Source organism: Saprospiraceae bacterium (assembly GCA_016713025.1).
In the GTDB taxonomy this organism is placed as follows: domain Bacteria; phylum Bacteroidota; class Bacteroidia; order Chitinophagales; family Saprospiraceae; genus OLB9.
Window position 1 is genome coordinate 576,715 of the sequence record JADJPZ010000004.1, and the last position, 115,343, is coordinate 692,057.

95 protein-coding genes and 2 pseudogenes (2 of these 97 only partly in view) are annotated in these 115,343 nt (G+C 38.2%); 49 read left to right on the forward strand and 48 right to left on the reverse strand.

Annotation, left to right across the window (positions count from 1 at the left end; all coding sequences use genetic code 11):
- The 7 genes from IPK35_08830 to IPK35_08860 all read left to right on the forward strand — a co-directional run.
- On the forward strand, positions 1 to 513 hold the 3' portion of the coding sequence (locus IPK35_08830; GenBank protein ID MBK8053359.1) for a GNAT family N-acetyltransferase. Its footprint begins 24 nt before the window's first position; only the last 513 of its 537 coding nucleotides appear in the window; the start codon falls outside the window, past its left edge; it ends in the stop codon at positions 511 to 513.
- Positions 514 to 564: 51 nt separating this feature from the next.
- Complete coding sequence (locus IPK35_08835) at positions 565 to 918, forward strand: hypothetical protein (GenBank protein MBK8053360.1); 354 nt, start codon at positions 565 to 567, stop codon at positions 916 to 918.
- Positions 919 to 1,249: 331 nt separating this feature from the next.
- Positions 1,250 to 1,564 carry a DUF4369 domain-containing protein gene (locus tag IPK35_08840; GenBank protein MBK8053361.1) on the forward strand — a complete coding sequence of 105 codons (315 nt, stop codon included), beginning with the start codon at positions 1,250 to 1,252 and terminating at the stop codon, positions 1,562 to 1,564.
- Positions 1,561 to 2,367, forward strand: coding sequence for a TlpA family protein disulfide reductase (locus IPK35_08845; protein ID MBK8053362.1), 807 nt, complete (start codon positions 1,561 to 1,563; stop codon positions 2,365 to 2,367). Before IPK35_08840 ends, IPK35_08845 begins: the two co-directional genes overlap by 4 nt.
- Positions 2,368 to 2,378: 11 nt before the next feature.
- On the forward strand, positions 2,379 to 2,975 hold the full coding sequence (locus IPK35_08850; protein MBK8053363.1) for a DUF1080 domain-containing protein: 597 nt from the start codon (positions 2,379 to 2,381) through the stop codon (positions 2,973 to 2,975).
- A 58-nt stretch (positions 2,976 to 3,033) separates the two neighbouring features.
- The gene (locus IPK35_08855; GenBank protein MBK8053364.1) at positions 3,034 to 3,441 is read left to right on the forward strand and encodes a VOC family protein; all 408 of its coding nucleotides are present in this window, start codon (positions 3,034 to 3,036) and stop codon (positions 3,439 to 3,441) included.
- Between the two features lie 33 nt (positions 3,442 to 3,474).
- On the forward strand, positions 3,475 to 3,855 hold the full coding sequence (locus IPK35_08860; GenBank protein ID MBK8053365.1) for a PH domain-containing protein: 381 nt from the start codon (positions 3,475 to 3,477) through the stop codon (positions 3,853 to 3,855).
- Positions 3,856 to 4,471: 616 nt separating this feature from the next.
- Here IPK35_08860 and ftsH read toward each other — a convergent pair.
- Complete coding sequence (gene ftsH, locus IPK35_08865) at positions 4,472 to 6,412, reverse strand: ATP-dependent zinc metalloprotease FtsH (GenBank protein MBK8053366.1); 1,941 nt, start codon at positions 6,410 to 6,412, stop codon at positions 4,472 to 4,474.
- A gap of 70 nt (positions 6,413 to 6,482) precedes the next feature.
- Positions 6,483 to 6,851 (reverse strand): ribosome silencing factor, encoded by a 369-nt coding sequence (rsfS, locus tag IPK35_08870; protein MBK8053367.1) that lies wholly within the window; start codon positions 6,849 to 6,851, stop codon positions 6,483 to 6,485.
- Between the two features lie 68 nt (positions 6,852 to 6,919).
- Here rsfS and IPK35_08875 point away from each other — a divergent pair, with 68 nt between their 5' ends.
- Positions 6,920 to 7,681: a biotin--[acetyl-CoA-carboxylase] ligase gene (locus IPK35_08875; protein ID MBK8053368.1), complete on the forward strand. Its 762-nt coding sequence runs from the start codon at positions 6,920 to 6,922 to the stop codon at positions 7,679 to 7,681.
- 93 nt (positions 7,682 to 7,774) lie between these two features.
- Here the strand turns inward: IPK35_08875 and IPK35_08880 are convergent, their stop codons facing one another.
- The 4 genes from IPK35_08880 to IPK35_08895 form a co-directional block, all read right to left on the reverse strand.
- Complete coding sequence (locus IPK35_08880) at positions 7,775 to 8,569, reverse strand: thymidylate synthase (protein ID MBK8053369.1); 795 nt, start codon at positions 8,567 to 8,569, stop codon at positions 7,775 to 7,777.
- A gap of 68 nt (positions 8,570 to 8,637) precedes the next feature.
- Entirely contained in the window at positions 8,638 to 11,853 is a 3,216-nt protein-coding gene (locus IPK35_08885) for a PD40 domain-containing protein (GenBank protein MBK8053370.1), read from the reverse strand.
- A gap of 578 nt (positions 11,854 to 12,431) precedes the next feature.
- A complete protein-coding gene (locus IPK35_08890) occupies positions 12,432 to 12,767 on the reverse strand; it encodes a type II toxin-antitoxin system PemK/MazF family toxin (GenBank protein MBK8053371.1) in 336 nt (111 codons plus the stop codon).
- A 7-nt stretch (positions 12,768 to 12,774) separates the two neighbouring features.
- Positions 12,775 to 13,011 carry an AbrB/MazE/SpoVT family DNA-binding domain-containing protein gene (locus IPK35_08895; protein MBK8053372.1) on the reverse strand — a complete coding sequence of 79 codons (237 nt, stop codon included), beginning with the start codon at positions 13,009 to 13,011 and terminating at the stop codon, positions 12,775 to 12,777.
- Between the two features lie 407 nt (positions 13,012 to 13,418).
- Here IPK35_08895 and IPK35_08900 point away from each other — a divergent pair, with 407 nt between their 5' ends.
- Positions 13,419 to 14,537 carry a glycosyltransferase family 4 protein gene (locus IPK35_08900; GenBank protein MBK8053373.1) on the forward strand — a complete coding sequence of 373 codons (1,119 nt, stop codon included), beginning with the start codon at positions 13,419 to 13,421 and terminating at the stop codon, positions 14,535 to 14,537.
- A 50-nt stretch (positions 14,538 to 14,587) separates the two neighbouring features.
- Positions 14,588 to 15,367: a type III pantothenate kinase gene (locus tag IPK35_08905; GenBank protein MBK8053374.1), complete on the forward strand. Its 780-nt coding sequence runs from the start codon at positions 14,588 to 14,590 to the stop codon at positions 15,365 to 15,367.
- Between the two features lie 17 nt (positions 15,368 to 15,384).
- Here the strand turns inward: IPK35_08905 and IPK35_08910 are convergent, their stop codons facing one another.
- Entirely contained in the window at positions 15,385 to 15,870 is a 486-nt protein-coding gene (locus IPK35_08910) for a hypothetical protein (GenBank protein ID MBK8053375.1), read from the reverse strand.
- 268 nt (positions 15,871 to 16,138) lie between these two features.
- Here IPK35_08910 and IPK35_08915 point away from each other — a divergent pair, with 268 nt between their 5' ends.
- The 5 genes and pseudogenes from IPK35_08915 (at position 16,139) to IPK35_08935 (ending at position 20,747) form a co-directional block, all read left to right on the forward strand.
- The gene (locus tag IPK35_08915; protein MBK8053376.1) at positions 16,139 to 17,431 is read left to right on the forward strand and encodes an NAD(P)/FAD-dependent oxidoreductase; all 1,293 of its coding nucleotides are present in this window, start codon (positions 16,139 to 16,141) and stop codon (positions 17,429 to 17,431) included.
- Between the two features lie 235 nt (positions 17,432 to 17,666).
- Positions 17,667 to 18,887 carry a dicarboxylate/amino acid:cation symporter gene (locus IPK35_08920; protein MBK8053377.1) on the forward strand — a complete coding sequence of 407 codons (1,221 nt, stop codon included), beginning with the start codon at positions 17,667 to 17,669 and terminating at the stop codon, positions 18,885 to 18,887.
- Between the two features lie 217 nt (positions 18,888 to 19,104).
- Positions 19,105 to 19,314, forward strand: a complete 210-nt coding sequence (locus tag IPK35_08925; protein ID MBK8053378.1) for a pentapeptide repeat-containing protein — start codon at positions 19,105 to 19,107, stop codon at positions 19,312 to 19,314.
- Between the two features lie 161 nt (positions 19,315 to 19,475).
- Positions 19,476 to 20,224: pseudogene (locus tag IPK35_08930) on the forward strand (hypothetical protein).
- Between the two features lie 16 nt (positions 20,225 to 20,240).
- On the forward strand, positions 20,241 to 20,747 hold the full coding sequence (locus IPK35_08935; protein ID MBK8053379.1) for a ClbS/DfsB family four-helix bundle protein: 507 nt from the start codon (positions 20,241 to 20,243) through the stop codon (positions 20,745 to 20,747).
- A gap of 14 nt (positions 20,748 to 20,761) precedes the next feature.
- On the opposite strand, the gene IPK35_08940 is transcribed toward IPK35_08935, so the two are convergent.
- The 12 genes and pseudogenes from IPK35_08940 to IPK35_08995 all read right to left on the reverse strand — a co-directional run bounded on the left by IPK35_08940 (position 20,762) and on the right by IPK35_08995 (position 34,535).
- On the reverse strand, positions 20,762 to 21,628 hold the full coding sequence (locus tag IPK35_08940) for an RnfABCDGE type electron transport complex subunit B (GenBank protein ID MBK8053380.1): 867 nt from the start codon (positions 21,626 to 21,628) through the stop codon (positions 20,762 to 20,764).
- Positions 21,629 to 21,691: 63 nt separating this feature from the next.
- Positions 21,692 to 22,549, reverse strand: a complete 858-nt coding sequence (locus IPK35_08945; GenBank protein MBK8053381.1) for a ferredoxin-NADP reductase — start codon at positions 22,547 to 22,549, stop codon at positions 21,692 to 21,694.
- Positions 22,550 to 22,586: 37 nt separating this feature from the next.
- The gene (locus tag IPK35_08950) at positions 22,587 to 22,784 is read right to left on the reverse strand and encodes a hypothetical protein (protein MBK8053382.1); all 198 of its coding nucleotides are present in this window, start codon (positions 22,782 to 22,784) and stop codon (positions 22,587 to 22,589) included.
- Between the two features lie 140 nt (positions 22,785 to 22,924).
- Positions 22,925 to 23,506: an RnfABCDGE type electron transport complex subunit A gene (locus IPK35_08955; GenBank protein MBK8053383.1), complete on the reverse strand. Its 582-nt coding sequence runs from the start codon at positions 23,504 to 23,506 to the stop codon at positions 22,925 to 22,927.
- Complete coding sequence (locus IPK35_08960; protein ID MBK8053384.1) at positions 23,503 to 24,159, reverse strand: electron transport complex subunit E; 657 nt, start codon at positions 24,157 to 24,159, stop codon at positions 23,503 to 23,505. The genes IPK35_08955 and IPK35_08960 overlap by 4 nt, the downstream gene beginning before the upstream one ends.
- A pseudogene (locus tag IPK35_08965) lies at positions 24,156 to 24,852 on the reverse strand (FMN-binding protein). Before IPK35_08965 ends, IPK35_08960 begins: the two are co-directional and overlap by 4 nt.
- Positions 24,849 to 25,868 (reverse strand): RnfABCDGE type electron transport complex subunit D, encoded by a 1,020-nt coding sequence (locus IPK35_08970; protein MBK8053385.1) that lies wholly within the window; start codon positions 25,866 to 25,868, stop codon positions 24,849 to 24,851. Before IPK35_08970 ends, IPK35_08965 begins: the two are co-directional and overlap by 4 nt.
- 4 nt (positions 25,869 to 25,872) lie before the next feature.
- Positions 25,873 to 27,222, reverse strand: a complete 1,350-nt coding sequence (gene rsxC / locus IPK35_08975) for an electron transport complex subunit RsxC (GenBank protein MBK8053386.1) — start codon at positions 27,220 to 27,222, stop codon at positions 25,873 to 25,875.
- Positions 27,223 to 27,230: 8 nt separating this feature from the next.
- Positions 27,231 to 32,096: a 2-oxoacid:acceptor oxidoreductase family protein gene (locus IPK35_08980; protein MBK8053387.1), complete on the reverse strand. Its 4,866-nt coding sequence runs from the start codon at positions 32,094 to 32,096 to the stop codon at positions 27,231 to 27,233.
- Positions 32,097 to 32,468: 372 nt separating this feature from the next.
- On the reverse strand, positions 32,469 to 32,606 hold the full coding sequence (locus IPK35_08985) for a hypothetical protein (protein MBK8053388.1): 138 nt from the start codon (positions 32,604 to 32,606) through the stop codon (positions 32,469 to 32,471).
- Positions 32,607 to 32,779: 173 nt separating this feature from the next.
- Positions 32,780 to 33,586: a hypothetical protein gene (locus IPK35_08990; protein ID MBK8053389.1), complete on the reverse strand. Its 807-nt coding sequence runs from the start codon at positions 33,584 to 33,586 to the stop codon at positions 32,780 to 32,782.
- Between the two features lie 139 nt (positions 33,587 to 33,725).
- Positions 33,726 to 34,535, reverse strand: a complete 810-nt coding sequence (locus IPK35_08995; GenBank protein ID MBK8053390.1) for a C40 family peptidase — start codon at positions 34,533 to 34,535, stop codon at positions 33,726 to 33,728.
- Between the two features lie 151 nt (positions 34,536 to 34,686).
- Between IPK35_08995 and IPK35_09000 the strand changes: the two genes are divergently transcribed.
- On the forward strand, positions 34,687 to 35,781 hold the full coding sequence (locus IPK35_09000) for a PorP/SprF family type IX secretion system membrane protein (GenBank protein ID MBK8053391.1): 1,095 nt from the start codon (positions 34,687 to 34,689) through the stop codon (positions 35,779 to 35,781).
- A gap of 42 nt (positions 35,782 to 35,823) precedes the next feature.
- On the opposite strand, the gene IPK35_09005 is transcribed toward IPK35_09000, so the two are convergent.
- The gene (locus tag IPK35_09005) at positions 35,824 to 37,095 is read right to left on the reverse strand and encodes an AI-2E family transporter (GenBank protein MBK8053392.1); all 1,272 of its coding nucleotides are present in this window, start codon (positions 37,093 to 37,095) and stop codon (positions 35,824 to 35,826) included.
- Positions 37,096 to 37,260: 165 nt separating this feature from the next.
- On the opposite strand from IPK35_09005, the gene IPK35_09010 reads away from it, so the two are divergent.
- Positions 37,261 to 39,741 carry a cation-translocating P-type ATPase gene (locus IPK35_09010; GenBank protein MBK8053393.1) on the forward strand — a complete coding sequence of 827 codons (2,481 nt, stop codon included), beginning with the start codon at positions 37,261 to 37,263 and terminating at the stop codon, positions 39,739 to 39,741.
- Between the two features lie 700 nt (positions 39,742 to 40,441).
- Here the strand turns inward: IPK35_09010 and IPK35_09015 are convergent.
- Positions 40,442 to 41,038 carry a Crp/Fnr family transcriptional regulator gene (locus tag IPK35_09015; GenBank protein MBK8053394.1) on the reverse strand — a complete coding sequence of 199 codons (597 nt, stop codon included), beginning with the start codon at positions 41,036 to 41,038 and terminating at the stop codon, positions 40,442 to 40,444.
- A 154-nt stretch (positions 41,039 to 41,192) separates the two neighbouring features.
- Here IPK35_09015 and IPK35_09020 point away from each other — a divergent pair, with 154 nt between their 5' ends.
- The 3 genes from IPK35_09020 to IPK35_09030 are packed head-to-tail and all read left to right on the forward strand — an operon-like array spanning position 41,193 to position 43,842.
- A complete protein-coding gene (locus IPK35_09020) occupies positions 41,193 to 41,588 on the forward strand; it encodes a carboxypeptidase-like regulatory domain-containing protein (GenBank protein ID MBK8053395.1) in 396 nt (131 codons plus the stop codon).
- Positions 41,589 to 41,608: 20 nt separating this feature from the next.
- Positions 41,609 to 43,183, forward strand: coding sequence for a TonB-dependent receptor (locus IPK35_09025; protein MBK8053396.1), 1,575 nt, complete (start codon positions 41,609 to 41,611; stop codon positions 43,181 to 43,183).
- A 50-nt stretch (positions 43,184 to 43,233) separates the two neighbouring features.
- The gene (locus tag IPK35_09030) at positions 43,234 to 43,842 is read left to right on the forward strand and encodes a TonB-dependent receptor (GenBank protein MBK8053397.1); all 609 of its coding nucleotides are present in this window, start codon (positions 43,234 to 43,236) and stop codon (positions 43,840 to 43,842) included.
- A 354-nt stretch (positions 43,843 to 44,196) separates the two neighbouring features.
- Here IPK35_09030 and IPK35_09035 read toward each other — a convergent pair whose 3' ends face one another.
- From IPK35_09035 to rplU, 18 genes are all read right to left on the reverse strand, one after another.
- A complete protein-coding gene (locus IPK35_09035; GenBank protein ID MBK8053398.1) occupies positions 44,197 to 45,675 on the reverse strand; it encodes an arylsulfatase in 1,479 nt (492 codons plus the stop codon).
- Between the two features lie 223 nt (positions 45,676 to 45,898).
- Positions 45,899 to 47,362 (reverse strand): DUF1254 domain-containing protein, encoded by a 1,464-nt coding sequence (locus IPK35_09040; GenBank protein ID MBK8053399.1) that lies wholly within the window; start codon positions 47,360 to 47,362, stop codon positions 45,899 to 45,901.
- A gap of 30 nt (positions 47,363 to 47,392) precedes the next feature.
- The gene (locus IPK35_09045) at positions 47,393 to 49,702 is read right to left on the reverse strand and encodes an arylsulfatase (protein ID MBK8053400.1); all 2,310 of its coding nucleotides are present in this window, start codon (positions 49,700 to 49,702) and stop codon (positions 47,393 to 47,395) included.
- 31 nt (positions 49,703 to 49,733) lie between these two features.
- Positions 49,734 to 51,146, reverse strand: coding sequence for an aldehyde dehydrogenase family protein (locus IPK35_09050; GenBank protein ID MBK8053401.1), 1,413 nt, complete (start codon positions 51,144 to 51,146; stop codon positions 49,734 to 49,736).
- A gap of 112 nt (positions 51,147 to 51,258) precedes the next feature.
- Positions 51,259 to 53,043: an amidohydrolase family protein gene (locus tag IPK35_09055; protein ID MBK8053402.1), complete on the reverse strand. Its 1,785-nt coding sequence runs from the start codon at positions 53,041 to 53,043 to the stop codon at positions 51,259 to 51,261.
- 30 nt (positions 53,044 to 53,073) lie between these two features.
- Entirely contained in the window at positions 53,074 to 54,621 is a 1,548-nt protein-coding gene (locus tag IPK35_09060; GenBank protein MBK8053403.1) for a sulfatase-like hydrolase/transferase, read from the reverse strand.
- A gap of 9 nt (positions 54,622 to 54,630) precedes the next feature.
- A complete protein-coding gene (locus tag IPK35_09065) occupies positions 54,631 to 54,810 on the reverse strand; it encodes a hypothetical protein (protein MBK8053404.1) in 180 nt (59 codons plus the stop codon).
- Positions 54,811 to 54,818: 8 nt separating this feature from the next.
- Positions 54,819 to 55,019, reverse strand: a complete 201-nt coding sequence (locus IPK35_09070) for a hypothetical protein (protein ID MBK8053405.1) — start codon at positions 55,017 to 55,019, stop codon at positions 54,819 to 54,821.
- A 53-nt stretch (positions 55,020 to 55,072) separates the two neighbouring features.
- Positions 55,073 to 56,533: a DUF1254 domain-containing protein gene (locus IPK35_09075; protein ID MBK8053406.1), complete on the reverse strand. Its 1,461-nt coding sequence runs from the start codon at positions 56,531 to 56,533 to the stop codon at positions 55,073 to 55,075.
- Between the two features lie 128 nt (positions 56,534 to 56,661).
- On the reverse strand, positions 56,662 to 58,092 hold the full coding sequence (locus IPK35_09080) for a DUF1254 domain-containing protein (protein ID MBK8053407.1): 1,431 nt from the start codon (positions 58,090 to 58,092) through the stop codon (positions 56,662 to 56,664).
- Between the two features lie 19 nt (positions 58,093 to 58,111).
- A complete protein-coding gene (locus IPK35_09085) occupies positions 58,112 to 59,179 on the reverse strand; it encodes a 3-oxoacyl-ACP synthase III family protein (GenBank protein MBK8053408.1) in 1,068 nt (355 codons plus the stop codon).
- A gap of 239 nt (positions 59,180 to 59,418) precedes the next feature.
- Entirely contained in the window at positions 59,419 to 61,227 is a 1,809-nt protein-coding gene (locus IPK35_09090) for a hypothetical protein (GenBank protein MBK8053409.1), read from the reverse strand.
- A 62-nt stretch (positions 61,228 to 61,289) separates the two neighbouring features.
- Entirely contained in the window at positions 61,290 to 62,735 is a 1,446-nt protein-coding gene (locus IPK35_09095; protein ID MBK8053410.1) for a DUF1254 domain-containing protein, read from the reverse strand.
- Positions 62,736 to 62,840: 105 nt separating this feature from the next.
- Positions 62,841 to 63,776 carry an NAD(P)/FAD-dependent oxidoreductase gene (locus IPK35_09100; GenBank protein MBK8053411.1) on the reverse strand — a complete coding sequence of 312 codons (936 nt, stop codon included), beginning with the start codon at positions 63,774 to 63,776 and terminating at the stop codon, positions 62,841 to 62,843.
- Between the two features lie 17 nt (positions 63,777 to 63,793).
- Entirely contained in the window at positions 63,794 to 63,979 is a 186-nt protein-coding gene (locus tag IPK35_09105) for an FAD-dependent monooxygenase (GenBank protein ID MBK8053412.1), read from the reverse strand.
- 3 nt (positions 63,980 to 63,982) lie between these two features.
- Positions 63,983 to 65,071, reverse strand: coding sequence for a sterol desaturase family protein (locus IPK35_09110; GenBank protein MBK8053413.1), 1,089 nt, complete (start codon positions 65,069 to 65,071; stop codon positions 63,983 to 63,985).
- 471 nt (positions 65,072 to 65,542) lie between these two features.
- The gene (gene rpmA, locus IPK35_09115; GenBank protein MBK8053414.1) at positions 65,543 to 65,899 is read right to left on the reverse strand and encodes a 50S ribosomal protein L27; all 357 of its coding nucleotides are present in this window, start codon (positions 65,897 to 65,899) and stop codon (positions 65,543 to 65,545) included.
- A 45-nt stretch (positions 65,900 to 65,944) separates the two neighbouring features.
- Positions 65,945 to 66,256 (reverse strand): 50S ribosomal protein L21, encoded by a 312-nt coding sequence (gene rplU, locus IPK35_09120; protein MBK8053415.1) that lies wholly within the window; start codon positions 66,254 to 66,256, stop codon positions 65,945 to 65,947.
- A 150-nt stretch (positions 66,257 to 66,406) separates the two neighbouring features.
- On the opposite strand from rplU, the gene IPK35_09125 reads away from it, so the two are divergent.
- Positions 66,407 to 66,790 (forward strand): hypothetical protein, encoded by a 384-nt coding sequence (locus IPK35_09125; protein MBK8053416.1) that lies wholly within the window; start codon positions 66,407 to 66,409, stop codon positions 66,788 to 66,790.
- A 14-nt stretch (positions 66,791 to 66,804) separates the two neighbouring features.
- On the opposite strand, the gene IPK35_09130 is transcribed toward IPK35_09125, so the two are convergent.
- Positions 66,805 to 68,748 (reverse strand): cellulase family glycosylhydrolase, encoded by a 1,944-nt coding sequence (locus IPK35_09130; protein MBK8053417.1) that lies wholly within the window; start codon positions 68,746 to 68,748, stop codon positions 66,805 to 66,807.
- A gap of 216 nt (positions 68,749 to 68,964) precedes the next feature.
- On the opposite strand from IPK35_09130, the gene rpsO reads away from it, so the two are divergent.
- From rpsO to IPK35_09155, 5 genes are all read left to right on the forward strand, one after another.
- Positions 68,965 to 69,240 carry a 30S ribosomal protein S15 gene (rpsO, locus tag IPK35_09135; GenBank protein MBK8053418.1) on the forward strand — a complete coding sequence of 92 codons (276 nt, stop codon included), beginning with the start codon at positions 68,965 to 68,967 and terminating at the stop codon, positions 69,238 to 69,240.
- Positions 69,241 to 69,480: 240 nt separating this feature from the next.
- Positions 69,481 to 71,619 (forward strand): polyribonucleotide nucleotidyltransferase, encoded by a 2,139-nt coding sequence (gene pnp, locus IPK35_09140; GenBank protein MBK8053419.1) that lies wholly within the window; start codon positions 69,481 to 69,483, stop codon positions 71,617 to 71,619.
- 240 nt (positions 71,620 to 71,859) lie between these two features.
- Complete coding sequence (locus tag IPK35_09145) at positions 71,860 to 72,969, forward strand: AAA family ATPase (GenBank protein ID MBK8053420.1); 1,110 nt, start codon at positions 71,860 to 71,862, stop codon at positions 72,967 to 72,969.
- An 88-nt stretch (positions 72,970 to 73,057) separates the two neighbouring features.
- Positions 73,058 to 74,350 (forward strand): glucose-1-phosphate adenylyltransferase, encoded by a 1,293-nt coding sequence (locus IPK35_09150; GenBank protein ID MBK8053421.1) that lies wholly within the window; start codon positions 73,058 to 73,060, stop codon positions 74,348 to 74,350.
- 317 nt (positions 74,351 to 74,667) lie between these two features.
- Positions 74,668 to 75,066: a CBS domain-containing protein gene (locus tag IPK35_09155; protein MBK8053422.1), complete on the forward strand. Its 399-nt coding sequence runs from the start codon at positions 74,668 to 74,670 to the stop codon at positions 75,064 to 75,066.
- A gap of 621 nt (positions 75,067 to 75,687) precedes the next feature.
- On the opposite strand, the gene IPK35_09160 is transcribed toward IPK35_09155, so the two are convergent.
- Both IPK35_09160 and IPK35_09165 read right to left on the reverse strand, forming a co-directional pair.
- The gene (locus IPK35_09160) at positions 75,688 to 76,647 is read right to left on the reverse strand and encodes an electron transfer flavoprotein subunit alpha/FixB family protein (protein ID MBK8053423.1); all 960 of its coding nucleotides are present in this window, start codon (positions 76,645 to 76,647) and stop codon (positions 75,688 to 75,690) included.
- A gap of 28 nt (positions 76,648 to 76,675) precedes the next feature.
- Positions 76,676 to 77,416, reverse strand: a complete 741-nt coding sequence (locus IPK35_09165) for an electron transfer flavoprotein subunit beta/FixA family protein (protein MBK8053424.1) — start codon at positions 77,414 to 77,416, stop codon at positions 76,676 to 76,678.
- A gap of 184 nt (positions 77,417 to 77,600) precedes the next feature.
- Between IPK35_09165 and IPK35_09170 the strand changes: the two genes are divergently transcribed.
- A complete protein-coding gene (locus IPK35_09170; GenBank protein ID MBK8053425.1) occupies positions 77,601 to 77,921 on the forward strand; it encodes a hypothetical protein in 321 nt (106 codons plus the stop codon).
- 304 nt (positions 77,922 to 78,225) lie between these two features.
- On the opposite strand, the gene IPK35_09175 is transcribed toward IPK35_09170, so the two are convergent.
- A complete protein-coding gene (locus IPK35_09175; GenBank protein MBK8053426.1) occupies positions 78,226 to 78,690 on the reverse strand; it encodes a hypothetical protein in 465 nt (154 codons plus the stop codon).
- Between the two features lie 125 nt (positions 78,691 to 78,815).
- On the opposite strand from IPK35_09175, the gene IPK35_09180 reads away from it, so the two are divergent.
- Entirely contained in the window at positions 78,816 to 81,983 is a 3,168-nt protein-coding gene (locus IPK35_09180) for a SusC/RagA family TonB-linked outer membrane protein (protein ID MBK8053427.1), read from the forward strand.
- A 127-nt stretch (positions 81,984 to 82,110) separates the two neighbouring features.
- Positions 82,111 to 83,574, forward strand: a complete 1,464-nt coding sequence (locus IPK35_09185; GenBank protein MBK8053428.1) for a RagB/SusD family nutrient uptake outer membrane protein — start codon at positions 82,111 to 82,113, stop codon at positions 83,572 to 83,574.
- Positions 83,575 to 83,584: 10 nt separating this feature from the next.
- On the opposite strand, the gene IPK35_09190 is transcribed toward IPK35_09185, so the two are convergent.
- The gene (locus IPK35_09190) at positions 83,585 to 83,824 is read right to left on the reverse strand and encodes a hypothetical protein (GenBank protein MBK8053429.1); all 240 of its coding nucleotides are present in this window, start codon (positions 83,822 to 83,824) and stop codon (positions 83,585 to 83,587) included.
- 164 nt (positions 83,825 to 83,988) lie between these two features.
- On the opposite strand from IPK35_09190, the gene IPK35_09195 reads away from it, so the two are divergent.
- Together IPK35_09195 and IPK35_09200 are read left to right on the forward strand one after the other, a co-directional pair.
- Positions 83,989 to 87,147, forward strand: a complete 3,159-nt coding sequence (locus tag IPK35_09195; protein ID MBK8053430.1) for a SusC/RagA family TonB-linked outer membrane protein — start codon at positions 83,989 to 83,991, stop codon at positions 87,145 to 87,147.
- 21 nt (positions 87,148 to 87,168) lie between these two features.
- A complete protein-coding gene (locus tag IPK35_09200) occupies positions 87,169 to 88,653 on the forward strand; it encodes a RagB/SusD family nutrient uptake outer membrane protein (protein MBK8053431.1) in 1,485 nt (494 codons plus the stop codon).
- A gap of 1,002 nt (positions 88,654 to 89,655) precedes the next feature.
- Here IPK35_09200 and IPK35_09205 read toward each other — a convergent pair.
- From IPK35_09205 to IPK35_09220, 4 genes are all read right to left on the reverse strand, one after another.
- Complete coding sequence (locus IPK35_09205) at positions 89,656 to 91,023, reverse strand: RNA methyltransferase (protein MBK8053432.1); 1,368 nt, start codon at positions 91,021 to 91,023, stop codon at positions 89,656 to 89,658.
- Positions 91,010 to 92,710, reverse strand: coding sequence for a sodium:solute symporter (locus IPK35_09210; GenBank protein MBK8053433.1), 1,701 nt, complete (start codon positions 92,708 to 92,710; stop codon positions 91,010 to 91,012). Before IPK35_09210 ends, IPK35_09205 begins: the two co-directional genes overlap by 14 nt.
- 104 nt (positions 92,711 to 92,814) lie before the next feature.
- Positions 92,815 to 95,352, reverse strand: coding sequence for a PIG-L family deacetylase (locus IPK35_09215; protein ID MBK8053434.1), 2,538 nt, complete (start codon positions 95,350 to 95,352; stop codon positions 92,815 to 92,817).
- Positions 95,353 to 95,533: 181 nt separating this feature from the next.
- On the reverse strand, positions 95,534 to 95,746 hold the full coding sequence (locus IPK35_09220) for a hypothetical protein (protein ID MBK8053435.1): 213 nt from the start codon (positions 95,744 to 95,746) through the stop codon (positions 95,534 to 95,536).
- 105 nt (positions 95,747 to 95,851) lie between these two features.
- Here IPK35_09220 and mazG point away from each other — a divergent pair, with 105 nt between their 5' ends.
- The 18 genes from mazG to IPK35_09310 all read left to right on the forward strand — a co-directional run.
- The gene (mazG, locus tag IPK35_09225) at positions 95,852 to 96,676 is read left to right on the forward strand and encodes a nucleoside triphosphate pyrophosphohydrolase (protein ID MBK8053436.1); all 825 of its coding nucleotides are present in this window, start codon (positions 95,852 to 95,854) and stop codon (positions 96,674 to 96,676) included.
- Positions 96,677 to 96,696: 20 nt separating this feature from the next.
- Positions 96,697 to 97,959: an aminotransferase class V-fold PLP-dependent enzyme gene (locus IPK35_09230; GenBank protein ID MBK8053437.1), complete on the forward strand. Its 1,263-nt coding sequence runs from the start codon at positions 96,697 to 96,699 to the stop codon at positions 97,957 to 97,959.
- 24 nt (positions 97,960 to 97,983) lie between these two features.
- Complete coding sequence (locus IPK35_09235; protein MBK8053438.1) at positions 97,984 to 98,214, forward strand: hypothetical protein; 231 nt, start codon at positions 97,984 to 97,986, stop codon at positions 98,212 to 98,214.
- A 37-nt stretch (positions 98,215 to 98,251) separates the two neighbouring features.
- Positions 98,252 to 99,748, forward strand: coding sequence for a DUF4253 domain-containing protein (locus tag IPK35_09240; GenBank protein MBK8053439.1), 1,497 nt, complete (start codon positions 98,252 to 98,254; stop codon positions 99,746 to 99,748).
- A gap of 199 nt (positions 99,749 to 99,947) precedes the next feature.
- On the forward strand, positions 99,948 to 100,343 hold the full coding sequence (locus IPK35_09245) for a hypothetical protein (GenBank protein ID MBK8053440.1): 396 nt from the start codon (positions 99,948 to 99,950) through the stop codon (positions 100,341 to 100,343).
- A gap of 47 nt (positions 100,344 to 100,390) precedes the next feature.
- On the forward strand, positions 100,391 to 101,881 hold the full coding sequence (locus tag IPK35_09250; protein ID MBK8053441.1) for a DUF4253 domain-containing protein: 1,491 nt from the start codon (positions 100,391 to 100,393) through the stop codon (positions 101,879 to 101,881).
- A 198-nt stretch (positions 101,882 to 102,079) separates the two neighbouring features.
- On the forward strand, positions 102,080 to 102,475 hold the full coding sequence (locus IPK35_09255) for a hypothetical protein (protein MBK8053442.1): 396 nt from the start codon (positions 102,080 to 102,082) through the stop codon (positions 102,473 to 102,475).
- Positions 102,476 to 102,508: 33 nt separating this feature from the next.
- On the forward strand, positions 102,509 to 104,002 hold the full coding sequence (locus tag IPK35_09260) for a DUF4253 domain-containing protein (protein MBK8053443.1): 1,494 nt from the start codon (positions 102,509 to 102,511) through the stop codon (positions 104,000 to 104,002).
- Positions 104,003 to 104,323: 321 nt separating this feature from the next.
- Positions 104,324 to 105,388 carry a tRNA preQ1(34) S-adenosylmethionine ribosyltransferase-isomerase QueA gene (queA, locus tag IPK35_09265; GenBank protein ID MBK8053444.1) on the forward strand — a complete coding sequence of 355 codons (1,065 nt, stop codon included), beginning with the start codon at positions 104,324 to 104,326 and terminating at the stop codon, positions 105,386 to 105,388.
- Between the two features lie 105 nt (positions 105,389 to 105,493).
- Complete coding sequence (locus IPK35_09270; protein ID MBK8053445.1) at positions 105,494 to 105,715, forward strand: DUF2795 domain-containing protein; 222 nt, start codon at positions 105,494 to 105,496, stop codon at positions 105,713 to 105,715.
- A gap of 117 nt (positions 105,716 to 105,832) precedes the next feature.
- Entirely contained in the window at positions 105,833 to 106,543 is a 711-nt protein-coding gene (locus tag IPK35_09275; protein MBK8053446.1) for a (d)CMP kinase, read from the forward strand.
- A gap of 117 nt (positions 106,544 to 106,660) precedes the next feature.
- Positions 106,661 to 109,450: an insulinase family protein gene (locus IPK35_09280; protein ID MBK8053447.1), complete on the forward strand. Its 2,790-nt coding sequence runs from the start codon at positions 106,661 to 106,663 to the stop codon at positions 109,448 to 109,450.
- Positions 109,451 to 109,784: 334 nt separating this feature from the next.
- On the forward strand, positions 109,785 to 110,474 hold the full coding sequence (locus IPK35_09285) for a hypothetical protein (GenBank protein ID MBK8053448.1): 690 nt from the start codon (positions 109,785 to 109,787) through the stop codon (positions 110,472 to 110,474).
- 82 nt (positions 110,475 to 110,556) lie between these two features.
- Entirely contained in the window at positions 110,557 to 111,573 is a 1,017-nt protein-coding gene (locus IPK35_09290; protein ID MBK8053449.1) for a hypothetical protein, read from the forward strand.
- 23 nt (positions 111,574 to 111,596) lie between these two features.
- Positions 111,597 to 113,186, forward strand: coding sequence for an OmpA family protein (locus tag IPK35_09295; protein MBK8053450.1), 1,590 nt, complete (start codon positions 111,597 to 111,599; stop codon positions 113,184 to 113,186).
- Positions 113,187 to 113,337: 151 nt separating this feature from the next.
- Entirely contained in the window at positions 113,338 to 113,961 is a 624-nt protein-coding gene (locus tag IPK35_09300) for a Uma2 family endonuclease (protein MBK8053451.1), read from the forward strand.
- Between the two features lie 23 nt (positions 113,962 to 113,984).
- A complete protein-coding gene (locus IPK35_09305; protein ID MBK8053452.1) occupies positions 113,985 to 115,049 on the forward strand; it encodes an ABC transporter permease subunit in 1,065 nt (354 codons plus the stop codon).
- Positions 115,046 to 115,343, forward strand: the start of a protein-coding gene (locus IPK35_09310; protein ID MBK8053453.1) for an ABC transporter ATP-binding protein. It continues 515 nt past the right edge of the window; only the first 298 of its 813 coding nucleotides appear in the window; it begins with the start codon at positions 115,046 to 115,048; its stop codon lies off the right edge, out of view. The genes IPK35_09305 and IPK35_09310 overlap by 4 nt, the downstream gene beginning before the upstream one ends.

Here is a 115,343-nt window from a genome sequence, read left to right on the forward strand (position 1 = left end):
TTAATTCCTTGCGATGCAGACATATTACAAGCTGCTATTGCTGGAAATGAAATGCTTGCAAATTTATTGGGAGTAGAAGTTCCTGATCATTGGACTGAGTTCGGGCCTATGGCTTTTCAATATGCTTTGGATATGTTGAAAGTCGACCCCATTCCACATTCATGGCGCACTTATTTCCCTATCCATATTGAAGACAATGTGTTCGTAGGTAGCGGCGGATATAAGGGCCAACCTTCTGTTGATGGTATTGTGGAAATTGGATATGAGATTGCACCACAATATCGGGATCGAGGACTGGCTACCGAATACGCCCAAGCATTGATAGACAATGCATTCAAAAATACTGAAATAAAAATGGTGATTGCTCATACACTTAGTCATGAAAACCCTTCGACTTCTGTTTTAACAAAATGTGGATTTACCAGGACAGAAGAAATTCTTGACCCTGATGATGGGCTCATTTGGAGATGGGAATTGAAGAAGTCGCAAGATTTAACAAAATTTAGATCATAGAATACTTCAATTTGAACTCCATTTAAATACATAATAAAATATATTATCGTAATGTATAAAGCGCTTTATATCAGCCCTATGATTCCATCATATGACATGGCAGCTACAGGAGAGTTTTTTCATGAATTGTTTGGATTTGAAAAAGTGTTTGATTCCGGCAATTATGCTATTTATGAAAAAAATCATCTTACCATTCATATATTACCGGCTGGACAAGACATAGGTCAAATGGAATTTTATATCGAAGTAGATGATGTGGATATAATTTGGGAATCTATAAAAAACAAAATCGATGGAATTAAGGTAAGGGCGCCATTTGATCAGACTTATAAAATGCGTGAGATTCACATTGAAATTCCACATACCAATACACTTTTATTTATAGGTCAGTCAATAGATGGATAAAAGGTGATAATCTTACTTATTTCATTTCTAATTTGAACTTTTGAAAAAAAGATCTCAGTTTGTGAAAAATATTTAAAATAAGATAAATATTAAATTCAATTACAAATTATGCCACATGTCAGGAAGTTAAACCATTTAAGCATTGTGTATTAGTTAGAAGGATACGTTTGGGAGTAAAATGGCCTTGACAAGAATGGATTTATGAAAAATTGTTAAAAATATCAAGCCATGTACCAAAAATTCAAAAGTTAATCTTAGTTTTGATTCCGATTTACTCTATGTATAATTTCTCTTTATCGTAAATACCAAAATCACCACAATTTTATTAGCCATGAAGTCACACTTTTTTTCGACACTACTGCTTATAACATTTGCAACCTTATCACTTTCTTTGCAGGCACAGGAGCAACCCTTTACTATCAAAGGAAAATTTTCAGAATTTCAGCTCGCTGAAAAAGTATATATTCAGTATGTGTATAATAAAAGCATGGTCAAAGATTCTGCTGTTATAATGGACAATAAGTTTGAATTTTCTGGAAAAATAGATGTTCCTGTCAAAGTGCAGCTCAATATCCCCACATATGAAAAATCTAAAGCTACTACTGATTTTTTATTGAGCCAAGTCAAACTACCGAAATCACTGTGACAAAATACCCTAAGGAAGCCGGCATTACGGGTGGCATGGTCCAAAAAGATTTTTTGAATCTGAAATCGAGACTCACTGCTCATGATGATAAGTATCGGGCTACTGTAGATGAATATATGAAGTTTAAAGATGCTAAAAATGAAGAAGGCATGAAGAGCCTGGAAGTTGTTTTTGATGAACTTTCAAAAATGAAAAAGCAGGTGTTGAGTGGATTTATCAGTGACAAACCTACATCCTTTGTTAGCTTTTCATCATTGCTGGATATTTCTTATATGATCGATGAAGATTTTTTATCCATGTATGACAAATTGGCTCCTGAACATAAATCATCTGCCAAAGGTAAAGAACTGGAGAGCCAGATTGAAAAAACAAAAAAAACATTTGTCGGCCAACCTATAATGCCATTTACTCAGAAAGATACTTCGGGAGTCGATTTTTCTATTGCTTCACTGAAGGGAAAATATGTTCTTATTGATTTTTGGGCAAGCTGGTGTGGGCCATGCCGAAAAGAAAATCCCAATATTGTCAAGGCTTACAAAAACTACAAAGACAATAATTTTGAAATCCTGGGTGTATCTCTGGATAATAAAAGAGACCCATGGATAGCCGCCATCCACAAAGACGAACTCACATGGTATCATGTCAGTGACCTCAAAGGTTGGAAAAATGAAGTTTCAGAAATGTTTGGCATCAGATCAATACCTCAAAATCTGCTCATAGATCCTGAAGGAAAAATAATTGCCCGCAACATCACAGGTCATGAGCTTGATGCTGCACTAACCAAACATCTAAAAGGATTATAATCAGAATAGTAATGAAAAAATATATTTTAAGTGCCTTACTCTTATGTTTGATACATTTTGGTAATGCTCAGAAAATCAACTTGTTCAACGGAAAAGATCTGACAGGATGGACAGCACACGGTACCGAAAAGTGGTATGTCGAAAAGGGAAACCTGATATGCGAAAGTGGTCCGGATAAACAATATGGCTATCTTTCTACCAATGAATCCTACAAGAACTTTGATTTTACAGTTCAGTTTAAGCAGGAAAGCAATGGCAATAGTGGTGTCTTCTTTCGGTCAGGTATCGCAGGAGTAAAGATCAGTGGCTGGCAGGTAGAAGTAGCTCCGCCAGATAAACATACCGGAGGCATCTACGAATCCTACGGACGTGGTTGGTTGATCAAGCCCAATCCTGCGCACGAACAGTACCTAAAAGTAGGAAAATGGAATTCTCTCAGAATCCTGGTGAAAGGCGATCAAGTCACAACATGGCTCAATGGCCATATGATGATAGACCTGAATGATGAAAAAATCGGCAAGGGTGAAGGATTCATTGCATTGCAAATACATGATGGCGGTGGGATAAAAGTCCGATGGCGCAATTTTAAGATCAAGCTACTGGATTGATGAATATGTTGGAGCAAGCTTTTCTCTCCAATGAGTGACGCAAACAAAAAGAAAAATCATGAAGCAGCATCTTGCACACATTGCTATTGTGGTAGATGATTATGACAGAGCCATCGCATTTTATACAGAAAAATTACATTTTGATCTGGTAGAAGATACAAAAATGTCGGAAGAAAAGCGGTGGGTATTGGTAAGGCCTAAAGGAGCAAAAGAATGTTCTCTACTGCTTGCAAAAGGTGTAAATGCTGATCAAAAATCCAGAATTGGTAATCAAACAGGGGGTAGAGTTTTCCTTTTTTTATATACTGATGATTTTCAGAGAGACTATCAAAACCTTCTTTTGCACAAGATAAAAATAGTAAGAGAACCGAGCATCGAAGAATACGGTATCGTGGCCGTTTTTGAAGATATCTATGGCAATCTCTGGGATTTGATCGAATCAAAAAAACCCAAAATTCCTGAATAAGACACCCGTCATTAATAATCTAAAAATACAACCATGGGAATATTTTCAGCATTACTTGGCAATGCAGGAACAGTAAGTCAGGACGAATTAGTCAAAAAATATGGCCAGCTATTGATAGACACTGAAGAAATAGAGTTGGGGTTTAAACTGATCCGGGATACTTTTATTTTTACCAATAAACGGCTGATCTTAGTGGAAATACAGGGACTTACTGGTAGCAAAATAGAATATAAATCCATTTCTTATAAAAGTATATCGAGATTCAGTGTTGAAACAGCCGGTACATTTGACCTTGAAGCAGAACTGAAGATATGGGTATCAAGTGAGCCTCTGCCCAGCATCGTCAAACCATTTAACAAATCAGTCAATGTGTATGATGTTCAGAAGGTACTGGCACATCATGTATTGAAGTAACATACTGTCAAAACCAACTTTGAATGTAACCCCACAAAACAAAATTTGTAGGTGCATTTCATTTTTTCGTACTGTGCTTGATTTCTTATCAAGTTTTGTTTGTTCGTCGTAGCTTTTAGCTTCGATGCAATATATTAGGGCATCTTGCCTGAATCGCAAAAGATTGATGATTTTTAATGTGATGCGAAAAAATAAAATACACCCTTCTATTATCTCTAATCTTTATGTCCGAGATAAATATAGGGACGTAGTCCTGAGATCTTTGTAGCAAAAATATCCTCACACCATCACGTAGGGGCGTAGCCCTGTGATCTTAAAAGATGTGGTAAATATAAGATATCAGGGCTACGCCCCTTATGTTTCAGATTCTAATGTTTTCTACAAAGATGACAGGGCTACGCTCCTGCCCCGATAGGCGGGAGTAATTTATCTTCAGGATCATGTCTCTAAAGCATCGTTTGTTCGTCGTAGCTTTTAGATTCGATGCAGTGTAAAAAGGCATCTTGCCTGAATCGCAAAAAAAATTGATGACTTTTAATGTGAGGCGAAAAAATGAAATACACCCAAATTTGTTGGGATAATTCCAATATCCAGAAATTACGGTATGTTATTTTTCCTATGCCAAAGCACTATTTTTGATTGCAAGTTCATCAATAGGTACTGGCCTTGGGCCAATAAGGCGCTCCAGATCAGACTTGAGCAATACTTCTTTTTCAAGAAGGGTAGTAGCCAGTAAAGTAAGTTCTTCTCTTTTTTCTATTAGCAATTCCTGAGCTCGCTTGTACTGCTCATCGATTAGTTTTCTTACTTCATCATCTATGAGCCTTGCCGTTTCATTGGAATAAGGTTTGTTAAACTGATCCTGTGACATAGCATAAAAAGATACATTACCTACATTATCATTCATACCATATATGGTGACCATGCCGTAGCCCATTTTAGTGACCTGATCGAGGTCATTTTGTGCTCCGGTAGAAATTTTGTCAAAAGTTATCTTTTCTGCAGCCCTACCGCCCAGAGTCATACACATACGATCCAGCAGTTGTTCTGTACGAATGATATATTCTTCTTTTGGAAGATATTGGGCATAGCCCAACGTACCCATACCTCGAGGAACAATAGTCACTTTGACCAATGGACTTGCGTGCTCGAGATACCAGCCACAGATGGCGTGGCCTGCTTCATGGAAGGCAATGATTTCCTTTTCCTTTGGTGAGATGAGTTTATTTTTCTTTTCAAGACCTCCAATCACTCTGTCCAGAGCATAATTAAAGTCATCCAGATCTACCTCCGTTTTATTTCTACGGGCAGCGATAAGGGCCGCTTCATTACATATGTTGGCGATGTCAGCACCCGCGAAACCCGGAGTCATCTCAGACAGGACTGCCGGATTAATATCAGGACCTACTTTTATGGACTTGAGGTGGACTTTAAATATTTCTTCACGACCGATGATGTCTGGCGGATCAATACCAATCTGTCTGTCAAATCTTCCCGGACGAAGCAATGCACTGTCCAGAATATCAGGTCTGTTGGTGGCAGCCATCATGATTACACCTTTGTCCGTACTGAATCCATCCATTTCCACAAGAAGTTGGTTCAGCGTGTTTTCTCTTTCGTCATTTCCACCCTGAATAGCATTTCGTCCTCTGGCTCTGCCTATGGCATCTATTTCATCGATGAATACAATACAAGGGGCTTTCTCCCTTGCTTGTTTGAAAAGATCTCTTACCCTTGATGCTCCAACACCGACAAACATCTCCACAAAATCGGAGCCAGATATAGAAAAAAACGGTACACCAGCCTCGCCGGCAACGGCTTTTGCCAGCAGTGTCTTTCCTGTGCCCGGAGGACCAACCAGAAGTACACCCTTAGGTATTTTTCCACCAAGTGAAGTATATTTTTTGGGGTTTTTAAGGAAGTCTACCACTTCCATGACTTCCACTTTGGCTTCCTGTAGTCCTGCTACATCGGCAAAAGTGATGTTGACCTTAGAGTTTTGGTCGAAAAGTGTAGCTTTTGATTTTCCTATATTGAAGATCTGACCACCCGGACCACCGGCGCCGCCACCGACACGTCGCATGATAAATAACCACAAACCTATCAACAATGCAAATGGTAGTATCCAACTGATGATCTGACCGATATAATTGGTCTCTGTCCTGTGTACGTAAGATATAGTATATCCTTGTGTTTTAAGGTCTTTAAGCATCGTTTCGAAGTTGCCTACATCGCCGATAGTAAATTTGAAGTGTGGATTATATCCATACAGTTTACTGTCTTTGAGTTTGGGGTAGTTAGCATCTATGACATTTTTTTTGATGAAGACATTGACTGTCTTTTCATTGATGATTTCTATTTTTTCGACTTCACCTTTTCTTGCTTTCTCTTCAAAATCATTGATATTGATGGTTTCTACCTGCGAATTAAAACTTACCCAAAAATTGATCCCGAATAGACCTAAGATGATAATGCCATAAATCCAATATGAATTTATGTTAAATTTATTAGGGTTGTTTTTATTCTCTGATGATTTATTTTCCTGATTATTATCCATTTACATTTTTTCAATTACGTTATTAAACACTTTAGACATAGAGTGGTTGCGATCGATAGTTATTTATTTGCTAAATATTTTCATACTGAGTTATTTTAGCATCACCCCACAGTTCTTCAATCTCATAAAACGATCGGGTTTCTGGATAAAATACATGAACCACAGTATCAAAAAAGTCTACAAGAATCCACTTTGCACCGTCCATACCTTCTGTGTGGTAGGGTTTTTGGCCTGTTTTCTCTTTGATTTTTTTTCCTATATTTTCAGATATTGCTTTCACCTGAGTGGAAGAATCTCCCTCGCAAATAATAAAATAATCTGCGGGAGCATCATCAAGTGAACGTAGATCCAGTTGTATGATGTTTTTACCTTTTATGTCTTGTATTGCATCAATGATGAGTGCATTAAGATTGGATGAGTCTGCAAGAGACTTCTTCAAAGTCAATTTTTTATTCAATATTTGTGTTTTTTTTAAAATTTAGCAGCAAAGATACAAAATATCACTTTATGGTAACACCGGATACACTGTTTACAGGTAAAAACTGTATTTACTTCAAAGAAATCAATTCTACCAATGTCTATGCTACTGATCTTATAGCAAAAACCAGTCCACCGGAAGGGACATGTGTTATTACTGACTTTCAGACAGCCGGCAATGGACAAATTGGCAGGTTTTGGCATAGTGAATCAGGAAAAAACCTTTTGATATCATACATTTTTTATCCAACTGCACTAAAAGTCAAGGAACAATTCCTGCTTAATATCATCAGTGGCCTGGCAGTGTATGATGTGATATCATTTTTTGTAAAAAATGTAAAAATCAAATGGCCCAATGACATTTACGTCAACAATAAAAAAATAGCAGGCATTCTGGTTCAAAACACTTTGAGAAATGATAATATAAAATCTACGGTCATAGGTGTGGGTTTAAATATAAACGAAACACTATTTCCTTTGGAGATACCCAATCCCACATCTCTGACTATAGAAACCAATGCTTCATATAGTGTCGAAGATGTGTATTGTCGGCTTTCAACCAGATTGGAGTATTATTATTTAAAACTAAAATCAGGTAAGACAAGTGAATTGAAAATAATGTATCAGGACGCTTTGTTCAGAAGGGATGATGAAGCCAATTTTCAGGATGGTAAAGATGTGGTTTTCAAAGGTACCATCAAGGGTGTAAATGATGATGGCAAAATACTTATCATGATGGACGATGGTAGCAATCATGCCTTTGGATTTAGGGAGATTTCCTTTTTGATTTAAAAAATAAACATTTGCATAGTACCAAAAATGTCTGATACCATATGAAATAGTGCATTCAAATGTTAAAAGGCAATTAATACTAAAAAGTGTAGCCTACACCGAAACTGCTGCTTTGATATGTGGATCAGGATGATAATCGATCAAAGTAAAATCTTCAAACTTAAAATCAAAAATAGATTTTACATCAGGATTTAAGATCATCTTTGGCAGGGACTTGGGTGATCTGGTGAGCTGTAATTGAGCTTGTTCTATATGATTGTTGTACAGATGAACATCTCCAAAAGTATGGATAAATTCTCCGGGTTCAAGATGGCAAACTTGTGCTATCATCATGGTCAATAGTGCATATGAAGCAATATTAAATGGTACTCCAAGGAAGGTGTCTGCTGATCTCTGATATAACTGGCAAGAGAGTCTTCCATCAGCTACATAAAACTGAAACAGACAATGGCAGGGAGTCAGTGCCATCTGATCAAGCTCACCCACATTCCATGCATTGACGATCATCCTTCTTGAGTCAGGATTGGTGTTTAAGGTATGTACTACCTGACTTATCTGGTCTATAGTGCTACCGTCCGGTTTTGCCCAGGACCGCCATTGCCTGCCATAAACGGGTCCTAAGTTGCCGTTTTCATCGGCCCATTCATTCCATATACGTACACCATTGTCATTAAGGTACTTTATGTTGGTGTCACCATTCAAAAACCACAACAATTCGTAAATGATGGATTTTAGGTGTAGTTTTTTGGTCGTGACCATCGGAAATCCTTCACTTAGGTCAAATCTCATCTGATAACCAAATACACTTATAGTACCAGTACCAGTTCTATCGGTTTTTTGTACTCCTGTATCGAGAATATGTCTGAGAAGATCATGATATTGTTTCAAACTGCCCTGATTTTTAGTGATGCAAAGGTAAGAATAATTGTGAAAATGAAAATTACCTTGATGAAGTATTATTTTTTGTTACTCATCTGCTTCAACAATTCATCCACTGCAGCTTTCAGCTGATCATCAGTACCTTTGGCGATCCAGTCGGGTTGATTTTCCACGATGATATCCGGTACTGCTGGGCCAAGTTCCTGATTTTGGTCAGTGGACTTTGTAAACCACATCCTGAGCGGCAGTCTTACAAATGATCCATCCATAAGGCCTTTGCCACCGGTTGAGATTACAGATCCATTGGTAGGCAGACCTACAAGTTTTCCTATACCAAGTGACTTGTAAGCATGAGAAAATATCTCTGCATTGGAGTAGCTGCCTTCATTGCACAGTGCGATACTGGGTTTCATCCAGGCTGCATAAACGAGCCTTTCGCCTATAGGGTAATATTCCTTAAATTTTAGTTTGTCCTTCTCAGGGTTGTCACTGGCTCCTCGTGGTATGGTGTAGGCATGCTGTTTATAGTTCAGTATAGCCATCAGAAAATCCGCTGTCGATCCGCCACCATTGTATCTCACATCTATGACCAGTCCATCTTTCCCATAACCGGCAGCCATAAACTCCCGCTCTACGACCTCAAAACTCGGAAAATCCATACTTTTAATGTGGATATACCCTAGTTTGCCATTAGAGTACTGATCTACCAGTTTTTGTCTCTTTTCTACCCATGCATCATACAGATTATTGGACACACTTTCAGTAAGTCGTATGACTACTTCTTTATTTTTTTTATCTCCGTTGATGACAGATAACACTACTTTTTCATTGACCAGTCCATTCAGCATGTTGTAAAAATTGTCTGAAGTACCTATACTCTGGCCGTTGACAGCTGTGATGATATCTCCGGGGTTGAGTTTACTGCCTGCTTTATCAGCCGGAGATTTAGGTACCACTCTTACTACTTGTGTACCGTTGGCTACCGGGATCAATTCTGCACCAAGTAAGCCTGTAGCATCCTTCTGAGTTTCAGCGCGTTCCGGTACCCTGAGGCCCATGTGACTGGCATTGAGCTCTCCGAGCATCAGATTAAACATATCTCTGAAGTCATTTTCTGTACTGGCCTGGACACATCGCTGTCTGTATTTCTCACGAAGTGCATTCCAGTCATAACCATGAAATAAGGGGTCATAAAATCCATCCCGAATGGTTCGCCATGCTTCTTCAAATACCTGATTGCGTTCTGCAGTATAGTCCACTTTCATTTTGGCATTGAAAGACAAATTGTCATTTGTTGTGCCTTTGGTTTCAACTCGACTTAAGGCACCCTGTTTGGTATAGTATATATATTTTCCATCGTTTTCCATGCTGATGTTGGCGGGGTCGGAGCCACCCTTTGTGATTTCCTTCAGACTTTTGCCGTCCCATTTGATACTGTAAAGATCACGTCCTTTGGAGGAACTGCTGGAAGCGGTATAATAGAAAGTTTCACCATCTTTGGAAATTACAAAATCAGATTCATTACCTGGGAAATTGGTGACCTGTACAATTCGGTCATAGATTTTATCGAAATCAATTTTTATTTCGGGAATCTTCTTTTTTTGTTTGTCGGACTTAAATTTATCGTCATTATCGGTATCACTTGAGGCTACATCCTGCCAATCCTGCATGGCTTTTTCCCAGTCTTCTTTTTTTAGCCAGACAAACATGATATCTTCGCTTCTGGCAGTGCTTCTTTCTGAAATAAAACCCAATTTTGATCCATCAGGACTCCAGTATGGATGTCTGTCAGTGCGCGGATGCATTGAGACATTGACTGGTTTTGAAGTATTGTCAACAGGTTGGATAAATACTTCATCATTGTAGTATAAATCAGTCTGCGAATAGGCCAGCCATTTGCTGTCAGGGCTCCATACCAATCCTTCTTCTGACGCCCATGAATCGTTCAATATGACTTCTTTTGAAATTAATCCTTCTGCAGTCATATCCGCCACAATTAAGGTACCTCGACCACGAATAAAAGCCATTTTTTTGCCATCGGGAGCGACAGAGAGCGAATGCTCATCCAATGATGTTCTGGTGACAGGAGTGACCTTGTGCTTCAGAGATTTAAATACATTTGTTTGGGATGTATCAGCTGATCTGACCATATAGATATCAAAATTTCCATTGGCCCGGTCACTGGTAAAAAGCAGCATAGAATCATTCAGCCAGACAGGCTCGATATCCCTGTAAGCATGATTGGATACATTGATGGTTCTGGATTTTTCTTTATCGTCTTCTCTGATGAATATCTCTCCACGGACTGAGAGTGCAATCAATTTGCCATTGGGAGAAACGGAGTAATCATTGATATCTCTGGCCAAAGTTTTCAACTCTGTGGGGTCAAATCTTTCATCTGCACTGATTTCTACATTTAGTTTCTGCACTCCACCTTTGTCTGTTCTCATGATATACAAGTGCAGGTCCTTTTCAAATACAATCGTTGTGCCATCTGAAGAAAGGCTAAAAGCTCTTATAGACTCGTCAGTGTACTTTGTCTGTTTTTCTGCTTTGCCTATTGCTTTTCCATTTCCATCCAATTTATGTTTGTACAGATTATACACCCCACCATCACTGTTGAGGTAGTATATGGTGTTGTTTCCGGCCCATTGAGGTGTGATATCATTGTATGTTGATCCGGGCAATTTGTGATAAGTTTTATTTTTGGTATCATATATCCACAAATCTCTGTTGGAACTACCCTGATATGCCTGACGCGCCACGGGATTGATGTCACCGCGAACAAAAGCCAGAAATCTTCCATCAGGAGACAAAACAGGATCATGGCCAACAGCATCGAGTATTCTTGTTTCTGTACCACCATTAGGATGGATGGAGTATACTTCCGAAGGACGTTCGATTTGCCTGAACTCCCGATTGGTCGAAAAAAGAATCTTGTCGGGTTGAGTCCAGGACGCTACAATATCAGCTCCTGAATGAAAAGTAAGTCGTTTGGCCTGACCACCGGATGAAGGTATGGTGTAAATATCATTATTGCCAAATCTGGCACCTGAAAAAGCAATTTGCTTGCCATCCGGACTAAATATGGGATTGCCTTCATAGGCTTCATGTATGGTCAGTCTTGATGCTTTTCCACCTGAGGAAGGCACTGTCCAAATATCTCCCTGGAAAGAAAAACAGACAAGAGAACCATTGTTGTTAACCGCAGGATGGCGAAGTAGGGTGGTAGATTGACTGAAAGATGAAATGACGGAAAAAAAAATCAGATACAATATCAAAAAATGCTTCATGTGATAAATGTGGTTGGGTGATGATAAGATAATATCCTGTGCAAAACAAAAAATTATTGCACGGGGCTCAAAGTTAGCAGGATATATATTTCTGAAGATAAAATTCCGGTAAATATTTCTTTCTGCTCCATATAATTTTATCTCTGAAATTTGTAGTCTATTGTGCGTGATGATATGATATGGTAGACATGGATCCCTACTTCTTTGAAGGCCATAATATACTTGAAGTTTATTATTTAACACCTAAATATCTAAAATGAGTTCCGTAATGAAGATCAAAAGTACAACCTGCCCGCTTCGGAGCAGGAGGGTAAAATCAGCACTTTTGACTACAAATCATACTGTGTGCAGCTATGCTGTAGTCATCGCTACAGCATAGCTGCACACGGTATGGTGCATGATTGAACGGTGCGACTGCAGAATTGAGTGGGAGCTTAATTTAGTGAAGGAACCGTCAGCACACAAACCGCCTTTGAATATTTTGACATAGCCTTTAATTGCCACGAAGGATTTCTTTTCTGGGTGAAGCTTTATGGTAGGCTTATTCCGGGATTTATGGCTTAATCCTAAACCATTTTTTATAAACCCAACAATACTTTAAGTCTGATTTTAACTGACTGAAATGTTGCCCCATCTAATGATTCAATAAATTTTATATTTCTGATCGTCCAATCATGTGACCGAGGATGATTTGTTAGTATGGCACCTTCTATTTGCATTTTAGTTGGTAGTTTTACTTCAGTGTTGTAACCCTTTATTTTACTGGAAATAGGCAGTGTTATGCACAATCCAAATTGATTATATTTAGCATCAGTAATGACTACAACTGGTCTTCTGCCTTGTTGTTCTTTTCCTAATGTAGGGTCAAGGTCCATCCAAACGATATCTCCTGTGTTTGGAATATATTTTTTCATCACCAAATTATTCTTCCAATCCTAGTGAAGGATAATCTTCAAATTGTTCTAATACGCCATCGGCAGTCATACCGGATGTTAAAAAATCCATATCAATCGTGGAATCAGGCATTGAAATAATGATTTTATTATTTTTCTGTATTATTTCAATTTTACTGCCATCCTCTATATTCATTTCTTTAGTCATATTTATGGGTAATCTTACACCCAAAGAGTTTCCCCATTTTTTGATTATTGCTTCCATTATAATTGTTTATACAAAGTTTATACATTTTTTTGAATTATCCAAATCATTTGATCATATTATTGTTTTTTTATTTGAAAATAAGACAGTATTGAAAATGAAACTTGCTCTTGGCTAAAAATTCGCAACTTACTGGTACTACTACCTAAAACATACTACTACTACCAATTAACAAGACGTAAATTAATCATCTCTTTTTTGGAAGCCATAGGTAAATGAATTTTCAAACAATTGTTACCGAGATAATTACCTTACACAGTGCTTTGTTCAAGGCTTTCAATCAACAAAATTACAAAGTGAAATGAAAGCTTGAGCCATTTTTTGCTTTGCAAAATAGTTGCATTTGTATTTTTGATGGGTATTTTCAATATTATATCATAGTTTTGCCCTCAAATGATGTCACAATAATGCGTATAGGGGTGAATGCCAGACTCTTGTTTACTTCTGAAATGGAGGGTGTTGCAAGGTATATATATGAAACCACTGTAAGGATGGCTCATGCACACCCGGACGATGAGTTTTACTTATTTTATGACAGGTCAAATCACTCCAGACCTGACTTTCCTGCCAATGTAAGGCACATCATGATTCCATTGCCTACCAGGCATCCTGTGCTTTGGTATTGGTGGTTTGAAATCTTATTGCCTATCTATCTTAAATGGTACAAGATAGAAGTGTTCTACTCGGGTGATGGATATCTGAGTCTCAGGTCTAAAATTCCTGTGGTCATGGTAATGCACGATATTGCTTACAAACATTATGAGGATCAAGTAAGTAAGTCCATATTGAAATACTATAAGAAATATGTACCTCTTTTCTTAAAAAAAGCAACAAAAATCATCACAGTATCTCACTTTGTAAAAAGCGACATCCTGCATCATTTTGATATTGCAGAAAATAAAATTATTGTAGCGTACAATGCTGTTCATCCGGATCAGCTCCATAAATACAATAACTACAAAAGCCGCAAGATCGAAGACCTGATAGATCACAAACCCTACTTTGTATACGTCGGCTCGCTCCATCCAAGGAAAAACATAGTGAGAATGATCGAGGCTTTTGAATCCTTCAATACTGGCCATCAAAACCGCTACAAGCTCGCCCTGGCAGGTCGAATGGCATGGGACACCAGAGAAATGGAAGTAAAGATCAAGCAATCCAAAAATACCATTTATGTTGGTTTCGTCACCGAAGCAGACAAATATATTTTAATACAGAATGCATGTTGCTTAGTGTATGTTTCACTTTTTGAAGGATTTGGGATACCGATCATCGAAGGAATGATAGCCGGCACACCTGTGATCACTTCAGATAGAGCATCAATGCCGGAAATAGCTGGCGGGGCTGCATTACTTGCCAATCCTAATGACACTCAATCGATCGCAGCCTGCATGCACGAGATAGTCTCCAATGAGAGTTTGTCTCAAGAACTGATCAAAAAAGGTAAAGAGAGAGGCGGTGCATTTGATTGGAAAATATCAGCAGAGAAGATTTATCAGGCTTTGTTAGATAGTCTGAAGATTTAAGCTACTTTTGCGGCAAAATGTGGTCAATACTAACTTAGATCAATCAAAAAGTGATAGTTGCGATAGATATCGGAAATACCAATATTGTGATAGCCATGTACCGCCACGGTAAATGGACCAATTCGTTCAGATATGAGACAAAAGAACCTCAGCCTGAATTTTTTTATGAGCAGGCATTCAGAAATATCCTGTTGGAATGGCAAGTGACAGGTTCAGAAATACATCAATGTGTCATCAGCAGTGTAGTACCTGATATCAATAGTGTCATCATAGAAACTGTGGAATCGGTCACAGGACACAGTCCTTTACTCCTTCAACCAGAGATTTATAAAACCTTGGATATCAGTGTGCCGCATCCATATGAGATTGGATCGGATATCGTTTCCAATGCTTATGCTGCATTAAAACTATTTGGTACAGATTGTATCATTGTTGATTTTGGGACTGCATTGACTTTTACAGTTGTCCACCACAACGAAGGCATCTCGGGTGTCACAATAGCCCCGGGTCTCAATACAGCTATCCACTCCCTTGCTACCAATACTGCTCAACTCCCGGTAGTTCCGCTGGAATTGCCGGAATCGGCTGTAGGGCATGATACGGTTTCGGCTATCCAATCCGGTGTGTTATGGGGATATGTGGGATTGGTAAAACAGATCCTCCACAAAATAAAATCCGAATCCAACAAAAATTACAAGGTCATTGCGACGGGTGGATTATCTTCTATCCTGCACCCATTGGAATCAGAATTTGACGTGGTATCAAAAATGCTCACACTCGATGGCATGAGATTGATATACCAGCACTGTAAGGGTGAATCCACAGATTAATTCAGCAGGGAAGGAGTCTATTCCGGCCAGATCAAAGTTTCGCCGTCTTCTTCTACATCCGGCAGAATCTGCATTTCTATAGCTTCTTCGTTTTCAAACCACACCATCAGGCCGGCTTCGTCAGATTCTACGAGTTCCAGGTCTGGTGTCTCTTCATCAGACAGATCTTCTACATTGGAGATTTCAACATTGGCTTTGTCAAGCAAGTCCATCACTTCATTTTTTGGCATACCGATGATAGATTTTCCTTGGAAAAGAAAATAAGGATCAGACACTGCTATAGACACAAGTCTCCACTCATATTCAGCATCAAAAACAAGAGAAAACTCATACTCGTCATAGTGCCAGGATTCCAGTTCATCATTGACTTCTTCGTCAAAACCCGGAACGTTTTCTATTTCATCCGGCTTACCGGCGATATTTTTGACTTCATCTCTGGTCATTCCAAATTTTATAGCTCCGAGACCAACTCCTGGTATAATTTCCCTGATTTCCTTTTTCATGATATTATGCTTTTAGCTTAAAAAAGGCACAAGGTAAAGCAAATTATTAATTCATCACTTTCAAATTATAATTTTAATTATAAGTTGTTCAATGGATGTCTATTAGCTGCTTATAAAAATTAAAATAAATCAAATAATCAGTTAATTATTTCTTAAAATTTCAATATATTATTCTGTAATAAAATAATAATGAGATTGTAACAAAATTATATATCTATATTTTTAAACATATTCTATTTTTATTCTGTTATTGGAGCAAACAAATATCATGAATGACAATCATAAACCTAGGCTGATAGTTTTGGGAGGAGGATTTGCAGGGCTTCAGCTTATCGAAAATATTAAAAAGGATCAATTTGATATTTTACTCATTGATCAGTTAAACCACCATCAGTTTCAGCCTCTCTTTTATCAGGTTGCCACTTCACAGATTGAGCCATCATCTATATCTTTTCCTTTCAGAAAAATATTTCAGGATAGAAAAGATGTAAGAATCAGGTTGACCAAAGCGATATCCATTGATCCGGAAAGTAAAGTGGTTGTCACAGGGATCGGTGACTTTGAATTCGATTTTTTGGTCATAGCCACAGGATGTAAAACAAATTATTTTGGGAACAAAAACATTAAAAAATACACCTACGGTCTGAAGTCAACTTATCAGGCTATCACCATCAGAAACAGCATCCTGGAAAATTTTGAAAAGATCCTGTATGTTGATGACGAGGAAAAAGAATCACTCATGAATATTGTCGTGGTAGGTGGAGGGCCTACCGGCGTAGAATTGGCAGGAGCTTTTGCTGAAATTAAAAGAGATATTTTACCTAAAGACTTCTTCAGAATTGATTTTTCCAAAATGAATATCATTCTGCTCGAAGGAAGTCCCAATACATTGAATAATATGTCGGACATGTCCAGAAAGGCATCCACAGATTATTTAGAAGACCTTGGCGTGATCATCAAAACCGGAGTGTATGTCACTGATTATGATGGTACTACCTTAAAGCTGAATAATGATGAAACATTAAATAGCAAACATGTCATCTGGGCTGCAGGTGTAACAGGAAATATTATTAAAGGATTTGATCCTGAAAATATCACTAATACCAATCGTTACAAGGTAGACAGAGTGAACAGGATCAATGGTTATCCACATATTTTTGCTATAGGTGATATATCCTGTATGGAAACCACAAAATACTCCAAAGGACACCCTCAAGTAGCCAATGTTGCTATTGGTCAGGGAAAATTACTGGCAACTAATTTGGAGCGCATCGTTTCCGGCACACCTTTGAAAGAATATGAATATAAAGATCTGGGATCTATGGCTACTATAGGGAGGCACAAAGCCGTAGTGGAACTGCCATTTATAAAATTTAAAGGGTACTTTGCATGGTTTGTTTGGATGTTTCTGCACCTGATGCTGATATTGAGTGTGAGAAACAAACTTATCATATTTATCAACTGGGCATGGAATTATTTTTCAAAAAACAGCTCGCTCAGACTTATTCTTAAAGATGACGAACATGTACAATTAGTAAAACCTAAAAAGATAAAAGCTTAACCTCCACATAAAGAGGCTCATCTCATTGATGCCTGAAGTTTTGTAATAGTTTGTCAGATGTGCGATGTTACAAAGTAAAAAACTAAAATGATTATTGATATCCAGGTATCAAATAAAATGAGAATGTTTTGGTAGTATTATTAAAATAATATACCTTTCGGCGGTCAACATTTCTCAATAGAAAATAATCAAATCAACTGTGAGCGCACCTGATACTGAACCAAAGAAAAACAATGTGGCTTTATGGATATTTATTGGACTAATAGCCGGTATGATCGTCGGAACTTCACTTAATTATCTTACAACTCCGGAATTTATAAAAAGTTATGTAAGTATTGCAAAATATGGAAATATCATCTTTTTGAAATTTATCAAACTGATCATTGGACCATTAGTGTTGAGTACGTTGGTGGTAGGTGTAGCAGGCATTGGTGATGCCGGAACAGTAGGACGAATGAGTGTAAAAACAATTGGCTGGTTTATATTTGCCAGCCTGATGTCGTTAACTCTTGGGCTTATCCTGTGCAATATCTTTCAGCCGGGCTTAGATTTTCAAAATCAGATTTCTTCAGATACTGCAGCTACTAGTCTAGTAGCTACGGACAGTTTCACTCTTGACCATTTTATCGAACAATTAATACCTGAAAATATTTTTGTTGCATTATCTAGCCATAAGATGGTATTACAGATTGTGGTATTTTCAGTATTGTTTGGTCTAGCTACAGCTGCTATTGGCGAAAAAGGGAAACCTATCATCTCTGCCATGGATTCTCTTGCTCATGTAATGCTTAAACTTACCAATATGATCATGTGGGTCGCTCCATTGGCTGTTTTTTGTGCCGTTTCTATAGTCATTGCTGAAAAAGGGATTGGAGTCATGGTCGAATATGGAAAATTGATTTTGCTATTCTATTTTGCATTGTTTGTCTTATGGTCCATTTTATTGTTCCTCGGCTTTTTGTTTGTCAAAAAGAGAATCTGGAGTCTACTGAGACATATACAAGAACCACTTCTTTTGGCGTTTGCCACCGCCAGCAGTGAATCCGCATATCCGAAACTGCTAAATCAGTTAGAGAGGTTTGGTGTGAATGAAAGGATTGTCAGTTTTGTACTTCCGCTTGGATATTCATTCAATCTGGATGGAAGTATGATGTATATGACCTTTGGTTCCATCCTGATTGCACAGGCGTATGGAGTAGACCTTAGTTTAACACAACAGATGACTATGTTGCTGGTATTGATGGTAACAAGCAAGGGTATCGCTGCTGTACCAAGGGCATCACTGGTAGTTATTGCCGCAACCATCGCAGGATTTGGAATTCCTGAAATTGGAATAGCACTATTGTTACCTATTGATCAATTTCTTGATATGGGAAGAACAGCGACCAATGTGGTGGGCAATGCAGTAGCAACGGTAGCAGTAAGCAGAATGGAAGGAGAAGAAATTCATACTTAGATTTTATAACCATTTTCATTGCCTTAAAATTATGAACCCGACTTCATAATAATAGCTAAATTGGGTTCAACTGTTTGGCTTTACCTTTGGTTTCCGACAATCAATGATTCATTCCTTGCTAGTTTAATACTGTGGGTGGTCCAATTTTTGCTCAAAAATTGTTTAAACATCCCGCAACCCCTGCCTACGTAGGCAGACTTATCCCTGTTTTAAAAATATTCAGCTGCAGGAAACTGATTTTGCGGAGGCAGACTTGACAAATGTTATATTTGATACATGCAATCTTGAGCAAGCTAATTTTGATCGTACTACACTTGAAAAGGCTGACTTTCGGTCTTCTTACAATTATACAATAGATCCTGAGATCAACCGGGTCAAAAAAGCAAAGTTTTCGGTTTTTGGAATTTCGGGACTTTTGACCAAATAGGATATTGAAATAGAAAAATGATCTGCAGGAATATGAATGAAGTATTTATGACTATTTGATACCACTATGTCAACTTTGATGGAAGAGTGAAAATGCCCTGCACAATTTTGAACAAAGGATATGATTTTGCTGTTAACTTTAATGTATCTTACCATATTTGAATGATGAAAAATACTAACATCATTTCATGGTTATTGGAAGGTGATAATGCCATTCAGTATCAAACCCTTCGGGATTTGTTGGGCAATGATGATGTTACTTTAAGAAAAAGAATTACAACAGAAGGTTGGGGCAAACAGTATTTGGATGCAAGAAATGAAAAAGGGTATTGGGGCCAAGATTATTATCAACCTAAATGGATATCGACTCATTACACTTTACTGGATTTAAAAAATCTGGCTATTGACCCACATCATGAGGATATTGAAAAAATAATTACTAAAGTTTTGATCAACGAAAAAGGTCCTGACGGTGGGATTCTGCCTATCGGTACTGTCAAAAAATGTGATGTGTGTGTCAACGCTATGGCATTAAATTTTTCATCCTATTTCCTTGCAAAAGAAGAAAGTCTTCACTCCGTCGTTGACTTTATACTCACTGAAAAAATGGGAGATGGTGGCTTCAATTGTCAATCCAATAGGAAAGGAGCTAGTCATAGTTCCATGCATACTACCATTTCAGTTTTAGAAGGATTTTTTGAATTTCTGAAAACCGGATATACTCTGCAGCAATAGATGTCCTCATTTCAAGAAGAACAAAAGAAGGACTCTGGAAGGCAGTATCCATTCATCCTGGAAAGTTACATTTTGAAATGGAAAAGGCTGGACAATCCAGCAGGTGGAATACATTAAGGGTTTTGCGAGTATTAAAAAAGTACAGACCTGAATATTACCTGAATTCAATGATCTAATATTAAATTTTAAATCATGCCGCGACCTACCAACAAAACCGAATTACTGACTCTAAGTCAAAAAAATTATGATCAGCTTAATCACTTTATTGAAAGCAGGGCAGAAGCTGAACAAATGAAAGAATTTCCTCCGGGCACTATGAACCGAAATATCAGGGATGTTCTTGCGCATTTGTACCATTCGCAACTCATGATGAAAAACTGGTACGAGATTGGTATGTCAGGTCTTAAACCAGATATCCCTGCCGAGGGCTATACATGGAAGACGGTGCCAAAACTCAATTATAAAATTTGGGAGGATTACTCTAAGGTGGCACTGCAAGAAATAAAAGTATTGTTAGCTGGTTCCCACAAAGAGATGATGAAAATGATAGATGGACACAGTAGTGAAGAGCTTTTCGAGAAAAAAAGGTATGCCTTGACAGGTACTACCTCACTTGGTGCGTATTTCATTGGTGCCACTTCCAGTCATTATGATTGGGCATTAAAATTGATAAGCAAAGCATTTAAGAACATGAGATAGCATTTTGTTTGCCCTTACGAATACCCCATATTCCGGCTTCCTTTCCTTATAATCTTTTTAGCTTCCTTACCTTTGATGATGCCTTCTTTATCATCGAGCCATACGATGGCACCTGTAGGGCATCTCTGTATAGGATCCTGTGTTTTATGGTTTTTGGCGTAGTTGATGACGGGTAGGTTTTTGACCATGGTGATCATGTTGTCTTCTGCATCCATGGCGCATTTGCCACAAGCGGTACAGCCTACATCACAGACGTCTAGTACTTCATCTCCGGCTTCCAGGCTTTTGCATGCTACCCAAAGCCGATGACTTATGGGGTGGATGGAAAATAACATTTTAGGACATGCTTCCACACAATCTCCACAAGCGGTGCATTTTTGTTCATCCACGACAGGAATGCCAAATTCATTCATCGAGATAGCATCAAAGTCGCACACTACCTCACAGTCACCATATCCAAGGCAACCCCATGAGCAAGCCTTACCGCCGCCCGAGATCAATGTAGCCGCCTGACACGTGTTGACACCCTTGTAGTATGCCTGATTGATAGCTACATTTTTACCTCCGTTACAGGCTAAGCGAGCGACTCTTTTTTCTTCTGCACCCAAGGCCACACCCAGAAAACTGGCGATGGCAGATCTGCCTTCATCACTGCTAACAGAACATTTGCCCGGCAACACCTGACCCGACACCAATGCTTCAGCAAATGGGCGGCACCCGGGAAAACCACAGGCGCCGCAGTTGGCATGAGGCAACATATCTTCCACCTGATCTATGCGTGGATCTTCATAGACATACAATTTTTTATTGGCTACAGCGATCAGCCCGGCCAGTGCCAATGTCAGTAAACCAAGTGTTAGTATGGGAATGAAAATGCTCACTTTAAATGTTGATTTGTTGATTTGAATATTCGCTGATTTTTTTTATTTACAATTCACCATTACCTAATAAATGATTTCCGCCCACTTTTTACCGGCTTTCAGTTCTGCTTTTCTGGTTTCCCATTTCTCTTTGGAGCCAATAATGTTTGAAAACGCATTGTCTAATTGTGTCAGTATTTTGTCATAACCGGCTACGTAGATATAGGTATTGTTTTTGGAAAGCATCTCCTTGATTTCTTCTGCTTGACCTTCTATCATCTTGTCCATGGCGATAGGGTCTGCCCACTTTGGTCTTGGACTTAGGGCATAAAAGGCTTCAAATGTCTTCTGATCATAATAATTTGTAAGATCACCTTCTTTGTCGTTGAGATACAGCAAATCAAGTCCGCTGGTAGCACCATAAAAAAGTCTGATTTTTCCTTGCCAGTCTTTCACATTTTTATAGATATGTCTGACAAAGGATTTAAAAGGAGCAATTCCAGTTCCCATACCAATAAGGATGATATTGGATGTTTTGTCATCAGGCACTACATATGGTAATGAATGAGGCCCGGTAAGCATTAGTTCATCTCCTGGATTTCTGTTGCACAGGTAATTAGATGCGACACCTTCGTACTTTTCGCCGCTGAAATCATCCACGTAAAAACATCTTTTTACCAACATCGTAATTTCAGGCAATCCGGAAGCTGTAACATCGGAATTGGCAATAGTGTAAAGTCTGTGATGTACATTGTTGCCAAATGGTCCTACGTATTTGACTATGACACCAAAACTTTGGTCCACATTACAGTGAAAGTTTTTATCCTGCACTTCAATATGAATTTCCCTGATATCCTCCGTATCTGCAGGTGTGATACGTTTGTTGCCCTTTACAACTGCTTTATAATGTGTTCCTGATAAATAATCTGATAATTGTGCCATTTTATTTCCTTTTATGGTTTAAAATATACTTTATACTTTATTCAATTTTTAAAAATTCTCTTTTATTCTCGCACGCTTCGGTACATCCGCAATTTTTACATGATCTACGCTCTGCCAATACATCTTCATCACTGATATACTCCCTGAAAGTCTTTTTCCACAACAACTGTACTATCAGCCAACCCATCATCAGTGCTGTTATACTTGTTATTGCTATTATTAAAGACTGTATCATTTTAAATTTCTTTTGGTTTATTTTACTAAATCTGTATCTTTAATATCAAAATCTATATCTTATTTTATTTACTTTCTTCCAAATAAATTTGGAAGTCCAATATGTTTTATCTACTTCTTAATCTCAATCTTAACCTTTCTTTATCCTCCCAATCCTGCAAAACCCATAAAGGACAAAGATAAAACTCCTGCTACCAGCAATACAATCGCTGTACCTTTGGCCATGCCCGACACCTCAGAAAATTCCAGTTGCTCTCTCAATCCCGCCATCAATACAAGTGCTAATGTAAATCCTGCTCCGCCACCCAATGCAAAAGTAATACTTTGAAGCATGTCATATCCCTTACTTGTTTGAAGCAAAGCTATGGCTAATACTGCACAGTTGGTTGTAATCAAAGGCAGAAATATCCCCAATGCCTTAAATAGTGCTGGACTTGCTTTTTTTACAAACATCTCTACAAGCTGTACCGTAGAAGCAATGACTACGATATAGCTGATTAACTGTAAAAAGGGAGCATTGATAGCTGCCAACAATACATTAATACCATAGGCACAAACAGAACTGATGACCATTACAAAGGTCACGGCCGCCCCCATTTTGGAGGCAGTTTCTACTTTGCCTGAGACTCCCAAAAAAGGACAAATGCCCAGAAAGTATGCCAGCACAAAATTATTGATCAAACTGGCATTGATAAAAATGGTCATGAGTGATTCATTGTTCATGCTTTACTTTTTTTGAGTTTGTAATGGTTGAAAATCAGCAGCAAACATGCCAACGTAAAAAACCCTCCTGCAGGCAAGACCATAATGACCCACTTCTCAAATGCATCCGGCATCACCTGCATTCCTAAGAAAGTTCCTGAACCAATAATTTCCCGTATACTTCCTATACAAAATAATGCAAACATAAATCCCAATCCCATACCCAATCCATCCATCAAAGATCTGCCTACAGTGTTTTTTGATGCAAATGCTTCTGCGCGACTCAGGATGATACAGTTCACTACAATCAGAGCTATAAAGGCTCCTAAACTTTTATGTAAATCAACACTTACAGCCTGAATCACATAATCTACCATGGATACAAAAGTGGCTATGATTAGAATATAGGAAGCGATACGCACTTCCTTCGGTATGAAGTTTCTAAGTAAGGAGATCAAAACATTGGACATGGTCAACACAAAAGTAGTTGCCAATCCCATGGCTATCGCATTCATGGCTGAATTGGATACTGCCAACGAAGGACACATGCCCAGCACCTGAACAAATACCGGATTGTCACGCCAAAGACCTCGTATAAAGTCATCTGTTCCGGGATGTTCTCCAAGGCTGCTGAAAAAACCTTTATTTGTCTTATTTTGATCGGTCAGACTCATTTTTCAGTTTTGACGTTTGATAAAAAAGTTTGTTTGTTTTTATATATCTTTGGTATCCACTCCTTGCTGCTTGTATTCAGTATATTACCTACTGCCCGTGATGTGATCGTAGCACCTGTAATGGCGTCAATTTCCCATCCATTGGTCTTTTGACCGTTTTTAACGGTTTTTATTTCATTTTTTTAAGGTAGAATGATCATCCTTAAGTGCCACATCCATAGATTTCATATTGGCCAAAAATGGATCTTTCTCTATTTTATCTCCAATACCCGGTGTTTCTTTGCTTTCGAGAACATAAAAACCTATAATTTTTTGCTGTTCAGGGTCATATCCAAAAAGAAGACTTAATACGTCACCATACGCTTTCCCACTTCCTTGAAATGCCACCCCTTTACACACCCCTTTGTCATCATAACCGGCAAGTACTTTTTGTACTTTAGGATTATTGGTGGTCATTTCCGTAAAGGTCTGGTCAGGGTTGAGCTGAAAGGATTTCGTTTTAGTGATGCCAGGAATCACCTGAAAAACAGCATCTTCCAATGCTTTGGCTCTATTATTTTCTATCGTGACCTTGGTACCTTCGTAGGTTACTACTATGAGCAATGCACAAATGATACCTATCGATGCCATGGCAATGATCATCTTTTTATCGTTGGATTTTTCCGGTACTATTATGTTGGTTGAATCACTCATGATACTTTCAGTTTTTTAGTGGTACCATATATCCGTGGTCTGACCAGGTTGTCAATATGTGGTGAAATCGCATTTCCTAACAATATTGCATACATTACTCCTTCTGGAAGTCCTCCCCAAAGTCTGATGACCACCGTGAGCAATCCAATGATAGCTCCATATAGCCATAAACCTTTAGATGTGATAGGAGAGGAAACCATATCGGTGGCCATAAATATCGCTCCCAACATCAATCCACCCGAAAATATCGTGAAAAATGGGGATGGATATGCTTTATCATCTATCATGTAAAAAGCAGCACTGAATACAAAAACGGTCAGTATGATGGATACCGGAATTCTCCAGTTCATCATCTTACGCCATGCCAGATATATTCCTCCTAAAATGATGAATACGGTACTCGTTTCGCCTACAGAACCACTGCATATACCAAGAGCCATGTCATATGCTTCCGTTGTTACCTTATCGAATTTAAAAGCTGTTAGTGGTGTCGCACCTGATATTGCATCCACTTTGGGCGACATCAGTGGCCAGGCATAAATGGATGAAGACAATGAAAAAAATCTTTCGGGATCGAAGGCTTTGTACCAGGTAGTGATAGCAACAGGAAACGCAGCCTGCAGAAATGCCCTACCCACTAATGCAGGATTAAATACATTATAACCCAAGCCACCAAATATAAATTTTCCTAATGCTATCGTGATGACAGATCCTAAAAATGCCATCCATAATGGAAATACAGGAGGCAATGTCATACCCAGCAATAATCCGGCAAGTGCAGCAGAATAATCATAAATGGTCGTCGGTTTGCCTGACCATTTACATAAATAATGTTCTGTAAGTATTGCGCCAACTGATGTAGTCATCATCACCAATAAAGCATTCCAACCAAAAGCATACACTCCAAATGCTGCAGCAGGCAGAAGGGCATACACCACATGCTTCATGATGGTATCTGTGCTCAAACCCTGGACCAAATGTGGTGATGTGCTGATATTTAATGTAATCCTACTCATGACTTCAATGTTGGTTTAGGGATTGTTTTCTTTTGTACCTTGACTTTGACAATCTGAAATACTGCACTAATGGAATATGTGAAGGACACACATAGGAACACGAACCACATTCAAAACAATCCATCAGGTTAAAATCGCTGACCATCAGGTCGTAGGATTCAAACTTGGCCAAAATTCCTAGCTTGGAAGGGTTGAGTGAGATGGGACAGGCGTCAACACAGGCACCACACTTGATACATGGGTAGATTTTGTCCGTATGTACTACATCTTTACTACCGAAAACCAGAATGCCTGAGGTGCCTTTCGTAATGGAAATATCCAAATCAGCAACTGCAGGACCCATCATCGGGCCACCCATATAAATTTCGGCTATGTCATCGTCCACAATACCTACATGATCCAATACAAATCTTAATGGTGTACCAATGGGAATGAGATAATTTCCTTTTTTCTTAACTGCAGGTCCTGTAATAGTAATGACCCTTTCCTGAATACCACGGCCATGTGGCAGCAAGCGACCAATTTCCGCAGTCGTTGCTATATTGACCGTAACGATATTGACATCTATCGGTAATCCACCCGAAGGTACTTCCTTCCCCAAAACTGCCGTGATGAGCATTTTCTCGGAGCCTTGAGGGTATTTTACTGGTACTACTTTAACGGAAACCGGGATATCGGTAGGTTTTATTTTGTTGAGAAGGTCTGCGGCATCCTGTTTATTGCCTTCTATGCCGATGATGACTTCTTTGGCACCTGTTACCTTCATCAGGTAGCGGATACCCATGTAGATATCTTCGCCCTGTTCCAGCATGACCCTGTGGTCTGTGGTGAGATACGGCTCGCATTCTATACCATTGATGATGAGGACGTCGCATACCTTACCTTCCGGCACTTTTAGTTTTACATGGGTTGGGAAGGCTGCTCCGCCCAGACCTACGATACCGGCATCCTGGATAGCATGTAAGATTTCATCTGCTGATGCAGTTTTGTAGTCAACACAATATCCTTCCGCCACTTCCTGACCTGAAGATGGAAATGCTTTGATGGTAACTCCCTGGGCTTTGCTCCCGGAGATAGTAGGTACCAATCCAATTTTTTCCACTATGCCTGATATCGGTGAATGTATAGGAACAGATACATACCCAGCAGCTTTGGCTATCACCTGACCTCTCGACACTTCCTGACCTTCTCTCACCGTGATCTCCGCAGGTGCTCCTATATGCTGCGTCATCGGTATGATCAATTCCGTTGCAAAAGGAAACTGCCTGATAGGCAAGCCCTTGGTATCATCCTTGTTTTCAGGAGGATGGATGCCATTTTTAAAGGTATTGGTATGTAATGAAAGGAAGCCCATCGATACTGCTAATTAAACTTTTCGCCTCTTTTGATCCACTTATCGATATCTTTTTCGTTTCTGTCAGCAGGCAATCCCGGATGAATCACTCTGGCTGTACATTTTTCGGCAGCTTTCACCAGGTCCTGATATGGTCCACCATTAGGATTGATGATGTAAGCCTTTTTGTTATTATTGTAAGCAAATATTTTGCCGTTGAGCTTGGTGCATTCATCACAGGAAGTACAACTCTCCGTCTCTATCCAGGGAGCCATATATCCACCATCTGTCGAAACTTGGTTTGAAGTAGCTGATGTTGGGGTGGCAGGTTCTTCCTGAGTTACCAGATTTTCTATTCCTGAGCCATTGCCACCAGCTAATTGCATCAATCCTTTGGCGATTTTACCTACAACTTCTTTGCGTATTTTGTCTTCGATATCGACTACAGCGGTTTCTACTTTATCTAATCCCGCCAATTCTTTGAGCATGACCCAGAAGTTTTTTCTATCTTCGCATGATTCAACTATAGGAGCAGCGACTAAGACTCTCACTAGATTCTGTTTTTTATCCACAGTCCAAATGTAAGGGAAGATACCTTCTCTGTCAGCTTCCGGAAGTTCGATAAATTCAGAGACTACCATCATATTATCATTCCAGGCATCGCGAGGAACCTTTCTGAAGTGTTTTCTGAATCTGGCTTCAGTCAATGCAAAATCTGCAAACGTCATGGCCACTTCCATGGTTTTTTCCATTCCAAATTCGGTGTATTTGAGTTTGTAAGTTGGCCACAACAGATCCATTGCAGGATTTCCGCTTAGGTCAAGACACTCTTCTATTTTATGCCCTTTGGCAGGATTGTATTGGAATATTGGATAAGCCCTGGATTCCATAGCTAATTTTGCCTGTTGTACGCCAAGGTCGTCCGCTACTCCATGTTCAGGCTGACAAGTCGTGTAGCAATTAAATATGGCAGGTCGTTTGGCCATCAAACCGTCGATAAATCCTTCTATCATCTGACTGGTATTGGCAAGAGTACTTTGCAATACAAATGTATTACGGTGTGCCATGGCTATCAATCCAATTTCTTTTCTTGGCTCTGATTTTCCTTTCCACACCTTTCCATATTGTGCCATATCGGATACCTGACCGATAAATCCTGAAGTACATGCCTGACCACCTGTATTTGAATAAACCTGTGTATCGACTACAACTACTTTGATAGGTTTACCTGACGCCATCATTCTCGAAAGATTTTGGAAACCTATATCATACATGGCTCCGTCACCACCCAATGCTACAACCGGAGGACAAAGCAACCACTCTTCATCTGTGAATTGTTCCCATGTAAAATAAGTGAATATAGGATCATGAGTTGCAGGATCATACTGACCATTGATGACAAGTTCTGCCTTCCTGATGGCTTTGAATCCATCTGCCATTTTAGACATATGTCCTTCAAAGATACCCATTGCAATGGATGTGGAATCCTGGAAAAGATGATTGGTCCATGGGAATGGATAGGGATTGAAAGGATACGTGCTACCCCAAACCGATGTACAACCGGTAGAGTTACACATACCCATTGAAGATCTTCCTTTACCTGTGGTACCTTGAGTATATTTCCATTTCAGGTTTTTGAGTTTGGCCAATGTCCTTGTAATATCCATCAGCCAATCCTGATCTACTGGCGATGTTTCTTTTTCGCGATCTAATTTATGTGCCAGGTCAGAAACTTTCAGGTCACTGGTATAGGACTCCTGTACGATACGAGTCAGCGTATCAGTATCTGAGACATCGAGTGTGCTGATCAATTTTTGTTGTACAATCTTTTCTAATTTGGCAATTAAATCATCCAAATAAGTAAGGTGTTTTTCTATACGGGGCTGCATCAGGGACTCAACAGTAGCTGTGAATAAATGCACTACAGATTTTTCAGAGCAACCTAAACATGCACCGTCACCACTGGCAAAATTAAGGTAAGCATCCTTGTTGAGAAGAATAGTTTCCAATGGTCCGATTTTTTCTTCCAGGCTGTCTATACGATTGTATTTTTTTGGAGTATTTGGCAGGTCTAACCACAGATCCCATTGGCCTCTCATGCTTGCCACTGATGCTTCTGTCTGAGGAACAATTTTGAGCGCATCATCATCACACACATTGACGCATTCCATACATCCTTTACAGGTAGTAGGATTGATCGTGATGCTGAATAGTCCGCCACTATTAGGTTCATTTTTTTCGTGCAGATCAAAATATGGTCTGGTAAGGGCAAAATCAAAATCACCCAATTCATCTTTGAACCATCCAAACTCTCTGACAACATTTTCGTCACCATTACTCTCTGAGATCATTTTGGAGATTGCATGGTTGATATAGGTATTGACAGTCGCGCCATTTTTGGGTTGATTCATGAGGGTACGGATGTGACTTTCCATCTGGCGCACTGCTTTTGGAAGCACTTCTACATTGCCGTGATTTTTCTTTACTCTCTTCAGCACAGTCTCCAGGACATCAGATAAGGTACTTACCAACCCTGGTATAGCCGTATCAGGACACACAGTATAACAATTGCCGCAGGCCGTACAATTATTGGGAATCCATGATGGGTGATCAAATCTGATACCAGTCATATCTCTGAATAAAGATGTGGTAGCCGGCATCACACTCAGACCAATGAATGGATCAGTGATATTGTCATTGCCTAAACCTTGCTGATAAAAATTGCCGGTTTGCTCCCAAAATCTGTGTATATCACTCAATTTTGATTGACTTTGCGGAGAGCTTTTCAGCATCTGTGGAAGAGGAAGTATTGGTTTGCCATTTGATTTTTCAGGAGCATCTTTACTGATTTCTTTTATTTTTATTTCCCTTACTTCATCAAATCCTCGTTTTACAACCCGCATGTTATCATCCACGACTCGCTGACCTTTGGAGCCAAACTTGTGCATCAATTGATCTTCGATGGCTTTCAACAGTTCCACATCATTGAGATTGGCCTTTTGCATCAATGGTGACGCTGCAAAAAATGCGCCCTGGAAGGCGATACCCTGCATTCTGAGTTGTAACTCAACATCTGTAGCTTCTTCTCTGGCTATTTTAAAACCGTCGATATAAAAAATATGAATTTCCTGTTCGATGATGACTTTTTGATAAGGTGCAGGTATGTTGGCCCATACTTTTTCGGGTTTTTCCTGATCGCTCTGGATGATAAAACATCCGCCTCGTTTCAATCCTGCCAATGCATTGGTATGTTTAAATACATTGGGATCCGGGGATAAAACTACATCCACAAAGAAATATTCACAATTGATTTTGATAGGTTCAGGTGCAGCGGCGAGATAATATGTCGTAGGCTGACCTTTTTTCTCAGAGCCATATTTCGGATTGGCTTTTATTTCGTAACCGAGCAGATCATATAGTGTCATCGCCAGATTTTTACCTGTAGTAATCGCTCCCCAACCACCGATAGAGTGAAATCTCACTGTGATGGCATCTTTTGGCATCATGTTAGGATTTTCGCTTCCTCTTACGCTCAGATCCTTGATATTGGGATATGCATCAGAAATGGATTCCTGATATAGTTTTTGTTTAGGAGTATAAGGCACATCTCTTAGAAAGTCGATAGACAAGTAGAACAGTTTTTTATGTTTGCCATTGGGAAGCATGTTTTCTACTGCTCCGATGATACCCTCAGGCTGTAAGTCTCTGCTACCCATACCGAATGAACCAGAATAAATATCTGGCATATCTCCAGGTTTGTATGTGGTTAATTCAGGATAAGGTACGCCATGTTTGGTAAAACCGTTTTCTGCACATTTTGAAAGGGTAGCCCGTACTTCTCTGGCTATAGGCAGATCGGCAGCAAGTGGCTGATCCAAACGTTCCAGGATAACAACACCTTTTTTTCCTTTTATAATTTTAGATACCAAATCTCCCGGGAATGGGCGGAACATCACTAAATCCACAACACCTACTTTTATGCCACGTGTTTCGCGCAGATAGTCTGACACCACTTCTGCACTTGGGATAAGACTTCCCTGACCAAGGATGAGATAGTCTGCATCCTCTGCTTTGTAGGTCATCACTCTCGAGTACTTACGACCGGTGAGTTTTGCATATTCATCAAAAGCCTGATCAGTAAGTTCTTTAATATGGTCAAAGAAAAATGGTCTTTGAGACGCCACACTCTGCATATAGGAATCCTGATTTTGGACAATACCGGCCATCATAGGATTATCCACATCCCAGACTTCAGGGATACGACGACGCTGATCTCCGTAAATGATTTTCTGTGCCGGAGTAGGCGTATCGATGATATCATCAGGTCTTCCTAAAAAGTCTCTGATCAGATTTCTTTCCGGAAGATATAAGGATTCTATAAGGTGCGTCGTTAAAAATCCATCCTGAGCAATGATACCCGGTGTAAGTGCCAACTCCGCTATTCGGTGAGCGATGATGTTCATGTCAGCTACGTGCTGCACATTTTTGGCAAATAGCTGAAAAAATCCAGTGTCATCTATGGCATGATAATCATCATGTCCTGCATGTACATTGAGGGTGGATTTGGTCATCGCTCTGGCACCAATATTGAGGACATAAGTCAATCTTTTTCCTACCGCGGCATATAGTGATTCATGCATATAGGCAATACCCTGACCGGATGAAAAATTGGCTGCTCTCAAACCTGTCATAGAAAGACCTGCAGTGACTGCTGCAGCTGCGTGTTCGCCTTCTGGCTCGATAAAAATCAATGGCCTGTCTGATATGTTGAGATGGCCTTTAGCTGCTTCCTCTGCCCAGTATTCACCCATTTGGGTGGATGGGGTAATGGGGTAGGCACCTGCAGCATCTGTGGATTCTCGCTCGCACATGATGGCGGCAGTATTTCCATCCATTACAGTTTTTACACCAGGGTATTTGATTGACTCATTCATCTGTTAAATTTTATTTGAATTTTAAGATCAGATGGAATTGATAACTTACATCCATCTATGGTGTTATCGAACTCTCGTTTCGAATGAAAAATAATCATCACGATTTGTATGCTTATTGCTCATGCTCATTTCATGATTTTTCCTTTTACCATTTAAATGGCTGCAAGGTAAAGCACATCCGAAACTTGAAATATGATTTTTATCATAATACATAATGACATTTTTCAGCACACTCAAAACCAACTACTTTGAGATGATTTCTTCAATCTTAAAGCGATATAAAGGCTTGTGCTGAGATATAAAATTTTATTCAGTAATATTGAACCTAAAAAACTAAAATGATAATCTATTACGACCTCCAAATACTGTATTCTGACCTATGAAACTACATGACCATGCCGTCAGGTGTGCTGACGGTTCCTTCACTAAACTGAGCTCCCACTCAATTTTACTGTCGTACCGTTCAGTCATACACCATACTGTGCGCAGCTATGCTGTAGTGATGACTTCAGCATAGCTGCACACAGTATGATTTGTCGTCAAAAGTGCTGATTTTACCCGCCTGCTCCGAAGCGGGCAGGTTGTATTTTTGGCCTTCATAACGGAATCATTTTAGATATTTAGGTTGAATAAATAACTATATTTTAAGGATAAAAAGGCTTTAATATCTTCCCTTCATCACTGAGTAGTTGGTGAAGGGTGTCATCCTGTAAAATTTGTTTTAAACTGTAGTTTTTGCCATTTATTGATACATTATTGGAAATCAATCTTATGCCATGACTATAATCTGCATAAGTTGCGCCATGACCATTGTACAACGGTTGGATAGGGCTGCCATTGAGATAGTGCCAACCATAGATAACTACACCTGTTTTATTTTCACTTTTGTAAATTTTGTTGGAGATTACGACATCCTTTTTATGGCCACTTACCAATGATCCTGGTGGATGATCTTTAAGATATGAGGCCCTTTGATCATTGATCATTTGATGATGTTTCCACATTACAGATATTTTCGTCATTTCCGGGCTGGGAGCAATAGGTGATGGTGATAATTTGACCGAAGAATTCTCCCAAATTGTATCTACAAGCTTGCGCGTAGGAAGAGAACAATTTAATTCATCGCACAGCTTTTGGGCAAGTAAAGGAGACATTGGTATCATAAAATAGTCCTGTTCACTACCGATTGACAAATAATCGGGAAGAACAAATATTGTCACTTTATAACTTTTTGCATCAATTTTTTGCTCAAATGAAACAGGGACTAACATCCGCTGAAAATCAGGAATGTTGCCGCTTAAAATCTCCCTGTATATAGCATCATCCAGTTCATCTAAAGAAAGATCTTTTACCGACTCCGCAAATGCACTTCCTGATAATGAAGCAGATGCCCGGGATTGTATTATTAAAGATTGTGAGAAGAAGACATCACAATGCAGAAAATGTACCATTAAAATAATACTCAGACTCGTATAACACTTACCCATGGCTCATTATCATTGCGGATTATTTTATATTGTTTAACAACTAAAAATATTACAGAATATGACTTACTGTCATATTACCAGCTTTTTATTCTGGATGATTTACTCAAAGTACCCTTTTGATAATTCGCAGTTTGTGTGTATACTTATAAAGATCAGTATTATAAATGCCATGATGATCAATTTTGTCAATTCTGACACAACCATACACATGAATTATTTTTTTTTCTCCCATCATTATTCCCACGTGGTTTATTTGACCTTCTTTATCTTCACAAAAAGCTAAATCGCCTTCTTCTGCGAGTTCGGCAAAATCTACTATTTCACCAAGTAAAAATTGTTCAAGTGGGAATCGAGGCATCCATATTCCAAAAAATCTAAAAACATTTTGAACAAGAGCTCCTGCATCAATGCCAAATGGAGACCTGCCACCTTTCAACTCAGGGCTGAACAAATACCTCCTTGCAATTTTAATCAGCAATTCCGGGCTGGTTTCCAGTCCATCTACTAATGTTGCCTGACCATTGAAAATGTATTTGTTATCAGGCATCTGAAAAGAAATACCATCAAACTGCGGTAGGGAAGAACCAATGACGATAGATTTCGTATAGTCATCATTAAATACCGAATGACATATTTCAAGAGATAATGCCGGATTTAAATTCAATTTTTCAAATAAGACTTCATCAATGAGAAATAATTGGACAGAATGAACCCAACCAATTATATTACAAGCAGTAGTATTTACTTTAAACCAGTGTTTGTTTTTTTTCTGAATAACCGTACAGGTTTCGCCAAAAAGCATTTGGCTGATCATCCCGGCATCTTCTGATGGTGCATGCCAAACAGGTACCACATTTAAATGGCACACAGCATGGAAATAATGTTTGGTGTCAATCTTTTTTTTCTTTGACATACACCTTTATATAATTATTTTAAATATCATTCGTTATTGAATGGTAAGAAAATGAATAATACAAGATCAAAAATCAGTCCATATTCATTAAAAAGATTGAAATATATAAAATTTATTAGATTTGCACTCCAATATATTAAATAAAACTTTAATGAGAGTTGTCTTGGCATCCACTTTTATTTGTCTTTTCCGAAAAGGGGCTGTTACCTTGGTTTTTTTCTTTGTTCTTAGCAGTGTTCTGGTTGGACAGGATGCACATTTTTCACAGTTTTATGCATCTCCGATGACATTAAATCCTGCTTTGGCAGGTACTTATACCGGTACTTACAGGATTTCAACTATCTACAGAGATCAATGGAGAGGGGCTCTGGACAATTCATTAAGGACATTTGCAGCAAGTGGTGATGTGAAGTTTAATATGAATTTTGGTCAGACTTCCATGCCGGATGTGGTAGGGGTGGGTATCACTTTTTTTGGCGACAGAGTACCTACATTTGATTTTAACTCCAATCAGATTATGCTCACTGCTGCCTATCATAAAGCTTTGGATAAAAAGACAAAACAATATTTAGGATTGGGGCTACAGGGAGGTATTTTGCAAAGAAGTATCAATTACGAAGATCTGAGTTTTCAAGATCAGTTTAATTCCGTTGATGGTTTTACCTTGCCAACAGGTGAAAATCTTCCACCCAATAACCGAGCCTTTGCGGATTTGGGTTTGGGGCTTTATTACACCATTTCACCTACAAAAAAATCCAACTTTCATGCTGGGGTCGGGTATTTTCATCTTACAAAACCGAATATATCTTTTTACAATATCCCTGACATTATCAATCCCAATGTTATAAAAAATGATACCTTGAATGCCAAGTGGAGCATACACACAGGAGCATCATTTGAAGTGGCAGACAGGATTTTTGTCCAGCCCAGGATGAACGCATTGATTCAGGGACCGCATGCGGAGTTGAACCTTGGAACAACATTCAGATATAAAGTATCGAAAACTGAAGCAAAATACCTATTGTTAGGTCCGTATATAAGAGGTGTAAAAAACTATAATAATGTGGGTGTTGAATCCGTGATTGCGATGGCAGGATTTGAAATGAATAACTTCATCATCGGCTTCAGTTACGATCAGAATTTAAAAAATCTTGTATCGGACAGGAGATCATTGTCATCTTTTGAGTTGTCCATCATTTACATTGGAGAACATCATAATGATGATAATTTTTGTCCTCAGTGGTAATGCTAATTTGATTGAACTTTATAACTTTCAACACAATTTCTTTTACATATTTTTTGTCAGCTGCTGTATGACACGAAATTCACTGAGAAATACCTTGCCAATGACTCGGAATGCCGTATAAAAAGGAATAGCCAACACCATACCCAAAATCCCACCCACTTTTGCTCCAACTAACACTACAATAAATATCTCAAGAGGGTGCGCTTTGACACTTTTGGAAAATATATTGGGCTGAAGTATGATGTCGTCTATCAATCTGGTGACCATAAATACTAATAAAACCTTGATAATAAGAGGTATCATTTCGTCGTAAAATGAAAGTTCCATATGCGATGACAATGTAATCATCACACCAATAGCGGTAGCAACCAATGGACCAATATATGGGATAACATTCATAATACCTGCAAAAAAACCTATCAGCAATGCATTTTTAACTCCCAATGCCATCAGAGACAATGAAACAATCAGCGTAATAAGCGTCACTTGTATTAAAATACCTATAAAATACCTGATCAGAAGACGGCTGGTTTCATCAACAGCTTGTCTTGTCTGCTGTTCATACCTGCTTGGCACCATGGATGTCAGGATTTTGTCAAACAGACCTTGTTCTCTCAGAAAGAAAAACCCAATAAAAAATATCGAAAACAAACCCACCATAATATCACCGAAAGCCGACACAGAATCTCCAAGCATTTGTCTGATCTTTTCAGGATTGACATAGGTATTGATATTTGATTTTAAGATTGTAAAAAAATCTTCTCCCGATTTTTCAATTCCTGTTTTTTCATGGAGAGGTTGGTTCTTTTGATTTTCAGGAAGGTAGATGTTTATACTGATGGATTTTCCATCAACTTTGTTTTCTGAGTTTAGCACTGAATCCACCGTAACTTTGTAGACGGGCATCTCACTCTCACCAGCAGTTTCATTTATTTTTTGAGTGGTCAGAGTGGTGTCAGATTCTATCATCAGTTTCTTTTTTATCAGCCATTTCTCCCAGTCTCTTATAGGTTCTTCAAGTGCAGTTACCACACGATTATAATCCACTTTTGACAGATTTTCTACTTGATTGACCAATGGTGGTATAAATGTCCAAATGAGTGCCATACAACCAATCAGAAACAGCCCCAAAGTAATCAATGCCGCAATGTTTTTGCCTAAATATTTTCTGAGAAATACCACTATAGGAGCTCCAATCATGGATATAATCCAAGCTATAAGGATGTAGGTTACAATTTCACTAAAATAGTACAATACGGCTCCTACTATCAATAGCGAAATGGAAGCAATCAGATATCTGGTGTTAAATTTCATTGGATTGTTGGTATTCCATGCAAATATATATCATTCGGGTAAGTTTCTGGTAAAAACATACTCTAAATCAAAATTTGTAAATCAAGCATTTTTTATATTTTTCCTTTGACAGTTTAAGAGAACCTTAAAAAGAACATTAACTTTGGACTCTAATATTTGACCGCAATGGATTCAAGCTTGCAAGGACTTAACGAGATTCAGGTTCGTCATAATCGGGAAAAATTTGGCTCGAATATAATTGAAAACCAAAAGGGAGGTCACTTTTTTAAGATTTTGGTTGAAATCATCAGTGAGCCGATGTTTTTAATATTGGTCATTACGTCTGTGTTATATTTTGTACTGGGAGAATTCAGTGAAGGACTTATCATGCTGATAGCTATTTTCCTTGTAGCAGGTATTTCTTTGTTTCAGGAAAATCGGAGCAGAAACGCTGTGGATTCGCTGAAGAAACTTTCTAATCCCAAGATAAGATGTATGAGGAATGGAATTGATGAAGTCATTGATACAGAAGAATTGGTTGTTGATGATATTTTTTATGTTGAAGATGGAGATATTATTCCTGCAGATGGTTTCATTATTGATGCCAATGATTTTTCCGTAAATGAAAGTATGCTTACAGGTGAATCATTGCCGGTTTTCAAAAATGCTCTGGCAGTATCTAATAATATTTTCAAAGGGTCAATGGTGGAATCAGGATACTGTAAAGCTATTGTTACTTCGGTGGGAGTTAACACTGCCATGGGCAAAATTGGTAAGAGTCTTGACAGTATAATCAATGAAAAAACACCGCTACAGCAACAAATAAGAAGCTTTACAAAGTCCATGGTAGCCTATGGTGTGATTGCTTTTTTGCTTGTTTGGGGCATGAATTATTTTCTAAAAGGAAATCTGATAGAGAGCCTTTTGCAGGGTTTGACTTTGGCTATGTCAGTATTACCGGAGGAAATACCCGTTGCGTTCAGCACTTTTATGGCTTTAGGTGCTTATCATTTATATAAAAAAAGAGTAATAGTCCGCACTCCTTATACAGTGGAAGTATTAGGTGCCGCTACGGTAATTTGTACTGACAAGACAGGTACATTGACGGAAAATAATATGGAAATTGTATCCATTTACGACTTCCAAAACGATATTCTTTTTGATTTTACCAAAGTTCCTCCATCGTCCAATGATGTCTTGACATATGCAATGTGGGCATCAGAACCAAGTCCATTTGACAATATGGAAAAAGCTATTCACCATATGTATGGGCATTTAGCAGAAGTGGATTTGAGGCCTGGTTTCAGCATGCATAAAGAATATCCTCTCAGCGGAAATCCTCCTATGATGACCCATGTATGGAAAGATGACTTTGGAAATGCCGTTATCGCTGTCAAAGGTAGCATGGAGAAAGTGTTGAGTCAATGTGATGTCTCTACTCTGCAATTGCAACAAATAAACCAATGTTCGACACAACTTGCAAATAAAGGGTATCGTGTATTATGTGTAGCAAACTCTGATCACAATATACAGTCACTTCCAGATTCTCAAAATGATTTTAAATATAATCTCTTGGGATTGATCGCTTTTTATGATCCTCCAAAAAAGAATATAAATGGTGTCCTTAATAATTTTTATAAAGCAGGAGTGGACATAAAGATGATCACAGGAGATCTCGCAGGAACCGCTGTTGCCATAGGCAAACAGGTGGGTATAAAAAATAGTGAAATCTTTATGACGGGAGATGAATTGGTGCACTTGAGTGAAGACCAATTGAGGTTGAAAGTAAAAGATATAAATATTTTTGCAAGGATGTTTCCAGATGCAAAGCTCAGATTGATAGAAGCCCTGAAATCCAATGGTGAGGTAGTTGCGATGACTGGTGATGGAGTCAACGATTCTCCTGCTTTAAAGTCTGCACACATCGGTATAGCTATGGGAAAGGGTGGAAGTGAAGTGGCCAAGAATGCTGCTTCCATTATCCTTATGGACGATGACCTCAAATGGATGGTCGATGCCATTGCGTTGGGACGAAGGATTTATGAAAATCTTAAAAAAGCAATAAGGTATATCATTTCTATTCATATTCCTGTGATACTTATTGTCGCGTTGCCCCTATTTTTATATTGGAAATATTCAAATATTTTCACTCCGGTTCATGTGATTTTCCTTGAGCTTATTATGGGACCCACTTGCTCGATCATATTTGAAAATGAGCCTATAGAAAAAAATTCCATGAACAGACCTCCAAGAAAGATGGGTAATTATTATTTTTCTTTTAAAGAATTGTTAATCAGTATCATACAAGGCCTGGCCATAACCATATCATGCCTGGCCTTGGGATATTACTACATGGAAACCGGTGGTAGTGAATCCCTTGTTAGAACAGTTATTTATACTACTCTGATATTTTCCAATGTATTTTTAACCTTGGTCAACAGATCATTCTATTTTTCTTTTTTTAAAACTATCAGGTATAAAAACCACCTTATACCATTAGTCATATTGATTTCATTATTGATACTCATTCTGGCCGTCAGTTATACTCCTGTGAGGAATGTATTTGGCTTTGAAGTTTTATCATTATACCAGTGGTTTATTTGTTTTGGTGCTGCCTTTATTGGAGTCTTTTGGATGGAAGTGTATAAATATTTTTTTTATAAATAGAGTTTGCTGAATATATTATATCTACTTTTTCTGCAGACCCTAAATAGTGAGTAGTAGTAAAAAGAACATAAACTATAACTGCATTAAAGATTTCTTTTAGAGTATGTTTAAAATTTATCCATTAGCAATAAAATGTTCCATTTGTGTGTATGACAAATTACACTTTTTCAGTGTTCTATTTAATATATGGTAAAAACGTGGTTGAATTGGGTGGGTCGTCTCAAGCGTAGCTTGACAGGCTCTTCAGAGCCTGCCAAGCTACGCTTGGGAATGAGGGTAGAGATGAAGAAAATTTGAATTCGTGCAGTTTGTTAAACAAACGTTCCATTTTGGCTACAAATTCGTTAAATTTTTCGCCTGCCTGCCGTTTTTTTAAGGCAAGATTTATTGAGTCCACTCTGAAAAGTCTTTGAAGCAGAGAACGTGAAAAAAATCAGATTTCTAATTATCTGATAATCAAACGTTTCCATTTTGATTGGGTAAAAAACGGTTGATTGTCATTGGATTTGTTTTTTCGGAGTAGACTCATCTATTAGAGTTTAGCAGTCAGGAAGGTCGAATTGCCCATCCGCCGCGGCGGAATGCATAATTTGCCTCTTTACGCTCAAAATAACTCTATTCTATTAGCCAAAAACAAATTTTAAAACTCTTATTCTTAAATATTAGAGTACAGTCCTATTAGAGCTGATTGAGATCTTATTTATTTTGTTCTTTCATATATTCTCTTCCTGATTCTGGAAAGCGAAACAGGTGTTATTCCTAAATAATTGGCAATATGCTTATTAAATACTTTCTGAAATAATTCAGGATTTTTATTCAATAAATTAATGTATCTTTCTACAGGTAGTTTTGTCAGACTCTCTTCGATCCTGTACTGCATGATTATCATGTTTTCTTTTAGAATTTTTATGTACAGCTTGGTGAATTTTTTTTTCTTCAAAGCCAGATTTTCAAATTCGACAAAATCAAAAAGTAAAATTTTTGAATCCATAATGGCTTCAAATGAATAAGTAGCAGGATTGTCATTGACTAAATGTTCTACATTGAGGTTGAAGGTATTGCTTCGTCTTAGCATAATGTTAAACTCAACGCCTTTTTCATCTTTATAAGCTCCTCTAAAAAATCCTTCTATGATGTAAAATGCTTTTCGTTCTGAATTGCCAAAATCCAAAATTCTGGTTTTGGCGGGTACTACTATGTAAGAAGAAATTTCTATGAGCATCTCAACAACTTTATCATCAAACTCTTTAAGATTGTTTTTGATAAGATCGTACTGATATAAAGATATCTTAGTCATAAAGACATTATGTTTGGTCAAATATAAATACTTTGAAAGTAATAAAAAAATATTTACATAAGATAATAAATATTCCAATTTTTAAACATTACACCAAATTTATAAATACTCTTTATATATTCACTTTATTTTTTAACATTCAACAATTAAATCAATGTACAAATTATTAACTTTTAGTGTATTTATCTTACTCACTTACTCTATCTCAGCTCAAAATATGCTCAATGGAAGCGTTATCGACAATACAACCGGAGAGCCTATCATCGGAGCAAATTTAACCATCAAAGATACTGGTCAAGGCACAACCACTGATTTTGATGGAAAGTATTCATTTTCATCATCAAAGAGTTTTCCATGGACGATAATCGTATCATATATCGGTTATGAGACAAAGAGCATTATTGCAGATGGGAAGACAGAGCTTAACATAAGGCTTTCATCTGATGCTGAACTATTGGATGAGGTAGTAGTCTCTGCATCTCGAAAGGCAGAAAAGAAGCAGGAATCTCCTTCTGCCATTAGTGTTTTGAGTGGAAAAAACTTGCACTAGACAATGTATCCAATCCGTTTTTGGCACTAAGGAATACGACTGGTGTTGATGTGAGTCAAATGGGTGTTGCTGATGGGCATATAAACCTCAGAGGTCGATCTGCTGCATTTAACACTGAAACATTTATTATAGCTGATTATAGGAACATCAATTTACCAAGTTTAGGTACCATGATCAATGGACAGAATCCAATAGATGGAATAGATATGGAAAAGATCGAAGTAATAAAAGGTCCTGGAGGAGCTCTCTATGGTCCTGGTGTGGAAGCAGGTGTTGTTCACTTTATTTCAAAATCCGCTTTTAAAGAACAAGGACTTACGGTCTCACTGGGAGCTGGTACACAATCTCAATTGCAAGGAGCACTTAGATATGCTGGTGTTTCTAAGAGTCAAAAATTTGGATACAAATTGACAGGGTATTATAGACAGGCAAGAGATTTTGAGATTGACCTTACTGACTCTATTCAAAAAGCACGAGTAAATGCTTATCCAAAACAAATAACAAGTTCATTGACTGGTCAAAAAATTGGAGATCCTACTATCAATTATGATAACGAAGCATATAACGTAAATGCTACAGGTGAATACCGTATTGGTGCTGGCCACTCTATAATCGGTGTAGTAGGAACCGGAAGTTCAAAGAGTTTATTTAGATCTGGCCAAGGGGATGGATTCTTAAATGTAAGCAGACCTTATGCTCAATTAAGATATCAGAACAAAGGATTTTTTGCTCAAGGTTTCTGGTCAAACCAAAAAGGTACAGACGGCACTACATGGCTTTATGTCAATGGATTGACTCAAATCAACGATATCAATCAATACGAAGGTCAAGTTCAATACAATTTTAACACGTTAAATGACAAACTTGAAGTAACCACTGGTGCTGACTACAGACTAAATACCATTGACACAAAAGGATCGGTCAATGGTCGTAATGAAGATAATGATGATTATTCGATAATAGGAGCATATGCCCAGATAAAAGCAAAGCTAGCTAGTAAACTGGACTTGGTTGCTGCCGGCAGATACGATCAGTTTAAGGCTTTGGATGCATCTGGTTTTTCTCCAAGAGTAGCATTGGTATATAAAGCATCTGACAATCACACATTTAGGGCAACATGGAACCATTCACTTGGTGCGCCTTCTTCATTACAACTGGTAAATGACTTTGCAGCAGGCGATAGAGGTGCTTTTAAGGTATGGTTGAATGCAGGTTCGAATCCGCTGACTTTTAACAATAACCGGTACTTTAGTTTTGTCACTAATCAGGCTATGACTTCTCCTGACCTGGCATTGAGAGCTGCTTTTGCTGCTGCAACTGCAGGACTGAAGGCTGCCAACGCAGCTCTACCTTATGCATTATTAGAAAGCGCAGCATTTGTTGGGTCAATAACAGGTACTACAAAAGGTACACTTATGGATGCAGCAGGAAAACCTTATGCCCCACTAAGTAGAGGTGTCATCGGATTGTCCACTTCTGATATGTATGAAATAGGGTATGTAGGCAAGATGGGTAAATTAAATATGACTGTTGATTTATACTACAATTCAAGAAAAACAACCTTACCCCAGGTCTTACCGCATCTCCATTTATAGGATATGCTACAGCTGGTGCTGATTTGGCTGCGGCTGTAGAAACGTCTTTATTGGCTAATAATATACCGGCTGCCAATGCAAAGGCAATAGCAGGCGCATACACACAAGCGGTCAATTCTTTGACACAAAAAAATGGAGTTTTATCTCCACTAGGTTTATTAAGTTCTGACCAATCAATAACAGGAAAAACTTTGGACCTTACTTATTTTAATGTAGAGGAGATCAATTATACAGGAGCAGATCTTGGACTAAACTACGCCATTGATAAAAATTGGGGAGTATTTACCAACTATAGTTATTTAAGTCAGGTATATTGGGATGCTGTTAAAGTAACCGGATCAAATACAACGGTACCTTTCGCTTTAAATATGCCAGCGAATAGATTTAGAGTTGGTTTTGACTTTATTCAAAACAAAGGATTGGTATTTAATGCAAGTGTAAGGTATCAGGATGGTTTCAAAAGTGTAAACGGTTTGGCTTGGTCTGGAGATATACCTGCTTACACACTCGTAGATGCAGGACTTGGGTATATCGTTAATGACAAATTGACCTTGAATATAAGTGGAACAAACCTTCTTAATGAAAAATACAGAATTTTGGCCAACGCTCCTATCATAGGCACTATGGTCTTGGCTAAGGCAGTCTATAAAATTTTCTAATAGAGTATAGATAAGACACAAAAGAGTCAATAAATGCAATCAACATGTTGCTTTTGTTGACTCTTTTCTTTCCATATGAATAAGTACCATGGATGTTTTATACTCCCTCTCTATACTGTTTCACTAAAAAATGTCCATTTTAGGAGATAAAAAAAGGAATCTTGGGAAAAGATTCCTTTTTTGTTTGCATCTACACAACACCTATTTCGTGTGTATCATACAATTCCGCTATAAAATTTTAAGTTTAGAATTTAGTGGGTTATCCTGATAGAAACAAGTCTTCATGGTTTGAGCCTGGCAACCTATGTTGAGAGGTATGAGTTGCGGACAGTTTAAACAATTTATATGTACCTCTCACTTCAACGTCGAAGCCCCAATACCTTTTGCAACCTGACGTGGTGGAAACTTTGCAATACTTTCCTGATGTTTGCGGATATGAGGTGCAAAAAGGTTGACTACCCACGATCTTTCTTTCATCCATTGGAAATGATTTTTGCCGTCGGGAGATCTTTCGAATGGATCTAACTTAATATTGATCAAGAGTCCACCGTCAATTTTACGCGGTGCATCTAGCCATTCGTCTTTGACTGCAGTATGGACTTTCCATTGGTCAACACGCATAGCGTTGAGATCGTTTTCGCCATAATAGAAAAACTCCCGACGTTTAGAAGGTTCATTTTTAATTAGTATACCCAATTGATTGTACCCATCCAGATGCACTTTATACCCTTTATGTCCATTGAGAAGTTTGTCTTTGATATCCATGTCACCGATCCCAGCCATGAGTGTTGGCAACCAATCTTCGGAGGTGAAAAATTCACCTGAATAGGTATTTGCTTCTATTTTTCCAGGCCATTTGACTATCATAGGTACCCTAAATCCTCCTTCCCAGGTAGTACCTTTTTCACCTCTGAAACCAGCTGTTCCTGCATCGGGCCAATGAGACATATTCACACCATTGTCAGATGTGAATAATATGATAGTGTTATCATCCACCTTTAATTCCTTGAGTTTATCTAATAATTGACCGATAACAAAGTCCAATTGCATCAGACCATCAGCATATGTGCTCATTCCGGATTTTCCTTTCCACCTATCGGGCACGTGGGTGATTTGGTGCATGCGTGTAGGTGTAAACCACAAGAAAAAAGGATCTTTGTGGTTTTTTTCCAGCCAATGTCCTGCTTCCTTGCCGAAAATCTCATCTATATCGGCCATTTTTGCTTTGGGTAGAGGGCCTTTATCTACTATCTTTTGCTTGCCTACCATTCCCCATCTTTTGTCCACCGTGGTGTCTAATTGCGTAGTAGCATAGCTCCAGATTACATTTCGGGGATTCCCGGAGAAGTCAGGGTTTTTAGGGAACTCCGGTTGCTCGGACATTTCCATCATATTGAGATGGTACAACATACCATAAAACTCATCGAAGCCGTGCACTGTGGGTAGATACTCATTGCGATCGCCCATATGCCATTTGCCAAACAAAGCTGTCTTATATCCATGCTCTTTGAGTAAGGTGGCCAATGTAGGATCTTCTTTTTGGATACCCAATTTTTGACCTGGCTGCCCTACTGAGGTCAAACCTGTGCGTATGGGATACTGTCCTGTGATGATTGCTGCCCTGCCAGCAGTACAACTTGGTTGAGCATAATAATCTGTGAGCATCTTGCCTTCTTTGGCTATTCTGTCGATATTGGGTGTCTGGTAGGAAGCCAAACCTCTATGGTAACAAGATAGGTCAAAGTAACCTACATCGTCTACCATGATCATGACAATGTTCGGTTTCTTTTGTGCTATCAAAACATAAGACAAGCTCAAAAAAACGATAAGCATTTTGATTTTTAAACTATTCATATTCAACTTTTAATTTTTTATTTTAATTTTTTTAAACCATTAAGGTTCATTTAGATTTTTATTAAACTTTCTTTTTAAACCATTAAGGTATTAAGGTTCATTTAGATTTTCTTTTTAAACCATTAAGGCATTAAGGTTCATTTAGAATGTTAATAAAACTAAACTTTTAGCCAAATTAACAATTAATTCATTAACAATTAACCTATATCCTCTCTATTCCCGGTACAACATACGATTGATTTAACCAACTTTGCTCAGGAATATATTGTCTAAAAAACACATTGAAAGGCTGACCTTTTTCCACTGGATGCCAATTGCCTGCCTTGTCAGGGGCAGGTTTGTCAGCTTGAAAATAAATATCTAAGCTGCCGTCTTGATTGTATTTAAAAGTCTTCGTATAGGTACCCAACGAATTAATTTTATAGTCATTAGGGACGAGATTATATTCGTCAGTGTAAGCGGTCAATGACCAGAATCCAATTGGCTTTGGCAGTTGCTCTTTAGTGAAATGCATTTTGTATTGATATTTACCATCTAACGGTCTCCCTTTAGTATCGTTGAAGGTCCGAGCTTTGACACATTCTTCGATCCAGTGTTCCATAAGACCTATCATACATTGACTGCCTGCCCGACCAAAAAAATCACCGGACTCAGCAGTCCTTCCCCAGTTTTTAGGTCCCCATATCCATTGGTTGGAGGTGGTATTTTGGTTGGTGATAGAGGCATATTGGATAGAGGCATTTTTTAATAATGCTATGGCATCCACTACGGCTCTTCGCAGTCCTTTTTGGATAGACGGATGTAAGGTATCTGGTTTGGTTGTACCTCTGCTACCCATACCCACTAAAGCATATTTCTGCATCAAAGCATCATCTCTTGATGGCGGTGGGTTTTGGATCATCACCTCATTGATCATCTTTATTGCAAACAAAGGATCTTCTTTAGCATCAAATACATCCATCACATCACGAGAATACGGCTTTTTTATTTTACCTTTTTCGCTCAGCATATTGATTTTAAATTGATCTAAAAGTGTTTTAGTTTTGGCCACATCTTGAGGGTCGTCCCATATGGTATATACTCTTACCGTAATAAACGACCAATTCGTGGGGCTACGATATACCCCTTTGTATCCCGTAGTATCTCCTTTAAATCCTGGACCAACCACAAGATATTCACCAGCCACGTTGTTGGTAGCTCGGGTACCGATATAACCGTACAAATCCGAGTACATCTCTACCAACTGTACACTATAATATCTGTTTGTGGGATTTTCAGGGACGGTAATGATAGCGGCATCATTGGTCAAATCCGTCCAACAGAATCCATATCTTGTATCCCTATTTGGCGATCCACCATACTTGTTTTCTGGCAAAGGTGGAATTTCTGTTTGCCAGAGTTCATTGACACCCATGGATATATTACGCTCAGGCTTCTCCACAAACCGATATCTTATGTTTGACCAGTACATTGCCGGATAACCATAGATTACCGCATCTTTGCCTACTTCGTAAGCATACAGTTCTCGCCAGTCGCCCTTCGCATACTCCGGATTGGCACTACGAAGAGCATTGATTTGTCTTCCTAATTTTTCAAAACCATAAAAATAGGCAGCTACAACCCCAAGTACAATAATTGCTAAAAGTGCTATGAAAAATTTTCTCATTTCAACAATTTTATTAAATTTTTAATATTATTATTTAAACTCAACAGTTACCTTTTCCAAAATGCCTTTATAATCAAAAGGTGTTTGATATTGTTTTGTTATCGCTGCACCTACATTACTTCCTACACAAAATCCAGCACCAAATCCGATACCATAAATTCGTGCCATAGTCACATCTTTCAAGATACCTGCCGGCTTATCATCTATGAATAACTCTATATCACCTTTGGTCGTTAATGGTCGTGGTAAGCGTTCTTTGAGCATGTATCGGAAAGTCAATCTGTGTTGACCAGGACTCAACTTTTGAGTGGATTCAATATGATATTCTTTTATTTTTAAAAAGTTATGTGCATAATTCAGTTTGCCATTTTTGATATAAAATGACCATCCACATTGTTCGTAACCCTCACTTGCCAACACTCCATCTGCTCCTTTTTCTGGAATATTTACAAAAGCAGTCACCGTATGGCTACTGTTGGATAGAAAACCAAAAGAATTGGGCTGCATTTGAGAAGTGTTAGGATATAAGGTATAAACATCTTTATCTATTGCTATTTGAGGTCTGTTTGGTTCGTTTACCCTCTCAAAGAGGCGGTCATCCAGAGGAAGGACGCCATAAGATTTACCTTCCTGCCACCACAAATCTACCATTTCCTTTAGTTTCTGAGGGTTTCGGTCAGCTAAATTTTTTGATTCAGTAAAATCTTCTTGCACATCGTACAATTCCCACTTATCATTTCGATAATCGTCTCCTCTTTTGTGGTAAGACACAGCATTCCAACCGTCCGCCCAAATAGACTTTTTACCAAACATTTCATAGTACTGCTTGACTTTACGTGTTTTTTCGTTTGGATTGTCAAAAGTATAAGCCATACTCACTCCATGCAAAGGCATTTGCGGAATGCCGTTTACCTGCTTGGGTTCTGGAATCTCGGAGAGTTCTAATAATGTAGGAACTATATCTATCAAGTGATGATATTGATGGCGTTTACTGCCCTTGTCCTTGATGCGATTGGGATAAGACACAATCAAAGGGGTGGTGGTACCACCAGCGTGTGTATCTTGTTTCCATCTTTTGAATGGTGTATTGCCAGCCATTGCCCAGCCGTATGGATAAAGTGTTAAGCTTTGTGAAGTACCCAACTTATCAATATGAGGCATCAGATCTTCCAAAGTTTCGGGAAGGAGGTTGCGGTATCTATCACTTACATTGGAACCATTTTGTGAGCCTTCTTGTGACGCACCATTGTCTGACATGATGAGTATGATTGTATTGTCTGATAAGTTCATGTTTTCAAGTGCAGAAACCAATCGGCCTATTTGTACATCTGTATGGTCCAAAAACCCTGCGAACACCTCCTGAAAACGAGCATACAACTTCTTTTGATCAGCACTGAGTTTATCCCATTCATCCACCCCTTGGTCCAGATCAGGTAGGACTGCGTTTTGGGGAATGATGCCCATTTTTTTCTGCCGGTCAAAGGTTTCTTTGCGTACTATATCCCATCCTTTATCAAAACGTCCCTTGTATTTTTGAATATAGGCTTTAGGTGTGTGAAGTGGTGCATGAACAGCCCCAAATGCAAGATATGTAAAAAATGGCCTGCCTGAGTGAGCATTTTGTTGATCTTTTATAAATCGAATCGTTTTGTCCACCAGGTCTTCACTGAGGTGATAATCCTTTTTTGTGGGGACATCGATAGCTCGGTTGTCCTCTGTCAAAAATGGTATATAATGGTTCATTTCGCCACCTAAAAAACCATAAAAGCGTTCAAAACCCATTCCTAATGGCCAATGTGTGTAGGGTCCAGCTGCTGTCCTGTCCATATAAGGAGTCAGGTGCCACTTGCCCAAAGCCATGGTGTTATAGCCATTCAGCCGTAAAACATCGGATATCAATGCTGCCGATGGCGGAATTCTGCCATTACTATTGGGATAACCCGTAGCAGCCTCCGTAAGGATGTTCATGCCGATACTATGTGAATTCCTCCCTGTCAATAAGGCAGCTCGTGAAGGGGTACACAAAGGGGTAGAGTGAAAATTGGTATAGGTCAATCCATTTTTAGCCAATTTATCAATGTTTGGCGTTTCAATGGCACTGCCATAACATCCCAACTGACCGTAACCCAAATCATCGAGCATAATGACCACAACATTAGGTGCACCTTCAGGGGCCCTTGCTGGCAAAAATGGTGCCCAATGGCTTTGAGATGTTTTGTAGGTGCTGTCTATCTTGCCTTTAAAAACCGGTGCTTGAATGGGTAAAACGGTTCGGTCTATTTGCGCAAAAATAGTATTAACATTTAGAAAAACAAAAAGAATAAATAATTTAAGCTTCATTATCTGATAAATAAAGTGGTATTTACAAAAATCATTTCCCCAATAAAATATTAGGCAATCGTTTAATGGCAAACTTCAACTGCTTCGACAATGGTGCGTATGCAACATCATGAATCAATTGTCTTGTCTTACTATCAAATGGTGGCATTATCCAATCTATGGTCCCCCCATTGCCCCTCTCAAAATAACCTTTTGGATAAGAAAACTCCTGAAATCCTTCTACACCATGATGCCGCCCCATACCACTGGCACCTACACCCCCAAAACCCATGGATGGTTGAGCCGCTTGCAGGGCAATCATATTGACTGCCACTCCTCCTGAATGCGTATTTTGAGTTATGTCATCAATAAATTTACGATCATCAGAAAATACATATAATCCCAATGGTCTGTCATTTTTATTGATATAGTCTATGGCATCTTGTGTTGTTTTGTAGGTTTTTATTGGCAATATTGGCCCAAAAATCTCTTCCCGTATCATTTGTAAATCATCACTTGGATCGACTACGATATAAAATGGCATGTCTCGGCTGCCATCTTTGAGATCATTACCTATTTGAATAACTTTTGCCCCACTTGCTTTGGCCTCATCCACCAAACCCTGCAAGCGTTTCACATGACGTTGGGTGATAATGCCGCAAGCATGGTTTCTGGCATTGTCTTTTGCAAAGTGTGTTTGCATATAGTTGGCTATTTTGTCCACAAAGACATCTTTTTCCGCTTCGGGAACGAGACAATAATCCACCGTTACGCACATTTGTCCGCGTTTCACCACTTTTACACCTGCTATCGTTGCAATGGTTTCGTCTGTAATACGATCAGGCCCTACGATGGAGGGGCTTTTTCCACCTAACTCCAGTGTAACAGGCACCAAGTTTTCTGCAGCTGCCTTCATGATGAGTCGGCCGACAGTGCCGCTTCCGGTATAGATCAAATGATTCCAAGGGAGTGTAGGAAAATATTTTGCCAAATCCAAGCCCCCATTTACTACAGCTACCTGATCTTCATTGTAAGTTTTTAAGAGCATTTCTTGTAGCACAGCACCACTGGCAGGTGACAAGTCGGAAGACTTAATGATTACTCGGTTTCCAGCACCCAATTGGTCAAGCATGGGTCCTAATGCAATATCAAAAGGAAAATTCCAAGACACCATATTACCGATCACTCCTTTGGGATGGTATTTAACATAGGCTTTTGATTTTCCTTGTGTGACTGGATTACCTTCTTTAGCAATAGGCTTCATCCATTTTTCGACATTCGCAATATTGTATTTTGACCTATCGAACATGCCCAAAATTTCAAACAAATCGGAAGCATCTTCGGAGTGACCGCCAAAATCAGTATGCAGGGCCTCAGTAAGTTTGGTACTGTAATGAAGCAACATATCCGGTACGACTTTCATCAACTCGATACGTTCTTTAGCACTCGGATAGCTGTTTTTCAAAAAGGCTTCATTCTGTATTTTAAAGAGATGATTGAGCCTATCAATGGCTTTTGATCTTCGTTGGAAACATTTTCGTTTGTCATTTTTTGTTAATTTGAAATTTAAAATAAATTTAAAAAATGTTAGCAGAAAAGCTTTTTCTTGCAGCTTCTGCCAAATGTTTACCCGGTAGATAATCGCCAAATCTCTCTTTGCCTACACGTTCGTCAAACTGTCCGTTTTCCCAAACCGTTTTCCCACTTATCATGACATAATTTACGTACTTGTCATCACGATTTACTAATCTTTCTATGCCACTTAGAAACTCAGCCTTATAATATTGGTGTATACTGTCATCAAGATTTTCGAAATCAATTACTACCAAATCAGCTCTTTTTCCTTCTTCTATGGTTCCTGCATCAATATTAAAGAAATCAGCATTTTCTTTGGTCAATCTCCAGATCAATTTTTCATAAGGCATAAATGGCTCTCCTCTCTCATGCGAATCCTTCACATATTTGATCATACGGATAGGGAAGTTATAAAATGCCATATTGTTGATATGTGCCCCTGAATCAGCAAAACCTATGATATTGCCTTCGTCGTTGTAAAGTTTACTTAATTTTGCAGGGTTTTCATTACCTATCGTTGTTTTCCATTCCACTTGGTCATCCAAGTCTATGACTACATCCAAAAATGTATCCACTGGATGTTGGTTACGTTCTTTTGCTAAGTCCATAAATGACTTTCCAATCCATGATTTATCAGGTGCATTTAAAATATACGCATCTCCAAAGTCTTTTTGCCAAACTTTAGGTGACAATTTATCACCATAGTGTTTTTTAAATTGTTTTCTATATTCAGGGTCTTTTAATGTTTTATTTCTTTCTATCAAATCTCTGGATAAGTGTCGGGCCAATTCGCCTGATGGAAACTCTTCAAAAATGACCAAATCCATACCCTTGACATAGTTGGTGAAAGGTACAGGGAAACCCTGAAATCTAAAGTTAGCACCCAAAAATTTATTGTATGTCTTGGCAAGAAACGACAATACAGCACGGATGTATGGATCTCCTTTTAGTTCCATCATAGCTACAATAGATGTTTTGAGTTTCTTCTTTCTCAAACCAAACCAATTGGCACTTTGTCCTAAATACCAAAAAATTGCTAAACGATTGACCAGATTAGGTACTCCTTGTAAATGTCCGTTACGCTCCCGGGCTACGCTTGCCATAGCATTGCGTTCCTTCCTTGTGGCATATGCTGCAGGCAATAACTTGGACCAATGGCGACCATCCATTTTATCCCATGGGTTGTGCTGCATAGATATACCCAACATACCATGATCTATCGCATCATTGAGCATATCTTGCATCTCTTTTATTTCCGCTGCTGTAGGTATTTCTTTTGGATCCAACGACCTATCAATACCCATAACTTTAGATCTTATATCTGAATGACCTATAAATGACCCAATATTGGGTCCTAATGGGAGCTTTTTGATATGCTCTATCCAAGATTTAGGGCTATCCCAATTTTTTTCTTTTTCTAATATTGGATTTAATATTTCTCTTGGAAATGCCTCTACACGTGTAAACATATCGCAACAATCTTCCACATCTGAATACACAAAGGAGAGTGAGCAACTACCAACCAAAACAGTCGTGACTCCATGGCGTATGGATTCGCTCAGTTGTGGTGCAACCAAAAGCTCACCGTCATAGTGTGTATGGTTGTCAAAAAAACCAGGTGTCACCCACTTACCTGTAGCATCAACAATTTTTGTATCCGCAGGTAGGTCAAGGGCTTGTTCTGAGATCTTGGAGACCTTGCCATCTTGCACTAAAATATTGGCTATTTTAGAAGGTCTGTTGTAGCCTGAAAATACTCGACCACCTTTGATGTAAACTGTGTCCATGTTTTAAAGATTTAAGTATTAATTAATATTTTATTTCCAACCACCGGTGTTGTTTTTTAAATTTATGTCCCACTCATCCAAGGCTTTTTGCATATCATTGCTCCTATTAGCTTGGTGATGGATGATATTATAGTTTTCATCTGCATCAGTATTCAGATTAAAAAGATATCTTGTATTTTTTCCCATATGTTTCTTAGTTAAGGTATATGTAAAGGTACCATTTTTATTTAGTGGTACAGGCCATGTGTAGGAATGATAATTAGTATAGTACTTATGATCATTCATAATTAGTGCAATCGGTTTTTCATATTGATAAAAAATGATTTTTTCATGAGGTGTCTGGTCTGTCTTTCCAAATAAGATATCCGAAATGTTTTTGCCGTCAATGATCCTATCATTTGGCAAATCCAAACCCACTATGTCTAGTAATGTGGGAAAAATATCCAAATTACTCACTCTGGCCTTGGCTACAGAATTTGGTAAAATTTTATTTTTCCACGAAACTAAAAGAGGTACTTTAAAACCACCTTCAAATGCCTGCCCTTTTCCGCCTCTTAATCCCCCTGTAGAGCCTTCATACCAAGGTCCGTTATCAGATGTAAAAAGTATAATTGTATTTTCATCTAAACCATTTTTTTCAAGATTTTCTAAAATTTTCCCGATATAATGATCCATTTCCTCTACGACATCTCCAAACAGTCCTGCTTTGGATTTACCCCTAAATTCTTTTGAAGGTACTAAAGGCTCATGTGGTGCTGTAAAAGCCATATAGCAGAAAAAAGGTTTATCTTTATTTTGCTCAATGAATTGTATAGCATTATGAGCAAATAATTGACTGAAATCTTCTTGGTTTTCTCGAATATTACTTCTTATTACTTTCTCATCATCAATTAATACCACTGGTAGTAAATCGTTGGTGCTATTTACACCAAAAAACTTATCAAATCCGTGATATTTAGGGTTAAATTCTTTCCTAAATTTCATATCACCCAAATGCCACTTTCCTGAGAGGCAGGTAGCATAGCCTTTTTGTTTAAGTGCTTCGGCAAGGGTTATTTCTTTATGGGGCAATCCGTTTACATAACATTCTTTTCCATGGTCAGCAGCCCCAACATCATTTAATACTTTGCCAATTTTATTGACGACTTTCATATGATAGGTCCAGTCCTCGGGATAAAGAACTGAAGTGAAACCCATTCGAATAGGATACCGACCCGTTAATAAGCCCGCACGTGAAGGAGAACAGATAGCATTGGAAGTATAATGATTTGTAAAACGCATACCATTTGCAGCAATGCGGTCAATGTTTGGGGTTCGAATAGCATTGCCTCCATAACATCCTAAATCACCATAACCCAAATCATCGGCATTGATAAGTAATATATTAGGCAATTTATCAGTCTTAGACTTTTCCTTCAATGAAAACTTAAAGTCAAGGTCTTCTTTACTGACATCTTTGTTCATGCTAAAAAATGCAGATGAAAATAGTATATATCCTAAACCTAAAAACAATGGTATAGTGATAAGTAATGATATGCTAATAATTCCTTTGCTAATATACTTAAAAAGAGATTTCATATATTTTTTTTATTCATCAATTTTAATTATTATTTTTTCTAAATTATCGTTAAAGTCAAATGGAGTTTGATATGCGTGGCTAATAGACGCTCCCTCGTTTTTTCCTATTAATAAACCAAAACCTGATAATAAACTATATTGTACAGCCATCTTTATGTTTTCGAGTTTGCCAAGCTCTTCGTTGTCCATAAATAGGCTTATATCAGCCGTTGTAAAGTTAGGTTTTTCTTTTCAAAACCCAAGTCGTCTAACATAATCAAAATAACATTTGGAGCATCTTTGGGGGCCTTAAGTGCTGCAGGAAAGGCCTCTATTTTTCCAGCATCTTTTTGGTATTTTATTTGCGAAAAAGATAATGTTGATATGAATACGAATAAAATAAATTGAAAAATTTTCATTGAAATTAAAATAAATTTTTATTGATTACTTTTCTTGACAAAGCTTTTTCATACTAATTAATCCGTTTTATTGCAGGAAGATATGTATTCATGGTTTCTGAATTCAAAATTTCGGGCTTTGGTCCGTACATCCGATAGACGACCCTAAAATCTAAATCCGCCGTTGGTGTTGGTAGCCAATTGCCCAATTCATTTTCGTTGGGTGGTGCGTGCGAAAATGTGATTGTTACAGAGCCATCAGCATTTCTTTTTACTGGATATTTTTTGGCATCTCCGACAGAGTAATGGAAATATTTATTCGGTACAAAATCACTTGCTTGATAAATCGTAATTGACCAAAAAGAAGTAACGGGTGAAACTTTTTCTTTCGGAATAATCATTTGATATGAGTATTTCCCACTCAATTTTTCACCATTATTGTCATAAATAATTTGCGGATAGTTGGCTTCGGTGGTCAGATTGGTGTATAAACCGACCAATGCGTGTCTCGCCCGAGTGATATAGTCGTTATTGTCCGTGCCTCTGTCAAAATCGAGAAACCAATTATTGGGCGATAATTCCAGCCCTTTGTTCACATACCAATCCAATTGCTGTTTTCCGCTTTTGAAACCACGTTCCAAACCTCTCTTTACCGGTTCAGAAAGAGCATTGGCATCTATTTTGTTGCCTATTTTTACGCCAATGTTTGCCAATGATTTGACCAAATGTCTTTCACTCGGGAGTGGGCGATTTATAGCCATTTTGTTAAACAAAAAAGAGTACCATTCTAAGGCATTATCTGTATTTTTATACGTTTCTAATGGTAAGAATGTATCTTTTTCAGTTTTATTTAAAAACTTGGAAAGACTTTGTGAGGTGAATTTATTTTGATAAGTCGCTGCCAATTCCATGTCTTTTGACGGGTCTTTGACTTGCATTCGCGCAACAAAACCGAAAACATTGTGCCGCATACGGAACACTTTTTTGAAATTTTTTTTAGGCAATTCTCCTTTCCAATCGGGTCCTACCAATATGTAATTTCCACCTTTTGTATCGCCATACCGCGAGCCAATATAACCAACGACATCTAAAAAAGCATCACTCAATGTGATAGAAAAATATCTGTCATTGATAGGAGGAATAGAAAGAACGATGGGTTCTTTTTCTAAATCAGCAAAAAATATCGAATAATTCGTGTCGTCGTTTGGCGAAGCCATCGTATTTAGGTCATGTGTCGGCAAATTATTCACATGAACCCATTGATTATAAGTTAAACCATCTTTTGGATACATCATTTTCATCTTGAAATTAGGGTCGGTTGTCCTTTTTACCAACCCTTTTACGACATTTTGAAAACGATAGTTGAGCACCATCGGCACACCATAAAGATAGGCTTGTGCCGCTACGTTTGCCGCATATTCTTCTTGACCTTTCTCACTGTCTTCTTTACTTATTTGTACCGTAGGGGCTTGAGCCACAGTGAATTGGCTATTTATAATTATAAAAATGAATAAAAATAAAAGTCTGTTTTTCATTGAAAAGTTGATTTTGAAAAAATTAAAATTACGGGTTTAAACTTAATATTCATATCGTTTAAAAATAAAAACTTTGTTATAATGAGGGGGTGTTTTTCACATCTTAAATATTCAAAGCCCCTTTATATTTATTGTCTATCTACTGTTGGTGCTGTATATTTATTATCCAAGACCTCTTTTTTAGGGTCATACATCCGCATGATTAGCCAAAAATCCCCTTTGGGTGCAGGTAGCCAATTGGAAATATCTGTAGGGCGTTCATGTTGTATTAAAATATCCAAAGACCCATCTGCGTTGTATTTCAAATTGGGCGTAAGCCCACCGATATTGTACCGATTTATCTCATTTTCAATCAATTGATTTTCGGGTCTGCTGTACATAGTGATAGACCAAAAAGCATTGACTGGTGGAAATTCATCCTTACCAAAATGTATCTTGTATTTTTTAGACCCAATCAAATCATCGCCATCGGCATCAACAATCGTATTGACATACACGGCTTCTTCAGCGGTATTCGCCCCATAACCATAAAAAGCAACCGCAGAACCGATGGGATAGTTGAAATCGTATTTGCCGAGGTCATACCTAAAATTGAACCCTCCTTTGCGTTCACCACCAAATTTGAGCTCATCATAGATCCGTCTGAATGCTGCCATAATGCCATCTTCTAAGCCGGCTTTTTGAGATTTAGAAAGTTTTGCATCATCAAAGGTTAAATTGGGCCCAATACCCAACTTAGCAAAAGTGCTTACCAATCCCTTATCAACAGCAACTGGTGGATCGAAAGTAATGGTTTCATTGAGGAGTTTAAAAAAGTTAAGATTTCTGAGATCAGGGTTCGAATTCAGAGGATTAACCATCGTTTCCGTTTTCGGGATAGAAGCATATTGGGCTACGGAATCAATAGGATAAAGCTTGTATTTCATCATCAGAGCATATACCGCTTTTTCATCTTCTTTATTGCCTGGAAACACCAAGTTTCGGGCTTGTAGAAAAACCTGATTTGTTGGACAATCTATTCTTTGGATTCCTGTAGGCAGGGTTCCATTCCAATCAAATTTGCAATATGCCCATTTTCCAGGTGTTGTACCCATGCGACTCCCTACATAGTTAAAGGTATTTAGACTGGCATCCGTAGCTTGTACCGTCCAATATTTATTAGACACTTCAGGTATTTCGATGATGATGGGCCCTTTCGAAACATCCAACCAAGCCAAACCATAATAGGTATCACTATTGGGTGTAAAATCCGTAAAACCGGGCTTAGCCAATTCTTTACTAATAGCAAAAGTATTGATAGGTGCATAGTCGTGATAGTCTGGGTGTATTGCTTTTTTCTGCAACAACATGGACTTCACCCGTACAAACCCCCATAGATAAGCATTGTAGGCGATATTGAACGCTTCTTGTTCGTCCACTTTATCGCGGTCATGGGTTGCTTCAAAAACACTACGTTTCAGTGTATCTATGGAAGTTACTTTTTTGGATACTAAAAAATAGATCACAAAAGCCAAAATAGCCAATGAAGCCAGTAAAATTATTTTTTTTAAACCACCCATTTTAAACTTAGATTTAATTTTAAAACTGATAAACTAAAGCATTACAGTGCATTCCGGCACCGACTGATGCCATCACGGCCAACTGTCCCTTGTTTATTTTGTAACCCTTTATTTGATTTTTTAAAACCATGTCCATCAGTGTCGGAATAGTTGCTACTGATGTATTGCCTAAAACCTCTATAGTTGTCGGAATCTTTCCTTCAAAATTATAGTCTTTTTGACCATACAATGTGGCAAGATTTTGAGCTATGGCTTGCAACATTTTGCCATTCGCCTGGTGAAACAAAAATATATCTACATCATCAAGAGTTTTACCTGCTTTATCTAAGGCATTTTTGATTACCTGTGGCAGCCATGTGGTTGCATATTTATATACATCACGTCCACTCATTTTAAAATAAGAACTTCCAGGCACTTCTGCATTTAGTGACTCATTTTGATAAATGTACTTTAGATCAGCCTGAGCATGGGAGTATGTGGCGTATGATAAAATACCTTTGGTCCTTGATTTACTTTTTGACACTATACACGCTCCGCATCCATCTGCCAGAATCATAGAGTCCAAATCATGCGGATCCAAAAATCTTGATGCCACCTCAACACCTACGACAAGTATGTTTTGTGCATTTACGTCATCGGCCAATACCTGTTTGGCCTGAATGACTGATTGTAACCATCCTGGACATCCGAAAAGAAGATCATAAGCAAAACAATCATGGTTCTCAACCTTCAATGCATTTTTAAGTAGTGCTGCCATATTGGGCACTGAATGAATGCCTCTCCCATCAGTCAGCATATTACCAGCATTGTGCGCTACGATGATACCTTGTATATCATTGACTTCAATCCCTGCATCATCAATTGCTCTCCTAGAAGCTGCAGTCATCAATGGCACTGAATCTTCATCATCCCGAATATATCTACGTTCACGAATCCCGGTAATGGTTTCCAGTTTTTCGGCAAATTCTGCTCCGGATTTTCCAGTTTTTTCACCTGATTTTTCATAAAAGATATTATCTGAAAAATGTGAATTTTTAACTACCTTTTCAGGTAATGAACTTCCTGTTCCTGTAATGATTGCTTTCAAATTTTAGAATTTTATATTTGGTGATTTATATTTTGGTGATTTCCTGTTTTATAAGTAAGCACATTTAAAAGCCTCTTGTACAGCTACTTTATCTCGGCCATGACTTGCTTCAAAAACACTACGTTTCAGTGTATCTATGGAATTTACTTTTTTGGTAACCAAAAAATAACCCACGAAAGCCAACAGCGCTAAAACGATGAATACTATTATTTTTTTAATCATTATTATTTAGTATTTTCTTAATCCAGTTTATAAATGTCTTCTTTTGGATAAAAAGTCTTGCTTTTATATTCGTCAAATACCCCTAGCAGCTTAGTTGCATTGCCCGTGATTTTTGACTTTTTAATCAAATCATCAATACCTATTTCTCCTCTAAAGTACGCAGTAAAATTATCAGCTGTAGTCTCTATTGTGGCATCGGCTACTTTGTAATGAGCCAAAGGATTAGGTAGAAACTCAGCTATGGCATGACGGATGTGCAGACCCGAAGCTTTGTTATTGATTTTAAATACTAAGACGGCGTCTGTACCATTGGCCAGTTCAGGATTGATACGTGTACGCACATGATTAATAGCCCGTGGTATATCTGCTTTAACCCACTCTTTGCTCTGAATACTACTTAAAGTAAAGTTTTCATTACCTTCCAAACTCATAGCTGCTGCCATGTAGAAATTCCTAACAATTAACGAAGGAGTACGCTGTCCTAAAAGTCGGAATACATCTCCTAAAGCCTTTCGGTAAATGACGTTTGATTTATCAGAATAATATAAATATTTAGCTAAGTCTTTGGCCCAAATTAATTCGGCATCAACAATTGCTTTTTGATACAGTTCCATCATTTTAACAGTACCTCCTGCTAAAGCAATCATCTTTTCTGCCATTACTTTACGTGGTAAAGAGTGAATGTCTTCAGCATAACCGGAGTAGTAGCCACCATTGTAAGTAGGGAAAGCCTGGTAAAAGGTATTTACTTCACCATATATTTCATTGACAATAGGATGTTGTGAAAGAGCAATTGGCCATTTGATATAATGTCTTAATTCATCGGGAGCAATACCTTGGTTGGATAGTCTGATGGCCTGATCGTATATAAAAGCCATAGCATTGTACAAGGCATTACAGGCGTCTTGAATATTTTGTTTTCCTACCATGGGTAAGCTGCCTCCACCTACAGAGATTAACTTTTCTGGTTTCAAATCACGGATTTTTTTAACAGCTGCCATCCAGTTTTCAGGTGATCGGTATCTATCTCCTCTCAGTGTGTAGAGGTTGGGTATCATAGTCCACATCACATTGTCGATAACAAGATTTTCGTTTGGGAGGTAAAAAGTTAAAGACTCTTCGGTATCTGTGATTGCATGAAAAGCTTGAATTTTGACCCCGCCAATGGTGATGATTTCACCATCTTTCATGGTTTTTGTTGTGGGCAACCAACCTCGCTCTCTATTTAGCTCCAAAACACCACCTCCGCCTGCTAATGGGGCATCCTTGCCTATAGCCGGATGATCTGTTGCAAAATGGATACGTGCTTTTGCATCCATCAATGGCAATAATTCCTCGATGTATGGGAAAGATAATTCACCTGATGTTTGCATGATACGATTGTGATCAGGGTGTCCAACGATCATAGCTTTGTCTCCATCGAGCAAGCCTGTAGTGCCTTTAGGATAGTGTGCATGGTCATATAGAACGGCAATAACGGGCTTTTTGCTGATTTTTTCACGTATCAATTTACGCCAAATTCTGCCTTCATCATTATGCTCACCGGTAGGACATACGATGAGACCTTTGGGTGTTTCGATGACAACGGGAGTGTAAAAATTCCCACCTAAAACCCAAATTTTTTCCGAGATCCTAAGGAAAGAATCTTTAGGTAATATGGCTCTAGAAATGGGTGCTGCCATGGCAAAAGCTTGGGCATTGCCAACTGCTCCATGCCGCATAGTTGCAGGTTTAAAATTGGGATTATTATTGTAATGTCGCCAATCCACAGGTATGGGTATTTTCTTTTGCTGTGGATTTTGGGCTTTTGCTAAAAAGAAAGTCATACAGACTAACAATAATAGAATATATATTTTATGCATTTGTTTAGTATTGATTTGTACGACCATTAAATTCTGATAACCGGTGGTAAATAGGGCGTTAATCCTTCCTTTGTCAGTAAATTCTTCTTCGGTATATACATTCTATACACAATTCTAAAATCTTTGCCTTCTTCTGGTGCAGGCAGCCAATTGCTCAGCTCTCCATTGGGTGGTTCATGCGAAATCATAATAGTCACTGAACCATCAGCATTCCGTTTTACGGGTTGTGCTTTTTGATCTCCTACTGAATAATGGTAGTATTTATTAGGCACAAAATCACTGCCCTGATAAGTGATCATAGACCAAAAGGCATCCACAGGACCCACTTTATCTTTTGGGATGGTAAGTTGGTATGAATATTTGCCTGTCAGTTTTTCACCCTTACTATCAGAAATAGTTTGTGGATACATGGCTTCTTCCATGAGATTGGTGTACATGCCTATCTTACAATAATACGCTCGAAACAAATAATCTTGCTCTGGTCTTCCTCTTTCAAAAGATAAAAACCAATTATTATCTGTCTTTTCTGGACCTCTATTGATAAACCAGCTTAATGCATCTTGCCCCGCTTGATATCCTTTCTCTAAGCCTTTTTTAACCGGATCAGGTAATGCATTTACATTCACATCTTTGGACACATCGATGCCAAGGCTTTTCAAAGATTTTATAACGGCCCTGTCTTCAGGAAGAGGTTTATTAATTTTTAATTTTGAAAAAAGATAGGCGTACCAGTCTAATGCTTTTTCGGGATTTGGAAAAACTTCTAATGGTGCAAAATTGTCTTCTTTTGATGTGCCCAAAAACTTAGACAAACTTTCGGCTTTTATTTGTGCTTGCAAGAGTTGGGCTTTTTTTAGGTCAGCTCCCTTGTCTCTCACCTGTATGCGTGATATGAACCCCTGCATATTGTATCGCATACGGATCACTTTTTTGACGTTTTTGGGTTTTTGTCCTTTCCAGTCAGGAGACACAAGCATATAACTTCCGCCTTTGACATCACCTTGGCTTGTTCCTATATACCCGGTGTTTTCGACAAAGGCATCACCTAGTGCAATAGCAAAGTATCGATCAGTAATAGGTGGAATTGTAAGCACAATGGGTTCTTGACGCAGGTCAGAAAAAAATATCGAATAAATGGTTTCATCATTCGGTGTAGCCAAGGTTGCCAATTGGTGTGAAGGTAGCGTAATAGTATGTATCCAAGTATTAAAGAACAAGCCTCTCGCCACATTGGCAAATTGTACTGGAAAGTTAGGGTCTTCTCCTTTTTTGACCAGGTTTCGCATTACATTCATAAATCGATGGTCAAGCACCATAGGCAGACCATATAGATAAGTCTGTGTAGCTACAGAAGTAGCAAAGGCTTCCTGCCCTTTTTCAGCTTCTTCTTGAGTGATTTGTACTGTTGGGGCTTGCCCAAAAGTATTCACATTAATAAAAAATAAAACAAATAAGATTAAGGAGTACTTCATATGTATTAAATATTATAGTGAACAGAAAATATTCTACGAAAAATTTAAATCAGAATTGATTAAAAATCAGATTATTATGATTTTTAATTTTTGCAATCAATTTTCTTAAGTATAATTTGATTTTTCTGAATTTTTTATATGTTTTACAATCTTTTGTGCATCTAATGAAATCTCACGTATTTGTCCTGTAGGTGATATCCAGAATCCACAAAAATATAAGCCGTCCTTCCCGAAGTACTTTTGATTATCTACTGATACTTTGAGATCTTCAAATCTACTCTTTTCCACTTTTATAAAATTGCCTTCAAAACCTTTATCATAACCTATTGCTGCAACTATGGAATCAAATTTATCGTTTTTGCCATCTGTAAATGTGACGGTATTTCTATCTATTTTTTCTATATTTTCAAATATTTTGATATGCCCTTGTTTTATCAACTTTAAAGTCCCAATATCCAAAAGTGGTACGGTTTGATCTTTTTGAATTTGCTCCAGCGGCCCGTAAGGCAGTTTTTTTAATCCTAATTTTGTAATATCTCCAGTCAATAAATTCATCAATGGAGCATTGAGCTTATCTGCCAATTTTGGTGGTAAAGGTGCCATCAATAAACCTAATTGTAAAATAGGGATACCCATGATATCTCGGGGAAGTACATTTACCGCTGCTCGGACAGCCATACTTGGGAAAGCACCTTGTTCGTGCAAGTCTATAGCTATTTCACATGCAGAATTGCCAAAACCTACCACCAATACTTTTTTTCCTTTATAATCTTTTCCGGTTTTATACTGGCTACTATGCACAATAGAACCTCCAAAAGTCTCTTGACCATTAAAGTTTATACCACGGGCTTTCCCAAAAGGACCTGTGGCTATAATGACATACTTGGACTTAATTGTACCTTTGGTGGTTTCAGTAATCCAATGCTCCCCGTCTTTTCTTACAGAAGTAGCCTCCACATTAAAGATAGGATGTATGTTCATTTCTTTTTGGTAGCTGTCCAAGTATTCTACCACTTTCAGCCTGGCAGGATATCTTTCCACCTCCGTCGAAAATTTTTTTATGGTAAAGCGGATAACGACTTGTTGGTATGCAGATGTAAACGCTCATAATGATTTCGCCACGGTGTAGCTACCTGATCATGTTTTTCGATAATTAAATAATCTATGCCAGCTTTATGTAAACTTCCGGCAGACGCCAAACCTGCTACACTAGCTCCAATAATCAGTACTTTTGCCTCTTGCATGTTCTAATTTTTAATAAATTTCAAATGTGAATCATCACAAAAAGGACCTTTCCCACATTCTTTACATTGACAAAGCCTATATTCTCTTTCCTTTCGTATGGTAAATTTTTGGGGTTGATACTTGGTACCATGGTGAGATCCATCGCAAAATGGCTGTGTTTTGCTATAACCACAAGTGCAGTAGAGATAATCGCCTTCTTTTAAAGTCAAAACTGCGGGTTCGAGTACCGTTGTTTTTTCAAATATATAATCACTTGACAATTCTGAACCCGGCTTGTCGGATTTTACCAACGGATAAAAAGTGTGAGCTGCCCATGAATCCTTAGGATCGTTTGGTAAGCCATATTCCGTCGGAAAAGCATGTTTAAAAGTGGCTGTACCAAAAAGCTGATCCCAAATCGAAAACATATTTCCAAAATTTCCATTAGGCTGACCAATATCGTCTATTTTAGATACTGCATGATGTGCATGATGAAAAGCAGGAGTGATAAAAATCCGTTCTAACACCTTAAGTATAGGCTTGAAGGCCGGTCTTTTGTGAAAAAAACTATCCCAAGTGGCTAGGCTATGCGATGATATCACAATTAATTGCTTCAAGACAATTCCGACTGCTACTGGTATAGCTAAACCCAAAAAAGTAGCTATTCCAAGCCACCACACATTGGGCATCATCATGTAGAAATAGATCGTCTCGCGGTAGGAAACCAAAAAGCCCATTTCCGTCGCTGCATGATGCGGACGATGGTGTTTCCAAAGCCACTTGTATTCATGAGAAGAGCGATGATACCAATATTGTAAAAAATCATCAACCAATAAAAAAAGGATCAACCCAAGCCAAAATGGTGTGTTTAATAAAATTTTTTCTTTACCAGGTATGATCAGTTTCATCAGCTGAAAAGCTAAAAACATAACTACTGGCTTGGTGATCACCATAAGAAAGAGAGTATTGATCGACTCAACCAATACATCGTCTTTGCTGCGCTTAGAAATGGAAAAATACCCGAAAGCTGCTTCTATAAGTCCGAAAACAAGCAGAATAGCAAATATAATATATACATGGTTTTCTGCTACTATATTTATCAAATCGCTCATATATTTTGGCTGATTACTTTTTATGCTTTATTTCTTTCTTTTTACATGCCAAAAATACATTATAAAGTTTTAAAAGTCAATTTTCTATATAGTCATAAATTGTTTTCATAACAAAAGATAATAAATGATAGCATCCACCTATTAAATCGACTTAATTTAATGGATTATTGCGCGCTTTCAAGTTGAGGAACCGAATCAAATGTGATTGTTGTTCAAAATATCTGCGGCAAAACTCCTCTTTGCTGGATTTGAGAAGGCTGTGGCGCAGTGACCACATTATCAAGATTAGGATAGATAAATCAATAGGAGTTTTCTATATTAGTACGGTATCTGAGGTACACGCATAAGACAAATAAAAAAGGCATAAACCAACCAAGATTTATGCCTTTTTCAAGCGCTAATTTGATTATTTTGAATGTGCTTTCTTAAAATCGATTAATGGTAAGTACAAACAAAAAAAACATTAGTTTCCTATTCTTCTTCAGATGCTGCAGGGGGTGGAGCTACAGGCGCTGATTTTGTCGGCGCTGATTTTGCTTTTGCCACTGGAGCTAAGGTTTCTTGTACTTCATTAAGTGCTGGAATGATGCTCACCCAAGTCCTTTCAGACTTTCCTTTTTTGAATGCTACAACTCCGTCCACTTTTGCATGGATGGTAAAATCTTTTCCTAAGTAGGCATTTTCACCGGCGTGGAATTTTGTTCCTCTTTGTCTCACCAATATGTTACCCGCTTCGGCCGATTGACCAGCGAAAAGCTTTACTCCTAATCTTTTGCTTTTACTATCCCGTCCGTTGTCCGAACTACCGACACCTTTTTTATGAGCCATTATTATTCTTTTTTTAAGTTAATGAATACCTGCCAACACTTCCGGTTACGCAGAGATAGAATCAATTTTAATTTTTGTAAAACTTTGTCTGTGACCGTTTTTCTTCTGGTAACCTTTTCTTCTTTTCTTTTTGAAGACGACCACTTTGTCACCTTTTTGGTTGCCGATGACAGTGGCACTTACTTTGGCATTGCTTATTACCGGCATGCCTACTTGAACAGAACCATTGTTATCTACCATCAGAACCTGATCGAATGACACGGATGACCCTGCAGCAGCTTCTAACTGGTGGACAAAAAGTTCCTGACCTTCTGTCACTTTAAATTGCTGACCAGCTATATTTACGATTGCAATCATTGTGAATAAATTTTAATTTTAAAAAATGACCGCAAAGGTAAGACTTATTCAATAATTAAACAAGTCTTTTAATGTTATTTTGAACGCTATCATTGAAAAACTTTATTTTTGCACTCATATTGTTACAAAGTTTTCCTTATGCCGGTCATCATTGATAATCCTGTAGTCAAAATTGCTCCTGAAATACTTAAGGATCTTAGCACGTTTACCTATGAAAAAGGTCAGGTGGTTGTTCATGGATTGACCAAAAAAACAACAGAAACCCAATATATAAGAATTTGGCCTACTACCTTCCTGTTTGACCTGCATTCAGATCACATTAGTGAATTGATCTATTATGAAAAAATCAGTGGTTTTCCTATTTGGACAGAGGTACCATCCAATATGGACTACCGTTTTACTTTGATTTTTGAAGGCTTGCCAAAAACTTGTACAGTCTTTGATCTGACAGAAGTAATACCTCAGAGTTATGGATTTTATGTGCCATCTGTTCAAAGGAATGAACAGGATGTGTACTTTCTGGATTTTAGCTGATTGGAGAAGCAAGTTTACTGCTTAATCAAAACATCACCTTCGATTTTAAGCTGGCCACCCTTCAATTCTACTTTGCCTGATGTCGGATGAGCCAGAATTTTGACATTTTTTAAAGTAGTTGTTCCATTTTGATTTAAAAATAGATGGCTGTTTGGGCTAAGTAATGTTATATTGTCTATATTGAGACTATGCCCCGATTTGTCGAATATCAGAGGACGAATATCACTTGAGTTTTTCAAATACACTGGTCCGGGATTCTGATTTTTTATTGTCAGATTTTTATTTGGAAAGGCTGGTAAGTAGTTCAACATCAGCGTATCACCTGTCAATGAAGCAGCAATAAGGATAGTATCACCGGCATTGGCACAGGAGATTTGCTCACGCAATGATCCGGCACCAAAATCGCTTTTGTTTGTAACTGATTTCTGACATGTGTTGAAGCTACTTGTTTTCATAGCGGCTGCAAAACAAGAAATCTGAGTACCGCCTGACATAAACCCAAACCCATCAGATGCAGAAAACGGATCCCAATAATATCCTGGTATGCCATACGCATTTAGTGCCTTGTGGATTGTGGATACATAATTGCATCTGCTTTGGGCAGCTGCACCAGTAGAGACGCCATACTCACCCAGCATCACAGGTCGTCTGTATATGTCACTCCACGTTCTGGCTGATTTGATGAGATCTGACAATTGGAGGCTATCACTTGAGTTTGATGGAAAAGCGAGACTTGGGAAATAAGATGGTGAAGTCCAGGATAATTGCTGGTGCGTAAAATTGTATGGCTCATACGAGTGGAAAGTATAAATAATATTTTGGTCATCCAGTGGATCAAATTCGGTCAATCCCTGCATACTGTTCCAGTGATTTCCGCCCATGATAAGGGTAAAAGGTTTTGTCGTCAGGTTTCTGATGGTATCAACAAGTGCACTCATCACTACTCTTAAATTGGCATTAGTGATGGTATTCTGGGGTTCGTTGTATAGTTCGAAAAATACTTTGTCCGGGTCGACATATTGGTATCTGTTGATGATTTGAGTCCAGATAGATTGTAATCTCGGAATCTCTGCGAGATAATTTTGATTAGTGAGGTTGATGCCGTGATGATTGTCAATTATAAGATTGAAATCCAATGCCTGAGACCATACTATGGCACTGTCTACAAGCTGCAATGTTACATGATTGGGATTGATGGTGTACGGATGATTTGTAGAAGCTATCTGTTCAAATATGACAGGAAGCCTGTAAGAGTTGAAACCCATGTTTCTGAGTTGTGTTACATTTGCCCTGTTGTATTTGCCGAATTCCGGATAAGCATTATATGGAATACTCCAAAATGCTTCAAGCCAATTGGATAAATTTACTCCTTTTTGCATTTTTTCATGTCGCGACCAGGTATCCATAGAAGTTTCAGCCACGATTGGTTTTTGTATAAATTTGATGTCATCAAAATACACTGTGCCTGAAAAAGTGCTGTTTGTAGTTACAGAAATATCAATAGCTGTGACATTGTTCAGCGTATAGTTTGTGCCATTTATTAATGACAAAAGAGGTATTTCTATGACTTTGTAGGCTGTAGTTGCATTTCCGAAATAAATTTCGTTACTATACTGAGGATTTCCGTTACTTGTTCTTAGTTTTATACTCAATATTTGGTCGTCAGACATACCTTTATATGCTATACTCAGATGTGTATTGCCATTAAAATTATGACCGGATGTAGTCCAGTTGGCCATGTCCAATCCAAAACCGGCCCATCCGTTGGCATTGCTGTATTGAAAGCGATAGTGGTTGTTGCCTTCGTAAGGAGATGAAGACTGAATTTGCATCAATGACCAATTTGTGTTCCCCGTCCAGGTACCAGTGATTTTACTTTGGTTGTCATTGTAGATAATATTTTGAGTGTTCGCAAAATTGAAAAAGTGTATAAAAATAATTAAAATAAAATTTTTCATAAAGTTTTGAATTGTCTAAAAGTTACAATTGTTACAATATTGTAATATTTATAACGAATAGTCAATCAATAATCCTACCAAAAAAAAAACTTTGAAAACTAGTTGAAGTTTTTTTAATTAAAAAACAGTTTTTAAAGTAGGAATGCGTACCTTTGCGCCGCTATTTACAAATCCATGCGTTTTGTATCATTGGTAACTTAATAAATTAATAAAAACATGGCAGTTTATTTAACTGAAGAGAAAAAAAATGAAATTTTTGCCGAGTACGGCGGAAGTGCATCCAACACCGGATCAATCGAAGGACAGATTGCTTTATTCACATTGAGAATTAAGGCTTTATCTGAGCATTTAAAGACCAATAAACATGACAACTCTTGCAAAAGAAGCATGTTATCACTTGTTGGTAAAAGAAAAAGACACCTTAAGTATCTAATGCATAAAGATATTCAGGGATATAGAAACCTCATTGAAAAATTAGGAATCAGAAAATAACTATATAAGTGGTAAAAAAGGGCTGAATTGATTCAGCCCTTTTTTGTTTGTTTTAAAAATATATATTTTGCTGTATTAATTATAACAGATTAAAGATTATCTTTATATTTGCAGCGTCAAGGTTCTTCGCCTCCCGAACCTATATATTTTTAGTCATAATTGTACACTATTGCATTCAGGCATGTGGATTGAATTGTATCCATTATTTTGTTCAAATATTATAATTTAAATTAATTTTTTATGGGAAATATTATTCCTACACAAACATCATTCAGACTTCCTGATGGTAAGGAAGTAGTCATTGAGACGGGTAAATTGGCCACGCAGGCACATGGTTCTGTAGTGGTGAAAGTGGAAAATACTATGTTACTTGCCACTGTGGTTGCGAGTTCTGAAGCAAAACCCGATCAATCGTTTTTTCCGTTATCGGTAGATTATCAGGAAAGATTTGCTGCAGCAGGTAAGATACCGGGCAATTTTTTCAGAAGAGAGACCAGGCTCTCAGACTACGAGATATTAATCTCAAGGTTGGTGGACAGAGCAGTGAGACCTTTATTCCCTGATACCTTCCTGAATGAGACCCAAATCATCATTCAACTGATTTCTGGTGACGCAAAGCATATGCCTGATTGTTACGCTGCCCTAGCAGCATCAGCGGCATTGTCAGTTTCTGATATACCCTTTGACGGGCCTATTTCAGAAGTCAGAGTGGCCAAAATTAACGGAAAATACATTGTAAATCCTGAAAGAGACCAATTGGCAACAGCTGATCTGGATCTGATCATCGCTGCCACCACCAAAGATGTCATGATGGTTGAGGGAGAAGCTAATGAATGTCAGGAGTCTGATATAATTGAAGCCATTAAAATTGCTCATGAAGCTATCAAAGTACAATGTGCTGCTCAGCTGACATTAGCAAAAATGGTAGGAGACAAAGCATTGATTAAGAGAGAAGTGATTGTGCCTGAAGAAGATACAGAACTTAAGGATATGATCAAAGGGATTGCCAAGGATAGATTATTGGTCATTTCTTCCTCTGCATTGGATAAGACTTCCCGTAAAAATGGATATAAAGAAGTTGGTAAAGCTGTAAAAGATGCCATCCTGCAACAAAAAGGAGAAGAATACGTAACTGAAAATGATGCTAAAATATCTGAGTACTTTGATAAACTGAAGAAAAATGTCATCAGGCAGATGGTTTTGGATACCGGCATCAGGTTGGATGGTCGTAAGTGTGATGAAATCAGACCAATATGGTGTGAAGTAGCTTATTTGCCGGCGGCCCATGGTAGTGCTATTTTCAACAGAGGAGAAACTCAATCCCTTACATCATTGACATTAGGTACAAAACTGGACCAGATGATGATAGACAATGCATTGGATAATTATTACGAAAAATTTATTCTTCATTACAACTTTCCCGGATTGTCCGTGGGTGAAGTAAAACCAAACAGAGGGCCGGGAAGAAGAGAAGTAGGTCATGCCAATCTCGCAGGCAGATCACTAAAGAAGGTGATGCCTGAAGGCCTGCCTTACACATTGCGTATAGTATCTGATATTCTTGAGTCCAATGGAAGTTCTTCTATGGCTACTGTTTGCGCCGGATCATTGGCATTGATGGATAGTGGTATAAAAATCAAATCGGCAGTATCAGGTATCGCTATGGGTATGATTGCCGAAGGTGGAAGATCAGCTATCCTTTCTGATATATTAGGTGACGAAGATGCTATAGGAGATATGGACTTTAAAGTAACCGGCACTTCTAAAGGTATCACAGGTTGTCAGATGGATATAAAAGTAGATGGTTTGCCTTATGAGACACTTGAAAAGGCATTAATGCAAGCTAAGGAAGGTCGTCTTCACATCCTTGGCGAAATGAATAAAACCATTTCAGTACCGGCTGAAGATTTGAAACCACATGCACCAAGGATGGTAGAGGTCGTTATCGATAAATCATTTATCGGAGCAGTGATAGGTCCAGGTGGAAAGATCATTCAGGAAATTCAGGCCCGTACCGGTACTATCATCAACATAGAAGAAGTAGGTGATAAAGGTATAGTGACTATAGCCAGTACCAATGCAGAAGGCTTACAAGGTGCAAAGGAAGCAATAGCAAGAATAGCATTTACGCCTTCAGTTGGAGATGTGTATGAAGCAGAGGTAGAGTCTCTGATGCCGTATGGAGCATTCGTTAAGTTTTTTGGTCAGAGTGGATTACTTCATGTATCTGAGGTGGATCACAAACGTATCGAAGATGTCAGCACAGTATTAAAAGTTGGTGACAAGATTCAGGTTAAGATCATCGGTACTGATCCTAAGACTGGCAAACTCAGACTGTCCAGGAAGGCATTGCTGGAGAATCCCCGAGATAAGCAGTAAGCAATCAGTTCTATATAACATAAAAAGAGAAGGGAGTTATACCAGTTGGTGTAGCTCTTTTTTTAGTGTGTATTACCTTGATATCAGAGAAAATACTCTTACATATTAAATTATCATGTATAAAAAATTTATAAAAATCGAACCCCTGAAAGAATTTTAGGTTTTTTTCAAAAAGATACAGATGTTTTATTGTGCCATTTCTGCAAAGAAGTATTATATTTATACCATAAACGTCTAGTAATGCAAAAGTATAAAAACATATTTGTGGCAGCCACCAGTCAGCATGTAGGAAAAACTACTTCTACACTCGGCTTGGTCTCAACTTTTATGAAAAAGGGGTTGAAAGTTGGATATTGTAAACCGGTTGGCCAAAAGTTTCTGGACATTCAAAACCTCCGTGTGGATAAAGACACAATACTATTTGCCGATCTGATCAATTTTGAAATCATTCCTGAAATGCATAGTCCTGTTATCCTGGGACCCGGGGCTACAGAAATGTATATTGACCATCCGGATGATTTCGATTTGGAAAAAATCATCATAAATGCAGAAAAAGAATTAAGTAAAGCGAATGAAATTGTAATATATGAAGGAACCGGACATCCAGGAGTCGGAAGTGTTGCCAATGTGTCCAATGCTAAGGTGGCCAGACTTCTGAATGCAGAAGTCATAATGATCGTAGAAGGAGGGGTAGGGAGTACCATTGATATGCTGAATATGACAACAGCATTATTTAGAGAAGAAGGTGTACCAATACTTGGAGTGATAGTCAATAAAGTCATTCCGGAAAAAATGGACAAGGTGCGGTATTATGTTGAAAAATGGCTGAACGCCCATAATCTTCCTTTGCTGGGATTAATGCCATATGAAAAAAAGCTGGCTTACCCTTTGATTAAAACTGTAGCAGAAGCCGTAAATGGGTTTGTAACTTACAATGCTGATTATGTCGATAATAAAGTGGAAAGTATAATTGCAGGATCACTTATCGACCTGAAGGAATTGAAGAGTTCTGAAGACTTATTGCTGGTTGTGGCAACCAGATCCATCAATGAAGCTATCAAGAAGATTGAGTTGATGGCACTTAATCATGGAATTCAAAATTGTCCACTATCAGGTATTGTGGCTACAGGCGAAGGGCAAATTGATAAGCATACTATCAAATATATAGAGAAAAATAATCTGCCATTGATAAGGACTGAATTGGATACGTACGGATCTTTCCTTCGCATCAGCAAGATTGAAGTAAAAATCAACCGATCTACTCCCTGGAAAATAAAAATGGCCATTGATCTGATCGAAAATAATATAGATTTAGACAGAATTTTGGAATTGAGTCTTATAAAGGATTAATTACATAAAATATTTTCTATATTTCTTTTATTTGTGTAGTTTTATCATTATAATTGCCTATTGATAATTTTAATCAAAAACCATAAGTATGAATCCTTCAAACAACGTCATTCAAAAAACACTTTGCCTTATTCTGGGTGGTGGTGCTGGTACCAGATTGTATCCACTCACAAAGGACAGGTCAAAACCTGCAGTACCGATAGGAGGGAAATACAGGCTCATTGATATTCCTATTTCAAATTGTCTGAATGCAGGACTTTTTCGTATTTTTGTGCTAACACAATATAACTCTGCTTCACTCAATAAACATATTAAAAATTCTTTCCATTTTGATCTTTTTTCAAATGGATTTGTAGATATACTGGCAGCAGAGCAGACAAGTGGCAACATGGATTGGTTTCAAGGAACAGCAGATGCAGTCCGACAATCTGCAAGAAATTTTGGATACTATGATTTTGACTACATACTGATACTTTCAGGAGATCAATTGTATCAGATGGATCTTCAGGAGATGATTAACAACCATGTCGAACAAGGAGCAGATGTCACCATCGCTACAATTCCGGTTGTTGCAAAAGACGCAACATCATTTGGAATAATGAAAGTAAACGGTGAAAATAAAATAGAAAGCTTTATTGAAAAACCTAAAATGGATCTACTTCCTGATTGGACATCAGAAGTCAGTGACGAACTGAAAGCTAAAAACAAGATTTATCTTGCAAGTATGGGAATTTACGTTTTCAGCAGACCTGCACTCAGGACATTGCTGACAGAAAACCCAAAGGCTGTAGATTTTGGTAAAGAACTCATCCCTGACTCCATCCATAAAGGTATGAATGTAGTAAGCTATGCTTATGATGGATACTGGACAGATATCGGAGACATCAGATCATTTTTTGAAGCCAATATAGCTTTGGCTGATGATATTCCGGAATTCAACATGTTTGACAATGTCAATAAGATTTTCACCAGGGCAAGATTATTGCCACCGGCCAAATTCACATCTGTGACGTTTTCAAAAGCAATTGTAGCTGAAGGGTCTATAGTTCAGGCTAAATTAATTGAAAATTCCATAATCGGTATCCGTTCCAGAATTGATGATGGTACTGTTATTAAAAATTCTTATATTATGGGGCATGACTATTATGAATCACTCGAAGATTTGGCTTCACCTGGTAAAATTCCTATGGGTATAGGCAGGAATTGTTATATCGAAAATGCGATAATAGACAAACATGTCAGAATTGGAGACAATGTGATCATCAGAGGCCATGATAATCTTGAAGATGTCGAGACAGAAAATTATGTTATCAAAAAGGGCATTGTTGTTGTAAATAAAAATGCTGTGATACCGGACGGTACAATTATTGGAAATAGATAGGTTGTTTTATTATGTTGGATCTTTAGGCCTTGACTAAAGTGTTTTCGATATCGCACAAGTACTTTTACTGCTAATACAATTGCAAAAAAGATTGGTAATCAGGAAGTTTCCTAAAACTTCCTGATCATATATCATATAGCATTTTTGTAGAGGTTACACATGATTGGTTTGAAGTTCTACTGATATAGGATTTTTGGTTTTATGATGCTATAGCCAAAAGTATTATATAATGCAACAAGAAAAATCACCTTTAATGTTGATATTAGTCATATTTTGTACTTATAAATAGATGTACTTTTATTTCAAAATTAAGAGTTATGAATACCGAGATGCCAATCAAAAAAATAAAAACATCCAAAATAGTGTATGTTAGACCTGAAGATACCATGATGAGAGTAGAAGATATTTTTGATAATTTTTCAATTCATCATATTTTAGTAGTAGAAAATGAAATTTTGCGCGGCATCATAAGCAAGTCGGATTTACTGAAAGTGTACATATCTCATGCCAATGAAGGTAAGGTGCCTGATCGAAATAAAATTTTTGCTAACGATATTATGACTCAAGATCCTATTACTCTTGATACAGAAGATACCATCGGGTTGGCTGCCGATCTGTTTTTATCCAACAAGATTCACTCAGTACCTGTGCTCAATGGTGATCAACTAAGCGGAATTATTACTAACCATGATCTGTTGAAGTATTGTTTCAGGTAAGGTGTGTTTATAATTTTTAATACTTGTAAATCAATAAATTATGGTTCTGGTAATAAATAATCATTGCATTTAGCCTGCCTGCCGATTAGGCTTGGGCTTGGGGTTGAAAAAATGGAATTTTTATTAAAGTGCCACTTTGGGATACACCTCTTTAAATTGACTTTGTTGAAAAGAAGCACATCATAACTTAAAGAAAGCCATAGGAAATTATTTCAACTTTGCTTTACTAACGCTACCCGCCGAAGCAATCGGGCAGGTCCTAGCCCTGAAAGGAGTACATCGCTTTGATTAAAAATGAAGATGGTGGGTCATCTACTATTGTATACATTTTGAGTAAGGATGAAGTTTATATTGACCCAAAGCGGTAACACCTTGCTTGTCTTTACATTGATTTAAAAACCGGACATTTATCGTCATGAACATTTATCGTCATAATAAAATTAAGACATGAGTACCATCGTATTTAGGGAAATAAATTCTCGTCGGTAAATAAAGATCGAAGCCCTGACAAAATAGCAGGGCTTCGATCTTTGTAAGAGTTTAAATATGTTGTGTTTGTATCAATTTTATCAAAAAGATGTTAGAACCTGGCACTTCTATTATAGGATTTTTGAGACATCATCAAGATTCTTTATATTTTTTGATAGCAGTTGTCAATCGTGGTACCACTTCAAATAAATCACCCACCACACCGTAATCGGCTGCTTTGAAAAACGGAGCTTCAGGATCTTTGTTGATCACCACAATGACCTTACTGTTATTGACACCGGCAAGGTGCTGAATGGCTCCTGAAATACCTGCTGCGATATACAGATTAGGCCTGATGGCAACTCCTGTCTGACCCACATGTTCATGATGAGGGCGCCAGTGAGTATCTGCTACTGGCCTCGAACAAGCAGTCGTCGCTCCCAAAACTGAAGCCAGATCTTCTATAATGCCCCAGTTTTCAGGACCTTTCATGCCTCTTCCGGCTGATACAACTAATTCTGCTTCGGGCAGAGGAACGATACCTTCTGATGTTTTTCTTTCTATCACATTCAGAGATGTAGGTGGAAATGTCATTTCGACTTTTTCAACTGGTGCATCGCTACCGGCTGCTACAGGCTGGACTGAATTACCCATGACAGATATTACTTTTTTATCAGTGGTGATGGCGTACTGGACGATCGCTTTTCCTGAAAAGACAGATTTTGTCACTGTGAACCCATTGGAAGTATCAGGCAATGCATTGGCTCCGGAAACATTTCCTGCATTCATTTTTATCGCCAACCTACCTGTGAGAGATTTTCCATTGGCAGTTTGTGAAAGGATGACAGTATTTGATCCTTGATTTTCAGCAACCTGAGCAATGATCTTCGCGAATACCTGAGCATCGAAATCAGGTTGGCTATCAGGATTGATATGTATTACCTTGCTGACACCATACTGGCCAACTGATCCCGGGGTATTAGCGCTACCTACGAACACACCAATACATTGGGTACCTAATGATTTTGCAAGTTGAGCACCGTAATATGATACTTCGTACCCGGTTTTTTTGATTTGTCCCTTAGGACTTTCTATATATACTAATACAGACATGATTTATTATTCTTTATTTGATAAAAAATTAAATGACTTTTGCTTCTTCATGCAGCAATCTGACCAATTCATCCATATTTTCCGGATCTACCAGTCTTACACCTGACTTGGCATTCGGCAAGACAAATTTTTCAGTTTTTACTCTTGGTTCAGTTTGAGTGGGTTGCAGCACCTGCAGCGGCTTGCTTTTTGCCATCATGATACCCTTCATATTGGGAATTCTCTGTTCTGCTATTCCTTTTGCTGAAGAGAGCACCAATGGTCCTTCGACTGAGCACACTTCCACACCACCTTCGATGTCTCTAGTCACCATGCTGGTAGACCCATTCAATTCCAATTTTGATACATATGAAACGTAAGGTAAGTCCAGCAATTCTGCAACCATAGCACCGACCTCACTACCATTGTAGTCTATAGTTTCTTTGCCCAGAAAGATGATGCCAAAATTTTTATCTTTTGCATAATCGGCAATATTTGCTGCTACAGTAAAGGCGTCATGTGGCTCTGTATCTATTCTCACAGCATCATTTGCACCTATAGCTAATGCTTTACGTATGATGATGTCATTGGACGCATTGCCTACGTTGATCACTGTCACGGTTCCACCATGTTGCTCAGACAGCTCTATGGCTCTTACTAAGGCATACCATTCATCGTATGGATTCATGATATAATTGATACCATCACCATTATACTCAGTGTCATTATTCTTAAAAGAAATTTTGGACGTAGTATCCGGTGTTTTACTAATACACACTAAATAGTTCATTTTGAAAATTATTTTAATTGATTAAACATGTCAATATCCAATTCAGTTTAAACGTACTCTTATACAGAAAAAACATTTTATAATAATTAATATATAAATGCTATCGATTAACTGATTATAATAATAACTTTGTGCAAAGATAGTATACAATTTTCAAAAATTTAACTCAGAGTTAAAAAAAATAATGAGTAAAAGATTAGAGTTGCTCCAAAACATGCTTAAAAATGATGAAAATGATTCATTTCTGCATTACGCCATCGCCAAAGAAATGGAGAGCCTTAGCAATTATAATGGGGCTTTAGCACATTTTAAGTTTATCAGCAGTAATGATCCTGGTTATGTCGGCATGTATTATCATCTGGGCAAACTATATGAAAAAATGGAAGAACAGGAACTTGCATTGGAAGCATATACCGCAGGAATCAATGTGGCTAAAAAGATACCAGACTTCCATGCCTTGTCAGAACTCAATAACGCAAAACTAAATCTGGAGATGGAAATGTAATCCACATTCCCTTCTCCCTTCTCCCCGTTCCCTTCTCCTTTCTCCATGTTCCCTAAAATGATTTCGGCTCCTCGCTGTTGCGCTCAATCACCATTTATTTTTTTAATAATCACTGTTTTTCCTTTCTCCTTTCTCCCTTCTCCCTTCTCCCTTCTCCCTTCTCCTTTCTCCCTTCTCCTTTCTCCATGTTCCTTTCTCCTTTCTCCCTGTTCCTTTCTCTCGTTCCTATCTGCTTTCTCAAAGTTCCCTAAAATGATTTCGGCTCCTCGCTGTTGCGCTCAATCACCATTTATTTTTTTAATAATCACTGTTTTTCCTTTCTCCCTTCTCCCTTCTCCTTTCTCCCTTCTCCTTTCTCCCTTCTCCTTTCTCCCTTCTCCTTTCTCTTTTCTCCCTCCTCCTTTTTCCCTTCTCCCTTCTCCCTTCTCCTTTCTCCTTTCTCCCTTCTCCCTTCTCCCTTCTCCTTTCTCCCCGTTCCTTTTTCCATCCTCCTTTTTCCCTTCTCCCTTCTCCCTTCTCCCTTCTCCCTTCTCCCTTCTCCTTTCTCCTTTCTCCCCGTTCCTTTTCCTTTCTCCTTTTCCCTTCTCCTTTCCCCTTTTTCCCTGTTCCTTTCTCCTTTTTCCCTTCTCCTTTCTCCCTGTTCCCTTCTCCTTTCTCCCTGTTCCTTTCTCCATCCTCCCTGTTCCTTTCTCCTTTTTCCTTTCTCCCTTCTACTCCCTTCTTCATATTTATCAATAACTAATACATTAATAAAAAATATATATATCAAATTATCGTTTTTTAAGAAGCGAATGGCGTTAAATTTTCGTTAATATTGTGGGATTTTTCTGCTCACAACAGAATAATCTTTTGAAACCAAATTTTTTATTTATTTTCTAACAAAACATATTGATTATGAAACATTTGATTTTTTCAATTTTTATGATTTTAATAAGTACAGCTTTTGTGTCTGCACAGCGGACCATTAGTGGTACAGTGACTGATGAAGCCGGGGTTCCCCTCATCGGTGCCAATATCCAGGCTAAGGAAGCTTCTGGTGTAGGTACTATTACAGATGTTGATGGTTCTTATAAGCTTCAGATACCTGATAATGTCAAAATGCTGGTATTTAGTTATGCTGGTTATTCAACCAAAGAAATGGAAATCGGTTCTGCAACTGTTATGAACATGATTTTGGCTGAAGGAAAACTTCTTGACGAGATTGTCGTGGTAGGATATGGAACACAGAGAAAAAGTGATCTCACCGGATCCGTAGCTTCCATAAAAGGTACTGATGTGGCATTGGCTCCGGTTCAGAGTTTTGACCAAGCTTTGCAAGGTCGTGCTGCTGGTGTTCAAATCACCACACCCAATGGAGTTTTGAACAATCCACCAGTGATCAGAATCAGAGGTACAAACTCAATTAACCTGAGTTCTCAGCCTCTAATTGTTATAGATGGGGTTCCTACATTTACTGGTAATCTTTCACAGAATTCAGCAGGTAATAACCCTTTGGCGAATATTAACCCTGCAGACATCGAAAGTTATGAAGTACTTAAAGATGCTTCTGCCAGTGCCATTTACGGCTCCAGAGCGGCTGCCGGAGTTATCCTTATTACAACTAAGAAAGGTAAAAAAGGAAGTACAAAAGTCAACTATGATGGATGGTTAGGTTATACTGAGCCATTCAGATTGTTTGAGTTATTAAATGCTTCCCAATATCTTGAAATTAAAAATGAAGGATTAGCGAATGCAAACAATCCAGCAAGATATATCGGCGGACAGTATGCTGATGGTACACCTGTAGATACAAGATGGTACGACCATACACATCAGACAGGGTTTTCTCATAACCATAATTTGAATTTTTCAGGTGGTTCTGAATCTACATCTTACTACTTATCAGTGGGATATTCTCAACAGGAAGGATTTCTCAAAGGAAGTGCTTTTGATAGAATCACAACCAGATTGAATCTCGATCACCAACTGATAAAAAGAGTTAAAGTCGGTACTAATATTTCTTATGCAAATACTGAAAACAATGGTCCTAACTCAGGAAGTTTTGGTAACGGATTTAGTATTGCTGGATTAGGACGTCTGCCTTTAGTGCTTCAACCAATGCTATCCCCTTTTGTAAATGCAGAGGGAAAAGGTTCTCAAACAAAAGATCCTGGTTTTGATTATAACATCAACTCCGCCAACACAATAGGTGGAATGGGCAATACACTTGCAGTCAGCTTTTATAATCCTAATTTTATATTAGATATTAACCAACAAACATCATCTAATAATCACTTTATAGGAAATATTTATGCTGATTTTGAGATATTGAAAGGCTTAAATTTTCGCACCACTTATGGTTTAGACCAGCTTGGTATCGAAAATCTTACATTTTGGGACAGAAGACACGGTGATGGTTTTGGAAATGGAGGATTAGCAACAAATATTTATGATAAACTCAACAGATGGAACTGGCAGAATACTCTAAGTTACAATACTACTATTGCGTCACTTCATAATATTAGTTTATTATTAGGTGCTGAGGATCAAAGGACTATTAGAGATAGATGGGGAGCCCAAAGAACTCAAATTTCTGATCCGTTTTTTACTACCTACCAAGGAAATTATACAACAATAAATCCTGCCGGCAATTTTCAGACAGAAAACTTCCTAACTTCATTATTTACTAGAGTTAATTATAGTTATGCAAATAAATATTTTGCCACTTTTAATGTAAGAAGGGACGGATTTTCAGCGTTTGCAGAAGGCAAAAAGTTTGGTACATTCTATGGTGGTTCTGTAGGTTATACTATTAGTGAAGAAGATTTTTGGAAAAATAGTCTGGGATCTTCTATCAATCACTTTAAACTGCGTGGTAGCTATGGTGTTGTGGGTAACAACGCTGTGGATGATTTCGCGTCACTTTCTTTATTTGGCTCAGGACTATATGGAGTAAGCCCTACATTGACATACGGACAGGCTGGTAACCCAAATTTAACTTGGGAGAGCAGTAAAAAACTCGACGTTGGATTTACAATCGGGCTTTTTGAGGACAAAATCCAGGGAGAATTTGCGTATTACAAAAACAATGTAGATGGCTTGATACTAGGAGTACCACAGGCACCATCAAAAGGTATACCAGGTAATAGTGTGTTGGATAATGTTGGATCGATGGTCAATAATGGAATAGAAGCCACCATAACCTACAATGCTGTAAGATCTACTAATTTTGATTGGTCAGTGAGTTTGAATTTTACAACACAGCATAATGAAGTGTTGTCTTTGGGTGCTGATGGTTCTGATATACAAGGAGCTACATCAGGTCTTGAAGTTGCAAATATCACAAGAGTTGGCGAATCTTTGGGTAGCTTGTTTCTCGTTCAGACAGCTGGTGTAAATCCTGCCAATGGACAGAGAATCTTTTTGCGTCGTGATGTCAAAGATGGAGTTGCTACATTTACACAAGTCCAGTACAACCATGCAGCAGCAGCTGCTGACAGGTGGACATTAGTATCTGATGGAACACGAACGGGTGCAGCTTCAATAGCTAATAGCGGTGTTGTATTTGGGCCAACATTACCTACGTATTATGGAGGGTTGAACAATACTTTCAGATTTAAATCCTTGGATTTAGGAATCATGTTTCAGTTTTCAGGAGGTAACTATCTTTACAATGGAACAAAAGCAGGTCTTAGAGATATGCGTCAATGGAACAATCACACAGATATGCTCGACAGGTGGACACCTCAGAATACAAGCGGCAGTATACCGAGAGTGGTATTCGGCGATAATGTTTCTAATGGATCAGCATTACCAATCACTGAAAATCTTGAAAAGGGAGATTTCATTCGCTTGAGAAATGTAATTCTTGGTTATAACCTTCCTAAATCCTGGATGAATAAAATCAATTTAACAAGTGCAAGATTGTATGGACAAATTCAGAATGCTTTTGTCATTACTGATTATACCGGATCAGACCCTGAGATATCTTCCAATGGGGATACAAACATTGCCCCGGGTGTAGATAGAAACTCCGTCGGACAAGGTCGTAGTTATACATTCGGATTACAGGTTGGATTTTAATATTGCAATGACAAAAGAATAAAAGATGAAATGACCATGAGCAGTCCGTTACGGCGGACAAATCAGTGATGATTTTTCTTCATGCAAATTCCATTTGAATTTTTAAATAAAAATAAAAAATAAACAGATGAAAACATTATATAAAATTTTAATTGTTTTAAGTATTCCACTTTTCATCATTTCATGTAATGATGATCTGCTTGAAACTGCACCGGTTACCAATTTTTCAGACCTGACAGTTTTTGATAATGTAGATAGGGTAGAACAACAGGTAAACGGACTATACGCTTCAGTAAAAAATGGTAATTTTCTTGGTGGTAGGAATTTCGTCTATCATGATATCAGATGTGAAAACTTCCTTAACGAAACAGCTAATAACGTAACGGGATTTTCAGTGTGGAATCACACAGTACAGCCGTCTAATCAAAACGATGTAACAAACCTTTGGAATCAGGCGTATCTTGCTATTAACAGAATGAATGTGTTTATCGAAGGTTTGGATGCAAATGCAGCTAAATTGAAAGGTTTGGGAGTCACAGATGCTACTTTAAATGCTTATAAAGGAGAAGCCAGATTTTTAAGAGGACTTTCGTATTTCAGCTTATTGCAACTGTATGCTTCACCTTTTGCAGACGGCAATGGCTCCAAACTTGGTGTGCCACTTCAACTAAAAGGTAATGTGTCTTCAGGTGACAATAAATTGGAGCGCGCATCTGTTGGAGCAGTCTATACTCAAATAGTTGATGACCTCAATTTTGCTGATTCAAACCTTCCTGCAACTCGAGCTTCTGCTCTTTTAAATTCTACCAGGGCAGTAAAGAGTGCCGCTATCGCCTTAAAAACCAGGGTTTACCTGCACATGGGAAGATATGCTGATGTGATCGCAGAAGCAAATAAAATAGTAAGTGCAAATGCACCATTTACTTCATCAGCTGGAATCGCACACACCCTGGCACCTGCTGTGGCTGATGTTTTTAAGACACCATATACTCATGTAGAGAGAATTTTTAATTTTCCTTTTACGGAAAATGATCTGCCGGGTACTCAGAATGGTTTAGGTTCATATTACAATCCTGGTCCAAGAGGTATTGGAGATTATTCTATGAACACCAATGGTCTGATGAAGGATACCATAGGCTGGAGAAATAATGATGACAGACGTAGTTTTATATTTTTAGTTACAACTAAGAGATATTGGAATAAATTTCCTGCTGGTCCACAGCATTTGGACTTTGTACCTGTCATCAGATATGCGGAAGTATTGCTTAATTTGGCTGAAGCAAAAGCAAGAACAGCTGGCCTCGATGCGCAGGCTTTAGCATTGTTGAATGCAGTAAGATCAAGATCTAAAGGAAATACCTATACAAGTTTTGCAACAGCAGCCGATCTGATTGAAGCGATCTTGCTCGAAAGACAGATTGAATTCCTTGGAGAAGGCTTCAGAGGTATTGACCAACAAAGACTACTTAGACCACTTCCCGCCAAAGGAAGTGTTACTGCTATAAATTCAAATTCTCCAGCCTATATCTGGCCTATTCCAGCCGGGGAATTATTGGTTAATAAATCGTGTGTTCAAAACCCGGGTTATTAAATCTTGGGGTTTATGAAATATTCAAAGGGAGTGCAAGCAATTGCCTCCCTTTTTTAATAATAACCAGTTTCACAGCTCCTCCCTTCCCGTCCTCCCTTTTCTCCATCCTCCTTTCTCCATCCTCCTTTCTCCCTTCACCAAGTTTCGTTCTCCTTTCTCCCCGTTCCATCATCCAAGTTCCCTTCTCCTTTCTCCCTTCTCCTTTCTCCCCGTTCCTTTCTCCTCGTTCCTTTCTCCTTTCTCCATTCATTATCAAAAATTAAAACATTATAAAAAATATTATATGTTAATTAGCCGAATTTAAAGCAGCGTTTTACGTTAAAAAATAGTTAATATTGTGGTGTTTTTAGATGTTTGCCGCCAGGTGACTCTATTTACTCAAATTCTCATTTTTTAAACCAAATATTAACACGCATGAAACAATTTTTATTTACACTTTTTATTTTGGTTGGCACTATGGGTATGACGTCTGCCCAGCGGACAGTATCCGGTATTGTCACGGATGAAGCCGGAGTATCGCTGATCGGAGCCAACGTACTGGTGAAAGAGTCACCTGCTGTGGGTACCATTACTGATGTGGACGGGTCGTTTTCCCTTCAGATTCCATCAGGTGGAACAACGCTAGTGATCAGTTATGCAGGATACTCTACAAAAGAAATTCTTTTGACTGCTGATGCAAACTATACCATTACACTTGCTGAAGGTCAGTTGCTTGACGAGGTTGTTGTCACTTCATTTGGTACTACGACACGTGAGAGATTTACAGGTTCTGCTGCATCTTTGGGAGCTGAAAAGATAGGCCTCAGACCTGTTACGAATGTAGGGCAGGTGCTCACAGGTATTGCAGCAGGCGTTCAGTCCACTTTCGGTAGTGGTCAGCCTGGTAGTGCGCCTGCTATCAGAATCAGAGGATTTGGATCTATTTCTTCCAGCCAGGATCCGCTTTATGTTATTGATGGTGTGCCTACATCTATTAATATCGCCAACTTAAATGCTGACGATATTGAAAACGTCACTGTATTGAAAGATGCTTCTTCTACTGCACTTTATGGATCAAGAGCAGCCAATGGCGTGGTACTGATCACTACCAAAAAAGGTAAAAAAGGCAAAAATTCTATCAATGTGAAGTACACCAGAGGACAATCAGGTAGAGCAGTTGCTGAATACGACAGGATCGGCCCAGCCGATTACTACCCGATTATGTGGGAATCATATAGAAACAGTTTGGCATACAGAGCGGCCAATCCTGTTGCCATTGCAACCGCAAATACCACAGCATCTAAAGATATAGCGGGACTACTGGCGTACAATGTTTACAATGTGCCTGGTGCTGATTTGGTAACCACAGAAGGAAAATTAAATCCAAATGCACAGTTATTGTATTCAGAAGATGATCTTAATTGGGAAAAGCCTATGATTCGTAACGGAGGACGAGATGAAGTCACGCTGAATATGTCAGGAGGAACAGAAGATTCTGATTATTATTTTTCATTAGGTAGACTTAAAGATGAGGGTTTCCTCATTAGGACAAGCTATGAAAGATATACAGGTAGATTGACTTTCAATTCTAAACTCAAGTCATGGATTAAAGCAGGAGCAAATCTTGGATATACGTATTCACTAAGTCAGGACAATGATGCAGGAGGCAATTCAAGTTTCGTAAACCCATTTTTCTTTTCCAGAGGTATGGGCCCTATCTATCCCGTGTACGCTTTTGACCCTGCAAAGCCAGGATCATTTTTGCTGGGTGAAGATGGAAATAAAAGATGGGACTATGGTAACCTGAATGCTTTGGGACTTCCCAACAGACCACAATATGGAGGAAGACATGCTATTGCTGAAACATTAATGAATACTAATGATTTCAGAAGGAATGTATTCACCGGAAGAACTTATGCGGACTTTTCATTCCTGAAAGATTTCAAATTGACATTAAATGCAGGTCTGGACTATACCAACAGGTATGATAATACTTTCCAGAATCCTGAGATAGGTGACGGCGCTCCTGCTGGTAGAGCTACCACGAGATATTTTAACGGAACTTCTCTCAACTTAGGTCAAATACTTAATTATAAAAAACATATCAACAGACACAATTTTGATGTTCTCCTTGGGCATGAAAGTTTTCATTTGCAAAATAATGAACTTACCGGATCAAGATCACAACTTATTGCAGCTGGGAATACAGACTTAATTAATTTTACTACCACTACTGACCTGAGTTCTATTACAGATAACCGAGCTATAGAGGGATATTTTTCAAGGTTGAATTATGATCTTGATGAAAAATACTTTATTTCCTTATCTGCCAGAGCAGATGGTACAAGCCGATTTGCACCGGATAAAAGATGGGGAACTTTCTACTCAGTGGGTGCTGCATGGAGAATTGATCAGGAGGGCTTTATGAAAAATATCAGTTGGGTTGACAACCTAAAATTAAGAGGATCATTTGGACAGACAGGAAATGAAGATGTAGGTTCATTTTATGCATATCAAAATTTGTATATCCTTGGTTCGGGAGTTAATAATGCTGCCGAAGCAGGACTCATCCAAGATAGATCACCAGGAAATCCGAATTTGCAATGGGAAACAAATAATGCTTATGACCTTGCGTTGGAGTTTGGGCTCCTAAATAAAAAAATAACAGGAACAGTAGAGTATTTCTTTAAAGAGTCCAGCGATTTATTATTTAATGTCCCACTCCCATTTTCTACAGGATTGACAAGTCAATTTGCCAATATCGGAACCATGTTCAATAGTGGAATTGAATTGGAATTAAACGTTACCCCGGTAAGAACCAAAGATTTTGAATGGACTGTGTCTGCTAATGTGACTGCAATGAAAAATCAAATTACAAAAATGCCTGAATCGTCTCCTACCATTGTCGATGGCACAAAAAGACTGGAAGTCGGGAGATCCCTGCAAAATTATTATCTTAGAGAGTTTATGGGTGTCAATCCTACTAATGGAGAAGCTGAATACAGGGCAATAACATTGAATCCGGCCAACAGCCGAATAACTGCTGCGGGAGATACTGTAACAAGTAATATTAATAATGCCAGATTCAGAGCGATGGATGCTGAAGCTATTCCTGATTTTTATGGAGGTTTTTCCAATAGTTTTTCATACAAAGGCATCACACTTTCCGCACTTTTTGTATATCAGTTGGGAGGAAAAGTGTATGACGGAGCTTACGCAGGCTTGATGGGAGTCGGTGGATATGGAAGTTCAAAACATCCTGACATCCTCAACAGGTGGCAGAAAGAAGGTGACATCACCAATGTACCGCGTATGGACAATGGACGTACCGCAGACTTCAATGGTGCTTCTGACAGGTGGCTGATAGATGGAACTGCCCTAAGTTTAAGAAGTGTAACTCTCGCATACAATCTGCCCCAATCATTGCTGAAAAAGGTTAAATTGGCCAATGCCCAGTTTGTATTAAGTGGAGAAAATCTGGCTATATGGTCAAAACGAAGAGGTATGAATGCATTTGATGCATTTTCCGGAGTTACTTCCAATACTTATTCATTTGCAAGGACTTTTGCCGGTGGTATTTCATTAACATTTTAATCACCTTAAAAATACATTATCATGATAAAGAATAAAATATTAATAATCACAACTATATTTATTGCCTGCACCTTCAATGCATGCAATGAGGATTTTCTTGAAACCAAACCATCCAACAGTGTGGATGCAGGGTCTGTTTTTGCAACCACCAAAAGTGCAGATGCTGCTGTAAATGGTATCTATAGGGCTCTGACAAGAAGATATCGTGATTCTCAGGGTCATTCAGGGTATCCGGCACATATGCTGATCATCGATGCTATGGCAGATGATATGGTTTTTACAACTACATCTAACAACTGGCATTTTGGAGAGCAACAATGGATAGCGCATAGAAGTGAAACAGGTACTTTGACAGCTTTTGGTTATGATCTTTTTTACAGAATCATCAGTAATGCCAATAATATCATTGCAGGTATAGATGGAGCTGCAGGACCTCAGGCCGACAAAGAAAGGATCAAAGGTGAAGCTTTGGGTTTGAGAGCTTTGGCATACTTTAATCTCGTACAAATGTATGGCAAAAGATATGACGCAACAAAAAAACCAAATAGCCAACTCGGAGTTTCTTTACTTTTGGCTCCGACATTTGAAGGGTTGCCACGAGCAACTGTGGAGGAAATTTATACTCAAATCAACAAGGATCTGGCAGATGCTTCTGCCGTCATGAAGACGACCAGACTTAACAAATCACACATCAATATCAATGTCATCAAGGGTATTCATGCTAGAGTAGCATTGGCGCAACAAAACTGGGCAGATGCTGCCAAGTTTGCTGCTGAAGCCAGAGCAGGACAGACCCTGATGAGTAACGCGCAGTATCAGGATGGATTTGCTGATATCACCAACCCTGAATGGATGTGGGGATTTGATCACCTGGAAGACCAGAGCGAGTTTTTCGGAGGATATCATTCATACATTTCTTGCAATTACAACTCATCCGTAATCAGAACTGTACCAAGAGCCATTAATGGAATACTTTATGACAGTATACCTGCAACGGACGTCAGATCCAAAATGTGGGTCAAAGCACCAACTGCCACCAATTCTGTAGTACCTCCCGGGGGTGTAAGAAGACCATATATGGGTCAAAAATTCAGATTACCAGGAGTGCCTTCAACCAGCACTATGGGTGACGTACCGTATATGCGCGCAGGAGAAATGTTTTTGATTGAAGCTGAAGCACAAGCGCGTGCAGGAAATAATACAGCGGCGCAGGACGCACTTTTCACCTTAGTGGTAAACAGAGACCCATCATACAAAAAAAGTACAAAGACAGGTGTTGCACTGATCAATGAAATTATGTTCCACCGAAGAGTCGAGCTTTGGGGTGAAGGACACAGATGGTTTGACCTGAAGAGACTTGATCTTCCAGTTGACAGAAAGGGTGCAGGGCATATCATCGCAGTGGCACTTTTCTTAGAGAAACCAGCGGGCCATGTGGAGTGGGAATTCCTTCTTCCAAGAAGAGAACTGGAAACCAACAAACAGGCGGTGCAAAATCCATTGTAATTAAAATTTTAAATACAAATTTATATACAAAAAGGGAGTACCATGATTGGCCTCCCTTTTTGTTTTTGATGAATTGTATATTAATTTTGGAGCTATCATATCCGAAGGCAGTGGAGAGTTTATCTGTTTTACTGTTGTTAAACAACTTGAGCATTTGTATATGTATTGAACTTCTATTGCCGTATGGCTTTACCATCTGGCATAAAAGATGTCACACTAAGGGCTTTATCCCAATAAAATGTGATTGTTTTGACTAAAGTCAATGGCAATTTTGTTTATTAATCCGCTGGCTGAAGCCAGTGGGAACGGATGTATTGGGTGTATTTCATTTTTTCGCATCACATTATAGATCATGATTTTTTTTTGTGATTCAGGCAAGATGCCCTAATATATTGCATCGTAGTTAAAAGCTACGACGAACAAACGATGCTTTAGAAACATGATCCTGAAGATAAATTTCTCCCGCCTATCGGGGCAGGAGCGTAGCTCTGTTATCTTTTTAGAAAACATTAGCACCTGAAACATAAGGGGCGTAGCCCTGACATCTTATATTTACCACATCTTTTAAGATCACAGGGCTACGCCCCTTACGTGATGGTGTGAGGATATTTTTGCTACAAAGATCTCAGGACTACGTCCCTATATTTATCTCGGGCATAAAGATTAGAGATAACAGAAGGGTGTATTTCATTTTTTCGTCTCACATTAAAAATCATCAATTTTTTGCGATTTAGGCAAGATGCCTTATTACATTGCATCGACGTTAGAAGCTGCGACAAACAAACGAAACTTGGTAATAAATCAAGCACAGTGCGAAAAAATGAAATGCACCTGACGTATTAAACTGAAAAAAATAATTACTGAAGTCGTTGGGTTTTCATTGTTTCAAATATGCAAAATTTAAAACTGATGCAAGTGGTATGAATTTTATTTTTGTTAGAATACAGCGTTTGCACTTGAATATCTTCTTGACTTCTATTGCCATATGGCTTTAGCCTGTCTTTACTCAGGCAATTCCATCCATATCTTATACTCATTGGGCAAATAATTATTGATCCTGTCACCAATATTTTTTAGAAATCCCAGGCTTAAGCCTTTATAGGTGGCCACCATCCAGGACTTTTGGGTGGAATCAATGGCGGGTAAGGTTTTTTTGAGATATTTTAGGGCTGATGGTGGGTCGAGTTCTATTTTTGGGATGTTTTCATGCAGGATTTGCGATAAAGCAAGGCTGTGATCAGGTATCAGTATATTTTTATTGATCACCCCGGCCGACACACCACAGTAAATCAAACGAAGGTAGCTGTCCAGCACAAGGACGTTTTCCATCTGTTCGGCCGGCACGACATGAATAGTACCTGCTACATCTTTAATATATGCCGCAGCGGGGCCATTCACCCAGTCATCGAGCAAGCGGATTTCTTTTTTATCAGCAGGAGACAAATTGCTTTTTTTCCCCTTTGGCTGATGTGTTTTTGGGAAGTCTTCCAAATTTCTGAAAACAGAAACAAAAAAACCTTCGCCCTTAGTTTTATGTGGAAAAAACTGATATCCTGTACTATTTTTACCATGTATCTCAGTAATACCCCAGAATGGTGAGTGGTTGATTTTGACACTTTCCAGACCGTATTCACTGACCAAAAAATCTGCCTGATCTATGTTTTCAGAATGATTGTAGGTACATGTAGAATATACAAGTATACCATCTGATTTTAACGAAGGGATGATGTCATTCAGAATGGACTTTTGACGGACAGCACAATGTCGCACATTATCGGGAGACCAGTGATGCACCGCATCAGGATCTTTTCTGAACATACCTTCCCCTGAACACGGAGCATCCACCAGGATGATGTCAAAAAAATTCCTGATATTGCCAAAGTCTTCGGGTGCATTATTGGTGACTACAGTATTGTCATATCCTTCCTTCATGAGATTGTATTTGAGCGTATAGGCCCTGTTTTTTACGATCTCATTGGCCACGAGCAGCCCTTTTCCAGCCAGCCAGGATGCTATTAGTGTACTCTTACCTCCAGGCGCTGCAGACAAGTCAAGGATTTTAAGGTCGGATTTGGGTAGATTTATGCTTTCAAGGATATGCCAGATGAACATGGATGAAGCTTCCTGCACATAATATCCGCCTGCATGGAAAATGGGGTCTAAAGTAAAGACAGGTCTTGAATCCAAATAATACCCATTGGCACACCATGGTACCTGCGAAGACAACCTTACATCTCCTGCACATTTTTTTGTATTGTGCCGCACAGAGACAGGAGACGGTACATCCATAGCCGCCAAAAATTCTTCGACTTCCTTTTCATCCCTGAACCAGGAAGGTAGGTGTTTTTTAAATTCTTCAGGCAGAAACATCGGCAGATTTGGGCTTCATCAATATATGCTGAAAGAGCCAACCTATGGATATGACCAATACACAACCTATGACATTGAGCCACAAATATCCTATGATATCAGACCAAAATATAAGTAAGACGATAGCTTCAGCTATAATGGCGGCATAAAATACCGCATTGGCTTTAATTGTTCTGAAATAAAATGCCACCATAAATATCCCCAGGATAGTCCCGTAAAACACTGACCCGACAATATTGACAAACTGAATCAGGTTTTCAAACAATGTACCGAAACAGGCAAACCCAATCGCTATACCACCCCAAATGACTGTCAGCCATTTGGATGATAAGACATAATGCATTTCGTTACCGGCAGGATTGACCAATCGTTTGTAGATATCCACGGAAGTGGTTGTGGCCAATGCATTGAGTTCAGAAGCTGTGGATGACATGGCAGCACTGAAGATGACCGCCAGCAACAGTCCTATGATTCCTTTGGGCAAATGAGCCAGAATGAAGCTGATGAATACATAGTCCTTATCATTTGACTCTTCTTCAGGGAGGTGTGTTTTTACCAGGTTTTTAGCTTCGTTTCGTATCTCTTTTTCTGATGAATCCAGAGATTGTATTTGTAGTTGCAAAGCTTTTTTATCTTCAGGATTGGCCTGTGAAAGGTTGTATTTTTCAAGCAGTGACTTTTTAATTAAAAATACAGAGTCTTTTTTCATTTCCAGCATAGCAACTGAAGCTGCGGCATCACTGTTTTTTAACTTTTCCAGCGTTTTGGAATTAAAAAATACAGGTGATGTGTTGAACTGATAAAAAACAAAAACCATCACTCCTACGAGTAATATAAAAAACTGCATCGGTACTTTCAAAATACCATTAAATATCAAACCAAGGCTACTCTCTCTAATTGATTTTCCGGACAAGTATCTTTGTACCTGTGACTGATCTGTACCAAAGTAGGACAATGACAAAAATAATCCACCGGTTATTCCCGACCAGAAGGTGTATCGACTTTCCATATTGAATGAAAAATCAAGGATATTCAGTTTTTCAGACGCACCCGCAATATCCATGGCCTTGGTAAATGTGACATTTTCGGGAAGCGAGTCAAGGATGATATAAAATGCGAGAAACATACCCGTCATGATGATAAACATCTGCTGTTTTTGGGTGACATTGACCGCTTTGGTGCCGCCACTTACTGTATAGATGACTACTAAAGCACCCAACAGAAAATTTAACAAATTGAGATTCCATCCAAGGATTGTGGATAGTATGATGGCCGGAGCATATATAGTAATTCCGGCAGCAAGCCCTCTTTGTATCAGAAATAATCCGGCTGTAAGGGTTCTCGTTTTTACATCAAAGCGTTCTTCCAGAAATTCGTATGCAGTAAATACTTTGAGCCTGTGGTAGATAGGTATAAAAGTATAACAAATGATGATCATGGCTATGGGCAACCCGAAATAAAACTGTACAAAACCCATCCCGTCGTGAAATGCCTGGCCTGGTGTGGACATAAATGTAATCGCGCTTGCCTGAGTAGCCATCACAGAAAGACCTACTGTCCACCATCGTGCTTCATTATCTCCCAGTACATAGGATTGCATATTTTGAGCACCCTTTGTCTTCCAGGCACCATACAGCACTATCACCATCAGCGTGCCGATCAGTACAATCCAGTCTATACTACTCATATCAGTGGGTGCCCCATATTTTCATGATGATAAAAAAGCCCAGAATGTAAAGTGCATTGAGCAGTATCACCATCGTATACGATCGGGACCAACGATGATTCTGCTTATGGTTGTGCATCTTGCCCTATTGAAATCATATTGGCAAATAATCTGAAAGCCCCGGATACACCGGCAGGTAATTGTCTGAAAAATGACAATCCGGTATAAATATAATGGCCATCTCCATGCTGAGCCACCAAAACACTGCCATCCTGTGGTTTTTCTCCCGGATCATTGCATGAAAAAACGGGGGTAAATTTACTGTCCCATTCGCCTGGAAAATACAGACCCCGTTCCTGCACCCATCCTTCAAAGTCTATGGAAGTGATTTTGTTCGGATAATTCATGATAGAATGGTTAGGCTGGAGAATTCTCATTTCTGCTTCTTCTACTGTCACCCGATTTCTGGAAAGGGTCAGAGGGTAGGGTGCCAGATCCTTGGTTACCAACCCGTTGGCAGTATTATATTGAATGATCACATTACCTCCTTGTTTCACGTATTCAAATATGTCCTTTTGTTTGAATTTTAGTTTTTCGTCAGTATTGTATGCTCTTACACCAACGATCAGTGCGTCATATTTTATGAGCATTTCCAATGATATTTCATCTGATTTGATTTCATCCACTGAATAACCTATCTGACGCAAACTTACAGGAATCTCATCTCCGGCACCCATCAGATATGCAATTCTTTGACCTCGGACTTCTATACCTATTCGGGATAGTTTGGTCTCTGATGTCATCACCACCGTCTGAAAAGGGATGTGATCATAATTGATGTCTTTGATTTCACTGGTGAAAATTTCATCTCCGGCAGTTACTTTAGGAGTGATGAATACTTCCTGTGTGATGTCCGGAGGAGTGATGCTGAATGTAAAATCCTTATGTTCTCCTTTGTTGGTAATACTGAAATCTACTGACTCAGGTGTAACCTTCCAACCTTGGGGCACAGGCACTGAAAGTGTTCCTTTCAAATCTTTAGCCCAGGCATACACAGAGACTTTTATATCTTTGGTCTGGTCGGAGGCAAAAATATAAACCGGTTCTTTTACTTTCACAGAAAAAGCAGGAACTATTTCAAGCGGTCTGAAGGTTTCACCATACTCTGGACTATTAAATTTATATACAAGATCTTTGGTAAATTCTATGTTGACGCCTGATATGTTCATTAAAAAAGTGACTTTAAGATCCCTTTTAGTTTCGGGATTACCAATGATGGCCTGATCTTCTACATTGTAAAGTCCCAGGGTACCTTTATTGACTAACCAATAAGGAGCAGTATATTTGGTATTGACAGGAATCTGCGTCTGAGTACTCCACTTTAATGGTTCATTGGTGATCATTTTTAAGTTGATTGCTGTATCAGCAACAATCCCATGGCCTTTGATAGATAAAAGACTTGCTTCGACCGGCAAGCGGTTGATAGCTTCTATGTCAATAGTGATGGTCTCTCCTTTGGTGGCCTTGTGTACGTTAGATTTAGCTTCCAGGTACATTCCGGCACATGCTGCAATGATCTCCTTTATTTCGTTGGTTTTGAGTTCTTTCCAGAATGTATCTTTAGTTTTCTGAATGGCACTATATGCCTGAACTAATAGTGGTAATGAAGATGACGGATTTTTAAAATCATACTGAGCAATCACTTTTTCTACGAGTTTTTTTACATCTTCGCCGCCATCCACTCTTGACCATGTAGTATTGATACCTTCAAATACATCTTCTTTTGATGGTGGTAAATCTCCTTTGAGCAATTCCAGATATTCCATTTGCATACCGCGCGTACCTGTTGAACCGAATCCCTGACATTTGTGTCTGCTTCTGGACTCAGCGGCAATTTCTGTATTTGATTTGCCCAATAGCGGGAAATACACACCTACATCCATACTCATCAGTTTGGATTTATCCGCTTTTTTGAATTTATCTTCACTACCGTAAAACCACCATGAAGTATTGAAAAACAGTCTTTTAGGTTGCCAGGTGGAAACATATTTCAAATGCTCAGGATGAATTTTTTTGTCATCCGCTTTATCAAACAGTTCGTAGGACAATTGTGCGGATGCGGTGTGATGTCCGTGTGTTTCGCCTGACGTACGATGATCAAATCTGTTGATGATGACATCAGGTCTCATCCTTCTGATGGCCCAAATGACATCGGCTTTTACTTTTTCTGTATCCCATATTTTAATGGTTTCTTCTGCATTTTTAGAGTACCCAAAATCATTGGCCCTTGTAAACATTTGTTTTCCATTGTCTATGGATCTTGCCATGAGCAATTCCTGAGTACGTATGACGCCCAATAATTCTGATATCTCCGGTCCAATGAGATTTTGACCACCATCTCCTCTGGTGAGAGAGAGATATGTCGTCACTGCTTTTTTATCATTGGCAAGATAAGAAATCATTCTGGTATTTTCGTCATCGGGATGAGCAGCCACATATAGAACAGAACCAAGAAAACCTAATCTTTCCATCATGTGATAAATTTCACCTGAGGTCGGTTTTTTTGGAGCCTGAGCATCCATTAATGTTAAAAAAGAAATAGTGGAGAGAACTAAGATGAAAAATGACCTTAGTAAGGTTTTGTGGCAGAGTGGCTTATACATGTTAAAAAAAAATATTTCAGTTTATATTACAAATTGTTTTGATATACTATTGAAATTCAGATATTTGCGCCGCAACACCAGAATCTGATTGATATGTTAATTTTATTTTTGATAGCTATAATATTTATTGTCTTAGGTATTTTATTGTTTTTCCAGACAAATACTGCCCGCAGATAAAATTTTATGCCTTGTCAGGCACAGGCATTTTACAGTCTTCCTCAGGTTTTTTACCGCATACAGAACATTCTCCCAGTTGATTTTTTAGCATTGGGTTATTACTTGCACAACTACCTCTGAATTCCTGCCCCGTGATAAGATGTCTGATATTCATCATCAAAAATGATATTCCAAAAATACTGAATATGATGACCAGGATGTATAAAAATTCCTTCATATTAATTTAAAATTAAATACAATGTCTAACAAAGGTAAACTGAATTAGTTTTAATTTCATTAAATAGTGTTTTTTTTGGCATTATTTTAACATTCATCAGTATCAATAAGTATTTTTGTGTCATTGCAAAAAAGAAATGTGAATTCAAAGATAAAAAATACAAGACAATCAAAAGCCGATGCGTTTTTAAGGTTGTTGGATATCATGGATGACCTGAGAGCAAAATGCCCCTGGGACATGAAACAGACAAATGATACATTAAGGATACTCACTATCGAAGAAACTTATGAACTGTCAGACGCCATCTTGTCCGCTAATGATGAAGACATCAAGGAAGAAATTGGTGATCTCATGTTGCATATGGTTTTTTATGCTAAAATTGCTGAAGAAAAAGGGGCATTTGACATAGGCCAATCATTAAATCAAATCTGTGAAAAACTCATCAAGCGACATCCCCATATCTACGGAGATGTTACGGTAAGGGATGAGTTTGATGTCAAAAAAAACTGGGAACAAATCAAGCTTTCCGAAGGTAAAAAATCTGTTTTATCAGGAGTACCCGGGAGTTTGCCAGCTATGGTCAAGGCATACAGGATGCAGGAAAAAACAGCGCAGGTTGGATTCGAATGGAAAAATAAAATGGATGTTTGGGCAAAAGTTGAAGAAGAGATTCTTGAATTTAAAGAAGTGGTAAATATAGCTGATCAGGACAAAAAAGAAGAAGAATTTGGCGATATTTTGTTTTCATTGATCAATTATGCAAGATTTGAAGGCATCAATCCGGAAACTGCACTGGAAAGGGTAAACAGAAAGTTTAAAAAAAGATTTGAATACATAGAAGATAATGCTCATGCCCCATTGGCAGAAATGACTTTGGAAGAGATGGACGACTTATGGAATCTTGCCAAAAAAGAATTTGAAACCACCTAACACTTAAAATCTAATCTCAAATGGACAAAAGAAGCTTCCTGAAAAATGCCGGAACTGCCCTGATTGGAGCAACCATGCCTTTGCAAAATTTGTTTGAAAATCCGGATCAGGTCTATGATCCATGGAGTCCTGAAGATCTTGCATCTGAAGAGTCTTTCTGGAAACAAATCAGAAAAGGGTACAGACTTAAATCAGAATATATCAATCTTGAAAATGGCTACTACTGTTTTATGCCACAATCGACCCTTGAGCGTTTTGTAGGTCATGTCAGAGAGGTCAACTACCAGGGAGCGTACTATATGCGGACAGTTCAGACTGAAAATAAAGACAAATCAGCCAAAAAACTAGCAGACATGCTGGGTTGCGGGCATGATGAAGTGGTGATCACCAGAAATACAACTGAATCACTCGATACGGTCATCAATGGATATGACTGGAAACAGGGAGATGAAGCAGTGATGGCAGAACAGGATTATGGTTCTATAGTCAATCAGTTTAAACTAATGGAACGAAGATATGGTATTGTAAATAAAATCGTTTCTGTACCCAATCATCCAAAATCTGACGAGGAGATTATCGATTTGTATGCTTCAGCCATCACACCCAAAACCAGGCTCATTATGATTTGCCATATGATCAATATTACAGGTCAGATCCTCCCGGTGAAAAAAATCTGTGATATGGCTCACAGTAAAGGGGTGGATGTCATGGTAGACGGAGCACATGCCATTGCCCACATTGATTTTAATATGAATGATCTTGGTTGTGACTACTATGGTGCCAGTTTGCACAAATGGTTGAGTACCCCACTTGGTGCTGGTCTTCTTTATGTCAGGAAGGATAAAATCAAAGCCTTAGCACCAACTCTGGCCACATGGACAGAAAAAGCGGACGATATCAAAAAACTGAATCATACAGGCACTCATCCCGTTCATACTGACCTGGCTGTGATAGACGCTATCAACTTTTATGAAAAAATCGGAAAAAAAAGAAAAGAAGAAAGACTCAGGTACCTACAGAGATATTGGTCTGATCAGGTACGAAATATCAAAGGCATCACTGTCAATACGCCTGAAGATCCAAAAAAGTCCTGCGGTATAGCCAATGTGGGTATCGACAGGATGAAGCCTGCTGAAATGGCTAAAACATTGCTGGAAAAATACAAAATATACACTGTAGCCATCGATGGACAAGGCGTACATGGCTGTCGCATCACCCCAAATTTGTACACCACAACTGCAGAATTGGATGTTTTTGTTAAAGCATTGAAGGAGATGGCATAAAGCCGAACCAAATACGCTGACAATATGATCGACTTCGACATCATCGTCATCGACGCCAAACTCACCAAAGATACGGACTTCACTTCTAATCAGAAAACCGCCAAAAAATTTTCGACTTATACAACCAGAAGTAAATTTGGCATAACTGTAAACGGTGAATCTGTTACAATAAATGCTGGAGTTCAAGTTTCTACAACAACAAGTTTTATAAAATCCTTCGCTGACGAAAACGGCGTTTATAAAGGGCTGAATTAAAAATATTGATAAACACTCATAAATAAAAAATTTCATCATGAGCAAACTAAAACTGCTGAACGAAGTAGCTATTAAACTGAATCTATTAAAATATGGGTTTGAACCCAGTCACATAACATATGCTGGAGATAATGTGCGCTATGGGGGAGAAGATCTAAATTCACGTAACCATCATTTTAGTTATATCAACGATCAATTTTCTAATGATATAAAATTCCATTTAGAATTTACATTAATCATTAGTCCAGAAAGAATGTATTTTAAAGGAACTTTTTTTCTTCATGTTTTATTTAAAAAAATTAAAATAGTAATGTACAAAAGTAATTATGTACCGCTGGTTAATAATACTACTTATCCCGAATTGGATTATGATGTGAGGAAATCATTCAGTCATCTACAGGACCAGCTACCTAACATCAACTTCAGAAGCCCTACAGGAAAAATAGATGACGAGCAGCTTGATAAAGCGATATCGGTGATCCACTCATTAATGGATGACAATATAATGCCATTTTTTGATTCGGTATCAACGATAGAAAAGGTAAACACAAACATCATCGACAAATATGAAGATACTGACTGGGACAATCTCAATATTTTTATCCATGGATGGTCGGGAGCTAAAAAGATTATTTTTATGAAATTAGGCAACAACAAAAGGTTCGAAGAATTTAAATCATGGTATTTAGACTTAGTAATCAAAACCTCACCTTCTGAGGATGCCCCTGAGCCAACATTTATAAAAAACATCTTGTGTGAATTAGAAAAAGTACAAACCGACCCACACTACTTTGACTACGAAGTACCGGATGATACAAGGGATGATTTAAAGCCCAACGCAAGACATCTGGTGGAGCTTCAGAAGGCAGCCCCAAAAGAACCCGTAAAAAAGTCTAAAGACACAACTGCACTAAATACCACAAGATTCTCATCCGACGAGCTGGAAATCATCACCGATGCAGGTATAGATGCCACAGCCATCGACATCATCCATGACTACAAGATTGGACTCTTATCGCCATCTTTATCTGACAGTGACGGAGATGAATATATAGGCATAGAGATAGAAGGCATCTCCTATCCTATGGACATAGAGGGATTTGAATACCTGAGAGACACCATCAATCCACAGCTACAGTCAGTAGGATACAAGGCGTATATCACCTCCTGGCCCGACCGCCAAACTAATCACTATACTATCACCGTCATACCGCGGGGCGATGATATGGACATCCTCCGCTATCAGTACACCAATGGTATCAACCATAGCCTTGGTCCTGATGAGATCATCACTAAACTCAAGTATTGGCGTGATCATATGAATCTATCCATACTTGGGGCAGGTTACGATTGGGTGGCTTTTAGCATGAGTCCGTTTCCATCAGATCTTGATGGTTTTATTTCAGAGCTGATAGCTTTCTGTCCCGACTATCTCGAGCAGGACTTCTACTCAGCACAGGGCTTGGACCATAGCCGTCAGCAGATCAAAGACTTCATCAGGCAGTATGGTTTCGTCAGGCTATGGTGGGATTGATGGGGAAATAAAAATATTGAAAAACCGTATTCATTATTAAATATACAAAAAAATGAGTAGAATAAATAGCACTTTTCAAGCTTCAAATAGTAGCTTATTTGGGCGGTTCGTCCCTTTAGGGAATGAGGGTAAAGATGGGCTTTTTACAATTTTTGCAATTAATTATTCTCACAATATCCATTACTAAAAATATAAAAAAATGAAAAACATTATTTTTACCTTGGCACTTGTGGTGATGATTATGTTTCAAATGAAGGGAAAATCTGTTGTGATATCAAGTCAAAACCTTCACCCCTGCAATGATGCGGGCTCCTACTTCATCCCCGATTTTGTAGCACTGAAAGTGACCAAAGATGATAAGGGAAAAGATATTTTCGACATCATCGTCATCGACGCCAAACTCACTATAGATACGGACTTCACTCCCAATCAGAAAACCGTCAAAAAATTTTCGACTTATACTCCCAGAGGTGAAACCAAATTCAAAATAGCTGGTAAAGAATATACATTAGATTCTGATATTACCGTAACAAGAAATATTGACTTTATTAAGTCATTCGCTGACGAAAATGGTGTTTACAAAGGTTTGAATTAATAATAATAGTAATAATAATAATAAACTTAACAAAAAAATATATCATCATGAGCAAACAAAAAATGATTAACGAAATAGCTGTAAAAGTAAATTTGCTTAAATATGGCTTTGAACCAAACTATATAGGTTACAGAGGAAATAAAGTATATTTAGATGACAATAAAGAAGGGAAAGAATATTTTTTTTATTATCTCAACAACCAGTCACTCAAAGACATTGAGCTAATTTTGATTTACACAATAATAGAAACTTCGGAGAAAATATATTTTTCAGGAAGTTTTTTTCTTCATATTTTATATAAAAAAATTAAAACAGTAATGTACAAAAGTAAATTTGTACCACTGGTTAATAATACTACTTATCCCGAATTGAAATATGATGTCAGGGAATCATTCAGTCATCTACAGGACCAGCTACCCAACATCAACTTCAGAAGCCCTGCAGGAAAAATAGATGACGAGCAGCTTGATAAAGCGATATCGATGATCCACTCATTAATGGATGACCATATAATGCCATTTTTTGATTCGGTATCAACGATAGAAAAGGTAAACACAAACATCATCGACAAATATGAAGATACTGACTGGGACAATCTCAATATTTTTATCCACGGATGGTCGGGAGCCAAAAAGATGATTTTTATGAAATTAGGCAACAACAAGAGGTTCGAAGATTTTAAATCTTATTATTCTAATAGAGTTGAACAAGCCGCACCATCAGATAATCCTAAAAGAATTTTCTATAATAATCTGTTACTTGAATTAGAAAAAACACAAACTGACCCACACTACTTTGACTACGAAGTACCGGATGATACAAGGGATGATTTAAAGCCAAACGCAAGACATCTGGTGGACCTTCAGAAGGCAGCCCCAAAAGAATCCGTAAAAAAGTCTAAAGACACACCTGCAGTCAATACCACAAGATTCACTTCCGACGAGCTGGAAATCATCACCGATGCAGGTATAGATGCCACAGCCCTCGACATCATCCATGATTACAAGATTGGACTCTTATCGCCATCTTTATCTGACAGTGACGGAGATGCCTATCCAGACATAGATATAGAAGGCATCTCCTATCCTATGGACATAGAGGGATTTGAATACCTGAGAGACACCATCAATCCACAGCTACAGTCAGCAGGATACAAGGCGTATATCACAGGCTTCCCTGATAGCAAGCACAATCATTATACCGTCACCGTCATACCGCGTGGAGATGATATGGACATCCTCCGCTATCAGTACACCAATGGTATCAACCATAGCCTTGGTCCTGATGAGATCATCACTAAACTCAAGTATTGGCGTGATCATATGAATCTATCCATACTTGGGGCAGGTTACGACTGGGTGGCTTTTAGCATGAGTCCGTTTCCATCAGATCTTGATGGTTTTATTTCAGAGCTGATAGCTTTCTGTCCCGACTATCTAGAGCAGGATTTCTACTCAGCACAGGGCTTGGACCATAGCCGTCAGCAGATCAAAGACTTCATCAGGCAGTATGGTTTCGTCAGGCTATGGTGGGATTGATGGGGAAATAAAAATATTGAAAAACCGTATTCATTATTAAATATACAAAAAAATGAGTAGAATAAATAGCACTTTTCAAGCTTCAAATAGTAGCTTATTTGCGTGGGTCGTCCCTTTAGAATAAGGGTAAAGATGGGCTTTTTACAATTTTTGCAATTAATTATTCTCACAATATCCATTACTAAAAATACAAAAAAAATGAAAAACATTATTTTTACCTTGGCACTTGTGGTGATGATTATGTTTCAAATGAAGGGAAAATCTGTTGTGATATCAAGTCAAAACCTTCACCCCTGCAATGATGCGGGCTCCTACTTCATCCCCGATTTTGTAGCACTGAAAGTGACCAAAGATGATAAGGGAAAAGATATTTTCGACATCATCGTCATCAACGCCAAACTCACCAAAGATACGGACTTCACTTCTAATCAGAAAAATGCAAGGCAGAAAGGGGCGTATACTATGCGGTCGGAAAGTAAGGAAGTAGAAGTTAATGGACAAAAAATAAATTTGGTTCAAGGTGTAACAGAATTTTCAAAGTCCGGAGATTTTATCAAAATATTTTCAGATGGCAATGGGGTTGGGGTAGACTAAATTGTTATAAAAAATTTAAAAGAATAAGGAACCATGTCAAAACAAAAGCTTCTACAAATAGCCATTGAAAAATTACAAATGCAGAAATTTGGTTTTTCATTGTATGATGTAGGCATTAAGGGCACTTCATACAGAGATGACGTAGGAAATGAGTATATCTTTCATGGTATAAATTACCAAAAGGAAGTTGAATCAAATGTTATATTTTACTTTAGATTGGGGGTGATATTTGATAAAAATAAATATTTCTTTAAAGATAGTATTGTACCACAAATCCACTTTGATAAAGTTTATAAAATACTAGCACACAGCAAGATCAAACCACTACTTCATTCTATCTGGTTTAAACACATATCATATGAGGTGGACGCCCATCCTGCATTTGAAAAATTTTATAATGAAGCCATGGCCCCCATCTCCGCCATCAATTTCCGCACAGAGACCGGTGGCATCGACGAGGCGCAGTTGGACAAGGCTATAGGCATGCTGCATGAGGTCATGGAGCGGGAGGTGCTGCCCTTCTTTGATGCCGTCTCCACCATCGAAGCCGTCAATCGGGATATCATCGATAAATATCCGGATGATTTTGATAGATTTATTACTAATCCAGCACCAATTAAGCAAGCTATTTTATTGAAACTAGGCAATAATCCAAATTATGAATCATTTAAAAATGCCTACATAGAAAAATTCAAAAAAACTGCTGAGACGATGCCAAATCCATTTCAAAAATTATATATGCTATTTAAAAATGTAGAAATCGAACTCGAAAAAGCAGAAAACGACCCGCACTACTTTGACGCTGAGATACCCGAAGATATCCCTGACTCGCTAAAGCCCAACGGGGCACAATTTCTTGCCACCTTACAGCGCAAATCTCCCAAAAAGGCCGTCAAAAAGACAGACTACTCAGGGACAGGCTTCACTGCAGCAGAGCTCGACACCATCGTAGGGATGGGATTTGATCCCACGGTACTCAATGTAGTCAACTACTACAAATCAGGGCTGATGTACAGTGCATCGTCAGACAGTCAGGGTGATGCCTATCCCGATCTTGAGATAGAGGGCATTAGTTTTGATACCTTTGATCGCGATGTCAGTGGTGTGTGCGATTTTTTCAATGAGCGGATCTCGGATCATGGCTATCGTGCCTGGGTCACAAGGTGGCCAGATGCAGATCAAGGCCCTGTCATCACCATCCTGCGCGATCGGGATGATATGACCATCCTCCGCTATCAGTACACCAATGGAGCCAACTATAGCCTCGGTCCCAATGAGATCATCGCCAGACTCACAGAGTGGCGACAAAGGTATGGTATAGGTGTATTCGGTGCCGGCTACGACTGGGTAGCATTTTCTGTGCGCAAGATACCGGCAGACCTCGATGCCTTTGTCGAGGAGCTGATCGCTTTCTGTCCCGACTATCTCGAGCAGGACTTCTACTCACCTGATGGCAGAGACCAGAGTATCAGAGACATCAAGGAGTCTATCACCTTTCTCCGTATGGTTAGGCTTTGGTGGGATTGATGGGGAAATAAAAAAATTGGAAAACCGTATTCATTATTAAATATGTAAAAAAATGAGTAGAATATATAGCACTTTTCAAGCTTCAAATAGTAGCTTATTTTGGCGGTTCGTACCTTTAGGGAATGAGGGTAAAGATGGGCTTTTACAATAAACTTAAAGTCTGTAAACAATTTGTATAAATTTTATGTATAATATCTTGCTTTGATTATATTTTAAAAATTTAAACAAACTTTCAAATTAATTTTATAATGCTTAGTTGTACTATAAAAATCCATAAAGATTTTTACTTTTGCGCTCCGAAAAAATAAAACAATAAAATTTATGAGGACTAAACTTTCGCAGTTTAAGTTTGATTTGCCTGAAAACCTTGTTGCTCAGTACCCATCTGAAGAGAGAGATCAATCCCGGCTGATGGTGGTAGATCGCAAGACCGGCAAGATAGAACACAAAACATTCAGAGATATACTTGACTATTTTGACGATGGAGATGTAATGATATTCAACAATACCAAGGTATTTCCAGCAAGAATGTATGGTAAAAAGGAAAAAACAGGCGCCAAAATAGAAGTTTTTCTGCTGCGGGAACTAAATTCAGATGCCAAATTGTGGGATGTACTTGTAGATCCGGCGAGGAAAATAAGAGTAGGCAATAAGCTTTATTTTGCAGATGAAAAGGGCAATGATATCCTTGTAGCTGAGGTAGTGGACAATACAACTTCCAGAGGGAGGACCATACGGTTTTTCTTTGATGGCAACGATGAGCAGTTCAGAGACGCACTCAAATTACTTGGAAGTATGCCTTTACCTAAATACATCACCAGACCACCCGAAGAACTTGATTTAGATCGGTACCAAACAGTGTATGCAAAAGAAACCGGTGCAGTAGCAGCGCCTACAGCGGGTCTTCATTTCTCAAGAGATCTCTTGAAAAGACTTGAGATCAAAGGCACGGACCTTGCGGAAGTAACATTACATGTGGGTTTAGGAACTTTCAGAAGTATCGATGTGGAGGATCTTTCAAAGCATAAGATGGATGCTGAGTACTCTAGTGTGCCGGAAAAAGCAGCCGATATAGTAAACAAGGCAAAAGAAAAAAATAAAAGAATATGTGCAGTAGGGACAACTTCAATGCGTACCATTGAGTCTTCAGTTTCTGCGACTGGACTATTAAAACCAACTGAAGGGTGGACAAACTTGTTTATATATCCGCCTTATGATTTTAGTATTGCCAATAGTATGATTACAAATTTCCATTTGCCCAAAACAAGTTTGATCATCATGGTGGCAGCTTTTGGTGGATTTGACCTGATCATGGAAGCATACAATGAAGCCGTTAAAGAAAAATACCGGTTTTTTAGCTATGGCGATGCCATGTTGATCATTTAAGAAAATATTTTTAAATTTTCGGAACTTTTGCAATTTTCTTAGAGTTTATCAAGTTTATTAGAAATAATATTTATTATTAACCATTGACTTAATTTAAAAGTTTGTATGTACTGGACATTAGAATTAGCCCACAATCTTGAAGAAGCTCCCTGGCCGGCAACCAGAGATGAATTGATCGACTATGCCATCAGATCTGGTGCTCCTCTTGAAGTGATTGAAAACTTACAGGAACTTGAGGACGAGTTTGAGATTTATGAAACTATGGAAGATATCTGGCCGGATTACCCCAGAAAGGATGATTTTCTCTTTAATGAAGAAGAGTATTGATGCTTTAGAAATTGAAGTCGACTCCTTTTCATAAGGATATAAAATTTAAGATAAAAGTTCTGCTAATGGCAAATTAAGCAGGACTTTTTTATTTTTGCACCATAATCCGTCGTATAATTGAATCCTTCTCAACCTAAGAGTAATATTGTGATAGCTATAGATGGCTATTCATCATGCGGAAAGTCAACTTTAGCAAAACAGCTTGCGAGATCACTTAAGTTTGTGTTTATTGACACCGGTGCCATGTATCGGGCGGTGACATTGTATTTTATTAATAACAATATTGATATTTCAGATCTGATAGAAGTCAACAAAGCACTTGATGATATCCACATCAAATTCCAAAATATCAAAGTACTGAATACGACCTTTCTCAACGGTGAAAACGTAGAGTCTGAAATAAGATCTTTGCAAGTTTCAGGGTTTGTTTCTGAAGTAGCTGCCATCAGTGAAGTGAGAAGGAAATTGGTTTCACTGCAAAGAGAAATGGCGAAATCAGCAAATGTGGTGATGGATGGAAGGGACATTGGTACCGTTGTTTTCCCAAATGCAACGATCAAATTTTTTATTACAGCTGATCCAATAGTCAGGGCTCAAAGGAGATACAATGAAATGTTGTCGAAAAATCAGCAGGCAGATCTTCATGAAGTGATATCCAACCTCCGGCACAGAGATACAATAGATACTACCAGAGAAGATAGTCCGCTTCAGCAGGCAGACGATGCGCACCTCCTTGACAATACTGACCTCACTATTGATGAACAATTCGAATGTGCTTTAGATATCATTCGTAAAGAAGTAGATTTGACGGGGATTTACAAGCATTAATTGTAAAAATATCCAATTCTATCGATTTTTAAAAACAATTAATAACAAATAACTAATTTATACGTTACAAATTAATATGATACTATTTTTTAACAAAAACATCAATAATATTAACTTATGAGAAACCTTTTAATCATTTTTGTTTTGCTTGCCGGATTTCAGTATTGTTTCGCACAGCCTGTACCCATGGATCCGGATATCAGGTACGGAAAGTTGTCCAATGGCATGACTTATTACATCCGACACAACAAAGAACCAAAAGAACGTGCAAGCTTTTATATCATTCAGGACGTAGGTGCAGTACTGGAAGAAGATGATCAGGATGGATTGGCACATTTTCTGGAGCACATGGCCTTCAATGGGACAAAACATTTTCCCGGCAAGGGCATCATCAAAACTTTGGAAAGGCATGGAGTGGCATTTGGTCGTAATATCAATGCTTATACCAGTAATGATGAGACAGTTTATAATCTTAGTGAAGTGCCTATCAAAAATCCCGGACTGCTGGATACATGTCTGTTGATACTCAATGACTGGTCAGATTATCTGTTATTGACAAATGAAGAAATTGATGCTGAACGGGGTGTTATTTCCGAAGAATGGCGTACGCGTAGAAATGCGGGATTCAGATTGCGAGAAAAGTATTTTCCTGTATTGCTGAAGGACTCAAAATTTGCACAGCGCGATGTGATTGGAAAACTTGATGTCATTAAAAACTTCAAACCTGAAACTTTAAAACAATTTTATAAAGACTGGTACAGGACTGACCTTCAGGCCATAGCTATAGTAGGTGATATTGATGTCAATGAGGTAGAAAAAAAGGTAATAGATTTATTAGGAAAAATACCGGCTGAACCATCTCCTAAAGAAAGAAAGAGGTACGATATTCCATACCACAAAGAGTCATTGTACACAAAGGCCACTGATCCTGAGGCTACAGCAAATTCTCTTAATATATACGTAAAACACAAAGGCACTGATCCTAAAAATAAAGACCTGAAGTATTACAGAGAGCTTTTTGTCAATCAGATTTTTAATAGAATGATGGGAGACAGAATCAATGAACTCTTACAAAAAGGCGAACCTCCTTTTATCACAGGTAGTATAGGTTATGGAGGTTTTATAGGTGATAACGATGTATTCAGCTTAGGCATAAGTGCTCACTCAAAGAAAATGGATTCTGGGCTGAAAGCTATTTATACTGAAGCATTGCGCGTATACCAGCATGGATTCACCGAGGGAGAACTTGAAAGGACCAAAAATACTATTCTAACTCAGACGGAATCACAGTGGAAACAAAAAGATAAAATACCCAATGATCAATATTGCAGAGCTATAGTTCAGCATTATTTGGACAATAGCCCTCTTGAATCCATTGATCAGGAATGGGATCTGACTCAAAAAATATTGCCAACGATTACTTTAGATTATGTATCAAGTAAAATACGACAGTGGTTAAAACCTGATAACAGGGTGGTAGTCATCACTGGACCTGACTCAGAAGCAGAGCATTTACTCACAGAGGAAAAGGTTCTTTCAGTAATGGCTGAAGTTGAAAAATCTAAAATTGATCCTTATGAAGACAAAGCAGTAGCTTCATCTTTGATACATAAAGACCTTAAAGGTTCAAAAATAGTTAAAACAAAAAATTTACCACAATTCAATGCCAAAGAATGGACTCTGGCAAATAATGCAAAAGTGATATATAGGAAAGCAGATTTTCAGAAAGACAACATTTCTATATTAGCAAAGAGTAACGGTGGATTTTCGTTATATGGTCCATCTGCGTTACCTTCAGCCATGCTTATGTCTCAATTTATTCCACAATTTGGGGTTGGTGATTTTGATGCTGTTGCACTGAAAAAAATGCTTTCAGGAAAAAAAGCATCCATCAATTCTATGGTAACGGAATTGGGTGAAGTCTTGTCTGGGTCATCCACTCCAAAAGATGTTGAAACCATGATGCAATTGTTGTATTTACAATTTGAACAGCCCCGATTTGATACCGATGCTTATTCAGCTTTGGTGAAAAGATTTGAACCTTTTATTAAAAATATGAACAAAAATCCTCAGAAAATTATGAGTGATTCGCTGAGCCTCATCATGTCCAATTACTCAGACAGAACATTTGTGATGGATAAAAGCACCATTCAGAAAGCAAATGTTGCAGAAATGGAGCGTATATACAGGGATAGATTTCAGGATGCCGGGGATTTTACATTTTTTATCGTGGGCAATATTGAAGAAAATGATGTGAAACCCTTGGTGGAAAAGTACATAGGCTCTTTGACAGATCAAACGAGGAAAGAACAATGGAAAAATAACAAAGTCGGCATGCCAAAAGGTAAAACTGAAAAAGAGATTAAAATTCCATTGCAAACTGCAAAAGCAAATGTCGTTGTCGCATATAGCGCAGCATCCAAGTACACACCACAAAGCAATCTGTACATGGACATCATAGAATCAGTGCTGAACTTAAGGTTTACAGAAGAAATCAGAGAAAAAGAAGGGGGAACCTACGGTGTCAGCGTGAGGTCTGGTGCATCTGCACGACCTGAAGCAAAAAAATCTCTTCAGATGAACTTCGATACAGACCCCGCAAAAGCTGAACACTTGAGATCCATCGTCTATAGGGAAATAAATAAACTGGCATCTACAGGTCCTACAAAGGAAGAACTTGAAAAAGCTGTCAAAAATCTCCAGAAAGAAAGGGAAGAAGCCAAACCCAACAATAGTTATTGGATGAATACTTTGGTAGAATTTTATGAAAATAAAATTGATAACAATAATCCTAAAAATTATGAAGACATTCTTAAAAGTGCAACTGTTAACAGTGTCAGAGATTTTGCAAAGACATTTTTTGCCAAACCTGATATTGTGGATGTAATCTTTAAACCATTAAAATAAGGTAATAATAAGATCACCAGGCTGGAAAAATACCATGCAATAGAAAACTAGCACACTTACAGATACACAACAGAGAGGTTGTCGAAATGGCAGCCTCTCTTTTTTTTTGGCCGGCATGAGTAATGACCTACAATGTTTACAAAATAGATTATTTATAGAATAAATTTGATTTGAAGATTGTAGCGTTTTAATCTATGGGTATTTAGAAACGGGAATTAAACTATCAATATCTAGCAATATCTGTATTTGTGTGAAGTTAATCCAAAAAATAGCATTCTTTATCTACAAAAGTTATACTTTTGGAACTGAATTTAACTTTTAAAGCATTTATAAAATGAATCCATCATCAGATATGTTTAAAAAAATAAAATCACTGTTTATCGTAGAAGATCCGAATTCTGTTAATAATCAGCCTGAATCAGGACAAACAGAAAAGCAAGGATTACCTGCTGAAGTAACTCAAGCAAAAGAAAATGATTTTCAAGCAACTTCATCACGTACCAACGGAACATCCGATCCTAAATTTGTAGAACTTTTGTTAAAAGCAATTGAATCAAGCAATATGGAAGGATTTGATTATCTGGAATATAAAAATTCACTTAAATCAATTGAAAGTGTGATTCCTGATGAGAACGTACGGTATAAGTCGGCTTTCGAAATGGCCAAAACTATGGGGCTTACTAAAGCTAAACTGATAGAGAGCGCCAATCACTACCTTAGTGTTCTTAAGAGTGAGGAAAGCAAATTTAAAGAAGCATTGAATAATCAGAAAACTAAACAAATTCAAGGTAGAGCTGATCAATTAAAATCAGTTGAAAAAGCTATCGAAGATAAAAAGAAAATGATTGAACAACTTACTAAGGAAATTGAATCTTCAACTGCTCAATTGGATACAGTAAAAAAGGACATCAACGATGCTGTATTAAAAATAGAAACGACAAATGATCAGTTTCATGCTTCATATTCTCTGGTATATGGCCAAATTCAGGAAGATGTCAGCAAAATCACAGCTCATATACAATAAAAAAGTAACAGAACAACTTTATTAGAATCGATTGCAAATTAATTTAATTGAAATTTATATATTTGGGGTTTAATTTTTTTAGATGACAGAACAAAAACAAAAATCATTTTGGTCAAGACCTGAAGGGGTGACAGGAGCTTTATTTCTTGCAGCACTTATTTTTGGTGTGGGTTATATCACTTTGGCCAGTTTAGGTGCTTTATTATCATTTGTGGCTACTACCATGGGCTCATTTATTTCTCTCATGGTTTTAGGTACGATTATTTTTATGGCTCTTGACGGGAAAACCAGAACCCTTATCAGTTATATGTTTAAGAGCACGATGAGGTGGTTGACAGGTTTGTTTGTCAACATTGATCCCATAGGAATATTAAAGTCCTATGTGGAAGATCTCAAGTCCAATCTTACAAAAATGAACAGGCAAATTGCACAATTGCGTGGTCAAATGCACAAGCTTCAGGAAATCATTCTCAACAATAAAAAGGAAATAGATACCAACCTTAGCATGGCGAGCGAAGCTGCTCAAGCCAACAAGCAAGCGCATGTCTTGCTCAAGAGCAGAAAAGCGGGTCGTTTGCAGGATTCGAATGTAAAGCTGGAAGATTTGTATAGAAAAATGGAAGTACTCTATCGGGTACTGGCCAAAATGTATGAAAATTCAGAAATTCTGGTGGAAGATGTTCAGGATCAGGTAATGGTCAAAGATCAGGAGAGAAAGGCTATCATGGCATCCAACTCTGCTATGAAATCGGCTATGTCAGTGATCAAAGGTGATCCGGACAAAAAAGCGATGTTTGATGCCGCTTTAGAATCCATTGCAGATGACGTGAGTCAGAAAGTGGGAGAGATGGAAAGATTTATGGAAGTTTCGCAGAGCTTTATGCAGTCTATAGATCTTCAGAATGGCGTTTTTGAAGAAGAAGGATTGAGAATGCTTGAAAAATGGGAAAATGAAAGTGTGTCACTCTTACTTGGTGGTGAGAAAGAAAGTCTGATACTTAAGTCAAATGACGAAAATGAAGTATTAGACCTCAATGCACCCATCAAACAACCTGAAAAAGTTGGTAGAGTAAACCAATACGATAATTTATTTGAATAATTAATCTTAAACTTTTTTTTAAAATGGCAACAAGACTCACAGGTTTTTCAAAATTAGTAATCACCCTTCTCATACTTGCAGCATTATTTTTTGGTGGCAGATATCTGCTTCAGAATACTAAAATGGGACAGGATATCAAAAAGCAAGCAGAACAAGCAGCTGCTGACCAAGGTGATAAAAGTAATTCGGGATCTACTCCGTCATCTACTTCAGGTCCTAGAGACCCCAATACCTTGAGGGTTCAATTGGTATCTTGGGGAGGATATGCTCCCGGGCTTTATTTTAATGAAGGTGTATTGGCCAATGAACAATCCAGATTTTTTAAAGAATATGGCTTTAAAGTAGATTTTAAACTCGAAAATGATTTGCTAAATGCCATGAACGCCTGGATGGGAGGAGAATATGATGTCCTGGTACAGACAGCTGATGCATTCCCACTCTACACCGCTCCTGATGATATCAATGCATTCAAACCTCAGGCTTTTATGCAGGTAGACTGGTCAAGAGGTGGAGATGCTGTCATCGTAAAGCGTGGTATTAATACGGCCAACGATCTCAAAGGTAAAAAAATCGCTGTGGCGGTACCATCTCCTGCTCAGACTTTGCTTAATAATACATTGGAAGCTGCAGGTCTTAAGTATTCAGATGTGACAATTATTAAAACATCTGACAACCTTAAAGCAGCGGAATTATTTAGAACCAAAGATGTAGATGCAGCGGTTGTCTGGAGTCCGGATGATCAGTTGGCCACGGCGGATGTACCTGGATCAAAAATTCTGCTCACCACTGTCCAGCAATCCCACATTATTGCTGATATCATGTTTGCAAGTGAAAAGACCATTAAGGAAAAGAGAAATATGATTCATGGATTCTATGAAGGATGGATGAAAGGTGTTGCAGAATTGAATGCCAGCAAAACAAACCATGCAAAAGCAGCAAAATATGTTGGTGAATTAGTAGGATTGACTCCGGATGATGGCCTTGGTATGATGAGTACAGTGTATTGGACAGGACATGGTGATAATATCAACTTTTTTGGTTTGAATTCTGCATATAAAGGTGTCAAGGGACAGGATTTGTATGAAAAAATGTCTAAAAAATTTGTTGAAACCGGCGATTCGCCAAAAGAAGCACCTTCATGGAGATCTGCTATTTACACAGGTGCTATCACATCTGCTCAAGCAAATCTTGCAGGTGCTGCATATGAAGCTGAAAAATCCAAGACTTTTGCCCCTGCAACTAAAGCAGAAGTGACAGCTCCGGCTATTGCATCCAAACCAGTAAGTATCAATTTCCCTTCAGGTAAGTTTTTATTGGATGAAAATGCAAAAACCATCATCGACATACAATTTGCAGAATTAGCAAAAACATTTGCCAATGTGAAAGTAAGAGTGGAAGGTAATACTGATAACGTAGGTAGCGCAGCCGGAAATAAGGCACTATCAGAGAAAAGAGCAAAATCAGTGGCTGATTATCTGAAATCACAATATGGCATGGACGCCAATAGATTTGTTATAGTAGGAAACGGACCTATAAACCAGTACCCGGATGTGAAGCCAATGCAGATGATGCTTGTAAAGCTAAAAACAGAAGAACAGAGTTTCAGCTTATAGGTGGGTAGGACCATTGGCTGACATATTTCTGATCTACCTGTTTTATTTAATAATTTTATAAAAAAGCGAATTCACTTTTTAGGAGTTGATTCGCTTTTTTATTTTTCATTTTTTGGTAAATACATTTATCTTTGTAAATAAATACAGTTCCATGGCGACAATAAGTAAAGTAGGGTATTCTGAAACTACAAAACTCAGACGGAGGTCAGCGCTCAAAGACCATACTTTGGAGTATTATCTACAACGCGAAGAAAAAGCAAAATATAAAAGTGAATATTATAATGGGAAAATAGTCAAAATGGCAGGAGCAACATCTAATCATAATCAAATTTCTGCGCAAATTACTTCTTCATTAATTACTAGAATTAAACTTCTGTCAAACAAGTTTAAAGTATATAACAGCGATCAAAAAGTGTATATCCCATCCAGGAACTCAGTACTTTATCCTGATGCACTTGTTATTGCTGACAGACCTGAATTTTGGCAGGGTAGAAAAGATATTATCACCAATCCGTTGGTAGTAGTTGAGGTTTTGTCTCCTTCAACGCATTCTTTGGATGCTTTTCAAAAATTTCATTTGTATCAGGAATTGCCATCGTTCAAAGAGTATATCATTGTATCCCAGACTGGAGTTGCCATAGAACAATGGTATCGAAAAGACATAAATACTTGGGTTAAATCAGAAATGAATTCACCTGACCAACAGCTGAAAATTTATTCACTTTCTATTGATATTCCACTTTCTGAGATTTATGATGATGTAGAATTTGAGTAATCGTTTAAAAAATAAAATAAGAAATGACAAGTTCATGGCTATTTAAGCTTAGAGGGGACCTGAATAAAAATCAGAAGATGATACTGGCCATAGGTGGTATCATCTTTTTTATTTTCATTTGGGCACTATTGACTATGGGTAAGACTCCGGCGATACCAAGGGCTATTTTTCCGGATCCGCTCAGAGTTTTTCATGCTTTCGGAGAGCTGTATACTAATAATGAGTTGATAATGAACCTATGCAGGTCTATTGGTTTAAATTTGGGTGGCTACATCAAAGCAATCTTATATGCTATCCCTGTTGGATTTATCATCGGATTGGTACCACTATTTAGAGGAGCTTTTCAGCGTATGGTAGATGCCGTCAGATTTTTACCTTTGACAGCCTTGACAGGACTGTTTATCATATGGTTCGGCATATATGCAGAACAAAAGATCAATTTTCTGGCTTTCGGTATTTTTATTTACTTATTGCCCATCGTTATACAGCGTATAGATGAAGTCGATGATGTATATCTGAAAACCGTGCATACACTCGGAGCGGGCTACTGGCAAACCATCAAAACTGTGTATTTTCCTGCTGTGATTTCCCGCCTATCTGATGATATCAGAATTCTGACTGCGATTTCATGGACCTACATCATAGTGGCTGAAACTTCTGCTGATCAGGGCGGTATTGGTTCATTGATATATAGGGCCGGACAGCGATTGGGTAGGGTAGACATTACTATAGCCTGCCTCATTGTCATCATGTTGATCGGAATATTTCAGGATAAGGTCTTTTCGTACCTGGATCGAAAATTTTTTCCATACAAATATCAGATCAAAGATAGTTATGATGGAAGAAATAGCCTCAAGACAATCAGTGCTTTTGATGCCGTATTTGATTATGTCATAGCTTTATCCACCTGGATTTTTCTTGGTATTTATTTATTATTTATGTTTAATGAATGGTCGCCTTTTTTAGGTGGGGCCAAGCCTTTGAGTTATCTTTTCGGTGATGCACTATGGACCATAGATGTCATTTTTGTCCTGATTTTGGGTTACCAATTGTATCATTTGTACCAAAAAATATTTGTAAAATCATGAGTGGATTTCAGTTTGAAGATAAGGCAAGCTTGGATAATATCATAGAGCTGAAGAGCATAGGTCAGTCCTATGATGGCGGACAAAACTGGATCATCAAGGATTTTAACCTAATAGTTGAGGATAAACCGGCCCAAGGCCAATTTGTCGTCCTTTTAGGTATGTCAGGTAGTGGCAAATCTACGGTACTGAGATATATTTCCGGATTGCAGAATCCTACAGAAGGGCAAGTGCTGGTCAAAGGCAAACCTGTTGATCAGCATACACACATCAGTATGGTATTCCAGCAATACTCGT

Coding starts and splice junctions, on each gene's coding strand:
- IPK35_08835 (MBK8053360.1), top strand. CDS start 565: ATGTATAAAGCGCTTTATATCAGCCCTATGATTCCATCATATGACATG.
- IPK35_08840 (MBK8053361.1), top strand. CDS start 1,250: ATGAAGTCACACTTTTTTTCGACACTACTGCTTATAACATTTGCAACC.
- IPK35_08850 (MBK8053363.1), top strand. CDS start 2,379: ATGAAAAAATATATTTTAAGTGCCTTACTCTTATGTTTGATACATTTT.
- IPK35_08855 (MBK8053364.1), top strand. CDS start 3,034: ATGAAGCAGCATCTTGCACACATTGCTATTGTGGTAGATGATTATGAC.
- IPK35_08860 (MBK8053365.1), top strand. CDS start 3,475: ATGGGAATATTTTCAGCATTACTTGGCAATGCAGGAACAGTAAGTCAG.
- ftsH (MBK8053366.1), bottom strand. CDS start 6,412: ATGGATAATAATCAGGAAAATAAATCATCAGAGAATAAAAACAACCCT.
- IPK35_08875 (MBK8053368.1), top strand. CDS start 6,920: ATGGTAACACCGGATACACTGTTTACAGGTAAAAACTGTATTTACTTC.
- IPK35_08885 (MBK8053370.1), bottom strand. CDS start 11,853: ATGAAGCATTTTTTGATATTGTATCTGATTTTTTTTTCCGTCATTTCA.
- IPK35_08890 (MBK8053371.1), bottom strand. CDS start 12,767: ATGAAAAAATATATTCCAAACACAGGAGATATCGTTTGGATGGACCTT.
- IPK35_08895 (MBK8053372.1), bottom strand. CDS start 13,011: ATGGAAGCAATAATCAAAAAATGGGGAAACTCTTTGGGTGTAAGATTA.
- IPK35_08900 (MBK8053373.1), top strand. CDS start 13,419: ATGCGTATAGGGGTGAATGCCAGACTCTTGTTTACTTCTGAAATGGAG.
- IPK35_08910 (MBK8053375.1), bottom strand. CDS start 15,870: ATGAAAAAGGAAATCAGGGAAATTATACCAGGAGTTGGTCTCGGAGCT.
- IPK35_08915 (MBK8053376.1), top strand. CDS start 16,139: ATGAATGACAATCATAAACCTAGGCTGATAGTTTTGGGAGGAGGATTT.
- IPK35_08935 (MBK8053379.1), top strand. CDS start 20,241: ATGCCGCGACCTACCAACAAAACCGAATTACTGACTCTAAGTCAAAAA.
- IPK35_08945 (MBK8053381.1), bottom strand. CDS start 22,549: ATGGCACAATTATCAGATTATTTATCAGGAACACATTATAAAGCAGTT.
- IPK35_08950 (MBK8053382.1), bottom strand. CDS start 22,784: ATGATACAGTCTTTAATAATAGCAATAACAAGTATAACAGCACTGATG.
- IPK35_08955 (MBK8053383.1), bottom strand. CDS start 23,506: ATGAACAATGAATCACTCATGACCATTTTTATCAATGCCAGTTTGATC.
- IPK35_08960 (MBK8053384.1), bottom strand. CDS start 24,159: ATGAGTCTGACCGATCAAAATAAGACAAATAAAGGTTTTTTCAGCAGC.
- IPK35_08970 (MBK8053385.1), bottom strand. CDS start 25,868: ATGAGTAGGATTACATTAAATATCAGCACATCACCACATTTGGTCCAG.
- rsxC (MBK8053386.1), bottom strand. CDS start 27,222: ATGGGCTTCCTTTCATTACATACCAATACCTTTAAAAATGGCATCCAT.
- IPK35_08980 (MBK8053387.1), bottom strand. CDS start 32,096: ATGGATGGAAATACTGCCGCCATCATGTGCGAGCGAGAATCCACAGAT.
- IPK35_08985 (MBK8053388.1), bottom strand. CDS start 32,606: ATGACTGAACGGTACGACAGTAAAATTGAGTGGGAGCTCAGTTTAGTG.
- IPK35_08990 (MBK8053389.1), bottom strand. CDS start 33,586: ATGGTACATTTTCTGCATTGTGATGTCTTCTTCTCACAATCTTTAATA.
- IPK35_08995 (MBK8053390.1), bottom strand. CDS start 34,535: ATGTCAAAGAAAAAAAAGATTGACACCAAACATTATTTCCATGCTGTG.
- IPK35_09000 (MBK8053391.1), top strand. CDS start 34,687: ATGAGAGTTGTCTTGGCATCCACTTTTATTTGTCTTTTCCGAAAAGGG.
- IPK35_09005 (MBK8053392.1), bottom strand. CDS start 37,095: ATGAAATTTAACACCAGATATCTGATTGCTTCCATTTCGCTATTGATA.
- IPK35_09010 (MBK8053393.1), top strand. CDS start 37,261: ATGGATTCAAGCTTGCAAGGACTTAACGAGATTCAGGTTCGTCATAAT.
- IPK35_09015 (MBK8053394.1), bottom strand. CDS start 41,038: ATGACTAAGATATCTTTATATCAGTACGATCTTATCAAAAACAATCTT.
- IPK35_09020 (MBK8053395.1), top strand. CDS start 41,193: ATGTACAAATTATTAACTTTTAGTGTATTTATCTTACTCACTTACTCT.
- IPK35_09035 (MBK8053398.1), bottom strand. CDS start 45,675: ATGCTTATCGTTTTTTTGAGCTTGTCTTATGTTTTGATAGCACAAAAG.
- IPK35_09040 (MBK8053399.1), bottom strand. CDS start 47,362: ATGAGAAAATTTTTCATAGCACTTTTAGCAATTATTGTACTTGGGGTT.
- IPK35_09045 (MBK8053400.1), bottom strand. CDS start 49,702: ATGAAGCTTAAATTATTTATTCTTTTTGTTTTTCTAAATGTTAATACT.
- IPK35_09055 (MBK8053402.1), bottom strand. CDS start 53,043: ATGGACACAGTTTACATCAAAGGTGGTCGAGTATTTTCAGGCTACAAC.
- IPK35_09060 (MBK8053403.1), bottom strand. CDS start 54,621: ATGAAATCTCTTTTTAAGTATATTAGCAAAGGAATTATTAGCATATCA.
- IPK35_09065 (MBK8053404.1), bottom strand. CDS start 54,810: ATGGACAACGAAGAGCTTGGCAAACTCGAAAACATAAAGATGGCTGTA.
- IPK35_09070 (MBK8053405.1), bottom strand. CDS start 55,019: ATGAAAATTTTTCAATTTATTTTATTCGTATTCATATCAACATTATCT.
- IPK35_09075 (MBK8053406.1), bottom strand. CDS start 56,533: ATGAAAAACAGACTTTTATTTTTATTCATTTTTATAATTATAAATAGC.
- IPK35_09080 (MBK8053407.1), bottom strand. CDS start 58,092: ATGGGTGGTTTAAAAAAAATAATTTTACTGGCTTCATTGGCTATTTTG.
- IPK35_09090 (MBK8053409.1), bottom strand. CDS start 61,227: ATGACTTTCTTTTTAGCAAAAGCCCAAAATCCACAGCAAAAGAAAATA.
- IPK35_09095 (MBK8053410.1), bottom strand. CDS start 62,735: ATGAAGTACTCCTTAATCTTATTTGTTTTATTTTTTATTAATGTGAAT.
- IPK35_09105 (MBK8053412.1), bottom strand. CDS start 63,979: ATGCAAGAGGCAAAAGTACTGATTATTGGAGCTAGTGTAGCAGGTTTG.
- IPK35_09110 (MBK8053413.1), bottom strand. CDS start 65,071: ATGAGCGATTTGATAAATATAGTAGCAGAAAACCATGTATATATTATA.
- rpmA (MBK8053414.1), bottom strand. CDS start 65,899: ATGGCTCATAAAAAAGGTGTCGGTAGTTCGGACAACGGACGGGATAGT.
- rplU (MBK8053415.1), bottom strand. CDS start 66,256: ATGATTGCAATCGTAAATATAGCTGGTCAGCAATTTAAAGTGACAGAA.
- IPK35_09130 (MBK8053417.1), bottom strand. CDS start 68,748: ATGAAAAATTTTATTTTAATTATTTTTATACACTTTTTCAATTTTGCG.
- rpsO (MBK8053418.1), top strand. CDS start 68,965: ATGGCAGTTTATTTAACTGAAGAGAAAAAAAATGAAATTTTTGCCGAG.
- pnp (MBK8053419.1), top strand. CDS start 69,481: ATGGGAAATATTATTCCTACACAAACATCATTCAGACTTCCTGATGGT.
- IPK35_09145 (MBK8053420.1), top strand. CDS start 71,860: ATGCAAAAGTATAAAAACATATTTGTGGCAGCCACCAGTCAGCATGTA.
- IPK35_09150 (MBK8053421.1), top strand. CDS start 73,058: ATGAATCCTTCAAACAACGTCATTCAAAAAACACTTTGCCTTATTCTG.
- IPK35_09155 (MBK8053422.1), top strand. CDS start 74,668: ATGAATACCGAGATGCCAATCAAAAAAATAAAAACATCCAAAATAGTG.
- IPK35_09160 (MBK8053423.1), bottom strand. CDS start 76,647: ATGTCTGTATTAGTATATATAGAAAGTCCTAAGGGACAAATCAAAAAA.
- IPK35_09165 (MBK8053424.1), bottom strand. CDS start 77,416: ATGAACTATTTAGTGTGTATTAGTAAAACACCGGATACTACGTCCAAA.
- IPK35_09170 (MBK8053425.1), top strand. CDS start 77,601: ATGAGTAAAAGATTAGAGTTGCTCCAAAACATGCTTAAAAATGATGAA.
- IPK35_09180 (MBK8053427.1), top strand. CDS start 78,816: ATGAAACATTTGATTTTTTCAATTTTTATGATTTTAATAAGTACAGCT.
- IPK35_09185 (MBK8053428.1), top strand. CDS start 82,111: ATGAAAACATTATATAAAATTTTAATTGTTTTAAGTATTCCACTTTTC.
- IPK35_09190 (MBK8053429.1), bottom strand. CDS start 83,824: ATGAATGGAGAAAGGAGAAAGGAACGAGGAGAAAGGAACGGGGAGAAA.
- IPK35_09195 (MBK8053430.1), top strand. CDS start 83,989: ATGAAACAATTTTTATTTACACTTTTTATTTTGGTTGGCACTATGGGT.
- IPK35_09200 (MBK8053431.1), top strand. CDS start 87,169: ATGATAAAGAATAAAATATTAATAATCACAACTATATTTATTGCCTGC.
- IPK35_09205 (MBK8053432.1), bottom strand. CDS start 91,023: ATGTTTCTGCCTGAAGAATTTAAAAAACACCTACCTTCCTGGTTCAGG.
- IPK35_09210 (MBK8053433.1), bottom strand. CDS start 92,710: ATGAGTAGTATAGACTGGATTGTACTGATCGGCACGCTGATGGTGATA.
- IPK35_09215 (MBK8053434.1), bottom strand. CDS start 95,352: ATGTATAAGCCACTCTGCCACAAAACCTTACTAAGGTCATTTTTCATC.
- IPK35_09220 (MBK8053435.1), bottom strand. CDS start 95,746: ATGAAGGAATTTTTATACATCCTGGTCATCATATTCAGTATTTTTGGA.
- IPK35_09230 (MBK8053437.1), top strand. CDS start 96,697: ATGGACAAAAGAAGCTTCCTGAAAAATGCCGGAACTGCCCTGATTGGA.
- IPK35_09235 (MBK8053438.1), top strand. CDS start 97,984: ATGATCGACTTCGACATCATCGTCATCGACGCCAAACTCACCAAAGAT.
- IPK35_09240 (MBK8053439.1), top strand. CDS start 98,252: ATGAGCAAACTAAAACTGCTGAACGAAGTAGCTATTAAACTGAATCTA.
- IPK35_09245 (MBK8053440.1), top strand. CDS start 99,948: ATGAAAAACATTATTTTTACCTTGGCACTTGTGGTGATGATTATGTTT.
- IPK35_09250 (MBK8053441.1), top strand. CDS start 100,391: ATGAGCAAACAAAAAATGATTAACGAAATAGCTGTAAAAGTAAATTTG.
- IPK35_09255 (MBK8053442.1), top strand. CDS start 102,080: ATGAAAAACATTATTTTTACCTTGGCACTTGTGGTGATGATTATGTTT.
- IPK35_09260 (MBK8053443.1), top strand. CDS start 102,509: ATGTCAAAACAAAAGCTTCTACAAATAGCCATTGAAAAATTACAAATG.
- queA (MBK8053444.1), top strand. CDS start 104,324: ATGAGGACTAAACTTTCGCAGTTTAAGTTTGATTTGCCTGAAAACCTT.
- IPK35_09270 (MBK8053445.1), top strand. CDS start 105,494: ATGTACTGGACATTAGAATTAGCCCACAATCTTGAAGAAGCTCCCTGG.
- IPK35_09280 (MBK8053447.1), top strand. CDS start 106,661: ATGAGAAACCTTTTAATCATTTTTGTTTTGCTTGCCGGATTTCAGTAT.
- IPK35_09285 (MBK8053448.1), top strand. CDS start 109,785: ATGAATCCATCATCAGATATGTTTAAAAAAATAAAATCACTGTTTATC.
- IPK35_09290 (MBK8053449.1), top strand. CDS start 110,557: ATGACAGAACAAAAACAAAAATCATTTTGGTCAAGACCTGAAGGGGTG.
- IPK35_09295 (MBK8053450.1), top strand. CDS start 111,597: ATGGCAACAAGACTCACAGGTTTTTCAAAATTAGTAATCACCCTTCTC.
- IPK35_09300 (MBK8053451.1), top strand. CDS start 113,338: ATGGCGACAATAAGTAAAGTAGGGTATTCTGAAACTACAAAACTCAGA.
- IPK35_09305 (MBK8053452.1), top strand. CDS start 113,985: ATGACAAGTTCATGGCTATTTAAGCTTAGAGGGGACCTGAATAAAAAT.